This window comes from Allochromatium palmeri (assembly GCF_009720725.1).
Classification (GTDB): Bacteria; Pseudomonadota; Gammaproteobacteria; order Chromatiales; family Chromatiaceae; genus Thermochromatium; species Thermochromatium palmeri.
Map to the genome: position 1 here is coordinate 1 of NZ_WNKT01000003.1, position 115,343 is coordinate 115,343.

Below are 115,343 nucleotides of genomic sequence, written 5' to 3' on the forward strand. Positions count from 1 at the left end.
ACGCTCACCGTCGGCAGCGCGCAGCACGATCTGCGCCCGCTGCACCAGGCTGTGGGCGGTTTCACGGCTTCGCGCCAAACCTTCCAGGACGGTGCGTGGTTCAGGGGGTAGCTCAATCAACGGGGCAGGACGGGCCATGGGAAGCGACTCACAATCAGGCTGTGGGAGAATGATGAGCGATTATCCCGAAAATTCACAGTGCGCGGTACTAGCTCGAATCCGCGCCGATGGCATCAGTCGCGGTCGAGAATATAGACCTCGACCCGGCGGTTCTTGCCACGCCCCTCGGCGGTCGTGTTGTCGGCGATCGGGCGCGTCGGTCCCAGCCCCTCGGCAGTCAGACGCCCTTCATCCACGCCGCGTTCGACAAGTGCCTGACGAACCGCCTCGGCACGCTGGAGTGACAGGCTTTGGTTCAGCGCTGCACTGCCGAGACTGTCGCTATGCCCCTCGATGCGCGCAGTCAGCTCGGGATGGCTCTTAAGGAGTGCGGCGATGCGGTCCAGACTCTCCAGCTCGCCGGCCGGTAGCGTCGCCTGGCCGATGGTAAAGCTCAGATCGGATTCAGCCAGATTCAGGAGCAACCCGTGCTCGGTGAAGGTGCCATTGAGCTGGGCGAAACTGGTTTGCAGAGCGCGCAAACGGGCCAGTTCATCCGCCGCCTCACCCTGATCGGCTGACGGCGCCGACTGGCGTGCCGTCTCCAGCTCGGTTTCGAGCGCGGCGATCTGCTGCTGAGCGTCAGCCAAGGCCTGATCGGCGCTCTGAGCGCGTGCCTGCTCCAGTTCGGCTTCAAGCGACGTGATCTGTGCCTGGGCTTCGTTCAGCGCCGTATCCAGCGCCGGATCGCTCTGAGCCTCGGTACGCACGGTCTGCAACTCAGCTTCGAGTGATTCGATCCGCGCTTGCGCCTCGACCAGCGCCTGACTGTCGTCCTGCATGGCTGTCTCGGCCGCCTGCTGGAGTTCAGCCAAACGCGTGCGCGCCTGCTCCAGTGCTTCGTTCAACGCCGCTTGTGAGTCTTCGGCCTGGGAGCGCGCTGTCTCCAGACTGGATTCCAGCTCCTGGATACGCGCCTCGGCAGCGGTCAACTGCTCGGCAGCTTGGGCCTCGTCGTTGGCCTCGGTACGGACCGCCTCCAGTGCTGTCTGCATCTCGGCCAGGCGCTGATCGCGTTCGGCCAGTGCTGCATCGCGTGCAGCGGCGGTCTCTGCATGCTGCTGCTCCAGAGCCGCGCGCGCCTCGCGCTCGGCGTTCAGCTCGGCTTCGAGCGCGGCGACCCTGGCCAGTGCTTCGCGCGCCTGTCCAGCCTGAGCGGCATCATGCTGGCTCAACTCAAGATCCATGCGCACTTGCTGCAGTTCAGTCTGAGACTCGGCCAGACGCGCGCGCGTGGCCTCCAGTTCCTTATAGTTCGTCTCGAACTCGGCCTTGGTGGTGGCGAGTTCGTCGGCGAGCGCCTGAGCCTCGGCGATACGGCCAGCGGGCGTGCCCAAGGGGCCCAGTTCCTGGATGGTCCTGAGCAGTTCAGCGTCTTCGGGTGTGGTACGCGCCAGGGATACACGCTCGTTGAGATGGCGCTCCAGCTCGGCGATGCGCTGCTGATGACTGGTCGCGGCCTCGGCGATGGTGTCATTGACCCGGCTCAGATCCGCCTTCAGCCCCTGCACCTTGGCGCGCTCGGCTTCCAGTTGCGCCCAGATCTCGTCGTGTATCGCCGCGAGACGTTCCTGCTCGGCGATGGCTCGGGCCGTTTTTTGACGCTCGTCGGCCAGCACCGCCGCGTGCGCGGCCTTGATGCCCTCCATGTCCTGACCCAGACCGACCTTGATCTCTTCGAGCATATGGATCTGGTCGTTCAGATCCTGCTTCTCGTCCTTGAACTGCTCCTTGAGCGCATTGATATCGGCGCGGCTGGCGTTCCAGCCCTCCTCGGCCGCCAGACGCCGTGCCTCGGTCTCCTTGACGCGATTGCTCAGTTGAACGATGAGGCCGTCCTTCTCAGCGAGCTGCGCGTTGAGTCGGTCGTCGTACCAGTCATAGAGGATGTAGACGCCAACCAGCGCCAACATCAAGGCAAAGGCAATCAGTTTCCAGAAGGATTGACTACCGGACTGAGGGCGGCTTGGCTCGGACATCATCGTCTCCTGAAAATTTGCACCGGGCGATTATCGCGTACTTGCGCGGCTGATCCCAGCACAGCCGTGGCGATCTGGCAGCGCTTCGATCTCAGGCATCGCCCGCGACCGTCCGCAGCGCCTGCTGGGCGATCTCCAGTTCTTCATTGGTCGGGATGACCAGGATCCTGACGTCGCCCCCGGGCACGCTGATGCAGCGCTCACCGCGCAGGGCGCGTGAATTATTGAGTTCGCTGTCAATCAGGATGCCCAGACGCTCCAGTCCCTCGCAGGCGCGACGGCGGATCTCAGCAGCATTCTCGCCGATACCGCCGGTAAAGACGATGGCATCGACCTGACCCAGCTCGGCGTAATAGGCGCCGATATATTTCTTGAGCCTGTGGGTGGTGATGGCGATGGCCAGCTCGGCGCGCTCATCACCGGCGGCGGCCAGTTGATCGATCTCGCGCATGTCGTTGACACCGCACACACCCAGCAGTCCGCTCTGACGGTTGAACAGCCGGTCCAGCCCGTCGGCATCCAGCCCCAGATGCTTGCACAGATAGATAACGACGGCCGGATCGATGTCGCCACTGCGTGTGCCCATGACCAGCCCTTCGAGCGGCGTCAGGCCCATGGACGTATCGACGCACTGTCCGGCGCGGATCGCCGTGGCGCTCGCACCATTGCCCAGATGCAAGGTAATCAGATTGCACTGATCGAGCGGCTTGCCGAGCTGTTCGGCGGCGCGCTTGGCGACATAGTGATGCGAGGTGCCGTGGAAACCATAACGGCGGATGCGATGCTCGCTATAGAGCGCCTCGGGAATGGCATAGCGATAGGCCGCCGGCGCCATGGTCTGATGAAACGCCGTATCGAAGACCGCCACCGAAGGCACGCCTGGAAAGTTCGCGCGCGCCGCCTCGATGCCGGCCAGATGGCCGGGGTTGTGCAGCGGAGCGAGCGGAACCACCTCGCGGATAGCTTCGATCACAGCCTCATCAATGGGCGCCGGCTGCTTGAAGCGCACCCCGCCATGGACCACGCGATGCCCGATGGCCGCCAGCTCGCTGACCTCGACCAGCACCCCGCTGTCACGCAGCGCACGGATGATGTAATCGATGCCCTGCGCGTGACTCGGAATCGGCAGTGACTCCTGGCTCGAATGCGACGCCTCATCAGCGTCGAGCCAGTTGAGCTTGACCTCGCCTTCCGGCTCACCGATGCGCTCGACCAGGCCCGAGGCCAGCGCCTGCCAGTCCTCGACGCGGAAGAGTTGATATTTGATCGAGGAACTACCCGAGTTGAGAACCAGAACCTTCATTAAGCCGTTTCCTCGTTGGTCGTCATGGTTGCGACGGATTCGCTCTGCGCCTGGATGGCGGTGATCGCTACAGTATTGACGATATCCGTGACGGTACAGCCACGACTGAGATCATTGACCGGCTTGTTCAGCCCCTGAAGCACCGGGCCGATGGCCACGGCGTTGGCGCTGCGCTGCACGGCCTTGTAGGTATTGTTGCCAGTATTGAGGTCGGGGAAGATGAGCACGGTCGCATGACCCGCGACCTCACTGTCTGGCATCTTGGAGCGCCCGACCTCGATGTCGACGGCGGCATCGTACTGAATCGGTCCCTCGACCTTGAGATCGGGCCGACGCTCGCGCACCAGACGCACCGCCTCGCGCACCCGGTCGACGTCCTCGCCCTTGCCCGAGCTGCCGCTCGAATAGGACAGCATGGCGATGCGCGGCTCGATACCGAAGGCCAAAGCCGTTGAGGCCGAGCTGATCGCGATGTCGGCCAGTTCCTCGGAGTCGGGGTTAGGATTGACCGCGCAGTCGCCATAGACCAGCACCCGATCCGGCAGACACATGAAGAACACGCTGGAGACCAGCTTGACGTCCGGTTTGGTCTTGACCGTCTCGAACGAGGGCCGGATGGTGTGCTGAGTGGTGTGGGTCGCGCCCGAGACCATGCCATCGGCGTCGCCATGATAGACCATGAGGGTGCCGAAATAGCTGACATCCTGCAGCACGTCGTGCGCCATCTGCTCGGAGATGCCCTTGTGCTTGCGCAGCTCGTAGTAGGTCTGGGCATAGCGGAGGCGATCGGGCGAATCGACCGGATCGATGATGCGGATGTCGTCGAGATCCAGACCCAATTCAGCGGCGCGGCGGTAGATGCGCTCGGGATTGCCAAGCAGCGTCAGCTCGGCGACCTTGCGCAGACTCAGGATCTCGGCGGCGCGCAGGATGCGCTCGTCGCCGCCCTCGGGCAGCACGATGCGCTGGCGCCTGGATTTGGCGCGGCGGATCAGCTCGTACTCGAACATCAGCGGCGTGACCCGCTCGGAGTGATGCACGGCCACGCGCCCGCGCAGCTCCTCAAGATCGACATGCGCCTCGAAGACACCGAGCGCGGCGGCGATCTTGCGCTCGTCGCCCGGCAGCAGGCTCGATTCGATCCCGCTGACGTGCATGGCGGTGGTGAAGGTATCGGTCGGCACCTGGAGGATGGCAACCTTGGTGCGGCGCAGACCATCGATCAGATCGCGGACCTTTTCAGCAGGTTGCAGACCGCCGGTGAGCAGCAGCCCGGCCACGCGCGGAAAGGCCGAAGACACATCAGCGGCCAGACTTGCCAGGATGATATCCGAGCGGTCACCGGGCGTGATGATGAGACAGCCGTCCTCGACATAGCGCAGGAAATCCGGGATCTCCATGGCGGCGATCTTGTAGTTGGTGACGACCTGATGCAGGGCATCGCCCTCGCCATAGAGACATTCAGCGCCGAGTGCCTGACGGATCTCGCCCATGGTCGGCATGCCGAGCGCCGGCTGTTCGGGCAGCACATAGATGGTCTCGGTCTCAGTGAGCAGATGCTGGACCCGGCTACACACCGCCTCCAGATCGTCCGGCGCCACGCCATTGAGCACGCTGGCCAGAAAATCCGCGCCGCGCTCGCGCATCAGCTCGTGTGTGATGTGCAGCGCATCCCAGGCTTCCTGTGGTGTACGCCCGAAGCCCTTGACCACGGCCACCAGGCTGCAACCGAAGTTGTTGGCCAGATCGACGTTGAAGCCGAACTCCAGCGAGGGGATGAGACCGTTGTAGTCGGTGCCGGCACAGACGACCAGATCGCACTGCTCTTCGAGCATCTTGAACTTGTTCATGATGAGCTTGAGCAGCTCGTCATAGCGCCCGCTGCCGATGAACTGACGCGCCGTCTCCACGGTGCAGCCGTAGAGCATCTCGGGTGGAAAGGGCAGTTCGTAACGGGCGCAGATCAGGGCGGTGAGATTGTCCAGCTCAGCGCCCCTGGGCGCGAAGGGACGGAAGAAACCGACCTTGCGGCCAACCGCTGACAACATCTCCATAAAACCCAGGACGACGACCGACTTGCCGCTACCGGCACCGGCGCCAGCGATATAGATGCTTTGCATGATGTCACTCTAACGAAAAAAAGATCAGCCGCGCGTCTGGCGCGGCTGCTGAAATGCTGCATTGCGCAAAAATACCAGATTCTCTGCGGCAAGGGGCGACCGGGATATGACACCGGCCTCAGGGCGCCTCAGGTTGACGCAACGCCCGCGAGTCGCTGTCGCCCGGCGTGCGATCGGAGTGCGAGTGGATATCGTCGAGCACCTCACTCAGACGATAGAAGTCGACGACCGCATCGAGCCGCTGCAACTCACGGCCTCGTTCATCGAAGAACAGGAGCGCCGGCGCATGCTGGAGTCCAAGTTCATCGGCCCAGGCGCGCGCCGTGGTGCGCTGGCCGTCTGGCGTGATGACGGGCGTATCGGAGCGCCTGTCGAGCTGGACCGCATCGAGTGCCTCGAACCCTCGCTGGATCTCGGGCGCGCGCCGCACCTGACCGTGAAGCAGGTCGCAGGCGTGACAGTCGCCGCGCTCGAAGAAAACCGCCAGCGGCCGTGCGGACGGAAGACGTCGGTCGAGTACATGGGGCGGCGGACTGAAGAACGGCTGATCGTTGAGATCCTCGCTGTCGAAGACCAGACGCTCGTCGCCGCGCGCCAGATAGTCGTCGAAGGACTCGCGCTGATAGTGACCGTCGGCGACGTATTCGAGCGCGGCCCGGAATTGATAGGGCGGATAATAGCCGCGCAGCCTGAGCGCCAGCCGACCCTCGGCGTCATAGAACAGGAGCGAGGGCGTGAAATCGGTCTGCTCGCGCCGCGCCCAGGTGTGTTCGTCGAGTCGTTCGCCGTCGAGCGTTCTGACCTCGGCGCGGCCCTGGATGTCGATGGGTACCAGATCGAAATGATGGCGGAGATAGGCGAGGATATCCGGGTCGGCGAGGTTCACACGCATGAATCGTTCACAATGGACGCAGTGGTTCTGGCCGAAATAGACCATGAGTCCGCGCTTGCCGGTGGCGATGGCGGCTTCGAGGTCGGCGCGAATGTCGAGCCGATCCGACAGGAACCAGTCCGGATACGCCGCCGTCTCACTGACATGCTGAGCTAGCGTGCCACCCTGCGGTTCCAGGTCGTCGGGTCGATCAAACGCCGGCAACGCTGAGCTGAACACGATCAGCACTGAAATGAGGTTCTTTCGAGCCAGGGCCGAAAGCTCAATCGTCCAGGCCATATTGGTGCATCACCACTTGCCGCAAGCGGCCTGTCAAGTCCCCGGAGATTGTAGACGCGCTTTTTGAAGAGTTCGGGGCGTTTTCATGCCATCCGAGCGCAGGTGCGGCGAACACCTCCAAGTAGCGTCGGGCGGGGCCATCATGACGCCGCGCGATGGCTCAATCTTTCATCAGGCGGCCCTGGCCTCCGTCTCGGCCCACAGGCCCCGAATCTGTTTGAGCGTTTTTTCTGCCGACTGAAGTGCCTCCACAGCATCACGTCGATCCGGGTGACGCTCGACCTCTTCACGCATCGTTTGACAAAACGCCTCCCAGTCAGACACGCGGAGACTACCCGGCTCTTCGTAGATGTAACGCATGTATTCATCGCTCATTCGATCACCTTCCGCGCCATCGCTAAAACCGACTCGCTGTTGAGAGCGTAGCGGATCGCACCTTGTCTTTCCAATAGCAACGCCATGACGACTTGCCATAGCCCGGCTTGTGCCGACTCCTGGCTGACGTGGCCACGGCTCACCGCGCGCATGGTCAGCATCTTGGCTTGAGAAGAAGCGTCCTGAACAAGGATCTCGGCGACAGGTACCGGCAACGCATCGCCATTTCGTTCGGCACTCGACCAGCCGCCAAGGTGTCCATGGGCATCGACTCGCGCAAGATCAGGCCGCCCAAGCAGTAGGCGGAGGTCAGGGCGGCTCAGACTATCCCCTGTTGGGTGGTTGTGGTGCAGGATCACCCGGGCATTCGAGGAATCAAATTCCGGCACTTTCAGCGAGTTCTGAAACTCTCCGCCAAAAGAAACCGTGGTCCCATCGGCCAATACTGCCATGCCATGTTCTTTGCCGGTCGCGATCCCTTTGCGCATGACTTCATCACGTGCACGGTTGTGGATCGGCCCGAGATCAACAGGCAACAGATCACGGCCAAGGCTCCTAATTCTTAGGATCGCATGACCGGCGAGCTTACCACAGCACCCAGCGTCCCAATCCGATGTACCTCTGGCGGCCCATCGAAGATGTCGATCAGGCGATCATCCTTGGGCGCCGCGTTGCGCTCGGCCTATCCGCCCGACCGGGGCGGGTGGCGGATCGAATCAGGTGGCCTGAGGCTCCTGCACATGAAAGACCAGCCCTTGCTCGACAGCGTACTCAATCATCTGATACGCCATCAGGCGACAGGCTCGTGGGCTGTACTTGTCACGTTCATCGATCTGGATCTCGGACACCTGATAACAGGTGCCGAAGTCCGCGTTTGCCAAGGCCACCGCTTCCTGAACCACAGCGGCAACCGGGCGTAGATCATTCAGCGGCTCGACGCCAAAGCGCAACCCAAGATAGTGATCGTTCAAACCCGTGATCCTGGCGGCTTTCAACCAATCGCCTTGCTGTACGATCTGCATCACACGGACTCCGGGCATTAAGCCGCATTGGACTGCGGCGCCTCCCAAGCTTGCCTGATGCCATCGAGCATGAACTCCGCGAACCGAAGCGCCTCGATGGCGTCATCACGATCAGGATGTTGAGCCACTTCTTCGCGCATTGCGGCGCAAAAATCTTCCCAGTCAGCTATGCGCAGACTAGAGGGTTCTTCATAAACATAGGTCATCATTCGACACTCCTTCATTTCAAAATCTTTCGCGCTATCTCTCTGACGGACTCGCTATTCAAAGCGTAGCGGATCACGCCCTCGCTTTCCAAAATGAACGCCATCACCACTTGCCATAACCCGGCCCCAGCCGCGTCAGCCTCAAGCTGCTTCCTGGAGACAGCCTGTTCAACCAGCCGATTGGCGCGCGAAGCGGCATCCTGAATCAGGGTCAGTGAGACGATTTTTGAGGCTGGACCAGCCACACGCTCACAACTGGCCCATCCTCCCGCGTGTCCGTGAGCATCAACCCGTCCGATATCGCGGCGTTCGAGTAGCAGACGGATATCCGCGCGGCTGAAACTGTCCCCGCTGGGGTGATTATGATGGATGGTCACCGAACCTTGCGGTGCGTCAAACTCCGGGACATCGAGCCGATTTTCATACTCGCCGCCAAAGGATAGCGTTGTTCCGTCCTCGAACACCGCCACACCATGCTCCTTACCTGTGGCTTTCCCAAGACGCACAACTTCATCGCGTGCACGATTATGGATCGGCCCGAGATCGACCGGCTTGAGGTCTCCGGCCAGTGCGGCTAATTCTTCTGATCGCATGACAGGAAAGCTTACCACGCACCTCTGGCCGCTTGACGTTGATCACCTGGATCAGGCGCTCGCCCTTTGGGTGTCGCATCGTGCTCGCCCTATCCGCCCGACCGGCTCCCGGCCATCCGGTAGTGCTCTCCCTCGCGCTGGACCAGGCCCAGTTCGGCCAGGGCGGCGAGGGCGTCGGCGATCAGGGGCGCGGTCTTCTTCGGGTCTTTGAAGCCGGCGACCAGGGCGTCCAGGGTCAGGGCTTCGTCGTTCAGGGTTTCGCGCACGGCGGCGATCTGGTCGCGCATTCCTTTCGGCCAGGGGCGTTTTTTGAGCTTGGCGGGGGCGGTGGCGTCGGTGCGGGGCGGTGTCTCGGTGTCGGGCGCGAGGTCGGTCTCCGTCTCCAGTGGCGCGGCTGTTTGCTCGGGGGTGGGAGCGGCGTTGGGGTTCTGATAGTCGGGACGGAGCCAGCGGATTTGGCCGCGTGCTTCCTCGGCGGCGCGTTCGGCGTTGAGTTCGACGAGGCGTTGCAGCAGGTGTTCTTCGGCCTCGGTCTGGGCTTCGGGTTTGTCGGGAGGCGGGGTGGTGGCTCCGGGGCGACCGATCAGCCGTTCGGCCAGGTCGTCCCAGCCATAGGCGGCGAAGACGGCGCGGTCGAGGTCGTCGTGGAGTTCGGCGAGCAGTGAGACCAGTCCCTGTTCATGGATAAGGCGCTCCTTGGCGAGGAGCGCGGGCGTCCCGCCCGCATGCGGGCCAGAGGCCCGCGCTCCCAGGGTCCGGAGTTTTTCGAGCACGTTGTACATCCCGGTCAGGGTCAGTTCGGGATGGGCGGCCTGCTGGCGTTTGCGGTGGGCGTCGAGCCGTTCAGCCAGATCGCGGATGGTGGCGGCTTGCTCGGGTGTGGCGTCGGGAAACGGGAAGGTCTCAAAGCAGGTGGTTTTGACGTAGACCGGATCGTTACCGACACCGAGCCGACTTCCAGCCGCCAACGACCAAGCGACATGCGGACGGCTCGACAGAATGCCGAGCATCAAGGCATCGTCGCTGGCGATGTTGACCAATTTGTTGTCGGGCAGGATCGTGGCATCGAGGAACTGAAAGATCCGGTGCTTCATCGTTTCGACGGTAGCGATGAAGCGCGGCAATCCGGCGAGTTGCTGGCGTAGCTTCGGATTCGGTTCGCCGAACAGCCACCAGTTCCGACGACGCACCTCGCGCTTGTTCTGATCGCGCTCGGGCTTGACGCGGTCGAGCACACGTTGATAGGTCGCTGGATACCGTTCACGCGCTTCTTCTGCGGTCAGCCCGAACAGGTCGATGACCATGACGCCACGCGGCTTGTCGGTCAGGTCACGCCCGTTGCGATAGTGTCGGATATGCTGCTCCAGCCCTGAAACCTGGCCCAGCCCGAAACTCTCAGCTTCTTCCGGCGTGATGATGAATCCAGCGCCGAATAGGCAGAAACCGCGATTGCTGATGTCACCGTTGGCGCGTAATGGCGTTGCTCCCGCGACATTCACGCCGATCTTCAAATCCGCAAAGATCCGCCCGACCCGCTCCTGCAACTCGACCTGCACGCCATCCTGATCGCTTCCAAGTTCCTCGCGCACCTGAAGCAACCGCCCCTCGCGCTCCCCGGCCACGCCCACCGTCATCGCAATCCGCACCTGCGCCCCATCCGCCGCATCCACCCAGGGATGATCGGGAATGGCAAAGGCCAGCGCCAGCGGCGGCTTGGCTGCCATCTGAGCCTGGATCACCCGCCGATTGAAGGTCTGCCGAATCGAATTGGTCGTGATGAAACCAAAGCCCTTCACCCGCCCCGTCCGCACAGTCTCCGCCGCAATATGCCACCAGTACATGACGAAATCCGCCGACTCCGGCACCTCCGGCCAGGTCTGACGCACTGCGTCCACATAGCCATCCCCAAGCGCACGCCGCATGGTCGCGGCCCCAATAAACGGCGGATTCCCCACAATGAAATCCGCCTCCGGCCACTCCGCCCGACGCGGCTCGACATACCGCACCTGCGCCACCCGCGCCGACTCGTCCGGAATCGCCTCGCCCGTCACCGGACTGACCCGCATCGTCACTCCATCCCAGCGCGTCACCGCCCGACCATCCGCGTCCGCAACCGGCTCGACCGCCGCATAATCGATCAACGCATCCCGATGCCGGATATTGTGGAAATCCCGCAACACCGGCTCCGGCGGATTGACGTTGCCATAGGTGCGGAAATGCCATTGCAGATAGCCGATCCACAGCACCAGCTCCGCGATCCGCGCCGCACGCGGATTGACCTCCAGCCCCAGAAACTGATGCGGATCGACCGTCAGCCCAGCCAGCTCGAACGCCCCGGATTTGACCAGACCGCCCAGCACCTCCAGCACCTCGCCTTCGAGCCGCTTCATGTGCTCCAGGGTCACATAGAGAAAATTCCCGCTCCCGCACGCCGGATCCAGAATGCGCGTCGAACACAACTGATGATGAAAGGCGCGGATCTCCGCCACCGCCTCCGCCGTCTTGCCGCGCGCGTGATAATTGAGCGCCGCCGCCTGCACCTCCGCCCACTCGGCGCGCAACGGCTCGATCACCGTCGGCAACACCAGCCGCTCGACATAGGCACGCGGCGTATAGTGCGCCCCCAGCTTGTGCCGCTCGCGCGGATCGAGCGCCCGCTCCAGCAGGGTACCGAAGATCGCCGGCTCGACCTCGCGCCAGTCGGCCTCGGCGGCCTGGATCAACAGCCCGATCTGCGCCGCCGACAGCGCGATCACCTCCGGCTCGGCGAACAGCCCGCCATTGAAACGCGGCAGCGCCGCATCGAGCGCCGGCGCAAACCCGCCGCTGTTCATGGTCTGCCACAGACTGAGCAACTGCGGCGCGAAGGACTCGGGCCTGGCCTGCAACCGCTTGAGCAGTTCGGTGAACCCGCGCTCAGGCAACAGCCCCACGTCCTCGGCGAACATGGTCAGCAGACAGCGCATCAGAAACCCGGCGACCCGCTCGGCGGCCTGCCCATCGGACTCCAGCGACTTGGCCAGCCCGGCCAGCCGATCGGCGATCTGGCGCGTGACCTGTCCCGCGCGGCGGCTGGGATCGAGACTGAGCGGATCGAGCCAGAGCGCGCGCAGACGGGCGCGGATCTCGGGATCGCGCAACTGCTCCAGCCGGATGGTGTGACGGCGCGCGTCGGGAAAGGCGACATAGTGCCCGCCCGAGCGGCTGAACTCGGCATAGAGCGTGAACGCGCGCCCGACATCGACGATGACGATGAAGGGCGGACGCCCTTCCTCGGGCGGCAGACAGCGGATGTAGTTCTCCGACTGCTGACGCGCCTTGACGATGGCCGTATCCCAGCCGCCGCTACCCGTCCGTTTGCCGGTGTCCTTGCCTTCGAGGATGAAGCACCCGCGCCGATAACAGTCCACCGCGCGCGTAGTCTGACCGCCATCGGCGAAACGCTCGATCAGCTTGCGCTCGAACACATAGGCATTGTCGCCATGCTCGGACCCGGCGGGATCGGGCGACGGCAGGTCGAGCAGCGCGCAGAGTTCCAGAATGAACATCTGGAGATTGGCCCGCTCGTTACCGCCGTGGCTGGCGCCGCTGCTCCAGCGGGCGATGAAGGCGGCGACGGCCGGTTCGATGTCTGGGTCAAGGATTGGCACGAAAAGCGTCCTGAATACTCAAAAACCTGTCTACAATCCGCGGCAACTTGACGCCTTTCGAGCCCGATGCCGTATGACCACGACCAATGACCCCATCGACTGGACCCAGATCGACACTGTCTTCCTCGACATGGACGGCACCCTGCTCGATCTGCATTTCGACAACCATTTCTGGCTCGAACACGTTCCGCGTCGCTATAGCGAGGCACGTGGCCTGTCGTTCGAGGCCGCCCGTGCCGAACTGCTGGCTCGCTATCGCGACATCGCGGGCACGCTCGAATGGTACTGCGTCGACCACTGGAGCCGCGAGCTGGGCCTGGACATCGTGCTGCTCAAACGCGAGGTCGAACATCTGATCGCGGTCCATCCGCATGTGATGGATTTCCTGGAATTCCTGGCCGCGCTCGGCAAGCGGCGCGTCCTGGTCACGAACGCCCACCAGAAAGCGCTCGCGCTCAAACTCGAGCGCACGGCGCTCGCCGGTCATCTGGAGCGCATCGTCTGCGCGCACGATCTCGGTCTCGCCAAGGAGTCGCCCGACTTCTGGCCCGCCTTCCAGCGCATCGAGCCATTCGACCCCGAGCGCACGCTCTTCATCGACGACAACCCGAGTGTACTGCGCGCCGCGCGCGCGCATGGTTTCCGCTGGCTGCTGGCGGTGGTGGCGCCCGACTCCAGGCGGCCACCGCTCACGACGGCGGACTTCCCCGCGATCCACGACTTCTCGGCGCTGTTGGGGAACCTCGCGGGCGCAGAAAAATAGAGAACGCCGGCGCGGGGGATGCACCCTGTGTTGCGTCCTGTTGCTTCTGGGGCGGTCGCCGGCGTAGGCGACCGCGCAGACGGTTCAGTCCACGACCTCCGGGGTCTCGGACGGGTGGCCCCCGGCGTTGCCTGAACCGTCCTCCCCGACCGGTTTGCGTCGACGACGACGACGCTTGGGCCGGGTTTCGGACTCATCGGCCTCGGACTCGGCGTCGATAACGGGCCGCGGCGTTTTGGACGGTGCCGCGACTGGCTCGACCACTGCCGGTTTAGTCGGTTTGGTCGGTTTGGTCGGCTTGAGCCGCAGCGGGCTGGTCAGCGCCGCCGGTTCGAGCTGACCGCGCGCGCGGCGGACGCGGCGGATGATCGGCATATCGGGGATCTCCAGCTCCGGCCCGATCCGCTGAGGCCACTCGTCGACGAGCTGGTCGAGAATGCTCTCGTCGAGCGTCTTGAGCCGGATCGATGCCGTCGCGTCCGGGCGATTAGGCGCCACCGGCTCCTCGGGCTGGACGAGCGGGGCGGCGGGTGTCTCGATGCGCGCCGCGATAATTTCGACGACCTCGACGACTTCAGCCGTGATGGCCGGTTCGATCGGGCTGACCGGCGTCTCGGCCGGACGCTCGCGTACTGGACGCCGCTCACGCCCGCGCGTGCTGCCGCGTCCGTCACTGCGCTCGCGTCCACCACGTCCATCGCGCCGTTCCTCGCGGTCGGCGCGATCCGGACGGATCCGACTGCGCGGATCGATGTCGGCAAGCAGGGCCGGATCAACGGGCGCGACCGGCACCTTGGCCTCGATGTACTGCTCGATGTCGAGCAGACAGAAGGCATAGGTCTCGCAGACGAAGCTGACCGCATCCCCTGTCGCCCCGGCGCGCGCGGTGCGCCCGATGCGGTGCACATAGTCCTCGGGATCTTCCGGCAGGTCGTAGTTGACGACATGGGTCACGTTCGGGATATGCAGACCGCGCGCGGCGACATCGGTGCCGACCAGCACCGGCAGGGCGCCGTTGGTGAAGTCGCGCAACAGCTTGAGCCGCTTGGGCTGGGGCACGTCGCCCGAGAGCACGGCGGTGTCGATGCCGTTGCCCTGGAGATAACCCCAGACGCGGTCGGCCTCGCGCTTGGTGTTGACGAAGACGATGATGCGCCCGTCCGGCCAGCCGCGGATGAGCCCGAGCAGCAGCGGGATCTTCTCCTCGTTGGCGGTCATGTAGCAGACCTGACGCACCCGATCGGCCGTGACCTGCTCGGTCTCGATCTTGACCAGACGCGGATGGTTCATGTGCTCATAGGCCAGTTCCGTGACCCGATAGGAGAGCGTGGCCGAGAACAGCATCCCGAGCCGCTGCTCGACCGGTGGCATCTGGCGGAACAGATAGCGGATGTCCTTGATGAAGCCGAGATCGAACATGCGATCGGCCTCGTCGAGCACCACCACCTCGATACTCCGGAGGTTGAAGACGTGCTGCTTGTAGTAGTCGATCAGCCGCCCAGGCGTGCCGATCAGGATGTCGACACCGGCGGCCAGCTCGTCGCGCTGCTGCTGATAGCCGGTGCCGCCGAAGACCACGGTCGAGCGCAGACCCGTGTGCTTGGCCAGCGACACGGTATCCTTGTGGATCTGCACCGCCAGCTCGCGCGTCGGGGCCAGCACCAGCGCCCGTGGATGACGGCGTTGCTCGACGGCTTCGGCGGATTCAGGCGCGTCAGGCGTCGGGTTCAGCAGACGCTGCATGAGCGCCAGCAGAAAGGCCGCCGTCTTGCCGGTGCCGGTCTGGGCCTGTCCGGCGACGTCCTGGCCGTCCAGAGCGATCGGCAGGGTCTCGGCCTGGATAGGCGTGCACTGGGTGAAGCCGGCGTCGGTGAGACCGGCGAGGATCCGGGGATCGAGCGCGAAACTGTCGAAACGGATCGAGGTCAGATGTGTATCGGTCATGAAGCTATACGAACGTCCGGGTTGGCCTGCTGAGCGGTTTCGAAGCCTCGCGGACGGCAAGGCTTGCAAATTACCTTCGCTTTGGATCAAATAGCATCTTACTCAAGGGCCGATATCAACGCCAATTCGCCGGCCCGCTCCTCGTCCCGATCCGCGCGACGCCGCTCCGGCGAGCCTTCACGCCCTTCACCAATCCATAAAATCAAATAAATATTAATGGGAGACGACTTCAGTGAGCGATAGCATCGTCCATGTGACCGATGACTCTTTCGAAGAAGAGGTTCTGAAATCCCCCGATCCAGTGCTGGTCGACTACTGGGCTGACTGGTGCGGACCCTGCAAGATGATTGCTCCCGTGCTCGACGAGATCGCCGGTGAATATACCGGGCGCGTCAAGATCGCCAAGCTCAATATCGATGAAAACCCCAACACCCCGCCTCGCTACGGCATCCGCGGCATCCCGACCCTGATGCTCTTCCGCGGCGGCGAGGTCGAGGCCACCAAGGTCGGCGCTGTCTCCAAGTCCCAGTTGACGGCCTTCATCGACAGCAATCTCTGAGCCTCGCACTCAACGGAACCCTGGCGCGGCCCCGCGCCACAGAGGACACTCACCCGAAATCGAATCCACCCTGGGCGTCCATCCGGACGCCTTCTCTCCGGCCGGCACGCCGCCCACCCGCCGCACTCCCCAGTGACATCGCTTCCACAGGGAGGCGCGGCCCGCCAGCCACGACCTCTGCCCCAACGAACAACCGTGATGAATCTAACTGAACTCAAGAAGATGCCGGTGCCCAATCTGGTCGCCCTGGCGCAATCCATGGACATCGAAGGTGTCGGCCGCTCGCGCAAGCAGGATCTGATCTTCGCGATCCTCAAGGCCCAGGCCAAGAAGGGCGAGGATATCTGCGGCGATGGCGTGCTCGAGATCCTCTCGGACGGGTTCGGTTTTCTGCGCTCGGCCGATGCCTCCTATCTGGCCGGCCCGGATGACATCTATGTCTCGCCGAGCCAGATCCGGCGCTTTGCGCTGCGCACCGGCGACACCATCTCGGGCAAGATCCGCCCGCCCAAGGACGGCGAGCGCTATTTCGCGCTGCTCAAGGTCAACGACATCAACTTCGACCGTCCCGAAAACGCCAAGTCGAAGATCCTGTTCGAGAACTTCACGCCGCTGTTCGCCCAGAAGCGTCTGACGCTGGAGATCGGCAACGGCAGCACCGAGGACATTACCGCCCGCACCATCGATCTGGTCGCGCCTATCGGCCGGGGTCAGCGCGGACTCATCGTCTCGCCGCCGAAGGCCGGTAAGACCATGATGTTGCAGAACATCGCCCAGTCCATCGGTCACAATCATCCCGACTGCTATCTGATCGTGCTGCTCATCGACGAGCGTCCCGAGGAAGTGACCGAAATGGCGCGCTCGGTGCGCGGCGAGGTCATCTCCTCGACCTTCGACGAGCCGGCCACCCGTCACGTTCAGGTCGCTGAGATGGTGATCGAGAAGGCTAAGCGTCTGGTCGAGCACAAGCGCGATGTGGTCATCCTGCTCGATTCGATCACACGCCTGGCGCGCGCCTATAACACGGTCGTACCCTCCTCCGGCAAGGTGCTCACCGGCGGTGTCGACGCCAACGCCCTGCAACGGCCCAAGCGCTTCTTCGGCGCGGCGCGCAATGTCGAGGAAGGCGGTTCGCTGACCATCCTCGCCACGGCGCTGGTGGACACCGGCTCGCGCATGGACGATGTGATCTACGAGGAGTTCAAGGGCACCGGCAACATGGAGATCCACATGGACCGCCGGATCGCCGAGCGGCGCATTTTCCCCTCCATCAACATCAACCGCTCGGGCACCCGGCGCGAGGAGCTGCTGATGGGCGCCGCTGAGCTGCAGAAGATGTGGATTCTGCGCAAGATCCTGCACCCGATGGACGAGCTGGCCGCGATGGAATTCCTGCACGACAAGCTCAAGGCGACCAAGACCAACGATGAGTTCTTCTCGTCGATGAAGGGCTAAGCCGTCGGCTCAGCCGTTGGGACGTCCCGGCCCTCGGAGGCGCCGCCCCGTGGCATGGCAATAATCTGGTTGCGCCCGGACTCCTTGGCCATATAGAGCCGACGATCGGCAACATCGACAAAGGCGTCGAGGCTCTCGCCGCAATGCTGAGCCACGCCGCCGCTGATCGTCAGTTCCAGACCGGGCATCGACCACTCGATGCTGGCGACCGCGTCGCGGATGCGCTCGGCGACCTCGGTGGCTTCGGCCAGGTCGGCATGCGGCAGGATCACCAGAAATTCCTCGCCGCCATGGCGCCCGGCCACGTCGACCTCGCGGACACAGGATTGGAGCACGCCGCCGACACAGACCAGCACGTCGTCGCCCACATTGTGACCGAAGGTGTCATTGATGCGCTTGAAGAAATCCAGATCAAAGAGGATGGCCGAGAGTGTGTGATGGTAGCGATCGGCCAGTTCGATCTCATGATTGAGGCGCTGATAGAGATAGCGCCGATTGTAGAGTCCGGTCAGCGTATCGGTGAAGGAAGCCGTGCGCAATTCCTCCTGGACCGTTTTCAGCTCGCTGACATCGGCCAGACCGATGAGCCGGCTCGTTCTCCCCGAAAAGCGCAGCGGCACCGAAGAGGCCAACGCCCAGTGTGTCCGGTCATGCGTCAATCCATCGAAATTGACCTCATGCGTCTCGCCGGCCTGGGTCGGGAGCGTCAGGCCGGCTAGCGCGCGCCAGGCCTCGCTGTCGAGGCAACCCTCGACCGTTTCATGCAGATCCAGATAACGCTTGGCCGCCGCGTTGGCACGGCGCGGGAACGGCTCATCATCGGCCTGGAGCAGCATCGGGAAGGGCGCGGCCTCGAAGACCGCACGCAGGTTGTGCTCGCTCTCGCGCAAGCGACGCAGGAAACGCTGAGCCTGAAACCAGGCATAGCCGATCGACAGCAGGATCAATCCGGCCACCCACAGCAGGGTGCGGCCCAGATCGCCGGTCAGATCGCGCAGGAAACGGGGGCTGGAATAACAGGTCGCCACGCCGATGAGCAGGCGATCCTGGGGATGATAAAGCGGAATGCGCGACACGAAACAGCGATCACAGGCCGTGGTACCAAGATCCAGATCCAGACTGCCCGGCGGGACACGGAACAGATCATAGTCGAACATCAGACTGATGCGCTGGATGAAGTGCTCCTGCGTCGATCCGTCTTTGAAGAGCAGGATCGATCCCAGCGCCGACACCAGTTCACGCTGCAAGTGCTCCGGATCCTGGTACTCACCGAGCACACGTTCCAGACCCTGGACCTGCGATTGGGCCAGGACGGCCGCCCGACTCTCGGCCTCGGCGCGCAGCGTCGGCTCCAGCACCAGAAACCAGTGCGCGGCGACCACCAGCATCAACATCACGCCGAGCAGGCCGAAGATCAGCGCCAGATAGCCCTCCAACCGTGACGACAGATAGCGCGCGATCTGGTGCAGGCGTTTAATGACCATCATGGAGGCGCGCCACATCGAGAAAGAAGGGTTTGAAGCGAATCCCGGCCCGACGCGCCTGCGTCGGGCTGACAAAGGGTAGAACACGATCAGCGACATAAATGCCCGCAACGGCCCCGCCCTCGACCGCACCGGCGAAGGGCGAGAAGACGAGCGTGCGATAGCGCTCGGACCAGAGGCGCTGCTGTCGTGGCGGCAGATCGACACTGGAGACGAAGACACCGACCGGTCTCGGACCGGAATAGGCGTCGAGTTCAGCCGCTGACACGGCGCGTATCTCCAGTGGATAGTCGCGAATCCGCTCCACCGACTCCAGATTCGCGACCACTGGGCGCGTGCTGGCGCTCGATCCGGTGTAGACCACCAGCACCAGCAGCGAACCCCTGGGCGTCAGCCAGGTCTCGATCGCTTCGAGCGCGCCGACACAGGCCGGGAACAGCTTGAGTCCGACGCGCACCCGCTGCTCGTCCTCGCGCCAGAGTGTCTGGCCCTCGCCGGGCGCGCTGTGCAGGACGAGCAGCGGCATGAATCCCAGCAGCAATCCCAGCAGCAGTGGGCGGGTGTCGGCGGCGTTCATCGGCGAGTGCCGGCTCAGAAAGCGTAGCTCACGGACAGCCACCAGCGACGTCCCGCCCTGGGATAGCCGTCTGGATAGATCAGATCGACCCCGCCGAAGCTGGTAAGGATCTGCGGATAGTACACACGCGTGTTACCCAGATTCTTCACGCCGGCATGCAGCGACATCCCCTTGGCCAGCGTCTGATAATTGAGCGTGAGATCGAGCGTGGTCGAATCGTCCAGATCCGAATACACGGCCTCATCAAGGCGATGACGCTTGCCGACATAGTGCAGTTGCAGCGCGGCCAGCCAGCGCTCATGTGGACGCCACAGCAGGCCCAGATTGCCCAGCCAGCGCGCACCGCCCGGCAGGGCCGTGTCGCTGCCGGGCCGCACCGCATCGACATAGGACAGATTGGCGTCGATCTTGAGCTGCGAGCCGAGTCGCTGAATGTATTCGAGTTCGACACCGCGCAACCGGACATCCTCGGCGTTGACATACCCATCCTCGGTGATTTCGTCGAACAGCACGGGGTTGGTCAGATCCGAGTGGAAGGCTGTCGCACGCGCTTCCCAGTTCGGCTTGGTCAGGATATAGCCGAGTTCGAAGGTATCGATCTCGCTGGCGTCCAGGTCGACCTGGGCGGCATATTCGAGTTCGTAGAAGGTCGGCGGACGGAAGGCGCGCGCGTACTGAAATTTCAGCACATTGGCGTCGTCGATCCGCCATACGGCCGCCGCGCGCGGGCTGAGCAGGGAACCGGCGTCACTGTAATCGTCGTAGCGCAGGGTGGCGGTTAGGGTGAGCTGATCGCTGGCGCGGTATTCATCCTGCACGACCAGACCGAGGATGGTGCGGTCGTGGTCGGTGTCGAGCCAGGTCGAGGAGATCTCGAACGGGAGATTGGTCCACTCCCACTTGGCCTGATCGATGCTGATCCGGCTGAGTTCCAGGCCGAACAGCGCCGTATGGTCGGGATTCGGACGCCAGAAGATATCCGCTAAGCCACGATGGCGCGTCTCCTGATAGTCCTGGTCCATATAGATCGGCTCGTCGGCCAGATAGCTGGCCGGGAAGACATAGAGCTGGTCACGGTCGCGCTCCTGACGCAGGAACTCCAGTCGCAGCCTGGCGCTGAGCGTTGCGGACAGACGCGGGTCATAACCGAGCTGGGCCAAGACGGTGTGCTGAAGCGAGGCCAGATTGTTGTCGGCGGGGGGCAGGAAGTGATTAACGCCGAAATAGTCGCCGTAGCTGTTCTCGATCAGCTTGAGATCGAGAAAGAGGCCGCGCCACTGGAGATTGGTGAAGGCGGCCTTGTAACGCTGGGCCTCGTTGGAATGGCCGGGGGCGTTGGAGAGATACGACTCACCGAGCGCGGCCAGCGCATCCTCGTTCACCCGCACGCCGGCATCATTGCTCTCGAGTCCGGTCAGATTCAGCGACAGGCTCAGGTCGCGTTCCGGATCGTCCCAATACCAGATGCCGCCCAGGCCCGATCCGCCGTCCTCGCTGGCCTGGAGACGGAGCTGGCGCTCGCCTGTGCGGGTGATGACGTTGACGACACCGGCATAGGCATACTCGCCATGCACCGAGGAGCCGGGACCACGGATGACTTCGATGCGCTCGACCTGTTCGATCGGGATGTTGAGCACGCTGTTGGCGGTTGCAAACAGCGAGGAGTTCATGGAGACGCCATCGAGCATGATCTTGATGTTGCCCGAGGCATAGCCATGCCCGACACCACGGCTGAGCACCTGGCGCTCGCCGGTCATCTCCAGCCCCAGACTCAGTCCGGGCACCAGGGCCAGCGACTCCCAGACCGTGCGCGCGCCCCGCTGCAGGAGGTCGTCGCCGTTGAGGATGGTGACCATGCCGGGAACGAAGTTAGCGTTCATGCCGCTCTTCGTCGCCAGTTCGGTTGCCCCCTCCAGCACGTCCAGCAGATCCTCGCGCTCGGCCGCATCCGCAACGGACACGCTTTGCATGAGTGCTGACAGCGCTACAACAGTTGATAGGCGGCAAATGGGCGCGAATGGGCGTTCATTTGCAATCATAATGTGAAATTTCTAACGATCAGTGGGCCGATTCCATGTGAGTTTATACACCTCATGGCAATTTCACAGATACCGTTCGTCCGATTAAGGACTGAAACAGACGCCCAAAACAACGATAAAAAACAATTTAAAGAATTGATAAAAAGCAGTGAACGATACGGCCCGCACGCTCAATGCATCCTACGAATAGGCTGTTTTTTGGACATCAGCGGACGACACAACGGCCGAGACAGTTGACGTCGGCTCAGACAGCGCGCACTCGGCCTTCTGGATCAGCAGACGCGCCTCGCGGCCATCCTGTGGATAGACCGCTTGGCCAATCCTCACATCGAGCTTGACTGAATGCCCTTCCACTAACAGCGGAGGGTTCAACCGGTGCCGAATCCGATCGGCGATCAGAGACGCCGTGTGCGACGCATCGACCGTTTTGAGGATCACGGCGAAGCATTCACCACCCTCCCACAGCACCGTGTCGTAACGGCGGATTCCATCCTTCAGTCGCGCGGTCAGTACCTGCGGCCAGGACGGCTCCGGCGGGCGAGTGCTGTCGTCATCGGTTATCACGCACCTCAGCCGGAGCAAGGCGAATGGCGTGCGTTCATGACAATGCACGGCAACGGCCGTTTCCAGTCGGGGCCTATCCGAGGCCGATTCGGTTCTGGAGCCCGTCGTGGGGGCCGCCATGCGAACCGTCGGCTGCATTCGTGGCATACGTTTGGGGAAACCCGTCGGCTTTGACTGGTTTTCAGGCAGAATGAAGAACGTATGCAGGGGCATGGATTCGAACATTGGCTTAACCAGGGTCAATTCTTTGCGTGGAGATCACCTTACGTCTTGATTTCACGCTGCAATGACCCATGCCTTCAACCTGTGAAATGCGACTAAATCTGACAGGATCTGACAGCATACCCACAGAATGACGACCGTCATCTCAGGGAAGGAGGACTGGATGTTCTGCCAAACCGTGTTTGTTATCCCTGGCGCCTGTGTGGTTCACATGGCGGGATGTCGGTCAACCGGAAAAGAGCCGCTGTGGATCAGGTCGGCGTTTCAAGCGTCCTGTCGGGATCGATCGAGCAAACAGGGCACGACGAGGGCATAGCCCAGACCATGCTGGGTCAGGATGGGACTGGGGCCGGGATGATGGTTGGCAATCTTCTGACGGGTGCGGCGCACCAGCGTCTCGAGGGCGCGTGCGGCGCTCTCGTCCACACGCCCATAGAGTTCGGTGAGCAGTGTGGACCGTGGCACAGGGTCGCCATCGCCCCTGGCCAGAAGTTCGAGCAACTGACACTCCTTGGGTGTGAGTTCCAGCAGCTGACCATCGGGCCGTTGGAGCCGATGCTGACGAATGAGCAGCCGCCAGGCCGATGCATCGGCCTGATTCGAGGACAGCCTGTCTGAGATCTGTTCGCGTCGACTGGCCAGACTGGCGATGGCGGCGGCCAACTCGCGCCCATCAAACGGTTTGCCGAGAAAGAGATCCGCGCCGGTCTGATAGCAGTCGACGCGTGTTTCGAGCGTATCGCGCGCGGTGATGACGATGATGGAACTGGTGGTGTTGTGACGGGTGTAGTCGACCAGGATCTTGCCCGACTGGTCGGGTAGACCCAAGTCGATCACGGCCACGGCGAAGTCGCCTTCGCTCAGACAGCGGTAATAGGCAAGACTGTCGCCCACGGCAGTGACACTATACCCGACGAGTCCGAGATAGCTCTCCAGGCTGGCGCGCAGCATGGCATCGTCCTCGACCAATAGCACCCGCGTGTGCTGGCTCATGAAACGACCTCGGCTTCCGACTCGGCGATGGCAAAGCTTAGACGAATCTCGAAGTAATCCGGTTGGTCGAGCCGCACCTCGACCTGACCCTCCTGATTTTCGACCAGCTTGTTGACCAGATACAGTCCCATGCCGAGTCCGGATCGGCCCTGGCTGTTGGCTCCACGCACTGATTTTTTCAGCAAGGCGGCGCCTTCGAGCTGCGGACTGGCCGTGCAGTGGTTGCCGACGACAAGGCGGGCGTGCTGCTCGCCGCGCGTCAGGGTGACCTGGATCGGTTGCTCGGGCTGGCCGTACTTGCGTGCATTGTCGAGCAGATTGATCACAACCGTCTTGAGGAGTGCTGGATCGGCGAGGATGGTCGCGGTTCCTTCGGCGCCCCAGTCGATACGCGGGGCTGGATCGGGCCAACTGGCGCGGATGGCGTCGAGACACGAATCCAGCCACGCCACCAGTTCGAGCGGTTCGAGATGGAGGCGTCGATGCTCGCCCCAGTTATCGCGGCGCAAGGAGCCGTCGAAGACCTCGGCCAGCCGTTGGATGGCGAGATCCATGTTGCGCAGGCTATGGCGCCAATGATTCGGGTCCTGGGTCAGCGTCAGGATGTCGAGATTGGTCTTGAGGATGGCCAGCGGGGTGCGATATTCGTGGGTGACGAGGTCGATGAAGCGACTCTGCTGATCGCGAATCTCGCGCTCGCACGCCGCCATCTCCAACGCCTGTTGCACCTGGTCGAGCGCCGTGCGGTGGGCGTCGTGCAAGGCCTGGTTGCGCGCGTCGACTACCGAATGCAGCGCGATCAGACCACCAAACGCGGCCAGACGCAGACTCTGGAGCAAGGGGACGTCATCGCCAACGCCACCCAACAGTTCAACCACGCGCTCGGCGGCAAAGACCGCGCGCAAGCGCCGATTCTCCAGCATCAGGAAGGCGCTCACCCGCCCTTGAACCATCACCGGCAGCCCCAGGAGCGCGCACAGCGGCAGGTCGGTGAAATACGGATCGGCGGCGAAGCGGCTGTCGAGCACAGCATCGTCGGAGACCACCGGCTTCTGAGTCTGGCTCCCTAAGCGCAACACGCTGGACGAGACGAGTCGCTGATCCACGGCGGCAGCCAGCGGCCAGCGCCCGATTGGCTCCCCGTTCGACAACCCACCTTCCAGGAACCAGTGCCCCTCCTCATCCAGGGCCAGAAACCGCACGTCGGTCGCCCCGGTCAATTGCGCGACCAGCTCCATCACCCGTGTGACCAATCCAACACCCGAGGTCTCGGTGGACAACAGCTCCGTGGTGCGCAGAAGCGCCGTCTGATCCAGGTTTCCCGGCTCCAGCCAAGATGGGGTGATCGCCTGGCTGGCGTTGATGAAGGGCCAGAGGCGCCGCATCGCTTGGGCCTTACCCGTCGCGCCCCACTGGAAGTAGAGCTGGTGGGCACGGATCAGCAGCGCGCGCCCGGTGTGCTCCAGCCCATAGCGCATGTGACAGAGCCCGGCGCGCTCAGTGATGAACGCCTGGTGCCAGAGTCGTTGGTGGGCCTGAGCGTTCCGCATCGCCCGTTCGAACACCTGGAGTGCCGACCAGGGATCACCCAACGCGGCGAGACGCTCGGCCTCGATCAGGTCATGCAGATGACCGAAGTTCACCGGGGCCTCCTTGGCGCGGGCTGCGAGCCACCCCTGACTGATGCTCAATAGCTCCAGACGCTCCGCGCGCTCGCTCTCGCTGGCGTTCGCGAGTCCCTGGATCAGCGTCAGCGAGAGCAGCAGATTGAGGAGTGCCGTGGCGTAATGGCAGGCAATAGGTATATAGAGCGTCCCGGCTATCTCGGCATGGCGGGCCAGTGTCGCCTCGTCCTGGAACAGACAGGCTGTCAGGGCGCGATAGAGATGGAAATAGGCGAGCGCCATGGGATCGCCAGCCGCCGCCGCCTGGTAAGTCGTCTCATCGAACTCGGCGTCGCCGAACTCTCCGGGCGACCGAGTCTGCCCCTTCAACGCCCGCACCAACTGGCGCACGGGCAGATAGGTCTGCTCGACGTGCCGACCACCGATCCGGCGCGCAAAATCCAGAGCCATCGTGTTCTCGGCGTCCAGATCGTCGAGTTGGGTGCCGCTGTCGAGGATGGCCGACTGCGTGGCATAGAAGGTCAGGGCGGCGAATTCCAGGTCGGCGGCGCGCATCAGCGCCTCGAAGGCCGCGCGCGTTTCGGGAAGCGTCTGCTCAAGTGGGTGGTGCCAGTGCGCGATGCAGTTAGCGTAAACGAAGCGGCTGCGTGCCGTCTCGCGGCTGTCCTCGCGCGACGCGCCCACCATCAGCGCCGTACGCGACAACTGTTCGGCCTGGGTATAATCGCCACGGAAACTGATGATCGTGATACCGAGGGCCACCAGTGGGAAAAGGCTGGCTTCGCAATAGCCGTCTTCAATCCACAGCCGACCGAGCCGCAGCAGCAACCAGGGAGAGAGCAAAAAGTGGCCGGTGGAGTTGACGGCGTAGACCATTCGGTTCATAAGTTTGGCGATGCTCGCGCGCGCCGGGTCGACCTGCTTCTGGCACTTGGGCAAACGCTCCAAGGCGCCCGCCGCCAGATGCCCGCAAAATAACGACAAATCGTGTTCAATAATGCTCTCGGAACGGATCTCCAAGTGCTTGGGCACATAGCAATTTACCCCATAGTAAAGCGCTTGCAACTGGCAAACTTTTGACAAAGTGGCGAGGAATTTCTGGAAACTCTGATCGAGATCAGCCAGGGGAACCTGCACCCCGAGCCGCTCCAGCAGTGAACAGCCGAGCATGACGGCCTCCTCGTGCCGGACGCGCTGCGATAGGCTGGCGATCTGGATACAGGTGGGATCGACCAGTTGCAGCGGTGCGTCGGCCTGTTCACTGAGTCGCTGATAGACCGCATCGGCCGCGTCGGAGTGGCCCTGACTGTAGAGCACCTGATGGAGTTCGGCGTTCAGGACGAAGGCCAACTCGGGATCATGCTGGTGGTCATCGGCGTCCAGCAGATCGAGCGCCAGGCGCAGGAAGCGCTCGCCCGTTGCCAGCGCGCCGGCATCGATCGCCTGATAGGCCGCCTGGAGGAACAGTCGACGCGCTTGGTCCCGCTCGGCAGGGTCTCGGATCAGCGCCACGGCCACCGCATAATGCTCGGCGGCGCTCAAGCGATGCGCCCGGACCGTCCCGCTGTGGATGAAACGTCGCGCCATGTTCAGGTGCAACGCGGCCCGCGCCTCCGGGTCGCGGAACTGATAGGCCGCCTGCTGCATGCGGTCATGGCAGAAGCGCAGCACAACGTTCGGTCGACCGGCTTGCAAGGCGCGGGCGTCGGCCGTGACCAGAATACCGCGCTCGATGGCCGGCATCAGGGCGCGGGCGAGCGTCTCGGCCGACTGGCCGGTGGCGAGCGCCAGACGTCCCAAACCGAAGTCGTTGCCCAAGGCGGCGGCCGCGACCAGGGTCTCGATCGTCCAGGATTCCAGCGCGCGGAGTTCGGCACTGAGCAGTTCGAGCAGATTGGCGCTGACCGGATGGGTCAGCAGCTCGGCCTCGTTCCAGTGCCAGCGCCCATCCTCGGGGTCGAGCCACAAGAGGCCGCGCCGATAGAGTCCGTTAATCAGCTCAACCAGGAAGAATGGATTGCCCCCGGTCTTGCCCTGAAGCTGAACAGCCAGCGGATGCACCGCCTGGACCGGCTGGCGCAATATCTCGGCGATCACCGCCGCCAGATCCTCCAGCGTCAGGCTCTCCAAGGTCAGCACAGACGGTGGTGTCGCCAGGCGGCTCGCACGGTGCAGCAGGGCGCTGAGCGGATGGATCGCCTCGACCTCGTTGTCGCGGTAGGCGCCGATCAACAGCAGCCCGCCAATCGCCTCGGCGTCCAGGAGTGCGCCAATGAACTCCAGCGAGGGCGGGTCGGCCCATTGCAGGTCGTCGAGAAAGAGCACCAGCGGCTGTTCAGCCGAGGCGATCTGGCGCACCAGCGCCACCAGCAGGGCACGACGCCGCCGCTGGGTTTCGATGGGATCGAGTGGCGGCGCGGGCGCTTGCTCGCCCAGCAGGGTCGCCAGCTCGGGGATGACATCGAACAGGGCGGCCACGTCCGGCCCAACGCCCGTGAGGATACGCCGGCGCCAGGCGTCGCGCCGGGTGTCCGGTTCAGCCAGTAGCTGCTCGCAGAGACGGCCCAGGGCGCGCGCGGGGGCCAGGAAAGGCCGACCGCTCTGGAATTGCTCGCTCTTGCCATGGACGAACAGCCCTCGGCTCAGGGTGACGGGCCGAATGATCTCCTGGATGAGCGCGGTTTTGCCGACACCCGAATAGCCGGCCACGAAGAGCGCGCGCGTCTGCCCCTCGGTGACGGCGCGAACCTGCTCCATCAGGGTGGTCAATTCCTGGTCGCGCCCGTGGAGACGACGCGGCGGACGCGGCGACAGGCGCGGATCGCGGGTGCGCAGCCGGATAGCCGCCAGTGGTTCCTGCCGGGCAACGGCTTGGCGTAGTCGCTGTAGGTCATGGGCCAACCCCATCGCGCTCTGATAGCGATCGTCGGGTTCCTTGGCCAGCAGGATCAGGATAAGGCGTGAGAGTAGGTGAGGCAGCCAGGGGGCGCGCTCGTGGGGTGGCTGTGGATCGCGCGCGAGATGGGCGTGCATGAGTGCGAGCGGATCCGCTTCCTCGAAGGGCGGTGTACCCGTGGCCAGGGCATAGAGCACCAGGCCCAGCGAATAGAGATCAGTTCGATAGTCGACCGGCCGGTTCATGCGCCCGCTCTGCTCGGGTGAGCGATAGGCGGGATGGCCCGCCAGTCGGCTCGGGCTGGTGAACTCCAGCGGCCTTTCGACGAAGGTGGTGGCGTGTGAGAAATCCAGGATCCAGACGCGCCCGTCTTCAGGATGAACGCGGATGCAGGCGGGTTCGAGTGCCTGATGGATGACCCCGCGCTCGTGGATGGCGCCCACAAGACGCGCCAGCGATTCGGCGATGGCCAGAAAGCGACCGAGATCGACCTGCCCCAACAGATCGGAGCCATCCAGAGCCGATGCGTCAGGATCATCCACCCGCCAGCCGCCCGTGGCTCCCTCCTGGAACCACAGACGTGGACAGCCGCTGAGGCCCTGCACGCGCTCCAGCACCCACCGCTCCGTGTCTGAGGGCACACGGTTGCGGGGCATCGGACCTGAAAAATCCGTCGTTGGGGGTGTGGCGCTCTGTTCAGACATGGGCGTCATCTCTGTGGAAGTGACTGATTTTTATGCGCCGTCAGCGCCTATCTCTGAGAATATGCGCTGATTGGCTAAAAACATACGCTGACAACTATCGCATCCGCTGAGTTTATAGATTTTCTCGATACGCGGATATTGTTCGTCGAATCCCTCTGAGCCTCGTTCGTGCCGCAACGTTCAGTGTTCGATACGCGCCTCGCTGTCAGCCGATCAATCGAGCCGAACACGCGTGCGCGCCGACGCGCCCTGCCCGTCCACAACGACCAGAGTCACATAACCCGGCCCACTTGGCGTCCAGCGTGAAGTCCGCGAAAAGGGTTCCTGTCCGATCGGAGCACCATCGGCAAACCAGGTAAAGGGCGGCGTGCCGCCACGGACCTTGAGGACCAGCGGGGCGGCCTTGGCGGAACCAAGTCCCAGCTCGATGCGCGCCGCTGGTGGCGGGTAGGCGATCTCCAATCCCGAGCCGCTTGCCGTTGATCGACCACTGTTTGGTACTCGGCGCAGCGATGCCGGTAGATTGGCGTTGCTGGTCATGTGGAGGCCGGGCGGAGGCGCATGCAAGGGGACGCGCGGACCGAGTTGGGCGAAGACGTCGATCAAGACCGGCGCGGCCGCATCGATCCCGGCCAGACCGGGTACAGGTGCCCCGTCCGCCCGACCGGTCCAGACGCCCACCACCCAGCGTCCATCGAAACCGATGGCCCAGGCATCGCGATAGCCGTAGGAGGTGCCGGTCTTGAAGGCGATCCGCTCGGCCGTGGCACGATCCGGGGCCGGCACCCCGGCGAGTATTGAACCGACCAGCCAGGCCGCGCGTGCGTCCAGCACCGGGCGTGCCGTCTGGGTGCGCGGTGTGTGAGCGGGATCAAGGCCCGTTGCGTCGCGTTCGAGCGATTCGCGCAGCACGACCCGCGAACCACCGCGCGCGATGGCGGCATAGAGCCGGACCAGATCGGTGAGCGTCACGCCCACACCGCCCAGACCGATGGCCAGACCGGGCGCGGAGAGTTCCGGCAGCGCCGGCTCGACCCCGGCGCGACGCAGACGGGCCACCAGACGCGCCGGTCCCACGGCGTCCAGCAGCTTGACCGCTGGAATATTGAGTGAGGCTTGCAGGGCGCGGCGCACCGAGACCGTGCCCTGGAATTCGCGGTCGAAGTTGGTCGGGGCATAGCCGGCGAATCCGGTTGGGCGATCCTCGATCAGACTCTCGGGATGGGCGATACCGTCCTCGAAGGCCAGACCATAGATCAGCGGTTTGAGCGTCGAGCCGGGCGAGCGGATGGCGCGGGTCATGTCGACATGGCCCCGGCGCGCTTCGTCGAGCGGATCGGGTGAGCCGACCGACGCCCAGACCTCGCCGGTGGTGTGATCGGCGACCAGGATGGCGAGCGAGACCCGTTCGCCCAAGGCGCGGGCGCGCTCAGCGGCCAGTGTCTCCAGGCGCTCCTGGAGTCGCGCATCGAGGGTCAGGCGCTGGACGGGGCGTTCGGGGTGGGCGCGATGCTGGCGCCAGGCCAGATGGGCGGCGAGCATGGGAAAGGGACGGCGCGCGCTCGGTACCGGCTCGCGCAGGGCGCCGGCCAGCTCGATGGCGTCGATCAGACCGGCGGCGTGGAGACGCTGAAGGATGGCCTCGCGCGCGCGGCGCAGGGTCTCGGGGTCGCGGTCGGGGCGGCGCGCTTCGGGAGCCTGGGGAAGCGCGATCAGCAGTGCCGATTCCGCCGCGGTCAGCCGGTGCGGTTCATGGCCGAACCAGGCGAGCGCCCCGGCGCGCACGCCTTCGAGGTTGCCGCCCTGGGGCGTCAGATTGAGATAGGCGCTGAGGATGCTGTCCTTGTCGAGCCGTCGCTCCAGTGCTAACGCCAGACGCATCTGATGCAGTTTGCCCGCCAGATCACGGGTCGAGCGCCCGTCGAGCAGTCGCGCCAGTTGCATGGTGATCGTCGAGCCGCCGGAGACGATGCGCCCGTGTCTGAGCCATTGCCAGGCCGCGCGCACGAGCGCCAGCGGATCGACCCCGGCGTGGTCGCGAAAGCGCCGGTCCTCGATGGCCTGGAGCCGGGCGAGATAGCGCGGATCGACTGCATCGAGCGTGACCGGCAGCCGCCAGCGCCCGTCGGCCACGGCAAAGGCACGCAGCAGCCGCCCCTCGCGATCGAGGATCTCGGGCGAGGTGGCGAGTTCGATCTCAGGCAGCGGGGCGGTGTCGATCCAGTCGTCGAACCACAGCCAGGCGCCGACCCCGGCACCGATGGCCAGGGCGATGAGCAGGATCGAAACTGGAAAGATCTTCAGGAACTGAAGCCGCAATTATGACAATGGCAACAAATTGATGAACGGATGATGATTCTTCCAGCGATAGGCGTGAAAATCACGCTGATCGGTGGAAACAATGCGTCCATGTCCCAGGTGTTCGGCCAGGATCAGAAGCGAAGCATCGGCTAAATCCATCGGTAGATCGGCATATTGACGCATCCGCCGTAGCATATCCGGGTAAGCTGTTGGTTCCGGATCAAAAATCGTGACGCCTTGAGCCGTGATCGTTTCCAGCCACGCGAGTGTCATCGGGACGCCAATTCGATTGAACAGCAGATGCGTGGTCTCGACCAGAACCTGGCAAGTGGTGATCAGGGACTCGCGATTGCGCTTGAAGAAGGTCCGGCATGCTGGATGGTATTGGTCACGCCGATTTGCCAAGCCGACCCAGGCACCGGTATCGACGATGATCAAGGCTGTTCTCCATGCTTGCCCGAAAAATCAAGCTGCGTTTTATAGTTTTTCGCAAGCGAGACCTCCGCCTCGATACAGCCGACAAAGCCAATGTCTTCCAATGCCGCATACAGCGGAGAGGGTTCTTCCGCGTCCTCGTCCGGCTCCGGAAATAGCTCCTGTCCCAGATCAATGAGTGCCGCCAGCACTTCCGGTAACGGCTTTTGCAAACGTCGCTGAATGTCCATGAGACGTTGCCCGTGAATCTCGTCCAGTTTGGCCTCGATATACATTTTGCTTACCTTTGCTCACTGACTGCGACCATACCAGTCTCGGTCCAGGCGCGCAGACTGGGCCGGTACATGTCCTCCACCGTCGCGGCCGGATGCGCGAAGACGCCCGGAGAGACGGCGCGCAACCGATAGGCGAGCTGGAACTGGGCCGAGTCGTCGGCATCGCGGTCGATGGCGGCGATGAAACGATCGGCGCGGAACTCGGTATGCTTGGCTTCGTTCTCCAGACCCAGCCAGGGGATACCTGAGATGTCGCCGGCGCGGATCAGGTTGGGGTTGTCGATCTCCAGCCCCGCCGGCAGCGGATCATTAAGGATCAGCCGCGCCTGACGCGGCTCGCTCGCGTTGACTGTGAGCACGGCGATCAGACGCTCACCCTGCTCGACCTCCGCCAACTGAACCCGCCGTCCCTCCAGATCGTAATAAGCGCGCTCGATGCGATAGCCCTGACCGCCAGCCGGTTCAGGCACGCGCGGTACACCGCTCACTGTCACCAGCGCCTCGACCGGAGTCGCGCCGCGATTGATGATCGACAGCGGGCGTGCCGCCAGTTGCGTGTCATCGACGCGACGATGGAAAACACCCGCCTGCGCTGCACCATCGATACTCAAGCTCGGCTGTTCGCTCGACTGCATCAGGGCGTTGGCCGCGAGCAATAGCCACGCCTGTTCCTGGGTGCTGGTGTAGGACTCGCCCACCCACAGCGCCTGGAGCCGCTGCGCGAGCGACTGGAGATTCACCGCCGACGACTCGCTCTCGGCAGCCAGCGTCAGCAGTCCCGCGCCATCACGCAACACTGAGCCGTAGTCCGAGCGCCAGCGTTGATTGTCGTGGCTCCGAGCCAGCATGCCGAGCGCGTTCCTGAACAATCCATCGGCGCGCGGGCGGTCGCCCTGGATGGCGAGCGCGGCGGCGAGCTGGGACACGGCCAGCGGGGTGGCGAAGGCGTCGAGCTTGGTGTCGGCGTAATAGCGCAGATCGCCGATCGCGGCGCGGCCGTTGCGGGCCAGCACATAGAGCGCATAGGCGATGTCCTCGCCGCCCGAGCTGAAGTCCGGGGCGTAGCTAAGCGTATTGCGCAGATTGTCGAGCGCCATCTGGAAGGGCGCGTCCGGCACCGCGTAGCCCTTCTCGCGCGCACGGGTTAGGAAGTCGGTGACATAGGCATCGAGCCAGGTATCGCCGCCGCCGTCGTTGCCCCAGAGACCGAAGCTGCCGCTGCTGTCCTGCTTGGCCAGGATCTCGACGATGGCCGTGCGCACCCGCTCGCTCGCCCCGCCTTCACCCGCGAGTCCGGCGCGCTCGGCGACGGCGTTGAGATAGAGCAGCGGCAGGGCGCGGCTGGTGAGCTGCTCGGCACAACCATAGGGATAGCGGTCGAGCGCCATCAGCAGTCCGGCGACATCCAGCCGCCCGGCGCCGCCGATCGAGACCAGCAGCGAGCCGGTTCCAGGCACACGGTCGGCCAGCCGTCCAGCGTCCAGACTCAGTTCAGCGCCCGGCTGGAGCGTCACCACCTCGGTGCGACTGGTGCGCGGCGCGTTGGAGCGCACGGGTACGCGCAGCGTCTTGCGCAGGGTCTGCCCATCCGGGGTCAGCAGATCGATGTTCAACCGCGCATCGCCGACCGACTCGGCCTGAAGCGCGACGCTGGTCCGTGCCCGCTCGCCCTCGGCCAGGGTCAAGCTGGAGCGGGCCGACTCGGGCGCGACCTGTATCTGATCGCCTTCAGCGACCACCGAGAGTCCGATCTCACCGCCCGGCCCCTCGACCGCGTCCAGACCCAGCAACAGCCGCGAGCGGTCGCCCGGCGCCAGGAAACGCGGCAGCGTCGGCGTGACCACGATGGGATCGCGCACCACCAGATCGCGCACCGCATGGCCCACGCCCTCGGCGCTCCAGGCCATGGCCATGACCCGTACCGTGCCGTTGAAGTCGGGAAGCTCCACCGAAACACTGGCGCGACCGCGCGCGTCGAGTTTGATGATGCCCGAGTAATAGGCGAGCAGTTCCTCGGTCGGCGGCGGACCTTCGATATTCAGGCTCAGTCCGTCGCCGCCGGTGCGCACCACACCCGGCACGCCCTGCATCCGGTCGATGAGCCGGCCATAGAGATCGCGGATCTCCATCCCTAACCGACGTTGGGCGAAATACCAGTCATCCGGCGCCGGCGGCTGATAGCGTGTGAGGTTCAGAATCCCGAGATCGACCGCCGAGACCGTGACATAGACCGCCTGTCCGGCCTTGGCGCCCTCGACCTGGACCGGAATCTCAATCGTCTGGCGCGGACGTACCGTGCCGCTGAGCTGGGGCGTCTCGGGCAGCGCCAGCGCCAGCTTGCGCGCACCCGGATCGACGCCCGCCCAGGTCAGACCGAGCGCGCGGCCCGGCATCCGGCGTGCCTCCAGATCCATCGGGCGATAGAGCGCGGCCGTGACATAGGCGCCCGGCCCCCAGTCGGCGGTCACCGGCAGTTCGACGGTCGCGCCGTTTTCGGGCACCTTGATCGCTTTCATTGTGATCAGCCGGTCATCGATCACCATCAGCAGCGCCAGACCGGCGAAACGCGGTTCGAGCCGCACCCGCGCCGTCTCACCGACCCGATAGCTGGGCTTGTCGAGCGAGACCTTGAGCAAATCGGGCGTGTCCTGTGTCTTGGGATGAACGTACCAGCCGGCCTCGAATTCCAGGTCTACCGGCAGCACCGCACCATCCGGGGTCGAGAGCGTCAGCCGATAGCGGCCCCAGTCGACGGCGGCTTCGATCCGGCCGGCATCGAGCGCGTCCAGATCCAGGCTGCCGTCGGCCACGCGCTCGGTGGTGGTGATGGGCTCATAGTTCCAGTGGCCGTCCGAGGCGTACCACTGGAAGCTGGTCTTGAGCCGCGCCAGGGTCCAGCGCACGCCGGACAGCGACTGGCGCCGACCATCGGGATCGATGGCGATGGCCTCGAACCGGGCATTACCGCCCTCCTCCACCGAACCCTCGAACAGTGGCTTGAGTCCGATCCGCGTCTGTTTGGACGCGACCGGACGCTTGAGCTGGCGCTCGACCGGCCGTCCGCCCTCCTCCAGCACCCGCACCTGGATGTCAGCCTCCAGCAGCTTGGTGGTCGGCGGGATCTCGGGCAGATCCAGTAACACCTCGGCGTGCCCGGCGGCATCCGTGCGCCCGCTCGACAGCGGCGCGCCGAGCGGTTCGAGTTCCTCGCTCGCCAGACCGAAACGATAGCCGGGGAAGGCCGCCAGGGTCTCGGTCGGTTTCAACTGGATCTCGCCTTCCAGCGCTAGTCCGCCCGCCGGTGCGCCATAGAGGAAGCGCGCATCGAGCGTGAGCGACGGCGGATCGACCGGATCGATGGTCGGACTGGAGGAATCCAGCTCGAAGGTCAGCCGCTCGGGTAAAAAGTCCTCGACCAGAAACGCCAGCTCGGCCAGCGCCGGCCCCTTGGGATCGGCATAGACCGCCGCGCGCCAGGTACCGCGCGGCGCGGTCTTGGTGAGCTGGACATCGGCGGCATGACCGCCCTGCCCCTGATCCTGAGTGAGGGTGCGCAGATATTCCATGCCGTCCGGGCGCTTGACGATCAGCGTGATCGGCAGATCCGTCACCGCCCGCGCGCGCGAGTCACGCACCAGCGCCGTGAGATGCACGGTCTCGCCCGGTCGATAGGCGCCGCGTTCGCTGACCAGATAGACATCGAGCGGCTTGGGCGGGGGCCGGCCCTCGACGCCCCGGTCGCTCAGATCGAAAGGCGATTGGGTCAGATCGAGAAAGGCATAGTCCCCGACCGACGACTCAGCCACCAGCAGCGCCGGGGCATTGCCGCCGGTGCCGCGCAGCAGGCCGGGATCGAAGCGGGCATGGCCTTCGTTATCCGTCACGGCGCGGCCCAGGATCTCGTTGTTGACCGCCACCAGCCGCAAGTCGACCCGTCCGAGTGGCTTGGCACTGGAGAGCGAGCGCACCAGGGCATGCAGTCCGTCGTTACCGGCCAGCGTGGTCAAACCCAGATCCGAGACCAGGAACCACTGAGTCGCCAGCGAGTCGCCATCATCAGGCGCATTGCGTGGGCGCACCGTCAGGACATGGATGCCGGGTTTGAGTTCGGACACCAGGGCGCCAACCGGCACCGCCGTGGTCACCTCGCGGTTGAGTTCGGGCTTGACCTCGATGGTGCCTTTCCAGATCGACTCGCCGGTCTGCCCCTGGATGCGCTCCAGATTCCAGCGCCCGAGCTGTTGTTCCAGCAGACCTTCCTCCAGCACCTGGGTCAGGACGCGATCACCGAGCCGATGAACTTCGGCCTCCAGCGTGTCGGTGTTCACCGAGACCACCGGAATCGCCGCCTCGCCGCCCTTGGGCAGCACATAGGCGCGTCCGAGGAAGCGAGCCATGGGCGCGCGGTCGCGGACATAGATGTCGAGTTCCGAGCCTTTGCTCAGCGTCTCGCCATCGTCGGCGGGCAGTCCGGGACGCACCAGCACCTGATAACGCTCGCCGTGGCGCACGCCGTCGATACAGATCTGCTTGGACTCCGCCTCGATCGGCAGGTCGGTGCGGGCGACGACGCGCACGAAGTCGGTGAGATTGGGCCGGCGCAGATCGAGCGGGTCGCTGAACTGGATGCAGATGCGCGGACTGGCGGCGTCTGACTCGACCTCATGCCCCGTGACCCGGAAGCCATGCTCGGCGATCTGCTGGTCGAGGATCTGGCGCAGATTGGCCGCATCGACCAGGGCGAGCGAAGCCCGATTGGCGCGGATCGCGCCGCGCCACTCGTTGCGCTGGGCCAGGGTGCGGGCGATGAGCGCCAGCGTGGCGGCCCGTTCGTCAGCCGATCGGACCTGTGGATAAGCATTGATGGCGGCGGCGGTCGCCTGCCGACGATAACGCTGGCGCGCGTCCCAATCGCCACTCTGAGCGGCCGCGAGCGAGGATTCGGCCAGCGCCGTCCAGAGTTCTGAGTCGTCGGGCGCCAGACGCAGCGCCTGGGACTGGAGCGCGGCGGCCTGGGCGGGTTGGTTGGATTGCAGCGCCGTGCGCGCCTGGGCCGTCAGGGTTGCGAGCGTGGTCGTTGGCGGAGGTGCGCTCGCCAGCTTGGCCGACAGCCGGCGTGCTTCAGCCAGCTCGCGCGGCGGCAGAAAGCCGAGATCGGCCAGGCGCGCGGCGGATGAGGCCGGGCGTGGTGGCGTCCCGTCCGTACCCGCGACCTGACCGGTCCGCTCGACCACATATCCGGAGACCGCTCCCGCAAAGGGACGCGCGTCCTCGTGGCTCTCCTTGAGGAAACACCATTCGGCCTTGGTGTTGTAGGTGAAGGCCCGGCAGCGGCTGTCGTTCAGACAGGCGGTCTGGCAGTCGTCCAGGGTCACGGATTTCAGGGTCGCATAATCCCGACCGAAATAATCCACGCCGGGCGAGAGCTCGATGGCGCGTTCGGCGGCCGGCGTCGTGGCAAGCGGCCAGATGAGGGTCAGGCAGAGCAGGAACGCAAAACGCGCGAAGGCGGAGACAGGCACGGGAGCGGACATGGCGGCGACCCCATCGATGGTGGACCGGAGGAGCTGGATCGACTCGCAGTCTAACGCCAGGTGCCAGACGTGGAGAAGCTCAGTGTATCTTTCTGCTCGAAGTCCCAGAGCGCCACGGTTTCCAGCCATACTGCGCCTGGCTTCAGCGAACACTTTTCGTCAAAAGCCAGGCATCCGCCCTCGATGAGTTCGCGTTCAACGCTTAACACGCAGTTTCACTAAGGTTACTATCGGCAGGCTTGACCGATTCGGTGGTCTCGCTCGCAGTTTCACACAGGCTATCGGTTCATCAACCACAGCAACCCAAACATCAGGAGGGTTCGTCGTGACAAAATCCGCAAAATCTCAAGGCTCGTTGATGCTTGCCCTGTTCCCGCTCATCATCCTCTATGCCGGCACCGTCGCGCTCTTCGCGCTCACCCGCGAAAACACCAGCGACATCGCGACCTATTGGGGCTACTTCGTCCCGGTGGTCGGACTCATCTCGCTGGTCACTGCCTGGGGCAACGCTTACGCGCGTGGTGACTCGCGTCTGTTCTATCTCATCAAGCAGATCATCATCTGGGGCGCCTTCATCTGGGTGCTGACCATCCTCCAGAAGATGGGCATCGACTCAGCCATCGGCGGTCAGAAAGCCGCCGTCACCCTGATCATGATGACCGCCCTGGTCGCGCTGCTGGTCGGCCTCTATCTGGACACCAAGATGGTGTTCTATGGCGCCTTCCTCGGCTTCTGCGGCTATCTGCTGGCCGATCCGGGCCATTCGGCCATCCTGGTCAAACTCGGCGAGCCCTTCAAGGTCGTCGATCCGGCCAACAAGCCTTTGACCATGGTCATCGCGCTGGCGATCGTCGCCTTCCTCGTTGCGGCCTTCCTGATGCTGAGCACCCGCGGCTCGGTCGCCGCCAAGCGCTCTTCCTGAAGCGCGATCGGGCACGCCGGGCGATATTCGGGTTCGGATTCGCCTGACGGAATGCCCAGACACAGGGATGTGTCTTCCCAAACCGGCTCAAGCCAGTCGCCTCAGCGCCAGATCCACGCTCAGATGCAGTAACGATGGCTCCGGCGTGGCCCTTGACTCGTAATAACATTTAGGATTTGCTTTTCGGAAATCCAATCAAGTCGATTCAATGAGTCAGCTATGGCAGAGCCTCCGGGGATCTCATCTGATCTTCCCAACCTCGATCAGTGCGCGGCTGAGTCCATCCATCTCGCGGGCGCGATTCAGCCGCACGGCGTCTTGCTCGCCATGCATGAACCGCATTGGCGCATCGTCCAGGCGACATCCAACTGTGCCGAGCAGCTCGGAATCGCGCTGGAGTCGCTGCTGGAACGCACGCTGGACAGCGCGCTCGGCGCGGAGCTGCTGACAGCAGCTCAAGCCGGATTGGCGACTTACCGCGAGCAGCCCAGCACCCCCGTTTCGTTCGCCTGGCGCTCGTCGCCGGATGGCCGCGCCTTCACCGGTTATGTGCACGAATCCGACACACTGGTGATCCTGGAGCTGGAGCCGGCGCCCCGTGCTGTCCCCGACGACATACTCGCCCGGGCTGTGCGCGGACTCGTCGGGGTCCGCGCCCAAAGCGATCTGCAGGTGAAACTGCAACGTGCGGCGACATTGCTGCGGGAACTCACCGGCTACGATCGGGTGATGTTATACCGCCTGGATCCAGTGGACTGGCACGGCGAGGTCGTCGCCGAGGCCCGTGAGCCTGACCTGGAGCCTTACCTGGGACTGCACTATCCGGCGTCGGATATTCCAGTTCAGGCACGGCGGCTCTATCAGATCAACCGTACCCGTGCGATCGTCGATATCGACTATGCACCCGTACCGATCGAGCCCGAGCCGAATCCCGTCACGGGCAAGCCACTCGACCTCTCACGCAGTCTGCTGCGCAGCGTCTCTCCGGTGCATGTGGAATACCTCCGGAACATGGGAGTACGCGCCACCCTGACTCTGTCCCTGTTTCACGATGACCGGTTGTGGGGATTGATCGCGTGCCACCACGGCTCTCCCTATCAGGTCTCGGAAGAGATCCGCCGGGTGATGGACTGGATGGCGCAGGATCTGGAAACACAGATCCAGATTATCGAAGAGCGACGCAGTCGCTCCTATGAGCATCAATTGAAAACCTGCCGTGAACGATTGATTGCGGCGATGCGTCAGGGGGTGCGGCTTCCGACCTTGCTGACAGGTCAATATCAATCTGACCTGCTCGGCGCGGTCGGGGCCGAGGGTGTGGCCCTGATTAGCGGTTCTCAGGTGTATACGGCCGGCGCGACGCCCGAGGCTGCACGGATCTCCAGCCTGGTTGCCGACCTCCACCGGCACGACGATGACGACAGCTCGCTGCTGTTCGCCACCGACTGTCTGAGTGACCATCTCCCCGAGACGCTCGACCTTGGGGAGACGGCGGCCGGACTGATGTTCCTGCGCTTGGCGTCCACGCCGGATCTCGCGCTGCTGTGGTTTCGGGCCGAGCAGGTGCGCCATGTAATCTGGGCCGGCAACCCGGATAAGGCGGTCAACATCGGACCCGATGGTCGCATCGGTCCGCGCCAGTCATTCGCTGCCTGGCAGCAGATGGTGCGGTTGCGCAGTTGGCGCTGGACACCGGAGGAACGGGTCTCTGCAACCAGGCTGGGCGCCATCATGGATATCGAACTGCGCCATCAGGCCGAGGCGGCCTCCCAGGCTAAATCGCTCTTTCTCGCCAACATGAGCCATGAGATCCGCACCCCCCTCAATGCCGTGCTTGGCATGGCGCATCTCATGCGCCAGCAAGCCCTTCTCCCCACTCAAGCCGAGCGGCTGGACAAGATCGAGGTCGCGGGACGCCATCTGCTCGATCTCATCAACGCCATTCTGGATCTCTCCAAGATCGAGGATGGCAAAATGGCCCTGGAGGAATCAGCCCTGCGCGTCGAGGCGATCATGCGCAATCTCGTGGCCATGCTCTCCGATCGGGTAACGCAGAAGGGCTTGAAGCTCTGCGTCCAGCTCAAGGCCTGGCCATCGGATCTGCTCGGTGATGCCGCGCGTCTCCAGCAGGCGCTGCTGAACTATGCGGGCAATGCCATCAAGTTCACGGAGACGGGTTCTATCACCCTGCGTGCCTTCCCCGAAGCGGATCTGGGGGACAGCGTGCTGGGACGCTTCGAGGTCGAAGACACCGGCATCGGGATCGCCGCCGAGCATCTGCCCCGTCTGTTCACCGAGTTCGAGCAGGCGGACAACTCGATCACCCGTCAGTACGGCGGCACCGGACTCGGGTTGGCGCTGACCAAACAACTCGCTCAGTTGATGGGCGGTGAGGTCGGGGTCAAGAGTACCCTGGGTGTCGGCAGTACCTTCTGGTTCACTGTGCGCTTGCGGCGGGGGACTGCAACCACCACCGGGACCGTCCCCGTCCCTGCCCCGGCGTCCCTGGATCGAACCACGCTGATCCGGATTTGTACAGGACGTCGTCTCCTGCTCGTCGAGGATGAACCGATCAACCGCGAGATCACCCTGGAACTCATCGCCGACCTGGGACTCTGCATCGACACCGCCGAGAACGGGGCCGAGGCACTGGAGGGCGTGCAACGACACCGCTATGACCTCATCCTGATGGACATGCAGATGCCCGTCATGGATGGACTGGAGGCCACGCGTCGGATTCGCCAACTGCCGACGGTCCCCCAACCCCCCATCGTCGCCATGACCGCCAACGCTTTTGCTGAAAACCAGGCCCAGTGTCTGGAGGCGGGCATGAACGATTTTCTCACCAAGCCGGTCGAGCCGGAACGGCTTCTGGCCGTCATTCAGCACTGGCTGTCACGGCCGGAGCCGGTTTCCTGATGTGAGCGAGCGTTTCTTGCCGACGAGTCCCTTCCAATACGCGCTCCGCATCCGGTTGCATGACACAGATTCAGCCGGGCGGCTGTTCTTCGCCCATCTGTTCCGGCACGCGCAGGACGCGCTCGAAGCCTTCATGGAACACATCGGCTATCCGATCGATGCCATGCTTCGCGACGGCGATATCCTGCTGCCCCTGACCCATGCCGAGGCCGATTACCGGCGTCCGATGCGGCATGGTGACCGGATTCGGGTCGAGGTCCGGGTCGAGGATCTGCGCCGGCGCTCGTTTGCGATCGGCTATCGCTTTCTGAACGAAGCCGGCGAAGAGATGGCGACGGCCAAAACCATTCACGTCCTGGTCATCGACGAGACCCAGGTCGGCGAGTCGCTGCCCGAGGCACTGCGCGCCGGGCTGGCAAACCATGTCATGGCCCACACCCAGCCGCCGGAATGACGCGCCGGACAGCCGTCAGACCAGGGATGGCTCGGCGGTAGGCAGCGGAATCTTCCGCCCCTGCTCGTCGAGCCGCACGAAGGTGATGCAGGTCGAGAAGATCGGCACCTCGCGCCCGGTCTCCAGGTCGTCGGCGTAGACGCTCACGCCATAGGTCAGCGAGGTGCGCCCCCGACAGCTCTCGGCGGCCCCGAAGCGCAGCACGGTGCCTAGCTCGACGCCGCGATGGAATTCGACGCGGTCCATGCCGATGGTGACGAAGCGACAGCCCGGATTGTCGCGGCTGGCGGCGATCCAGGCAATCTCGTCGATCCATTTGAGCAGACAGCCGCCGAACAGATGACCATAGTGGTTGAGATGCTCGGGACGGACGACGGTGTAACTCTCCATGATGGCTCCAGGCATTGTTGAGTTTTTCTTTTGGATAACGGTCTTCTTTAGCGGCTCGGCTTAGGCTAGCATCCGGCCCTCGGAAACGCGGTTTCAACGTCCGCGCCAGACGCGGCCTGCACGAGAAGCGATTGATGTTCACCAACCTCCGTCTCTGGGTCAACTACATGATCGGTGCCGGGACCGCGATCCTGCTCGCCGTCTCGGTGTTGTCCTTCTTCAATCTGCGCGCCATGGACAGTCTGGCCCTGGAGGCGGAGCGCACCGAGCTGCGCCAGTATGCCGAGCGCATCCGACTCGACGTCGAGGCCGAGACCCGGCTCGCCGAAGCCCTGAGCGCCCTGGTCGCCAACATCCCGGAGGTCCAGCAGCGTTTCGCCGCCGGCGATCGCGCCTGGCTGAGCGAGCAGCTCCTCGCGCCCTACGAGGTTCTGAGCAAGCACTATGGCGCGGTTCAGTTTCAGTTCCACACCCCGCCAGCGACCTCCTTCCTGCGTCTGCATAAGATTGAGAAATACGGCGACGATCTTTCCAGCTTCCGTCATTCGGTCGTCGACACCAACACCCGCCGCACGCCCCATCGCGGTCTGGAGTCCGGCGTGGCCGGTCTGGGCGCACGTGGCATGGTTCCTGTCTTCGATCAGGGGCGTCATCTCGGTTCGGTCGAATTCGGCATGTCGTTCGGTCCCTCTTTCTTCGAGGGCTTTAAGGCGCGTCACGGAGTCGAGGCGGCACTTTATCTAACCAGCAACGGCCAGATCGAAACCTTCGCCAGCACAGCCGGCGAGCGCCCGCTACTTGATGAAGCCACCATCGCGGCGGCGGCCGCCGGCACACCCCAATATGCTCAAATGATGATCGGCGGCGTTCACATGGCCGTCTATGCCGAGCCGATCCAGGACTATGCCGGCCAACCGCTCGGGGTGATCGAGGTCGCCAAGGATCGTCAGGTCTACAGCCAGATCCGGGCACGGGCGATCGGGCAAACCTGGATGCTCGGCGCCCTGGTGCTGGCGATCGGTCTGGCGCTCGCCCTGGTCTCGGCGCGCGTGCTGGCCCGACGCATCGAGCGCCTCACCCAGGGCGTCGACCGCGTGGCCGCCGGTAATCTGGCGCGCGAAGTCGCCCTGGGCGGACGCGACGAGCTGGCCGAGCTGGCGGGCGCGACCGACCGGATGCGCCAACATCTGCGCGATCTGGTCGCTGAGGTTGAGCGCAACGCCATCTCGGTCTACGAGGCCGCACGCCAGATCGCGCAAGCCGTCGACGGTCAGGCGGCCACCTCCAGTGAGATGTCCAGCTCGGTGGCCGAGATCACCTCGACCATGGAGGAACTGTCCTCGTCCTCGGCGCAGATCGCCGAATATTCAGGCTCGGTGGTCGAGATCGCGCGCCGCACCTATGACGGCAGCCTCCAGGGCGAGGACGCGATGCGCCAACTGGTCGACAAGATGGAAGAGATCCGTCACGACAATCAGGTCTCGCTCAAGGAGATCGTCGATCTGGGCGGCAAGTCCAAGGAAATCACGCGCATCATGGAGATCATCGACACCGTGGCCGACCAGACCAAGCTGATCGCCTTCAACGCTGCGCTCGAAGCCTCATCGGCCGGCGAGGCCGGCAAGCGCTTCGGCGTGGTCGCCGCCGAGATCCGCCGGCTGGCCGACTCGGTCAGCGAGTCGACCGCTGAGATCGCGCATAAGATCGGCGAGATCCAGGAGACCATCAGCCGGTTGGTCATCACGTCCGAAAAAGGCTCGGTCGGCATCGAACAGGGCCTGGACGCCTCGGCGCATACCGCTGACTTTCTGCATGAACTGGTACAGACCGCAAGCGAGACGACCAGCTCGGCCCAGCAGATCAGCCTCTCGACCCAGCAGCAGCGCACCGCCAGCAATCAGGTGGTGGTGGCGCTCAAGGAAATCGTGACCGCCAGCTCCGACACCGCCGAATCGGTGCGCCGCATCTCGCAGGTGGCCCAGAGCATGACCCAGCTCTCGGCCACGCTCAAGAGTCAGGTCGACCGCTTCGTGCTCGATGAACGGCCTGCCGAACCGGATCAGCCCACGGACGACACACCGGCGCGGAGCCATGCATGAAGCCAATCCGGGTGCTGGTGGTCGACGACAGCGGCTCGGCCCGCGCGCTTATTCGCGCCCTGCTTGAATCCGAACCCGCCTCCGGTCTGCATGTCTGCGGCGAGGCGGCTAACGGGCGCGAGGCACTGGAGCTCACGCTCGCGCTCCAGCCAGACATCATCACCCTGGATCTGCAAATGCCCGAGATGGACGGTTTGACCGCCATCGAGGAGATCATGGCCACGCGCGCCACGCCGATCCTGGTGCTCTCGGATCTGGCCGATTCGCGCAATGCCATGTCGGCGGTAGCGCGCGGGGCGCTGGAAGCAACCGCCAAGCCGACGCTCGATGATGACGGCGCGCTGGCGCGACGTCTGCGGATGCTCGCGGGCGTGCCCGTGATCCGGCACATTCGACGCCAGTCGAGCGGCACCGCGCTGATAGCACCGTCCGGGCTGGAACCTCCCTCAACCTCGACCGCGCCGACCGTCAGCGAGCGCGCCGACGGTCAGGAGACACGCCTGATCGTCATCGCCTCCTCCACCGGCGGACCCCAGGCGCTGGCGGCGCTGCTGCCCCAGCTACCGGCGACACTCGCCGCCCCGGTTCTGATCGCCCAGCATCTTTCGGTGGGCTTCGCTGAAGCCATGGCCGGCTGGCTCAATGACCTCTGTCCACTGCGGGTCATGGTCGCCCAGGCCGGCGAGCGACCGCGAGCCGGGCATGTCTATCTGGCCGATCCGGCCAGGCATCTGATCCTGACCGCCGACCGACGCCTCGGCTATGTCGAGCCGGAGGAACGCGACATCTATCATCCGAGCTGCGACCGGCTGCTGTCCTCAGCCGCCGCGTGCTACGGTCGACAGGCGCTGGGCGTGATCCTGACCGGCATGGGCCGCGACGGAGTGCGCGGTCTGCTCGATCTCCGCGCCGGCGGCGGCCAGACCCTGGCCCAGGACGAGGCCAGTTCGCTGATCTTCGGCATGAATCGCGAGGCCATGCTGGCCGGCGCCATCCAGCAGGTTTTGCCGCTGAGCGAGATCGCCGGTGCCCTGTGTCGCTTTGGGGGTCAGACGCCATGAATCTCGACGCCATCCAGCACTTCATCAAGGAGCACCTCGGACTCAATGCCGGCACCTATGGCAACGATCTCTGGCGCGAGCTGCTCGTCAAGCGCATCAGCACGGTCGGCGCTCACTCGCCCGCAGATTATCTGGCGCGGCTGCGCGCTGACGAGACCGAGCTGCATACGCTCACCAGTCTCATCACCATCAACGAGACCTATTTTTACCGCGAGTCCCAGCATCTGGAGCTGCTGACCGAACATCTGTGTCCCGAGCGGCTGGCACGCCGTACTTCCGACACGCCGGTGCGCCTGCTGTCAGTCGGCTGCTCGACAGGCGAGGAGCCGTATTCGATCCTGATGGCGCTGCGTGAACGCTATGGCGATCTCGCCGAGCGTTTCTTTGAGGTCAATGCTGGAGACGTCGACCGCGCGGTCCTGGAGCGCGCGCGCGCCGGCGTCTATGGGCGCTTCTCCTTCCGCGCGCTGAGCCAGTCGCTTCAGGAGCGTTATTTCACACCCATCGATGCCAACTCGTTTCGCATCGACGAGTGTCTGCGCCGGCAGGTGCGTTTCCAGCCATTCAACCTGCTTGCTCCCGAGTATCCGTCGAATCTCGCGGGTCAGGACGTGATCTTCTTTCGCAATGTGTCGATCTATTTCGATGCCCCGACCCGACAGCGCGTGCAGGAACAGCTCAAGACGCTGCTGGCACCCGGCGGCTATCTGTTCGTCGGCATCTCTGAGACGCTGGCCAATGATTTCGGCCTGCTGACCTTACGCGAGCGTCATGGCGTGTTTCTGTTCGTCAATGAACCGCCGGCTGGAACTCAGGCACCGATCACGCCGGGTCTGCTCGCGAACCACCAGGCCGGACGGGAGCCGGGCGCGACACGCACTCCAGTCACGACCACACGCGAACCGCCGCCACGCCCGAGCCGATCCGGTGTCCGCCACACCCGTCGCACTGACTCAGCGGTCCGTCCATCTTCTCCAAGAACTCCGGCGGCCACGCCCCGCCCACCTCGCCGTGACGGCCCCGCGCTTCTGGTCCCGCTGGACGCCGACGCCCTCCATGACGAGGCGCTCGCCCTGGCTCAGTCCGAGCGAGTCGAGGCCGCACTCGAACGGCTCGCGCCACTGTGCGACCGCGCCGAACCGCGTCCCGAGGATCTGGTGCTCAAAGCGCATCTGTTGTTCGAGCAGGATCAGATCACGGCGGCGATGGCCCTGGCTCAGCAGGTGCTCGACCGCGACCCCTGGAGCCTGGAAGCCCTCCTGCTGCTGGGACGCGGCGCCCAGCGTCAGGGCCGCTCAGCAGAGTCCATCGAATATCTGCGCCGTGCCATCTATCACCAGCCCGAGTCCTGGCCGGCGCATTTCCAGCTCGCTGAGGTCTATCGCGAGACCGGACAGGCGCCACTGGCACAACGCGAATACCGGATCGTCCTGCGCCAGCTCGAACGCGACGCCTCGCCCGTTCCGCCTCAGGTCGCCCTGATCGGCGCACCGGCCCTGACCCTGGGCGACTTGCAGCAACTCTGTCAGATTCGTCTGGACCGACTCACGACGAATCTCTGATCCGATATCCGCCATGGCCCTGGACATCAAAAAATTCTTACCCAGATTCACCGGCGAGGCTCGCGACCATCTGGGTCGACTCGCCTCGGGGCTGGCCCCCCTGGCAAGCGGCGCGAACCTGGACCCCGAGACGATCAACGAGCTGTTTCGCGCCGCCCACACCATCAAGGGCTCGGCGCGGATGCTCAAGCTGACGAGCATTGCCGAGACCGCGCATCAGCTCGAAGAGGTGCTGGGCACACTGCGCGAAGGGCGGATACAAACCAGCCCCGAGCTGGGGGCACTCCTGCTGCGCGCCCTGGATGCCCTCGGCGCCCTGGTCGAACAGGTGGAAGCGACCGAGGGCCAGCTTCCGCCGGCCGACGACGCACTCTGTGCGGCGCTCGCCGCGGCGGCGCAGGGCGAGAGGCCCGTACCCGATGCAGCGCCAGCCTCCACGCCGACAGCGAGCGCCGATCCGCCCGCGCCCCTGTCGCCGCCTGAACCGACTGCCGAAGCGACAGCGCCGACCGTGCTACGCACTCCAGACAGCGTGCGGGTGCGCATGGACAAGCTCGACGAGCTGATCAAGCTCATGGGCGAGGTCGTCTCCAATCAGGCCAAGCTGCGTCAGAAGCTGCTGGAGGTGCGCGCCCTGGATGTCGGTCTGAACGCGCTGACAACACCTGGAGCCGAGCTGGAACACGCGCGGCTGACGGCACAGTCCGAGGCCCTGCATCAGTTCACGCTCGGGCTGCGCGATCTGATCCAGGAGCAGGAGCGTCTGACGACCGATCTCAACGACCGCGCGCTGGTGATGCGTCTGCTGCCGCTGGCCATCGTCTTCGATCCGATCGCGCCCCTGGCGCGCGAGCTAGGACGCGAACTTGGCAAGGAGGTCCAGTGTGAGATCAGCGGCGGCGAGATCGAGCTGGACCGTCAGCTCATCGACCATCTGAGCGATGCCCTGGTACACCTGCTGCGCAACGCCATCGATCACGGACTCGAACCCCCGGAGCAACGCCTGGCCGCCGGCAAACCGCGGATGGGGCGCCTGCGGCTCAGCGCGCGTCAGGACGGTGTCGGTGTCCTCATTGAGCTCGAGGACGACGGACGCGGTCTGGACCGCGAGCGCATCCTTGCCAAGGCGCTGCAAAAAGGGCTGATCGATCCGGCGCGCACCCCGACCCTGGACGAGGACGCGGTCGCCGAGCTCATCCTCCAGCCCGGATTCAGCACCAGCGCCATCATCACCGACATCTCGGGGCGCGGCGTGGGACTGGACGTGGTCAAGCGCGCCATCGTCGAGAATCTGCGCGGCTCCCTGTCGATCACCAGTCGCGCCGGGGCCGGCACTCGCTTCGGCCTCCAGCTCCCGATCTCGCTGGCCGTGATGCGGGTGCTGCTGTTCGAGGCCGGCGGATGCGCCTTCGGGCTGACCGCGCACCAGATCGTCGAGCTGATCCGCCTGCCTCGCGATCAGGCGATCCAGATCGGCGACCGCCCGGCGATGGTGCTGCGCAACGAATTTCTGCCGCTGGTGCGCCTGACTGATCTGCCGCGTCTGCAGACCGTTGCCCAGGCCGATGCGGAACACGGCTGGCTGGTGGTGGTCGTCCAGGCCGGTCAGAGCAAGCTCGGGCTGATCGTGGATCGGCTGCTCGATGAGCGCGACATGGTCATCAAGCCGCTGCCGGCACACATGCGCGCCAGCGGGCTGGTGGCCGGCATGGTCGTGACCGGCGATAACGCCCTCGTCAGCGTGCTCCAGGCGCCGGCGCTGCTGGAGCTGGCGCGCCAACTGCGCGGCGAGCGCTCCATCGTGATCGCCGATCACCCGACCCAGCGTCCGACCTCGGGCGGCCAGCATCTGCTGGTCGTCGACGACTCGCTCAACACGCGCGAGATCGAGCGCGAGATCCTGGAGGCCCACGGCTATCGTGTCACCCTGGCCGAGGACGGACTCGACGGCTGGCAGAAAGCACGCGGCGGACACTTCGATGCCGTGATCACCGACGTCGACATGCCGGGCCTGGACGGGTTCTCGCTGACCACGCGCCTGCGCGGACACGAGCAGTATCGTTCCACACCCATCGTGATCGTCACCTCGCGCCAGAAACCCGAGGACAAGCAGCGCGGCATCCAGGTCGGCGCCGACGCCTATATCGTCAAAGGCGACTTCAATCAATCGAGTCTGGTCGATACACTCATGAATCTGTTAGGTTAGATCCCAGCTCGTGCCTGGATCTGGTTTGGAGGTCGAAGAATTCTCATGCGCATACTTATCGTCGACGATGATCCGCTGGCCGGCGAACTGACGCTGGCCGTACTCGAAGAAGCCGGGCACAGTTGTCACCTCGCCGAACATGGCCTGGAGGCATTGGAGCGACTCAGCGAGGACGCCAGTTTCGAACTGGTGGTCTCGGACCTGCACATGCCGCTGCTCGACGGACTGGAGTTGTTCCAGGAACTGCGCGAACGCGGTCTGGAGCAGCCATTCGTGCTCCTGACCGGAGACGACCCCGCGCCACTGCTGGAGCGCGCACCCGGACTTTATGCCTGTCTCGCCAAGGACGGTTCCCTGGAGCAGCACCTGTCGGCGCTGCTCGACCAACTCTGAACCGTATCCGACTGGAGCAGACACGAGGCACCATCGACATGCCGGCCGGCCCCCAGAACTCCTTCCAGGAGCGTAAGCAGCGTCTGCGCGCGTCCTTTATCGAGCAGCTTCCGGATCGCTTGCGTCAGGCGCGCACGCTGCTGGCCGCCCTCACGACCAGCGAGCGCCAGGACGAGCCGCTCACGCAGCTCCATCTGATCTTCCACACGCTCAAGGGTTCGGGCGCCTCCTTTGGTTTCAACGCCATCAATGCCTCTGCCAAGGAAGCCGAGCAGACCCTGCGCGAGGTGCTCGACGGCGATCGGCATCTGTCGTCACATCTGCTGGCTGACCTGCGCCGCCACGTCCAAACGCTCGAAGAACTCGAACTCAGCGTCGACCAGGCCATGGCGCAGGACGGCCATCCGTGCTTCAACCTGCAAAGCCAGCGCGCCGACTCCAGCGAGGCGACAGACGCCAACCGCCGTCTCATCTATCTTTGCGACGACGACGCTCTGCTCGCCCAGGATCTGGCCAGCCAACTCAGTTGCTTCGGCTACGAGGTCCGACCCTATGTCGCACTGGAGGCGCTGTGCGAGGCGGTGCAGGCCCGACCGCCGGCCGCCATCGTCATGGACATCATGTTTCCGGAAGGCCGTGACGCCGGACCCACGACCATCGCCGAGCTGAACACGCACCTGGACCCGCCCATCCCCTGTCTGTTCATGTCGATGCGCGACGACTTCCAGGCCCGTCTGCGTGCGGTCAAGGCCGGCGGACACGCTTATTGCCGCAAACCGGTCAAGGCGGTCGAGATGGCCGAACTGCTCGATCAGCTCACCAGTCGCGGCGCAACGGAGCCGTATCACATCCTGATCGTCGACGACGATCCGGACGTGGCGCAGTTCTATGCCATGGTGCTGGAGTCCGCCGGGATGACGACCCGGGTCGCCAGCGAGCCCGCGCGCGTACCCGCCATCCTGGAAGACTTCGATGCCGATCTGGTGTTGATGGATCTCTACATGCCCAAATGCTCCGGGCCTGAGCTGGCGCGCGTGCTGCGTCAGATTCCCGGCTATCTGGGGCTGCCGATCATCTATGTCTCGTCCGAAACCAATGCGCAGCGCCAGTTCAAGGCGCTTGAGGTCGGCGCCGACGGGTTCCTGACCAAGCCGATCGAGCCGGAACGTCTGGTGACCGAGGTCCAGCTACGCGCCGAGCGCATGCGCACGCTGCGTTCGCTGATGATCCGCGACAGTCTCACCGGACTCTTCAACCACAACACCATTCTGCAGCTGCTCAAGGTCGCCATGGCCTCCTGTCAGCGCACACAGCGTCAGCTCTGTCTGGCCATGATCGACGTCGACCACTTCAAGGCCGTCAACGACACCCACGGACACCCGACCGGCGATCAGGTGCTGATGGCGCTCGGACGCACGCTCAGGCTGCGTCTGCGCGAATCCGACATCGTCGGGCGCTATGGTGGTGAGGAATTCGCCGTCATCATGACCGGTCTGGAGGTCGATCAGGCCAAGATCATCATGGACGCTCTGCGCGAGAGCTTCGCGTCCGTGAACTTCCTGGCCGACGGGCGTGAGTTCCACTGCACCTTCAGCGGCGGACTGGCCGCCTTCCCCGAATACAGCGATCCCTCGGCGCTGATCGAAGCGGCCGATGCGGCGCTCTATCGCGCCAAGCATGCCGGACGCAATTGCATCCTGATCGCCCACCCGAACACCGCCCAATGAGCCACGCGATGGACTCCAGCCCGGACCACCCGAATCAGGATCCACTGAACGAAATCCTGGCGCGGCGCCGCACCGACGACACCGATTGCGTCGTCGTCGATGCGCCCAGCGTCAAGCTGGTGATCTTCGACATCGGCGAACGGCTTGCGGCCTTGCCGGGGCGTCAGGTCAGCGAAATCCTGCCGCTGTCGACCATCCATGTCGTCCCTGGCTGTCCGCCGGCGCTCGAAGGGGTCATCAGCGTGCGCGGCGATATCACTTCGGTCATCCGGCTGGGGGATCTCCTGGGGATCACGCATGGCACGCCCGGTCGTCAGGGCGCAATCCTGCTGGCCCAGGGCACGCAGACGGTCGGCGGCGAGCCGATGCGCAGTGGACTGCGGGTCGATCGCGTGGTCGATGTGCTGGATATCGTCGAGGATCGGATTCAGCCGGTGCCCGAGACGCTGAACGAACCGCTGCACCGGGTCGCGTGCGGTGTCTTTCAGCTCGACGCATGCACCGTAATCCTGCTGGATCTCGATGCGCTGTTCCAGGATTATCTGAACGGAGCGGGCTGAGTGCGTCCGATCGAATCCGAGCGCGCCCCAACGTCGGCGCTGGAGACTATCGCGTTGGTTCGGTGCGAGAGCGCCGGCTTGTGTCTGGCGCTGGAGGCGGCCAAGATCGGCGCCATGCGCGATACCGGCGCCGACACCACCGCGCCCAGTCTCGCCGAGCTGCTCGAATTGCCCGAGGTATCCGTGCCCGAACGGCCACGCCAGCGTCTGCTCGAAATCGTCCATCCGGACTGGCGGCGCCTGGTACGCGTCGACGAACCCATCGTTCACTTCGAGTTGGCGGCGCGCGCAATCCAGCCGCTGCCGCCCCTGCTGGCCGCGCGTCTGCGGCCCAATGGGGTCCGCGCTCTGGCCTGGATCGAAGAGCCGACTGGAGACAGACTCCTGATTTTCATCGATGCCTGGCACCTGCCGCCTTGAACCACACCAACATGCACGCGCTCGACAACGTACATCCAGGATGGCTCGGCCGGTTTCTGGGACTGGCCCTAGTATTCGGTCTGAGCGGACAGGCGGTCGGTGCCCAGCCGGCCGATGAGTCGTCGGCTTCGGCCAAACCGACCAAGCCCGCCCTGACCGTGACCACCACCCGTCCCGAGATCCGCGACTGGCCGCGCACGATCGCCGCCACCGGCAATCTCGCCGCCTGGCGCGAGGTCGTGGTCGGTGCCGAGATCGGCGGCGAGCGGCTCGTCGCGATGCCGGTCGAGATCGGCGATCAGGTCGAGCGCGGCCAATTGCTCGCCCGCATCGACAGCGACAGCGTGACGGCGGACCTGGAACAGGCCCGCGCCGCCGTGGCCGAGTCTGAGGCCCTGCTCGCCGAGGCTCGCGCCGACGCCGGGCGCGCGCGTCAGTCGCGGGGCACGCCGGCGCTCAGCGCCCAGCAGGCCGATCAGTACCTGAGCGCCGAACAGACCGCCCTGGCCCGGCTCACCGCCGCCCATGCACGGGTCCGCGCCGAGGAACTGCGGCTGTCTCGCACCCAGGTGCTGGCGCCGGTCGCCGGGATCGTCGCGTCACTGAGCGCCACGCAAGGCGCACTCGTCCAGGCCGGAGATGAGCTGCTGCGCCTCATCCGCGACAATCGACTGGAATGGCGCGCCGAGGTGCCGGCGACTGAACTGGCCCGACTGCAACCGGGCGGACCGGCCCAAGTCCTCGCGCCCGACGGAACGCCGGTGAACGGCCAGATCCGGCGCATCGCCCCGACCGTCGACCCACGCACGCTCACCGGACTGGTCTATGTCGACCTGCCGACAGAGACGACCGGCCGGCCGTTGCGCGCCGGGATGTTCGTCCGTGGCGTGCTGGATCTTGGCGCGTCTCCGGCCCTGACCCTGCCCCAGTCGGCGGTGCTGATGCGCGAGGGCTTCGCCTATGTATTCCGGCTGGAGCCGGACGGCACCGTTGCTCAGACCAAGGTCGGGATCGACCGACGTCTGGACGATCGGGTCGAGATCACCACCGGACTGGAGGCCACGGCGGAGGTCGTCGACAGCGGTGTCGGTTTCCTCGCCGACGGTGATCTGGTACGCCTCGTCGAATGAACGTCTCCGCCTGGTCGATCCGCAACCCCATCCCGGCGATCCTGCTGTTCACCCTGCTCGCCTTCATGGGCACGCTGTCGTTCATGGCGATGAAGGTCCAGCAGTTCATGGACATCGATCTGCCGAGCGTGCGCGTGGTCGCCAGTCTGCCCGGCGCGGCGCCGGCCCTGCTGGAGACCGAGGTGGCGCGTAAGATCGAGAACGCCATCGCGACGCTCCAGGGCCTCAAGCACATCTACACCAAGGTCCAGGACGGCACCGCGACCATCACCGCCGAGTTCCGGCTGGAGAAACCGACCCAGGAGGCCGTCGACGACGTGCGCGACGCGGTCGCCCGTATCCGCTCCGATCTGCCCGGCGATCTGGAAGAGCCGATCGTCGCCAAGATCGATCTGACCGGACTGCCGATCCTGAGCTACACGGTCGACTCGCCACGTCTGGACGAGGAGGCGCTGTCCTGGTTCGTCGACAACGATCTGGCGCGGCGTCTGCTCAGCGTGCCGGGCGTCGGGGCGGTGAGCCGCGTCGGTGGGGTGGACCGCGAGGTGCGGGTCGAGCTGGACCCGGACCGGCTACTGGCGCTGCGGGTCACGGCTGCCGACATCTCGCGTCAGTTGCGCCTGATCCAGCGCGAGGACTCGGGCGGACGCGCCGATCTGGGCGGGGCCGAACAATCGGTGCGCACCCTGGCCACGGTCCAGACCGCCGCCGAGCTGGCCGAGCTGGACATCAGCCTGTCCGACGGGCGACGCATTCGGCTCGGTCAGGTCGCGACCGTGACCGACACCGTCGCCGAGCGCCGCTCGGCCGCCCTGCTCGACGGACGCCCGGTGGTTGGCTTCGAGGTGGTGCGCAGTCGCGGCGCGGGTGAGGTCGAGGTCGCCGAGGGCGTGCGGGCCGAACTGGCGCGGCTCCAGACCGAGCGCCCGGACATCGAGATCGTCGAGTCCTTCAACTTCGTCGATCCGGTGGAGGAGAACTTCACGGGTTCGATGTCGCTGCTGCTGGAGGGCGCGCTGCTGGCAGTGCTGGTGGTCTGGGCTTTTTTGCGCGACTGGCGCGCGACCCTGATCTCGGCCACGGCGCTACCGCTGTCGATCCTGCCGACCTTCGCCGCCATGTATCTGCTCGGGTTCACGCTCAACACCGTGACCCTGCTGGCGCTGTCGCTGGTGATCGGCGTCCTGGTCGACGATGCCATCGTCGAGATCGAGAACATCATGCGCCATCTGCGTCAGGGCAAGACGCCCTATCAGGCGGCGATGGAAGCGGCCGATGAGATCGGGCTGGCGGTCGTCGCCACCACCTTCACTTTGATCGCGGTGTTCCTGCCGACGGCCTTCATGAGCGGGGTGGCGGGCAAATTCTTCGTCCAGTTCGGCTGGACGGCGGCCATCGCGGTGCTGGTCTCGCTGGTGGTGGCACGACTGCTCACGCCGATGATGGCGGCCTATCTGCTGCACCCGCCGCGCCGGCTCCACGATCGCCCGCGCTGGCTCGACCTCGTGGTGCGGCTGAGCGGCGTCTGCGTGCGCCACCGCTGGCTGACGCTGCTGGGGGCGGCGGCCTTCTTCGTCGGCGCCTTTGCCCTGGTGCCGCTGTTGCCGACCGGCTTTCTGCCGCCGGACGATATGTCACAGACCCAGGTCAATCTCGAATTGCCGCCCGGCAGCACGCTCGAACAGACCCTGGACGCGGCCGAGCAGGCGCGAGTCCTGATCGCGCGTCATCCGCAGGTGCGGCTGGTCTATACCACGATTGGCGGCGGCTCGGCCGGCAGCGATCCCTTCATGAGCACCGGGGCGCAGCAGGTTCGCAAGGCGACCCTGACCATCAGCCTCACCCCGCGCCGCGCGCGTCGGGGCCTGAGCAAGCAGGCCATCGAGCGCGAGCTGCGCGAGGCGCTGACCGTCATTCCAGGGATCCGGTTCACCGTGGGTCTGGCCGGGGCCAACGAAAAATACATCCTGGTGCTGGCCAGCGAGGATGGCGAGCGGCTGGCCGAGCACGCACGCCGGGTCGAGCGCGAACTGCGCACTATCCCCGGCATCGGCGGTGTCACCAACACCGCCGGCCTGGTGCGGCCCGAGCTGGTGGTGCGGCCCGACTTCGCCCGCGCCGCCGAGCTGGGCGTGACCTCGGCGGCCATCGCCGAGACCCTGCGCATCGCCACCAGCGGCGATTACGCCCAGTCGCTGCCCAAGCTCAATCTGTCCCAGCGTCAGGTGCCGATCGTGGTCAAGCTACCGCCCGAGGCGCGCCAGGATCTCGCGCTGTTGGGCCAACTGGCCGTGCCTGGACGGGATGGCCCGGTGCTGATTGGGGCCATCGCGAGTTTGACGCTCGACAGTGGCCCGGCTGAGATCGACCGCTACGACCGGCTGCGCAACGTCAATTTCGAGATCGAACTCAACCAGCAGCCGCTGGGCGAGGTCGAGAAGCAGGCGCTGGCCCTGCCGAGTCTGCGTCAACTGCCGCCGGGTGTGTTCCAGACCGCCGTCGGTGACGCCGAGATCATGGGCGAGCTGTTCGCCAGCTTCGGTCTGGCGATGCTGACCGGGGTGCTCTGCATCTATGCGGTGCTGGTGCTGCTGTTTCGCGACTTCGTGCAGCCGGCGACCATCCTGGCGGCGCTGGTGCTGTCGATCCCCGGTGCCTTTCTCGCCCTGTTCGTGACCGGCAGCGCGCTGTCCATGCCGTCGATGATCGGGCTCATCATGCTGATGGGCATCGCGACCAAGAACTCGATCCTGCTGGTCGACTACATCATCCTGGCGCGTCGCGAGCATGGTCTGAACCGCTGGGAGGCGCTGCTCGATGCCTGCCGCAAGCGCGCGCGCCCGATCATCATGACCACGCTCGCCATGGGCGCCGGCATGTTGCCGATCGCGCTCGGCATCGGCACCGACCCGAGTTTCCGCGCGCCCATGGCGGTCGTGGTTATCGGCGGACTCATCACCTCAACCTTTCTCAGTCTGCTGGTGGTGCCGGTGGTCTATACGCTGGTCGACGATGGGATCGAGCGGATGCGGGGACTCTTGGGGCGACATGAACGACACGTGGCGTCCTGATACCAATCTACTAATCGTGCTTTTGTGCTCATCCGATTGGATTGCGAGACACCGCTGAACGTCCTATATTGAGTGCTTTTAAAAACACTCTTAAACTGTCATGACACATCGAATCCTAGCCGAAACGACGGCGAGCATCTCAGAGCTGAAACGCAATCCGATGGGCACAGTAACGGCCGGTGCCGGCTTCCCGGTAGCTGTTCTCAACCGCAACGAGCCGGTCTTTTATTGCGTACCGGCGCAAGCCTACGAGGCCCTGATGGATCGTCTCGAAGACCTTGAACTGAACGACATCGCCGATGCCCGCCTGAGTGACGGCAAGGCGCCGCTCAAGGTCTCCCTGGATGAACTATGAGTTGCAGTTCCATCCGGATGCCTGGAATGAGTGGAGCAGACTGGATAAGAGTGTCAGAGAACAGCTCAAGAAGAAGCTCCTGGAACGTCTGAAGGAACCTCATATCCCCGCCTCCAGGCTCTCTGGACGCCAAAACCGTTACAAGATCAAACTGAAGACAGTCGGCTACCGGCTCGTATACGAAGTGCGGGACGATCAGCTGATCGTCCTGGTCGTTGCCGTTGGCAAACGCGAGCGAAATGCCGTCTACACCGCCGCCGCCAAGCGACAGACGCACGTCTCCGGTTGAAAAAAGCGCCCTCTGATGGGGCAAGGCTATAACACCCGCACCGCAAATCGGGTTATTTTCCCCCGCCCGTATTTCGAACGCATGACGGTCGAACGCGGGCCAGGTGGCATCGAGTCCACATCATTCCAATAACAGGGGGAAACATGCCCGATCATGCATCGGTGGGCTGGATCGACATCGTCGTCATCCTCGCCTACCTCTCAGTCACGGCCTATCTGGGCTGGCTCGGCTACCGGGGCACACGCTCGGCGGCCGACTTCCTGGTCGGAGGGCGCTCGGCCCATCCGGTCATCATGGCGGTCTCCTATGGGGCCACCTTCATCTCCACCGCCGCCATCGTCGGCTTCGGCGGAGTCGCCGGACTCTTCGGCATGAGCCTGCTGTGGCTCACCTTCCTCAACATCGGCGTCGGTATCCTGATCTCCTTCATCGTGCTCGGCGAGCCGACCCGCCGGCTCGGGCACCATCTCGGCGCCCACACCTTCCCGGAGCTTCTGGGCCAGCGCTATCAAAGCCGGGCGATCCAGATTTTCGCCGGAGTCCTGATCTTTCTCTTCATGCCGCTCTACGCCGCCGCCGTCATGACCGGCGGCAGCGTCTTCGCGGCCACTCAGTTCGGCATCGACTTCGAGGTCGCGCTTCTGATCTTTGCGCTCATCACGGCGGCCTATGTCATCCCCGGCGGCATCAAGGCGGTGATGTACACCGACACCTTCCAGGGCTTCGTCATGGTGCTGGCCATGATCTTCCTGCTGGTCTTCACCTATTCGAGCCTGGGCGGCGTGACCGAGGCCCATCAGTATCTGGACGGCATGGAAGACATGGTGCCCGCGCCCCTGGCCAAGATCGGCCATCAGGGTTGGACCGAGATGCCGGTCTTCGGCTGGGGTGCGCCGACCTATGATCTGTGGTGGATCGTGATCACGGCCATCATCCTGGGCGTGGGCATCGGCGTTCTGGCCCAGCCGCAACTGGCGGTGCGCTTCATGACGGTGCGTAGCCGGCGCGAGCTGGATCGGGCGGTGCCGATCGGCGCGGTCTTCATCATGCTGATGACGGGCACGCCCTTCCTGGTCGGCAGTCTGTCGAATGCCTGGTTCGCCCAGCATGGTCCCATCCTCAATGGCAAGGTGGTCCAGGAACTCGACGCCGAGAAGAATCAGGCGCTGGTCGAGCTGATGCAGAAGACCGACAGCGGCGCCTGGACGGCGATCATCAGCCCCAAGACCCAGGCCCCGGCCACGGCGGCCCTGATCGTCAGTGAACGCCAGAAGGCCGAGGACACGAACGGCAACAGCTTCGAGCTGGTCGGCGGTCGCTCCTCGGTCGTCACCTATGTCAAGGGCGACGCCGACAAGATCATCCCGACCTTCATCTCGACGGCCCTGCCCCACTGGTTCGGCGCCATCTTCTTCCTGGCGCTGCTGGCGGCGGCCATGAGCACCATGTCGAGCCAGTTCCACACCATCGGCACGGCGGCCGGGCGCGACCTCTATGAGCGCATCGGCACCAAGGGGCAGCAGCGCGAACCGAGTCTCCTGGTCATGCGTCTGGCGATCGTGGTCGGTCTGCTGATCGCCGTGACTATCAGTTACAGCATTCGTCAGGAATACATCGTCGCCCGCTTCACCGCCATCTTCTTCGGACTGTGCGCAGCAGCTTTCCTGCCGGCCTATATCGGCGGACTCTTCTCACGCCGGGTCACCAAGGCCGGGGCGCTGGCCTCGATGACGGTCGGTCTGGTGGTATCGCTGTTCTGGCTGTTGCTGGTCAAGGCCAAGGAAGCCAGCGCCATCGGGCTGGTGCAGCTCGTCACCGGCGGCAAGACCAGCATTCTGGCCGACTCGCCCAACTGGCCCTCGGTCGATCCCATCGTGGTCGCCCTGCCCGCCGCGCTCCTGACCCTGATCCTGGTCAGCGCCTTCACCCGTCCGCCGGCGGCCGAACATCTCGACCGCTGTTTCCCGGAGAAGAGGTAAACATCATGCTGGGTCTCGACGATCCCCTCGTGCTCACCGCCTATCTGGGCATCATCGCCCTGGCCATCCTGAGCATTCTCTACGGACTGCTTCGCCGCAACGCCGCACGCGACGAGGTCAGCGACGAAGACCGCCAATGGGCGCTCGACGAAAAAAAGGTGGACGATGAATTCTAAGAAAACCAGCCTTCTGGCTGCCGGACTCGGCGCCACACTTGCCTGCTCGGTGGTCTCGGCTGAACAGGCTGAGCAGAGCAGCGGTCCCTTCAAATGGGGCGCGGACCTGCGTCTGCGCCAGGTGTGGATCGACAACGTGGGTCTGAACGCCGACTCGGCCACTGCTGATCGCAACTTCGAGCGCTATCGCGGGCGACTCTGGGGTTCCTACTCGCCCGATGATCAACTGGAGGCCAGCGCCCGTCTCATCTGGGAAGGGCGCCACTATCAGGACCCCGCCGCTTCCAGCTGGCCGGTGGCCGGTTTCGAAACCTGGTACAGCGGCGGTCTGTTCTTCGATCAGCTCAAGGTCGACTTCAAACAGATCGGCGGCTCGCCGCTCTCGCTCCGACTCGGACGCCAGGATATCGTCCTGGGCAATGGCTGGCTGGTGCTCGAAGGCACGCCGATCGATGGCTCGCGCACCATCTATTTCGACGCTGCTCGTGCCACCTACAACCTGGAGTCGCTCGGCACCACGCTCGATCTCATCTACCTCGATCAGAGTGCCAACACCGGGCGCTTCCCGCAGCCGCTCAACGGTACAGTCGAGGATCAGATCGAGCAGTACGAGACCGGCGTCATCCTCTATGGACGCAACAAGTCGCTGATCGAGGGCACGGATCTCGACGGCTATTTCATCTACAAACACAATCGGCCCAATCTCACGCCGGGCAACATTCGCGTCAACAATGGCGCGCCCTTCCCCTCACCCAGCGACTCGGGTGACATCTACGCCGCCGGCATGCGCGCCGACTCCAAGCTCACGTCCAGCTGGGCACTGCGCGCCGAGACTGTCTATGAATGGGGCACGCGTAACGACCGCGACCTGAGCGCCTTCGGCTTCAACAGCCGGCTGACCTACAGCTTCAACGATGCGCTCAAAAATCAGCTCCATGCTGACTTTGAGTATCTGTCCGGTGACGATCCGGACAGCGCCGGCGATCAGGCATTCGACCCGCTCTGGGGCCGCTGGCCGCAGTGGAGTGAGCTGATGGTCTATCAGTGGCCACTGGAATCGCGCGTGGGCGAGGCGACTAACCTCCAGCGCTTCAATGTCGGCTGGATTTCACAGGTGCATCCGACGACGCAGCTCCTGGTCGACTACCACGCGCTCTGGGCTGACGAGCAGAGCACCCGCACCGCCGCCCAGATGGTCAATCTGAGTGGCGACGGCAATTTCCGTGGACATCTGTTCGCCGCCTGGCTCAAGAGCAAGTTCAGCCAGCACGTCTCGGGGCATCTGGTCGCCGAGTATCTGCTGCCGGGTGACTACTATGCCGACAATCGACAGAGCGACTCGTTCTTCGTGCGCGCGGAAGTGGTCCTGACCTGGTGAGGTCAATCGGTGGCCGGGCCGGATTGGTCCGGCTCGGCCACCTGATCCGGGGACTGGGCGCTAGACGACCTTGACTTGAAAGGACTCGCCCGATTCAGGATCGGCCAGATGCACCGCGCAGGCGATACAGGGATCGAACGAATGGATGGTGCGCAGGATCTCGATCGGCTGCTTGACGTTGACGAGCTGATGGTTGTCCTGGAGCGCGGCCTCGTAGGCGCCGGCCTGACCCCGGTTATCGCGTGGTCCGGCATTCCAGGTCGAGGGCACCACAGCCTGATAATTGGCGATGCGTTCGTTCTCGATAACGATCCAATGCCCGAGCGCACCGCGCGGGGCCTCCATGATGCCGACGCCCTGGGCCTGTTTCGGCCAGCTCGACGGCTCCCACAGGGTCTCGTTGAACGTCCTGGTGTCGCCTGACTTGATGTTGGCGATCAGCGCGTCGTACCAGCCCTGCATGGTATCAGCCAGGATCTTGCTCTCCAGCGTGCGTGCCGCCGTGCGTCCCAGGGTCGAGTAAAGCGCGTCGACCGGCAGTTCGAGCCTGGAAAGCGCGCTGTCGACCAGCTCCCGGGTCTGGTCGTGGCCGGTGGCATAGAGCATGAGGACGCGCGCCAGCGGCCCGACCTCGACCGGGCGCCCCTTCCAGCGCGGCGCCTTGAGCCAGGAATAGCCGTCGCTGACGTCGAGCTGTTTGTAGGGCGGCGCGACACCGCCGCGACGGTCGTACTCCAGATTGGTCTGACCCTCGTAGGGATGCAGTCCGCGATCATTGCCGACGCTGTATTCGTACCAGGAATGGTTGACGAACTCCTGGATCTCGCCGGCGCCCTCCAGATCGATCTCGTGGATGGTGGAGAGATCGCGATCGAGGATGACTCCGCGTGGAAAGAAAAAGGTTGCCGGATCCAGGCTCGTGCCCGAAGGCAGATCGCCATAGCAGAGAAAATTACCCAACCCCTCGCCGCGTTTGCTCCAGTCCTTATAGAACCCGGCGATGGCCAGAGTATCGGGCACATAGACCTGATCGACGAAGGTGCGCATCGACTGGATCAGGTTCTGGACCTCGGCGAACCGCGTGGCATTGAGCGCCGAGTCGGAGTCCAGATCGATCGGTGAGGGCATACCGCCGACGAGGAAGTTCGGATGCGGGTTCTTGCCGCCGAAGATGGCATGGAACTTGGCCACGTCGCGCTGCCAGGCGAGCGCCTCCAGATAGTGCGCGACCGCCATCAGATTGGCCTCGGGCGGCAGCCGGTAGGCCGGATGCCCCCAATAGCCATTGGCGAAGATACCGAGCTGGCCGGACTCGACGAAGGTCTTGATCCGCTTCTGGGTGTCGGCGAAATAGCCGGGCGAGGACTTGGGCCAGGCACTGAGCGACTGGGCCAGTTCCGAGGTCGCTTTGGGATCGGCGCTCAGGGCGCTGACCACGTCGACCCAGTCGAGTGCATGTAAGTGATAGAAGTGCATCACATGATCGTGGATGTATTGCGCACCGATCATGAGATTACGGATAAGCTGGGCGTTGAGCGGCAGCTCGATCTTGAGCGCGTCCTCGACGGCGCGCACCGAGGCAATGCCATGCACCAGGGTGCAGACACCACAGATGCGCTGGACGAAGACCCAGGCCTCGCGCGGGTCGCGGCCCTTGAGAATGGTCTCGATGCCACGGACCATGGTGCCCGAGCTGTAGGCCTGGGCGATGCTGGCGCCGTCCATCTGGGCCTCGATGCGCAGATGGCCCTCGATACGGGTGACGGGGTCGACGACGATGCGTTCACTCATGTTGGCGGATCTCCGGCACGGGGCCGCCAACGCGGCCCGGCACTAACGCAGGTGATTCGGGTGATGGGGATCAGTCGCGCTCGACCAGGTGCTCGGCGATCATCTCGGTCAGCCCGACCACTGGAATCTCCATGTTGAAGGTTTCCAGGCCCTCTTCGAGCTGAGTGCGGCAGGTGGCGCACATGGTGACCATCCGCTCGGGGGCGACCTCCTCGATCTGGGCCTTCTTGCGCTTGAAGGCGGTCATCTTGAGTGCCTCGGCGCGCTCGTTGGAGCTGACACCGCCGCCGGCGCCACAGCACCACTGGTACTTGCCGTGTTCTTTGAGGTCGACGAAGTTCTCAGCCACCAGCGCCATCAGGTTGCGCTGTTGCTGGATTACGCCGCTCTTGCGCGCCAGATTGCAGGGATCGTGCATCGAGAGCCGGTCGCCCTCCTTGCCCTCGGTCCGAATGCGCCCGGCGGCGCGCAGTTCATCGAGCACCTCGACGATGTGGAAGACGCGGAAGGAATAGGGTCGACCGATCAGATTCGGGCCTTCCCAGCGGATGGCGGTATAGGCGTGACCGCACTCGGGACTGATGACCTTGGGCACCCGGAGTGTTTCCGCCGCTGCCACGACCCGCTCGACCAGTTGCGCGGCGATGTCCTTATTGCCGATCTGGATGCCGGCATTGGTGGCCTCGAAGCACTGAGTCGAGAGCGTCCAGGTCACGCCCGCGTGATCGAAGATCCGGGTGATGGCCTCCAGATACTCGGGGAAGTTGATGACCTCCATCGAGGAGAGCAGGACCAGATACTCGGCGCCCTCCTGGTCGACCGGTACGGTCAGCCCGCTGCTGGACTCGACATGCTGGATCTGCACCGCGAGCGTCTTCCATTGCAGACCCATCGGGCTGCCCGTAGTGATCGCGCGCACCGAGGCACTGACCAGCCCCTCGGGCGCATGGCCCGACTGGACCATGCCTTCGCGGGTCTTGCGGATCATGTAGGCCAGATCGTTGCCGACCGGGCAGACCATGGAGCAGCGGCCGCACATGGAACAGGAGTCGTAGAGCAGCTCCTCCCATTCGGCCAGCATCGCGTCCGTGACCTTCTTTTGGAGACCGAGCAGCCCCTTGATCCGACCCCAGAGGGTGAACTCGTTCTCCCATACCCGACGCAGGGGTTCGAGCTTCAGGATCGGCGTGTATTTGGGATCGCCGGTTTCAAGATAGAAGGGACAGGACTGGGCGCAGAGTCCGCAATGCACGCAACTGGAGAAGAACGCCGCCGTCGGCGCGTCGATCTCGGCGCGAAAGGCCGCGAGACCCCGTTCAAGTGTCAGCTCGCTCATGACTGAACCCCCTTGCGACCGAAGGCGGCGCCGTTGTACCAGCGCGCGATGAAGGTCGTGAAGATATGGGTGAGCTTAGTGAAAGGGAGGATGATCAGCAGGATCTCGGCGCAGAGAATATGCATGCCGAGCGCCAGCGGATAGGGTTCGACCAGACGGTGATAGGCCAGATAGCCGGTGAGCACCACCATGAACACCACGGCCCACACCAGATAGTCCTCGATCGTGCTGATGTGCCGCTTCACCGGATGCGTGAGCCGATGCACCAGGGTCGCGATCAGGGCCAGAAGGGTGATGGCGGTGGCGAAGTCGACCACTGGATTCGGCAGCGCCGGCCAGGCGAACCCGAGCACGCCCTGGATCAGCTCGACATGTGGCACGAAGAACAGCAGCGCGGTCAGAAACCCGAGATGCCAGACCCAGCCGACCACTACGTTGAAGGGCGCGCGCTGGAAGGTGCCCGGATCGGCGACGGTGCGGGTCAGCATGGTGCGCAGTCCGGCCGGCCATTCATGGGCGCGCGGCTCGGCATAATTGGGCGCGCGCCCGAGCATGAAGATTTCGACCAGACGCGCCATGAGACCGATGGCAAAGATCGCCAGCGCGATATTGAAGAGCGGACCCTTGGTCCACAGCAGGAATTCCATCGAACCGCTCATAGCTTTTGCTCCAGTTCGTCGACGGTGACGGGTTGGCGCGTGGCCGCATCCTGCTTGACCTGCTTGCGGGCCATGGCCGCGAGTCCACCGCCGATGACGCCACCCGCTGCCCCGGCACCCAGGAGGGTCGTGGGACCGAGTGTGAGCGGCACCGACACCGGCTCATAGAAACCGCCGGCATCCCAGAACTTCGGCTCCGAGCAGCCCAGACAGGGATGACCCGCCTCGATCGGCCAACTGGTGCCGTCGTTCCATTTCATGGTGGCGCAGGCGTTGTAGGTCGTCGGCCCCTTGCAGCCGAGTCGATACAGACACCAGCCCTGCCTGGCCCCCTCGTCGTCGAAGCGCTCGGCAAAGAGTCCCTTGTCGTAGAAGGGCCGGCGATAGCAGCGGTCATGGATCGACTGGCCGTAGAAGGCGAGCGGCCGATGGTAAGCATCCAGCTCGGGCAGCCGGCCGAAGACCAGATAGTGCGCGACCACGCCGGTGATGACCATGGGGATCGGCGGACAGCCGGGGACATTGATGACCGGCTTGTCCCGAACCAGATCCATCACCGACATGGCGCCGGTCGGATTGGGTCTGGCCTGGGGCAGACCACCGAAGGCGGCGCAGGTACCGACCGCGATCACGGCTGCGGCATGTTCGACGGTCTCCATCAGGATGTCGTAATTGCTGTGGCCAGCGACGGTCGAGAAGCCCGGATTGGCGTCCGGTCCGGGGATGGAGCCGTCGACGATCACCAGATACTGGCCCTTGTTCTCTTCCATCGCCTGGAAGCGCGCGGCCTCGGCGGCCTCGCCGGACGCGGCCTGGAGTGTGTGGTGATAGTCCAGCGAGATGAAATCGAAGATCAGATCTTCGAGCGTCGGAGCATGGGAGCGGGTCAGCGATTCGGTACAGCCGGTGCATTCCTGGAACGACAGCCAGATGACCGAGGGGCGGCGTGCCTGTTCCAGCGCGGCGGCGATGGCCGGCGCCAGGCTCGGCGGCAGGGCCATCAGCGAGGCGGTCGTGGCACAGAGCTTGAGGAATCCGCGGCGCGACAGGCCGTGATCGCGCAGGCTCTCGCCCAGGGTCTTGTCGGGTCTCTTGCGCATGGTCCCTCCTTTCGGGTGTCAGGACGAAGATGGCGAAGCGTTCGGCGCAGCGGCGTCCAGGCCGGACTCGGAGAGTCGCGCATCAAGCGCGGCGAGCGACTCGGCGAGATCCTCCGGGCGTGGGCGCAGGATCTCAGGCAGGGTGGCGATCTCGATCTGATAGCTCAGACGCTGGTCTTCGAGACTGCGGTAGTCGACCAGCCAGACGCCGGGGATGGCGGTCTCCTGGATCAGGGTCGGACCCAGTGCCTCGACGCGCGCCTGCACTTCGCCCTGGCCGAGCACGGCGGTCAGGCGTTCCAGATCGCCCGGACCGAAGGGCATGGACTGGAGATCAATGCGCGTCTCCTCACCGCTGGCGAGCAAACGTTCCAGGGCGTGGCGGATTTCGTGCAGGATCGGGAGCGCGTGCCCATGCTCGCGCGCAGACCGGGCACAGGTCGCGCCCGGCGCCGGATGCGCCCTGGCTGGATCGAAGACTGACATGACCACTCCAACTCAACATCGATGAGCGAAGAGTTTAGGCCGATCCGTCGATTTTTGATTTGACCTAGCGCAGGTAATCCTGAAATGCAGCAGATACTGAAGGACTTTCCACGGCTAATAGCCCCGGAAATACCAGAGATTGTTCCAACCGGGAGGATAGAGTCCGGGCGGCTCGGGCCGAATAAAGGCTTCGCGGTCCTGCTCGATACGCTCCTGGCGCTCGGCGCGACGACGGCGCAGATCCTCTTCCCAGGTCGCTTGCTGAGCGGCGCTGCGCGGATGATGGAGACGCCGGCGCTGTTCATGCTGTTCGCGCGCGGCTGATCGTCGCGCCTCCCAGGCCTCGCGCTGGGCGCGCACCTCATCGAGCCAGGGCGAAATCTGATCCGGCTGAGTGTCACCTACGGCCGGATCGGACGCCATAGCGGCCGATCCGGCAAGTGCTGCTCCGCTGAGCACCAGCAGCCCGCACCAGAGCAGCGCACGCCCGGACTCAAGTCGCCTGCGGGGGTTCGAGTCGATCATGGATCTCGCGTCTCAGGCAGGACAGTGCCTGCTCGCAGGTGATGGGCGTCTCTTCGCTGGTGGTGATGAAGAATACGTCGTCGACCTCAGCCCCGACTGTCGCGATTTTGGCATTCTGCAGCCGGATGCCGCACTGCTCGAACACAGCGCCGACCTCGGCCAGCAGTCCCGGTCGGTCAAGGGTCGTCAGACGCATGACGGTGCGCTGGTTCGACTCATCGACCGAGAAGCAGACGCGCGTCTCGATCGGAAAATGCCGATGCTGGCGCGAAACCGTGCGCGTGACCCGGATATGGGTGCGATTCGGCTCGCCAAAAAGCGCGATGAGCTGATCGCGCACCTCCTCGACCCGAGTGGAATCATCGACCGGGGTGCCGTCCTGGTCGAGCACCTGGTAGCTGTTCAGCACCATGCCATCGCTGGTGGTCATGACCCGGGCATCCATGACGTTCAGTCCCATCCGATCGAGTGCCGCCGTGGTATGGGCGAACAGATTGTCGCAGTCATGCGAGTAGATGAAGATCTCGCTGCCGCCACGCGCCGTGATCGGACGGATGTCGATCAGCGGTCGATCCTCTGGATCGCTCTCCAGAATGCGCCGCGTCTGCCAGGCGATCTCATCGGGCGAGTTATGCAGAAAGAAATCGCGGTTGAAGCGCTGCCAGAGCGCCTGGCAGGCCTCCGCCCCGATACCGCCGCGCGCCACCAGCCGCAAGCCCTCGGCCTGCTTCTGGGCGATCAGCTCGTCCTGAGCCTGGGGGTTGTCGAGACCACGCAGCAGGGCGCGACGGGTGCCGGAGTAGAGTTCGCGCAGCAGGGCGTCGAGCCAACTGTTCCAGCGCCCCGGATTGGTGGCGCGTGCATCGGCCACGGTCAGCAGATAGAGATAGTCGAGCCGGGTCGGATCGCCGATCAGGGCCGCGAAGGACTGGATGACCTCCGGATCGCTGATGTCCTTGCGCTGAGCGGTCATGGACATGACCAGATGCTGCTCGACCAGCCAGCAGACCAGACGGCTGTCGAACTCGCTCAGACCATGGAGCCGGCAGAAGTCCCAGGCATCGCGCGCGCCGAGCGTGGAGTGATCCCCGCCGCGTCCCTTGGCGATGTCATGGAAGAGTCCGCCCAGATACAGGAGTTCGAGCTTGGGGATGCGCCGCGCCACGGCACTGCACAGCGGAAATTCCTCGTCGTGCTTGGGGATGACGAAGCGGCGCAGATTGCGCAGCAGCATCAGGGTGTGCTCGTCGACCGTATAGACGTGCAGCAGATCGTACTGCATGCGCCCGACGATGTTGGCGAAGGCCGGGATATAGGCCGGCAGCACACCATAGCGGCTCATGCGGCGCATGGTGTGGGTGAGTCCGACGCATTCGCGCAGGATCTCCATGAACAGCGAGCGCGCGCGCAGATCGGCACGGAAGGCGTCATCGATACGATGCCGGTTCTCGCGGATCAAGCGGATGGTGCTCGCGCGCACGCCCTCCAGTTCGGGATGGGTCTGGAGGATGTGAAAAACTTCCAGCAGCGCGATGGGCGTGCGCCGGAATACGCCCGGCGAGGTGACTTCCAGATAGCCGCTGCGTGACTGAAAGCGCTTGTTGATCGGCGCCGGCGGGCCGATATCGTCGTGCAGCAGGATGGCCTCGCCGAAGAGCTGCAACAGCATTTCGTTGAGCTGGTTGAGCTCCTGGACGGTGCGGTAGTACTGCTGCATGAACTGCTCGACGGCCAGATTATTCTCGCCGTCGCTGAAGCCGAACTGATGCGCCAGGGTGCGCTGATAGTCGAACAGCAACCGATCCTCGCGCCGTCCGGCCAGACGGTGCAGCGCGAAGCGGATGCGCCACAGCAGGGTCTGGCCGCCGATCAGAGCCTGATGTTCGGATTCGGTCAAAAAGCCATGATCGACCAGCTCGTGCAGGGTCTCGGCCCCGAAGTGGCGCTTGGCCACCCAGCCGATCATCTGGATGTCGCGCAATCCGCCGGGGTTTTCCTTGATGTTGGGTTCGAGGTTGTAGGCGGTGTCGCCATACTTCTGCCAGCGGGCGCGCTGCTCCTGAGTCTTGGCGGCGAAGAACTGCTCACTATCCCAGAGGTACTCGGGGCCTGTGACCTCGCGCATGCGCTGAAAGAGCGGTTCGGAGCCGATCAGCCAGCGTGCTTCCAGCAGGTTGGTCATGACCGTGACATCGGCCTGGGCCTCGCGCACACAGTCGTCGAGGGTGCGCACACTGTGGCCGACTTCCAGACCGATATCCCACAGCAGGGTCAGCAGCCGTTCGATGGCTTCGATCAGTGGAGGCGTGGGTTCGGAATCGATCAGAACCAGGATGTCGATGTCGGAGGCCGGATGGAGTTCGCGCCGCCCGTAGCCCCCGACCGCTACCAGCGCCGCCCCGGACGCTTCACCGAGATGCAGATTCCAGACATCGCGCAGGACGGCGTCGATGAGTCCGCTCAGTTCCTGAACCAGGCGCGTAACCGGAACACCCTGATCATAGTGCTGGTAGAGCGCCTCCTTCCCCGCTCTGAGCCGTTCCTTAAAGAAGCGCAGCGAGTCCGACGGCGAAAGCCGCGTATCGACCGGCGCGGTGGCGGCGAGCAGGGAGGCGCCGTGACTCATGCAGTGCCCAATGCCTCGCGCTCGGCGGCGCGCAGGGTCAGGATTTCGTACCCTGATTCGGTGACCAGGATGGTGTGCTCCCACTGGGCCGAGAGACTGCGATCCTTGGTAATCACGGTCCAGCCATCCGGCAGCACCTTGATGAAGCGTTTGCCGGCATTGACCATCGGCTCGATGGTAAAGCACATCCCGGGCTTGAGCCGCAGGCCCTCGCCCGGCTTACCGTAGTGCAGGATCTGCGGGTCTTCGTGGAATTCCTCGCCGATGCCGTGTCCGCAGTATTCGCGCACCACCGAATACCCCTGAGTCTCGACGAAGCGCTGGATGGCATGTCCGATGTCGCCGAGTGTGGCCTCCGGCCGGACGGCGGCGATACCGAGCATCATGGCCTGCTGGGTGACAGTCACCAGCCGGCGCGCCAGCACCGATGGCTCACCGACGAAGAACATGCGGCTGGTGTCGCCGTGATAGCCATCCTTGATCACGGTGATGTCGACATTGACGATATCGCCCTTCTTGAGCCGCTTGCCGCTCGGGATGCCGTGGCAGACCTGATGGTTGACCGAGGTACAGATCGACTTAGGGAACCCACGATAGTCGAGCGGGGCCGGAATAGCGCTCTGATGGTTGACGATATAGTCGTGACAGAGCCGGTCGAGTTCGTCGGTGGCGACTCCGGGCTGGACATGTGGCTCGATCATGTCGAGCACCTCGGCGGCCAGACGACAGGCGACGCGCATCTTTTCGATCGCCTCGGGCGTCTTGATCCGCACATTCATCTTACGGTTGGAAGCATCCACGGTTTTTTAATCGATTCGACTCTCAAGCGTTCCGGGCATTTGCCCCTGTGTAACCGGCTATGGTATAAAACGCGGCGCGCTGTCGCAATTGACGCTGAGCCGGTCTGGTTCATAATTTAGGGTCTTGCGGCACCGGCACCAAGGCGGAAATAGTGATTTCCGCTCTTTTTCGTTTGGCCCCCTGGCCAGGTCCGTCTCGACACTGGGCCGATCCGTCCACACACGCGCCGTCACAGATGACTGGGTGCCCGTTCACTCGGGTTGTCGCCTGGGGCGCGTGGAGGCCTAACCCAACCATTCAGATTTCAGGAAGTGAAGATCGTGAGCGAAGTCACCATGCGTCAGATGCTGGAGGCCGGAGTCCATTTCGGCCACCAGACCCGTTACTGGAACCCCAAGATGGGGGCCTTCATCTTCGGGCAGCGCAACAAGATCCACATCGTCAACCTCGAAAAGACCCTGCCACTGTATCAGGACGCGGTCAACTTCATGGGCACCCTGGCGGCCAACGGCGGCAAGATCCTGTTCGTCGGCACCAAGCGCGCCGCGCGCGATGCCATCCGTGAGGAAGCCGAGCGCTGCGGCCAGCCCTTCGTCAACCACCGCTGGCTCGGTGGCATGCTCACCAACTTCAAGACCATCCGTCATTCGGTCAAGCGTCTGAAGGAACTGGAAGCCATGTTCGAGAGCGGCACCATCGAGCGCTTCAACAAAAAAGAAGCCCTCGGCCTGTCGCGTGAGCGCGCCAAGCTCGAACAGAGCCTCGGCGGCATCAAGAACATGGACGGTCTGCCGGATGCCATGTTCGTCATCGATGTCGGTCACGAGAAGATCGCCGTGACCGAGGCCAACAAGCTCGGCATCCCGGTCATCGGCGTGGTCGATACCAACAACGACCCGAGCAACGTCGACTACGTCATCCCCGGCAACGACGACGCCATCCGCGCCGTGCGTCTCTACATCGCGGGCGCGGCTGATGGCATCCTCGACGGTCGCAGCACGGCGGCCGCCATGGTCGGTCGTGGCGCCGGCACCATCCAGGAAGAGAGCCAGGCCGAGGCCTAATTGCTCACGCGCGCCCGGCTCCAGGCCGGGTGCGCCCCCTGTCATCACTCCAGATTTTTCTGAGGTGCGGCCCAGCGCGGCGCCTCATCATACGAATTCAAGCAGACCCCGAGCGGGTCGACGAGGTGTTCTAGTCATGGCGATTACAGCCGCATTGGTCAAGGAACTGCGCGAGCGCACCGGCGCTGGCATGATGGAGTGCAAGGCCGCGCTCGTGGAAGCCAACGGAGACATCGAGGCCGCCATCGAGGCCATGCGCAAGTCCGGTCAGGCGAAGGCGGCCAAGAAGTCCGGCCGCACCGCCGCCGAAGGCGTGATCATGATCGAGATCGCCGACGATGGTAAAAACGGCGTGATGGTCGAGATCAACTGTGAGACCGACTTTGTCGCCAAGGACTCCAACTTCCTGGCCTTTGCCGAAGCCGTGACCGCGACCGCACTCAGCAGCGGTGTGACCGATGTCGAGTCGCTGGCCACGCAGCCGCTGGCCGGCGACAGCGCCACCACGGTCGATGGCGCGCGCGAGGCCCTGGTCGCCAAGATCGGCGAGAACATCCAGGTGCGCCGTCTGCAACGCTTCGATAGCGCCGAGGGTCAGCTCTACAGCTACCTGCACGGCGTGCGTATCGGCGTAGTGGTCGAACTGGCCGGCGGCGACGTGACGCTCGGACGCGACATCGCCATGCATGTGGCCGCCAGCAACCCGATGTGCGTGAACGCCGATCAGGTGCCCGCCGCGACCCTGGACAAGGAGCGCGAAATTTTCAAGGCGCAGGCGCTCGACAGCGGCAAGCCCGAGGCCATCGTCGAGAAGATGATCGAAGGCCGCATGCGCAAGTATCTCGAAGAAGTCACGCTGCTCGGTCAGCCCTTCGTCAAGAACCCCGACCAGACCGTCGCCCAACTGCTCAAGCAGGCCGGTGCCGAGGTGCATCGTTTCGCGCGCCTGGAAGTCGGTGAGGGCATCGAGAAGAAGGTCGAGAACTTCGCCGAAGAGGTCATGGCACAGGTTCGCGGCAACTGAGCCATTGCTGTATCCTGCCCCCATTCGATGACATCACCACGAGGCCAGCGGCCATGACGGCTCCCGCGTATCGACGCATTCTGCTCAAACTCAGTGGCGAGGCGCTGATGGGTACGGGCAGCCACGGCATCGATCCCGATGTCCTGGAGCGGCTCGCGGGCGATGTCCGCGATCTGATCGCCTCGGGCGTTCAGGTCGCGCTGGTGATCGGGGGCGGCAACATCTTTCGCGGCGCTGGACTGGCCGAGCGCGGCATGGATCGGGTCACGGGCGATCAGATCGGCATGCTGGCCACGGTGATGAACGCCCTGGCCATGCAGGACGTGCTGGAGCGGATGTCGGTCCCGGCGCGCGTGATGTCGGCCATCAAGATCAATCAGGTCTGCGAGGACTACATCCGCCGCCGCGCCGTGCGTCATCTGGAAAAGGGGCGCGCGGTCATCTTCGCCGCCGGTACCGGCAATCCCTTCTTCACCACCGACTCGGCGGCCAGTCTGCGCGCCATTGAAATCGGTGCTGAACTGCTGATCAAGGCCACCAAGGTCGACGGCATCTATTCCGCCGATCCGGTGAAGGAGCCGTCCGCCACCTTCTATCCCCGACTCAGCTATGATCAGGCGCTGCGCGAGGGACTTCAGGTGATGGACGCCACGGCCATCGTGCTGTGCCGGGATCACGCTATGCCCCTGCGTGTCATGAACATCAACGAACCCGACGCCCTGCCCCGCCTGATGCGCGGCGAGGACATTGGTTCACTGGTCGTAAGCGGAAACTGACATGATCGACGATATCAAGCAAGACGCTGCCGAGCGCATGGCCAAGAGTGTCGAGTCGCTCACCCACGAACTGGCTAAGATCCGTACCGGTCGCGCCCATCCGTCGCTGCTCGACCACATCATGGTCTCCTACTACGGCTCGGACATGCCGATCCGTCAGGTCGCCAACATCAACGCCGAGGACGCACGCACCCTGCTGGTTACACCCTGGGAGCGCAGCATGGTGCAGGCGATCGAGAAGGCGATCATGCAGTCCGATCTCGGACTCAACCCCAACACCGCCGGCACCGCGATTCGCGTGCCCATGCCGCCGCTGACCGAAGAGCGCCGGCGCGATCTGATCAAGGTCGCGCGCAACGAGGCCGAACAGGCGCGCGTGGCGGTACGCAACATCCGTCGCGATGCCAATCACGATCTCAAGGAACTGGTCAAGGACAAGATGATCTCCGAGGACGACGAGCGTCGCGGTCAGGAGATCGTGCAGAAGCTCACCGATCAGTACGTCAAGGAGGTCGATGCCGTGCTCGCCGAGAAGGAACAGGACTTGATGTCCATCTGATCCGAGTCCGCGCGCCAAGACCGCCTTCGATTTATCGTGGATACTGATTCAGACGTCGCACTGGAGCGCACACACGACCCGCGCGTGCCCCGGCATGTCGCCATCATCATGGACGGCAACGGCCGCTGGGCCAAGCAGCGTGGTCTGCCGCGCACGGCCGGTCATCGCGAGGGCGTCAAGAGCGTGCGCGCCGTGGTCGAAGAGAGCGTGCGCCGGGGTGTGGCGACCCTGACGCTCTTTGCGTTCAGCAGCGAGAACTGGCGCCGCCCGCGCACCGAGGTCAACATCCTCATGGAGCTGTTCATGGCGGCCCTGCGCAGCGAGGTCCGGCGCCTGAACGAAAATGGCGTCTGTCTGCGCATCATCGGCGAGCGCGGCGCCTTTCCCGACAAGCTCCAGCACCGCATCGCCGAGGCCGAGACGCTGACCGTTGCCAACACAACGCTCAATCTTCAGGTCGCGGCCAATTACGGCGGACGCTGGGACATCGTCCAGGCTGCACGGCGGCTGGCGCTCGAAGTCCAGTCCGGCCGGCTCGATCCGGGCCAGATCGACGAGCAACTCCTGGCCGACCAGCTCTCCTTCCCTGATCTGCCCGAGCCGGATCTGTTCATCCGCACCGGCGGCGAACAGCGTCTGAGCAACTTCGTGCTCTGGCAGTCGGCCTATTCCGAACTCTATTTCTCCGACGTGCTCTGGCCGAACTTCGATGCGGCGGCCTATGGTCAGGCGCTCGACGACTATGCCCGGCGTCAGCGGCGTTTCGGTCGCACCGGCGATCAGGTCGAGCAGACGGCTTCAGCTCTGGTGGATACCTGTGCCGGATAAATCAGCGCCCAGCGTGAGCAATCTGCGCCGCCGCGCCCAGACCGTGCTTTGGCTTGCGCCACTCGTAGTCGGTGCCGTGCTCCTGCTGCCGACCTGGGCCTTCGCGCTCTTTCTGGGAGCGGCCATGCTGATCGCGGCCTGGGAGTGGTGCGGGCTGGCCGGCATCGACGGGCGGAGCACGCGCCGGTTCTATCTGGCCTTCATGGCCATGGTTCTGGCCGGTCTGTGGCACTGGTCCGAGTCGAGCTGGCCGTCGCTGCTCCTGGCGAGCCTGATCTGGTGGATCGCGCAGAGCCTGATTATTCCGCGTATCCAGCAGATCGAGCCGGTCGCCGGACCGCGGCCCATGCTGCTGATCACCGGCCTGCTGATCCTGACTTCGACCTGGGTCGCCCTGCTGAGCCTGCATCAGATCGCCTCCATCGGCCCCGGACTGGTGCTGTCGCTCCTGATCCTGATGGCGACAGCCGATTCAGCGGCCTACTTTGTCGGGCGCCGCTGGGGCCGGATCAAGCTTGCCCCGGCGGTCAGTCCGGGCAAGACCCGGGCCGGTGCCTATGGCGCTCTGGTCGGTGCCGGACTCGTCGGCCTGCTCATCGCCGGCTGGCTCGGGCTGGCGCCCCTGGGCGTGCTGGCCGTTGCAGTGCTGTGCATTCTGGTCGCCATGCTCTCGATCATCGGCGATCTCTACGAGAGCCTGCTCAAGCGCCGGCGTCATCTCAAGGATTCGAGCCAACTCTTGCCCGGCCACGGCGGTCTGCTCGATCGTATCGACAGCCTGACGGCGGCCGCCCCACTCTATGCCCTGGGCATGACCTGGGCCTTGACCTGACGGGAGTAGGACACTGTGATTGGCGTGACCGTACTCGGGGCCACCGGCTCCATCGGCGTCAGTACGCTCGACGTGCTGGCGCGTCATCCGGATCGTTTCCGCGCGGTGGCGCTGACCGCCAACACCGACGCTGAGCGGCTGGCCGAACAGTGTCGCCAGCATCGCCCTCAGTATGCGGTGATGGTCGATCCGGCGGCGGCGCAGCGTCTGGGCGAGTTGCTGGCCGACATGCCTGACCGCCCCGAAATCCTCACCGGCGTCGAGGGACTCGAACAGGTCTCGTCCCTGCCCGAGGTCGGCTATGTGATGGCGGCCATCGTCGGCGCGGCCGGTCTGCGTCCGACCCTGGCGGCGGCTCATGCCGGCAAGCGCGTGCTCCTGGCCAACAAGGAATCGCTGGTGGTCGCCGGGGCGCTGCTGATACAGGCCGTGGCCGACAGCGGTGCGGAACTGCTACCGATCGACAGCGAGCACAATGCCATCTTCCAGTGTCTGCCGCCGAACTTCAGTGATGGGCTGGCTCAGGTCGGGGTGCGGCGTATTCTTTTGACCGCTTCGGGCGGTCCCTTCCGCGACTGGCCGCTTGAGCGTCTGTCCTCGGTCACGCCCGAGCAGGCGTGCGCGCATCCGACCTGGGACATGGGGCGCAAGATCTCGGTCGACTCAGCGACCATGATGAACAAGGGCCTGGAAGTCATTGAGGCCTGCTGGCTGTTCGGCACGGATACCGATCATGTGCAGGTCGTCGTGCATCCGCAGAGCGTCATTCATTCGCTGGTGCAATACGACGATGGGTCGGTGCTGGCCCAGCTCGGCAATCCTGACATGCGCACGCCGATCGCGCATGCGATGGGCTGGCCGGAGCGCATGGACTCGGGCGTGACGCCGCTGGATCTGTTCGCGGTGGCACGGCTGGACTTCCAGGAGCCGGACTTTGCGCGCTTCCCCTGTCTGCGGTTGGCCTTCGAGTCGGCGCGCGCCGGCGGCACGGCACCAGCGGTGCTCAACGCGGCCAACGAGATCGCGGTCGCCGCCTTCCTCGATCGGCGCATCGACTTCCCCGGCATTGCTGCTGTGGTCGAGGGTACGCTGGAAGCACTGCCGCCTGAGTCGGTCGCAGGTCAGGGGCTGGAGTTCCTGCTCGATATCGACCGGCGCGCGCGCGAGCAGGCTGAACGGCTGGTTCTTGAGCGCCGCTGAGGTTGCATCTACCAGCGGCCCGACGCCATGACGCGCGGGCCGTTGTATTTTGTGACGATCGATCCCCATATCCCACGACATAACGCCGAACACCAACCGGCTCCCTCCCGCGACTGCGATCATCCCCATGGACATGCTCTTCACCATCGCCTCCTTCCTGGTCGCTCTGGCGATCCTGATCACCGTGCATGAGTTTGGTCACTTTTGGGTGGCCCAAAAACTCGGCGTGAAGGTGCTGCGCTTTTCCATTGGCTTCGGCCGGCCGCTGCTGAGCCGGCGCTTCGGGGCCGACCAAACCGAATACGTCGTGGCCGCGATCCCGCTCGGCGGCTATGTGAAGATGCTCGACGAGCGCGAAAGTGATGAGCCGATCCCCGAGGCCGAACTCGATCGCGCCTTCAACCGTCAGGTACTCTGGAAACGCTCAGCGATCGTGGTCGCCGGTCCCTTGTTCAACCTGATGTTCGCCGTGCTCGCCTACTGGGGCCTGTTCATGGCCGGCGACACCGGACTCAAGCCCGTCGTCGGTGACGTGGAGCCGACATCGATCGCCGCTGAAGCCGGTTTTCGTCCCGGCGATGAGATCCTGAAGATCGGTGAGCGCTCGGCCCAAAGCTGGGAGAACGCGCTACTGGCCCTGACGGTCGCCGCTATGGACGGCAACGACCTGATCGTCCAGGTGCGTGATGCCGCCGGACAGATCCGCGATCGGTTGATCTCGCGCGACGCCATCGCCGGGCTGAGTGATGAACCCGATCTGCTCGGGCGTCTCGGCGTCACACCACGCCGACCAAGCATCCCGGCCGTCATCGGCGAGATCCTGCCGGGCGAACCGGCCGAGCAGGCCGGCTTGCAGATCGGCGATCGCGTGGTCGCCGCCGATGGCGAGCCGATCAGCTCCTGGCGCGATCTGGTGGCACTGGTGCGCGAGCGGCCTGAGACGCCGATTGCCCTCGACATCGAGCGTCCAGACGCTGGAACACAGCGGCTGGAACTGATTCCACGCGCCATGGAGACCGATGGCGAGACGGTCGGACGCATCGGCGCCGGCGTCGAGTCACGCGCGGATCTCATGGACGACTATCTGGTGCGCGTCAGCCATGGCCCGGTCGAATCGCTCGGACTGGCCTTCGACAAGACCTACGAAATGAGTGCCTTGATGCTACGCGTCATGGGTCGGATGCTGATCGGCGAGGCGTCCATCAAAAATCTGAGCGGCCCGATCAGCATCGCCGAGACCGCCGGACGCACCGCCAGTTACGGCCTGGACTCCTTCATCAAGTTCCTGGCCGTCGTTAGTATCAGTCTGGGCGTCCTCAACCTGCTACCGATTCCGGTGCTCGACGGCGGACACCTGATGTTCTATCTGATCGAGTGGATCAAGGGCAGCCCGGTGTCCGAAGAGGTCATGATCCAGGGTCAGAAAGTCGGTTTCCTGCTGCTGGCCGCGCTCATGACGCTCGCCGTCTACGTTGACCTGTCGCGACTATTGGGCTAATCACGGTGCATCCCTTATACTAGCGCGCCTTGGATGCCGGCCGCCCGGCAGATCCGGCTTCAATCAGGGGAAACCGTCTTGCGCGCAAACACTCAGTCACTCCGCCACGGCGCCTGGCGAGCGCTCCTGTTGTGCGTTCTCGCCTTGACCGCACCGGGCGCCGCCATCGCGGAGGTCTTTCAGGTCTCGGACATCCGGGTCGAGGGCTTGCAACGCATCGCTCCCGGTACGGTCTTCAACTATCTGCCGGTCCAGATCGGAGATACCGTCGCTGACGATGTCACCGGCGGCGTCATTCGCTCGCTCTATCAGACCGGATTCTTCGATGACGTGCGCGTCGAACGCGACGGCAGCGTGCTCGTCATCCAGGTGCGCGAGCGTCCGGCCATCGCCGAGATCGAGATCAGCGGCAACAAAGACATCGAGACCAAGGCGCTCGAAGCCGCTCTGGCCGACATCGGCCTGAAGGAAGGGCGTGTCTTCAACCGCTCGGTGCTCGATCGCATCGAACAGGAACTGGAGCGGCAGTATTTCGCGCGCGGCAAGTATGGCGTGCTGGTCCAGTCGACCGTCTCGCCGCTGGAGCGCAACCGGGTCGCGATCAATATCGTGATCATCGAGGGGCTGACGGCGCGCATCAAGCAGATCAATATCATCGGCAACCAAGCCTTCGACACCAAGCAACTGCTGGCGCAGTTCGAGCTGGGAGCGACGCGCTGGAACTCCTTCTATACCAAGAACGACCAGTACTCCAAGCAAAAGCTCGCTGGTGATCTGGAATCGCTGCGTTCCTTCTATCTCGATCGCGGCTACATCAAGTTCGATATCAAATCGACCCAGGTCTCGATCAGCCCCGACAAAAAAGACATCTATGTCACGATCACCATCGAGGAGGGCCAGCCCTTCCGCGTGAGTGACATCAAGCTCGCCGGCGATCCCTCGGTGCCTGCTGAACAGCTCTTTCCGCTGATTCATCTCAAGCGTGGTGAATTCTTCTCGCGCAAGCTCACCACCGAGAGTGCCGAGCGCATTTCAAATCTGCTCGGCGACGAGGGTTACGCCTTCGCCAACGTCAACACCATCCCCGAGGTCAACGAGGAGCAGCACGAGGTCGCCGTGACCTTCTTCGTCGATGCCGGCAAGCGCGTCTATGTGCGTCGCGTCGACATGAATGGAAACACCCGCACCCGCGACGAGGTGCTGCGCCGCGAGATGCGCCAGCTCGAAACATCCTGGTTCTCGGCTGATCAGACGCGCAAATCGCGCGAGCGCTTGCAGCGTCTGGGCTATTTCGACGAGGTCGCGATCGAGACCCCAGCCGTGCCTGGCTCGGCCGATCAGGTCGATGTCAACGTCATGGTCAAGGAAAAGCCCGCCGGCAACCTGGCCGCCGGTATCGGCTTCTCGCAGTCCGACGGCGTCCTGCTCAACGCCAGCGTGACCCAGAACAACTTCCTGGGCACGGGCAAGCGGGTGGCGGTCGCCTTCAACAACAGCAGCTCGACCACGCTCTATCAGTTCGGCTACACCAACCCCTATTACACGGTCGACGGTATCAGTCGCGGCTTCAACCTGTCCTATCGCGAAACCGACTTCGACGAACTGATCGGTGCCGACTACTCGACCAATATCGGCATCGTCGGCCTGAACTTCGGCCTGCCCATCACGGACGTCAGCCGCGCCGGACTGGGATTCAACTATCAGTATACTGATTTCACCGCCGGTGAGTCCGAGATCGCCGAGGAATTCGTTGCCAACAACGGCAATATTTTCAACGACTTCTCGCTCACGGCCAGCTACACGCGCGACACGCGCGACACGGCCGTGTTTCCGACACGCGGTTCACTGCGCATCCTCCAGGCCGAGCTGACCGTTCCCGGCAGTGATCTCCAGTACTACAAGATCCGTTACGACGAACAGCTCTACATCCCGTTGACCTCGCGCTTCATCGTGTCCATGAGCGCCAACCTGGGCTATGGCGACAGCTATGGCGAAACCAACTATCTGCCCTTCTTCGAAAACTTCTATGCCGGCGGTCCGCGCTCGGTGCGCGGCTGGCAGGCCAACACGCTCGGCCCACGCGAAGTCAGTAGCGACGACCCTGTGGGCGGCAACCTCAAGCTCACCGGCAGTATCGAGTTTTTCGCGCCGGCCCCGATCGGCGGCCAGTTCGAGAAATCCCTGCGTCTGGGCGCCTTTCTTGACTTCGGCAACGTTTGGTCGACCTATGATTCAGATCTGCTGACCTACAGCGGATTCGATATCGGTGACCTGCGCTACTCGACCGGTATCTCTGTCACCTGGCTGTCACCGGTCGGCGCGCTGTCGGTCAGCTTCGCCATCCCGCTCAACGAGCAGGAGGGTGACGAGACCCAGGTCTTCCAGTTCGGATTCGGCCAGACCTTCTAACCCATGGAGGCGCCCGTGAAGACGCTTGTCCTGCCGCTCATGGTGGCCACACTGCTCGGAGTTGCGGCTCAAGCCGCCTTGGCCACTGACTCCGACTATCGCATCGCCGTGGTCGACCCCAACCGGGTCGTCGAGCAATCGCCCCAATACGAGGCCGCGCGCGATGCGCTCCAGCGCGAGATCGAGGATCGCGAGCGCGATCTGCGCGAACAGCAGGAACAGATCGCCGCCCTGCAACGTCAGCTCGAACGCGATGGCTCGCTGATGAGCGAGAGCGAACTCCAGCGGCTCCAGAACGATATCCGCAGCCGCACGCGCAAGGTCAAGTATGCGCGCGACGAATTCCAGGACGATTTCGCTCTGCGCCAGAACGAATTGCGCACCAAGCTCAGCCGGCAGGTGCAGGAGGTCGTAGTCGAGCTGGCCAAGGAGCAGAAAATCGATCTCATCCTCAGCGACGGTCTGGTCTATACCAATCCGCGCATCGATATCTCGGATCTAGTGATCGAGCGGCTGAAGCAGGAGTTCGACAAAAGCGCCGCTCAACGCTCCGACAGCGCGACCTCTCGCTAGGCTCGTCCTCGCCCTCGCCCCCCTGGCTTGGAGACCAAACCCGTGCAAATTCGTCTCGGTGAACTCGCCGCTCGACTCGGTGCGTCCGTGCGTGGCGACGCTGATGTCGTGCTGACTCATATCGCTCAGCTCGACAGCGCCGGAGCCGGCAGTCTGAGCTTTCTCGGCGATCCGGCCTACCGCGCGCATCTGGCCACGACGGGCGCCTCGGCGGTGATCCTCAGAGCCTCCGAGGCCGCCGTCGTCCAGATGCCGGTGCTGCTCAGCGACAACCCCTATCTGACCTTTGCGCAGGCGGCGCGTCTGCTGCACCCGGACCCGGAGGTGGTCGGGGGCCGCCATGCATCCGCCGTGATCGACCCGAGTGCTCAGGTCGATCCGACGGCCTGGATCGGGCCGCTGACAGTGCTGGAGGCCGGGGTGGTCGTCGGCCCGCGCGTCTTCGTCGGCCCCGGCTGTATCCTCGGCGAAGGCGTCGAGATCGGTGCCGACAGCCGGCTGGTAGCGCGCGTGACCCTGTGTGCCGGCACCCGTGTCGGTCAGCGCGCCCTGATCCATCCGGGCGCGGTGATCGGACGCGAGGGCTTCGGCTTCGCAAAGGATGGCGAACGCTGGGTGCGTATCCCCCAGATCGGGTGTGCCGTGCTCGGCGACGATGTCGAGATCGGCGCCAATACCTCGGTCGATCGCGGTGCCATCGGTGATACCGTCATCGGCAACGGCGTCAAACTCGACAATCACATCCAGATCGGACACAACGTCATCGTCGGCGACAACACCGCCATGGCCGCCAACACCGGCATCTCAGGCTCGACCCGGATCGGTCGGAACTGCACCATCGCCGGCGCGGTCGGCATGGCCGGACATCTGGACATCGGCGACAACGTACACTTCACCGGCATGGCCATGGTCACCCGGTCGTTCAAGGAACCTGGTGTCTACAGCAGTGGGATACCAGCCATGCCAAGCGCGGATTGGCGACGTAATGCGGCGCGTTTCAGGCATCTGGATGAGCTGACGCGCCGAGTCAAGCAACTCGAAACTCTTATTGCCAACATGAACGCAACACACGAGCGGGAGGAGTCCTGATGGATGGATCAGATCCGAATCCACGGGATTCCGAGCGACACGCGGGTCGTTCGGAGGATGTCGTGAGCACGATGGATATTAATAAGGTGTTGAGCCTTCTGCCGCACCGTTATCCCTTTCTACTGGTCGACAAGGTCATCGACTACAGGGTCAACGAGTATCTGACCGCGCTCAAAAACGTCTCCTTCAACGAGCCATTTTTCACGGGCCACTTCCCGGTGCGCCCGGTCATGCCGGGCGTGCTGATCGTCGAGGCCATGGCGCAGGCGACCGGACTGCTGGCGATGGCTTCGCGTCCGGATCTGGTCGGTGAAAAATCGCTCTATTATTTCGTCGGTATCGACAAGGCGCGTTTCAAGCGTCCGGTCGAGCCGGGCGATCAGCTCATCATGGAGGTGCGGCTGGGTCCGGTGCGCCGCGGCATCTGGAAGTTCGACGGCGAGGCGCGCGTCGATGACAAGGTGGTCGCAACCGCCGAGATCATGTGCACGGCGCGGGACTACGACGCTTGATCCACCCCAGCGCCCTGGTCGACCCAGGTGCTGACCTCGACTCAACCGTCGAGGTCGGACCCTTTGCCGTGATCGGCGCCGGGGTTCAGATCGACGCCGGCACGCGCATCGGGCCGCATGCCGTACTGCGCGGGCCGATGCGGATCGGGCGCGACAACCGCATCTTTCAGTTCGCCTCGGTCGGCGAGGATCCGCAGGACAAGAAATACAGCGGCGAACCGACCCGGCTGGAGATCGGCGACCGCAATCAGGTGCGTGAGTTTACGACCCTGCATCGAGGCACCGCGCAGGACCAGGGCGTGACCCGCATCGGCGATGACAATCTGTTCATGGCCTATACCCATGTCGCGCACGACTGCTGCATCGGCAATCAGGTGATCCTGGCCAATGCCGCCTCGCTCGGCGGGCATGTCGAGATCCAGGACTGGGCCATCCTCGGTGGCTTCACCATCGTGCATCAGTTCTGCCGTATCGGCGCCCATGCCTTTTGCGCCATGGGGTCGGTGCTCACGCGCGATGTGCCGCCCTATGTCACGGTCGGCGGTCATCCGGCCGAACCGCATGGGATCAACAGCGAGGGGCTGCGGCGGCGCGGGTTTTCGCCCGAGGCCATCCGCGTCATCAAACGCGCCTATCGCGCGCTCTACATGGCCAATCTCAAGCTCGACGAGGCCCGTGCTCAGATCACTGACATGGCCGCTGACACGCCCGAGCTGCAACCGCTGCTGGACTTCATCACCTCAGCCGGGCGCGGGTTGGCGCGCTGATCCATGCACGTTCGAATGGAGGCGCCTGAACCGCTGTTGATCGGCCTGGTTGCCAATGAACCCTCGGGCGATCTGCTCGGGGCCGCGCTGGCGCGGGCGATCCGGGCGCAATGTCCCGAGGCGCGGTTCGTCGGCGTGGCGGGTCCAAGGATGCGTGAAGTGGGCTGTGAGACGCTGTTCGACATGGAACGGCTGTCGGTGATGGGGTTGACTGAGGTGCTGGCCCATCTGCCCGAGCTGCTGGGTCTGCGCCGCCGGCTTCGGGAGCATTTCATCGCCCATCCGCCGGCGGTCTTTATCGGCGTGGATGCGCCCGATTTCAATCTGGGACTGGAGCGTCAGCTTCGCGAGCGCGGGATCAAGACCGTGCATCTGGTCAGCCCGACCGTTTGGGCCTGGCGTGCAGGACGGGTCAAGGGCATCCGGCGTGCAGTCGATCGGATGCTGTGCATCTTTCCGTTCGAGGAAGACTTTTTGCGTCAGCACGGTGTGCCGGCGACCTATGTCGGTCATCCGCTGGCCGATGAGATTCCGCTGGCGGTCGATCGTGCTGAGGCGCGCGCCGCGCTTGGACTGCCGGCGGATGCGCCGATCATCGCCCTGCTCCCTGGAAGCCGGGCCGGCGAGATGCGTCGGCTGGCGGCGCCCTTCATTGGCACCGCGCGGCGTTGTCTTCAGTCGCGGCCTGAACTGCGTTTCGTCGTGCCGCTGGTCAATGCACGGCTGCGGGCGCTGTTCGAAGCCGAGTTGCAACGGCTCGATCCCGACTTGCCAATGACGCTGGTTGACGGACACAGCCGTGAGGCCATCGCCGCCGCCGATGTCGTGCTGACCGCTTCGGGGACCGCGACCCTGGAGACGCTGCTGCTCAAGCGCCCGATGGTCGTGGCCTATCGGCTGCATCCGCTGACCTATCATCTGGTCAAGTGGCTGAAGCTGGTCAAGGTGCCCTATGTCGCCATGGCCAATTTGCTTGCCGGCCGTGCGCTCGCGCCTGAGTTTTTGCAAGACGACTGTCGGCCCGAGCGTCTGGCTCCGGCGTTGCTGGCCTATCTGGACGATCCAGAGCGCGTCGCCGAGATTCAAGCCGAATATGATCGGATTCATCGCGAATTGCGCCGCGATGCGGCGGCGAGCGCCGCGCAGGCGGTGCTGGAACTGATCGACTATCGACTGTCGCCAAGCTGACCATCGCAGCGTACTATCTGCATCCACCCCGAGGATATCTGACAAAAAACTCAGTCGATGCCTGAAATCTGCCGTTTTTATGGAATCGTCATCAGGATGTATTTGATTGACCGCGAACATCCACCACCGCATTTTCACATCAAATATGGTGAATATCAGGCCGTGATGGAGCTTGCAAACCTGAATCTAATCGAGGGTCTCCTGCCAAAAAAATGCCGCCAACTTGTCCGAGAGTGGGCTGAGCTGCATCAAGATGAATTGATCGAAATGTGGAAAACGCAACGTTTTTATCCTATTCAGCCCTTGGAGTGAGATTGATGAAACTTCGGCTCATTGAACACCAAGAAGCCTATCGTTTTATGCTCACCTTCGAAAATGGTGCTCGTCGAGAAGTCGATTTACAGGGGTTGATCGGCCAGCATGTTGCATTAGACGATGTGAAAACCGCGCGTATCGATCCAGAGTGGGGATGTCTGGAGTTTTTGGATGGCCGCGTGGATATCGAACCCAAGACCCTGTTTCGCTATGCCGGTCTCACTAAGGACAAGCAAGCGGCTTAAGCCGTTTGAATCACATGCCTGCTGTTCAAACCTCTCGATTCTTTGCTGAACACACCTTGATCGCCGGCGTTGACGAAGCCGGACGCGGCCCGCTCGCCGGTCCGGTGTGCGCGGCAGCGGTTATCCTCGATCCGGCGCGCCCGATCGCTGGCATCGATGACTCCAAGAAACTCAGCCCGGCGCGCCGTGAGCGCCTGGAACCGCTGATCCGCGAACAGGCGCTCGCCTGGTCGGTCGCCTGGGCCAGCGCCGAGGAAATCGATCAGATCAACATCCTGCAAGCGACGCTGCTGGCCATGCGCCGGGCGGTTGAGTCACTTCAGATCCGCCCGGAGCGCGTGCTGATCGACGGCAACCGCTGCCCTGAGCTGGACATCGCGGCCGAGGCCATCGTCGGGGGTGATGGGTCGGTGCCGGCCATCGGCGCGGCCTCGATCCTGGCCAAGGTCGCGCGCGATCGGTTCATGGTCGAGCTGGACGCCGAGTGTCCGGGCTATGGCTTTGCCAAGCACAAGGGCTATCCGACCCGCGAACATCTCGACGCCCTGGCACGGCTCGGACCCTGTCGCTGGCATCGGCTCAGTTTCGCGCCGCTGTCCAAGGCGCGTTCGTCGGCGCGCTGAATCTCCGGGGACTTGACACTGCTGGCTCCCGCTCCCGAATGCAATCGATCCCTGACCACGCTGGTGCAGCCATGACACGCCAAAAATCCCTGGAGCGGCACCCATGATCGTGACCTGCCTCAAGCTCAAGAACTGGCGCAATTTCCGTGAGGTCGACGTGCCACTCGGACCGCGCGCCTATGTCATCGGTGCCAATGCTTCGGGCAAATCGAACCTGCTCGATGTCTTTCGCTTCCTGCGCGCCCTGGCCCAAGCCGATGGCGGCGGTTTACAGAAAGCCGTCAAGGAACGCGGCGGACTTGGTAAGTTGCGCAGTCTGCACGCGCGCAAGGATTCCGAGCTACGCATCGAAGTCGAACTGTCCGAATCCAGCCGGGATGAGGCCCCGACCTGGGTCTATCAGCTCGCGTTCAACTCGGATGGCAAGCCTGCGCAACGGGCGATCGTGACCGAAGAGCACGTGGAGCATAACGGTGAGCTTATTCTCAGCCGACCTGACGACTCCGATCGAAAAGACCCGGAACGCCTGACCCAGACGCACCTGGAACAGATCAACAACAATGCCGAATTTCGCGCCATCGTTGAGTTCTTTGCCGCAACCACCTATCTGCATCTGGTTCCGCAACTGCTCAAATACGGCGGCGAAATCAGCCACCGCGTACTCGAAAACGATCCCTTCGGCCAGGGGCTCATGCAGCGTATCGCCAAGACGGCGAAACGCACCCGCGATGCGCGCCTGAGACGCATCGAACAAGCCTTGGGGCAAGCCGTGCCGCTGTTCTCTGAGTTACGCTTCGAGCAAGACAAGGTGACAGGACTCTGGCATCTGGAAGCCAACTTCAAACATTGGCGTCCGCACGGTGCCTGGCAGCAGGAAGATCAGTTATCTGACGGCACCTTGCGTTTGATCGGGTTGCTCTGGGCTTTGCTGGAGAGCGAAGGATTGTTGTTGCTGGAAGAACCTGAGCTGTCGTTGAACGATGGCATCGTCCAGCATATCCCGCTCTTGATCGACCGTGTCCTGCGCGACCGCAAAAAACGCCAGTCGACGGTTCAGGTGCTCATCAGCACGCATAGCGAAATGTTGCTGTCCAGGATCACCGATGCCGACAGCCTGCTGCTGATCGAGACGGGCCATGTTGGCTCCACTGTGCAGCCGCCCGATACCGAAGAGCGTCGCGCCATGGATCACGGTCTCAACGCGGCCGAGGTGCTGTTACCCAAAACAAGTCCGTCGGGACTGGAGCAGTTGGGATTGTTCGGATGAGGCGAGTGCGTGTCGTGGGCGAGGACGCGCTCTGCTGCGCGCTTGGTGAGCGCCTGGTCTCGACCTGTCTCCAGGGCTGGCAGTTAGCCCAAACGCCGATCGATACCAAAGGCGTCACCAAGCTGGCCGCAGCACTGCCCCGCTATCTCGAACAGGCGCGGTATGTTCAGCCGGTGCTGTGCATCGCCGATACTGACGGTCGATGCGTCGCGGAACTGTTGAGCCAATGGCTGCCACGTCCGGACGCGCGCTTGGTGTTACGCCTGGCCGTCCGCGAGGCCGAGAGTTGGGTGTTGGCTGACCGCGAGGGATTCGCCGAGGCATTGGCCGTGCCATTGAACAAGCTGCCGCAAGCGCCTGATGAAGAATTCGATCCCAAGCGGCTGATCCTTACCCTGGTGCGCCGCTCCAAAAAGCGCTTGCTGCGACAGGAAATGGTCTCGCCCGACGACCCGAGCAAACCGGGATCGGGTTACAACCTGCATCTGTGCGCTTTCGTGCACCAGCACTGGAACGCGCGGCACGCGGCGCAACGCTCACCGAGCCTGGCACGCGCACTCAGACGCATGGAAACTCTTGACGCCGATCATGGCTGAAGCGCCCGACGCCAGATGTTTTCTAATGCATCACGCCCGGACGGCGGCACCAAGCACACCGATCGGCGAATGAGGTTCTGCAAACGCAAAAGGGCCGAGGTCATTCCCCCGGCCCGTATAGCTCAACGTATCAAGCTAACCGTCGTGCGCGCTCAGGCCGCCTTGGCGGCTGCGGCGTGCTCGATGGCTGGATTGGTGCTGGAACCGCGAATCTCGATGCGCCGCGGCTTCATGGCCTCGGGTACTTCGCGCACCAGGTCGATGTGCAGCAGGCCGTTCTCAAGACGCGCCTCCTTGACCTTCACATAGTCGGCAACCTGGAAACGGCGCTCGAAGGCGCGATTGGCGATCCCGCGATAGAGGAAATTCCCCTCACTCTCGGTTGCCTGACGCTGACCGGTGACGGTGAGCAGGCTCTCCTTAGCTTCGATGGTCAGTTCAGCCTCGCTGAAACCCGCCACGGCGAGCGTGATGCGATAGCGATTCTCGTCGAGCAACTCGACGTTGTAGGGCGGATAGCCGCCCGGCTCGGTGCGATAGGCCGTCTCCAGCGCATTGGCCAGACGATCAAAGCCGATCATGGAGCGGAACAGGGGTGAGAAGTCGAGCGTGGACATGACATATCCTCCAAATGAGCAATATGAACAGACAGTTGGCGTTCGTTACGAACCGCCGGTTGGGCAATCCCCCGAGGGGCGATCGCTTGCGTGAAGAATATAGGCATCGATTAGCACTCTGTCAAGGGGAGTGCTAATTCTTGACGCCCCCGCCCCTGGTGGCCATCATGAGCAGCCGCTCAGCGCCGTTCGTCATCAAAGTGTCATGCGCGGCCTTTAGAGTTGAACCAGGGTGCTGTCCAGCCCACACAGCCATGCCTCGGTGCCCGAGTGCGCGCGACTTTCCGGCCCCCTCCCCACGAGTTTCCATATGTCGATGACAGACCTGGCTACCCCCTATTATTTGATCGACGAGTCCCGGCTCAAGCACAACCTTGAGATCATCCAGCAGGTGCGCGAGCGCTCCGGCGCCAAATCGGTGCTGGCGCTCAAGTGCTTCTCGACCTGGTGCGTGTTCGATCTGATGCGCCAGCACATGGACGGCACCACCAGCAGCTCGCTCTACGAGGCGCGTCTGGGTTACGAGGAATTCGGCGGCGAGGTCCATGCCTACAGCGTCGGGTTTTCGCGCGACGAAGTGCTGGCGGTGCGCGAGTTCGCCGACAAGCTCATCTTCAACTCGCTGTCGCAGTTGCGGCAGTTCCAGCCGGACGTGGCGGGCCTGAATCTGGGGTTGCGCGTCAATCCGGGCATCAGCTATTCGAACTTCGATCTGGCCGATCCGGCGCGGCGCTATTCGCGCCTGGGTGTCAGCGACAAGCGCGCGCTGGCCGAGGTCGCGCCCTGGCTCAAGGGGCTGATGTTCCATTTCAACTGCGAGAACCCGGACGTCGACAATATCCGCGCCTCGCTGGCGACCCTCGGGCGCGAGTACGGCGAGCTGCTGCATCGGATGGAGTGGGTGAGTCTCGGCGGCGGGCTGTCCTTCACCCAGGACGGCTATGCGCTGGATGCCTTCTGCGACGCCCTGCGCGCGTTCAGCCAGGCGTTCGACATCCAGGTCTATCTGGAGCCGGGCGAGGCGGCCATTACTCAGAGCACCGAGCTCGTGACCACCGTGCTCGATGTGGTGCACAATGAGATCGATATCGCCATCATCGACGCCTCGCTGGAGGCGCACATGCTCGACCATCTCGTCTATCGGACCAACCCCCGGCTTACCAGCCCGCCGCCCGGCGAACATCGGATGATGGTCGCCGGACGCACCTGTCTGGCCGGTGACGTCTTCGGTGACTTCAGACTCGCCGCACCGCTGCACGTCGGCGACGAGGTGCGTATCGCCGATGCCGGCGGTTACACCATGGTCAAGGTCAACTGGTTCAATGGCGTGGCCATGCCCGCGATCGTCGTGCGCCGGCTCGATGGCACGCTGGAGCGGGTGCGCGCGTTCGGCTATGACGACTTCAAGCGCAGTCTGTCCTGATCCGCGCCCGACCACCCTGTTTTCCGAGCCACTCTTCAACCACAGCAACGTCCAATCGAGAACTCCATGAAGAAAAACGTGCTGATCATCGGCGCCGGCGGCGTCGCGCATGTCGCCGCGCACAAGGCGGCGATGAACAACGATGTGCTGGGCGACATCTGCATCGCCTCGCGCACCCAGTCCAAGTGCGATGAGATCATCGAGAGCATTCAGCGCAAGGGCCACCTCAAGGATCCGTCCAAGAAGCTCTATTCGCGCCAGATCGATGCGCTCGACATCCCGGCGACCGTCAAGCTGATTCAGGAGACCAAGTCCGAGATCGTGATCAATCTCGGTCAGGCATTCCTCAACATGTCGATCCTGGAGGCCTGTCTCGAAACCGGCGTCGCTTATATCGACACCGCCATCCATGAAGACCCGGACAAGGTCTGCGAGGATCCACCCTGGTATGCCAACTACGAGTGGAAGCGCAAGGACCGCTGCGCCGAGAAGGGCGTGACCGCCATCCTCGGCGCCGGCTTCGATCCGGGCGTGGTCAACGCCTATTGCGCGCTGGCGGTCAAGCGTTACTTCGATAAGATCGAGACCATCGACATCATCGACGTCAACGCCGGCAGCCATGGCCGCTATTTCGCGACCAACTTCGATCCTGAGATCAACTTCCGCGAGTTCATCAAGGTCTGGACCTGGATCGACCGCCAGTGGAAGGAGTATCCGACCCACACGGTCAAGCGCGTCTACGACCTGCCCGTGGTCGGCCCCTCGCCCATCTATCTCAATGGCCACGACGAACTGCACTCGCTGTCGCAGAACATCGACGCCGAGAGCATTCGGTTCTGGATGGGCTTCGGCGATCACTACATCAACGTCTTCACGGTGCTGCGCACCCTGGGCTTCCTCGACCATCTGCCGGTCAAGCTCGCCGACGGTCAGGAGGTCGTGCCGCTCAAGGTGGTCAAGGCGCTGTTCCCCGATCCCAAGACGCTGGCCCCGAACTACACGGGCAAGACCTGTATCGGTAACTTCGTCAAAGGCACCAAGGACGGCCAGCCGCGCGAGGTGCTGATCTATCAGGTCTCGGACCACAAGGCCGCCTATGAGGAAGTCGAGTCGCAGGGCATCAGCTACACCGCTGGCGTGCCGCCGGTCGCCGCCGCCATGCTGATCGCCGACGGCACATGGGACACCCGGACCATGGTCAACGTCGAGGAACTCGATCCCGAGCCGTTCATCGCCATCCTCGACCGCATCGGTCTGCCGACCGAGGTCAAGGAGATCGAGCCGGGCAGCGCGGCGTCCTTCGACGGCGCTGTGCGCGATCTGGAGACCGAGATCGCCGAGTCGACCGCGACCGTCACGGTCTCGGCGGCCAATCCGATGATCGCCGTCGCTCCCAAGTCACGTTGATCCCGACCAGGGCGGCTCCGCGCGCGGGCCGCCCGGCGCTTCATTTCCCGAGGATTACGCGATGCGTTTCCGTTTTCCAGTCGTCATCATCGACGAGGACTTCCGCTCCGAGAACGCGAGCGGTCTTGGCATTCGCGCGCTCGCCAAGGCGCTCGAGAGCGAGGGGCTGGAGGTGCTCGGCGTCACCAGCTATGGCGATCTGACCTCGTTCGCCCAGCAGCAGAGCCGCGCCTCTTGTTTCATCCTCTCGATCGACGACGAGGAATTCGGCAGCGGCTCGCCCGAGGAGGCGCTCGAAGCGCTCGCGACCCTGCGTGCCTTCGTCAAGGAAGTGCGGTTGCGCAACGAGGACATTCCGATCTTTCTCTATGGCGAGACGCGCACCTCGCGCCATATCCCCAACGACGTGCTCAAGGAACTGCACGGCTTCATCCACATGTTCGAGGACACACCCGAGTTCATCGCCCGCTATGTGGCGCGCGAGTCGCGGGTCTATCTCGACAGTCTGGCCCCGCCCTTCTTCCGCGCGCTGACCCACTATGCCGCCGACAGCTCCTACTCCTGGCACTGTCCGGGACACTCGGGCGGCGTGGCCTTTCTCAAGAGCCCGGTCGGGCAGATGTTCCACCAGTTCTTCGGCGAGAACATGCTGCGCGCCGATGTCTGCAACGCCGTCGACGAACTCGGCCAGTTGCTCGACCACTCTGGCCCCGTAGCTGCGTCCGAGCGCAATGCCGCGCGCATATTCAACTGCGACCATCTGTTCTTCGTCACCAACGGCACCTCGACCTCGAACAAGATCGTCTGGCACTCGACGGTCGCCCCGGACGACATCGTGGTGGTCGATCGCAACTGCCACAAGTCGATCCTGCACGCTATCATCATGACCGGGGCGATCCCGGTGTTCCTGATGCCGACGCGCAACCATTACGGCATCATCGGTCCGATCCCGCTCGATGAGTTCAAGCCCGAGAACATCCGGCGCAAGATCGCCGCCAATCCCTTCGCCCAGGGCAGCCAGGCCAAGCCGCGGGTGCTGACCATCACCCAGAGCACCTATGACGGCGTGCTCTACAACGTCGATACCATCAAGTCGCTGCTCGACGGCGAGATCGACACACTGCTCTTCGACGAGGCCTGGCTGCCGCATGCCTCCTTCCACGACTTCTATACCGGCATGCATGCCATCGGCAAGGATCGGCCGCGCTGTCACGAGTCCATGGTCTTCGCCACCCAGTCGACGCACAAGCTGCTCGCGGGACTGTCACAGGCGTCGCAGATCCTGGTGCAGGAGTCCGATCAGCGCCAGTTGGACCGTGACAGCTTCATCGAAGCCTATCTGATGCACTCCTCGACCAGCCCGCAGTACGCCATCATCGCCTCCTGCGACGTGGCAGCAGCCATGATGGAGCCGCCCGGCGGCACCGCCCTCGTGCATGAGTCGATCATGGAGGCGCTCGACTTCCGGCGGGCGATGCGCAAGGTCGATGCCGAGTTCGGCGAGGACTGGTGGTTCAAGGTCTGGGGACCGGACTATCTGGCCGAGGAAGGCATCGGCGACCGCGAGGACTGGATCCTGCACGCCGACGACCACTGGCACGGCTTCGGCGAGCTGGCGCCCGGCTTCAACATGCTCGACCCGATCAAGGCCACGGTCATCACGCCCGGGCTGAACATGGACGGCGAGTTCTCCGAATCGGGCATCCCGGCGGCGATCGTCACCAAATATCTGGCCGAGCACGGCATCGTGGTCGAGAAGACCGGACTCTATTCGTTCTTCATCATGTTCACCATCGGCATCACCAAGGGCCGCTGGAACACCATGGTCACCGAACTCCAGCAATTTAAGGACGACTACGACCGCAATCAGCCGCTATGGCGCGTGCTGCCCGAGTTCATCCAGGCCTATCCGCGCTATGAGAAGATCGGTCTGCGCGATCTGTGCGACGAGATCCACGGCATCTACAAAGCCAACGATGTCGCGCGCCTGACGACGGATATGTATCTGTCCGACATCGTCCCGGCCATGAAACCGGCGGTCGCCTTCGCCAAGATGGCCCATCGCGAGATCGATCGGGTCAGGATCGACGATCTCGAAGGGCGCGTGACCAGCGTGCTGCTCACACCCTACCCGCCCGGGATTCCGCTGTTGATTCCGGGCGAGCGCGTCAACGCCACCATCGTGCGCTATCTCCAGTTCGCGCGCGAATTCAACACCCGTTTCCCCGGCTTCGAGACCGATATCCATGGTCTGGTCAAGGAAGCCGTCGACGGCGAAGTCGGCTATTTCGTCGACTGCGTCAAGCCGCTGTGAGGCGGGGGAGATCCAGGGTGATCCACACCGGGCAATGGTCGGAGGGCTTGTCCATGGCCCGGATCTCATAATCGATCCCGACGTCGAGCAGGCGCTCGCGCAGCGGGGCCGAAATCAGGATATGGTCGATGCGCAGACCATGCCTGGGTTCGCGCTCGAAGCCGCGTGAGCGGTAGTCGAACCAACTGAAGCGATCGGCGGACTCTGGATGGCGGGCGCGGTAGGCGTCGATCAGCCCCCAGTTGAGCAGTGCCTGGAACCAGTCGCGTTCCTCGGGCAGAAAGGCACATTTTCCGGTGCGCAGCCAGCGCTTGGCGTTGTCGGCGCCGATCCCGATATCCAGATCCAGCGGCGCGACGTTCATGTCGCCGAGCAGGACGATGTTCTGGTCCGGGCGGAAGGCGGTGCGCAGCGACTCCAGCAGCCCGGCATAAAACCGCTGCTTGGCGGGGAACTTCAGCGGATGGTCGCGGCCTTCGCCTTGTGGGAAGTAGCCATTGATGACCGTGACTTCATCACCGTCGGCGAGTCGATAATGCCCTAGGATCAACCGACGCTGAGCCTCAGCGTCGTCGCCCGGCAGTCCCTTGATCACCCTGTGCGGTGCCTGTTTGCTCAGGAGGGCCACGCCATAGTGACCCTTCTGGCCGTGGATCTGGACGTCATAGCCCAGTCCGCGCGCCCAATCGAGCGGAAACTGCGCGTCGGCGACCTTGGATTCCTGTAAGGCAATGATATCGGGGTCGAGTCCGGCCTTGAGCGCCTCGACCTGATGGGGCCGGGCGCGAACGCCGTTGATGTTGAATGAAACGATCTTGAGCACCTGCACGCTCCCGGCGGATTTCAGAACCAAAAACACATCTCTTTGTAATCGATGGAGGATCCTATGTCACTGTTACAGGCGTTCAAAGGCCATCGCGGCGAATATCTCGTGGCACTGCAATTCGTGCTGATGTTCGCCTTCATCCTGGCGCCGAACTGGAATCCGCTGGCCACCGCCGGCGTGCTCGCAGCCCTGGAGCCGGTACGCTGGATCGCGCTCGGCGGCGCGGGGCTGGTCGCGCTGGTGTTCGGCGCCTTCGGTTCGATCCACATCCGCGACTATCTCACGCCCCTGCCCTATCCGGTCGATCACAGCCAGCTGGTCAAGCATGGCGTCTATGCCTGGGTGCGTCATCCGCTCTACAGCAGCCAGCTCTTCGCCGCGCTCGGCTGGACACTCTACACCCTGAGTCTGACCCATCTGCTGATCCTGGCCATCGGTTTCGTTTTCTTCGACTACAAGGCCCGCAAAGAAGAAGCCTGGCTGACCGAGCGCCATCCCGAATATGCCGACTACGCGCGCGAAGTGCGCAAGTTCGTGCCCTGGATCTATTGAGGCCATCGACTAGAATCAAGGCTCTTGACATCATTCGCCATCCGTTGAATGCCATGACTGATCTTGCCACCCTCTACCAGACTGACTATGCCGCCTGGACTCGACGCAACGCCGAGCTTTTGCGCGCGCGCCGTTTCGATGAGCTGGATATCGAGCATCTGCTGGAGGAGCTCAGCGATATGAGCAAGAGCGATCGTCGCGAGCTCTACAGCCGTTTGTTGGTGCTGCTGTCCCATCTGCTGAAATGGGAGTTTCAATATCGCGCGCTGTCCGAGCGCTGGCGCGAATTCGATGGGCGCAGTTGGCGCTCGACCATCATCGAACAGCGCGAACAACTCGTCGAACTCCTGCGCCAGTCGCCCGGCCTCAAGTCAGCAATCGAGGACACGATCACGGAGGCGTATCCGGCCGCCGTGCGTCTCGCCCACAAGGAGACGCGGCTGCCCAGGTCGACCTTCCCCGAGACCTGCCCCTACAGCCGCGCGCAGATCTTCGACGACGACTTCTATCCCGAGGCGCAAGACGGATGAGCACCGCTTATCACGAAGACTTCTTTACCTGGACTCAGGAGCAGGCTGCCTATCTCCGACAGGGCCGCTTCGATCTGCTGGACCTGGAGCATCTCGCCGAGGAAGTGATCGACATGGGTAAATCCGAACAGCGCGAGCTGGCCTCCAGGCTTGCGGTCATCATTACGCATCTCCTGAAGCTTCAGATTCAGATCCAACGCACACCGACCAACGAAAAGAGCTGGCGACGCTCCATCGTCGAGCAACGCCGGGCCGTGACACGGCATTTGCGGGAGAACCCCGGTTTGAAGAATCCGCTGCAATCGCAGTCCGCACTGGAGACGGCCTGGGTGGATGGTTTGAGTGTCGCGCTGCGCGAAACCGGCCTCGACCCAGACCTCTTTCCCGAGGACAACCCCTACAGCCTGGAACAACTGCTGGACTCGAATTTCTGATCCTGATCGAAACAGCCGCCGCCTACAGGTCCGCCAGCGACGCGACCGGCGGCTCGCAGTGGGTACCGCGACAGCGATAGATCCGTGGACGCTCACCGGCGCGCATCGCGGCCAGGGTGCCAGGTAGCGTGGTGAGTTCGGACGGGATGGCAAAAACGAGACGATGCGGCCGATAGCCCTGCTGGGCCAGCTGCTGCCAGGTCTCCAGCCGATCATCGGCCGCGCGGATGACGAGCATTTCGGGCGGGTCGAGCCAGTCGTCGAGCGCCATGAGCAGACTGGCATGGGCGTGCGGCATCCGGCGCATGGACTCAGCCGCAAGCCGCAGCGTGCCGTCAGCGGCCTCCAGATAGCGCACCTCGCCAATGAGATGCCCGAGCCGTTGCAGCGCGAGCGCCGCCACGCCGTTTCCAGCCGGCATCGAATCGTCGCCGAGCGGCTTGGCGCGATGGATCAGCGACTCATGCGAGCGGCCGGTGAACCAGAATCCGCCGCGCTCGGCGTCATTGAACTCGTCGAGTAGCACCTCGGCCAGTTCGATGGCGAAGGCGAGATCCGCGCTCGACCAGCGTACCTGGAGCAACTCCAGCAGCGCCTTGATCAGGTTGGCATAGTCGTCGAGATAGGCGTTGAGATGGGCCACGCCGTCCTTGTAGGTGGCGAGCAGCCGACCATCGCGCCACAGCGTCGAGCGGATGAAGGCGAGCGCCTGCTCGGCTGACTCCAGATAATCGGGCCGGTCCAGCACCCGCGCCGCGCGCGCCATCCCCTTGATCATGAGCGCGTTCCAGGAGGTCAGAATCTTTTCGTCGCGTCCGGGATGAATCCGATGCTCGCGGGCGCTGAAGAGTGTGGCGCGGGCGCTGGCGAGCAGGGCTTCGGCCTGGGGCAGATCCAGGCCCAACGACTCGGCGGCCTGCGCTGGAGTGCGATAGCCGTGCAGATGCCAGCGGCCCTCGAAGTTGGGCGGACGGTCCAGACCATAGACCATCGCGAACAGCGGATACTCGGCGGCGCTCAGGCGCGCGCGCACCGCGTCCCGATCCCAGACATAGAAGGTGCCCTCGTGGCCCTCGCTGTCGGCGTCCAGGGTCGAGTAATAACCGCCCTCGGGTGATTGCATCTCGCGCATGACCCAATCGGCGCTGGCCAGTGCCGCATCCCGAAAGAGTGGGTCATTCGTGGCTGTGTAGGCGTCGCAACACAGCGCCAGCAGCGGGCCGTTGTCGTAGAGCATCTTCTCGAAGTGCGGGATCATCCATTCATCGTCGACCGAATAGCGGCAGAAGCCGCCGCCGAGCTGATCGGTCAGACCGCCCCGGATCATGCGCTCCAGCGTGAAGCCGGCCATCTGCAACGGACGCGGATCGGGATCACCGTCGTTCGCCGCCGACCGCGCCTGACGCCTTAGCAGCAGTTCGAGATCGGCGGCATGCGGAAACTTGGGTGCACGTCCGAATCCACCATGCTCAGCGTCGAAACTCAGCGCCAGTTGATGGAAAGCCGCGTCCAGCAGACCAGCCTCGGGCAGCTCCGCCCCGCCCTGGGGTTCGAGACTGGCCAGGACCTCCAGCAGACTCTGATTCTGCTCGCGGATGGCCGCGCCCTGTTCACGCCAGGCACGCTCGACCCCGACCAGCAGCTGCGCAAACGACGGCAGACCATGGCGCGGCTCGCGTGGAAAATAGGTGCCGGCAAAAAAGGGTGTGTGATCGTCGGGGGCGAGAAAGACCGTCAGCGGCCAGCCGCCGGCCCGCTGGCTCAGGAGCTGATGGGCGGTCTGATAGACCCGGTCGAGATCCGGGCGCTCCTCGCGATCGACCTTGATGTTGACGAACAGCCGGTTCATGAGTTCGGCGGTCACCGGATCCTCGAAGGACTCATGCGCCATCACATGACACCAGTGACAGGCCGAATAGCCGATCGAGAGCAGGATCGGCCGGTTCTGTTCACGCGCCAGCGCCAGCGCCTCCGGGCACCAGGGCCACCAGTCGACCGGATTGGCAGCGTGCTGCTGGAGATAGGGACTGGTGGTCGAGGCCAGCCGGTTGGTGCGCAGCGCGTCGTGGGTGTGGCTCGTAGGCGACATGGAGACTCACTCTCTGGCGGATCCTGGAAACCGAATTCAGATGATGGGTCCGGCCAGAAGGCTTTCCAGGCCCGGCTTCCGGCACAACCAAAAAACTCGCCTGGCATTCAGTGCTAGTCTTGACGGCCAACAACGAACACATCTATCCCAATCGAGACCCCTTTTTCATGCACACTCAGCCACTCATCCTGCGTAAAGACCAGGAGCGCCGCCTGCTCGCCGGTCATTGCTGGATCTACAGCAACGAGATCGACATCCGGGCCACCCCACTGAAGACGCTCGCACCGGGCCAGCCGGTCGAGATTCTGAGCCAGAGCGAGCGCTGGATCGGGCATGGTTACGCCAATCCGCATTCGCTGATCTGCGCCCGGATCGTCAGCCGCGAGCGCGCCCAGCCGCTGAGTCCTGCCCTGTGGCTCGCACGTCTGCACGAGGCGCTGGCCCTGCGCGAGCGCCTCTACACCACGCCCTACTACCGGCTCGTCTTCGGCGAGAGCGACGGACTGCCGGGCCTGATCGTCGACCGCTATGGCGATCGGCTGGCGGTTCAGATCACCACGGCCGGCATGGAGCGCGTGCGTGGCGAAATTTTGGCGGCACTGGAGCAACTGTTGCGCCCGACCTCGATCGTACTGCGCAACGACACCTCAGTTCGCGAGCTGGAAGGCTTGGAGCCGGGCGTGGAGTGCGTCCTGGGCGAACCGGCCAGCGACTGGATGCTGACCGAACAGGGCTTGGAGTTCGCCATCGATCCGATGCAGGGTCAAAAAACCGGCTGGTTCTTCGATCAGGCCGAGAACCGCGCGCGTCTGGCCCGCTATGGCGTCGGCGAACGGGTGCTGGATGTCTGTAGCTATATCGGCGCCTGGGGTCTGCGCGCCGCTGCGCTCGGTGCCTCCGAGGTGACCTGCGTCGATAGTTCAGCGGGCGCGCTGGAGCGTCTTATGTGCAACGCTGAGCGCAATGGACTGGCGGCGCGCATACGCCCGCTTCAGGGCGATGCGTTCGAGGTGCTGCGCGAACTGCGCGATCAGGGCTGGCGCTTCGACACCGTCCTGCTCGACCCACCGGCCTTCATCAAGCGCCGTAAGGACGAGAAAGACGGCACGGCCGCCTATCAGCGCCTCAACCGGCTCGGGCTGGAACTGCTGGAGCCGGGCGGACTGCTCGTCACCTCGTCCTGCTCCTTCCACATGGGACGCGACGGCTTCCAGCGCGTGGTGCAGCAGGCCGGACAGCGTGCCGGTCGACGGCTGCAACTGCTGGAGACCGGCCAGCAGGGGCCGGATCATCCGGTCCATCCGGCCATCCCGGAGACGGCGTATCTCAAGACACTCTTCCTGCGCGCACTGTCGGCGTCCTGAGTGATCGCCTCAAGGCGTGGTGAAGGATCAGCGAGGTTCGCGGAGCACGTTATCTGGCGCGAAATATGCATTTCATGCTGACGAGATGGCGTTTGTCCAGGCACTTGCCTAAGATTCCCGGCGGCGCCTCTGCCATCGTTCGACCGATCCGTAACATCTTCCAGAGATTCAGAATCATGCACGCCGACAGGTCGCTCACCCAACCCAATACGCTTTCCGAAGTCATGCCTGACGCCGCCCGGACCAACCGCCTGGCGGCCGCCCGAACCGTCCATGTCGCCATCTCGGGCCTCTGCCTTGCCTTGACTGTGTCTGGAATGCTGGCGTTGAACGGCTGTACCACCTCACCATCGTCGACAACACAGTTCAGTGGACCGGTCGACACGGTGGTGGTCAAGAAGTCACAGCGTCAGCTGGAACTACTCAGTGGCGGCAAGGTCGTGCGTCAATATCGCGTCGCGCTCGGCGGTGCACCGGTCGGGCACAAGTATCGCGAAGGTGACCAGCGCACACCCGAGGGACGCTACAAGCTCAACTGGCGCAACCCGAACAGCAACTTCTATAAATCGATGCACATCTCCTATCCCAGCGACAAGGATCGCGCCGTCAGTCGTCAACTGGGTCATAGCAATCCGGGCGGCATGATCATGATCCACGGTCTGCCCAATTACATCCAATCCGAGACCATGCGTCAGCAGTACGCCAATCGCGACTGGACCCAGGGCTGCATCGCGGTCAAGAATGAAGAAATGGACGAAATCTGGAGTCTGGTGAAAGACGGCACCCCGATTCAGATCATGCCCTGATGACGCGCCCGGTGCGCCCATCGCGGATCACGGATGGACGATCCGCTCCGGCGCAGTGTCCGGCGAGGATGTCATCCGGCGGGCTGTCGAGCGCCAGCCGCACGCCCAAACTGGTGCGAGCGGCCGGGCGTGCGGCCTGATTGGCGCTGGTCGAGACGATGGCGCCCCCATACGTCTGACAGAGCGCGGCCGCCAGCGGATGCGCGGTTACGCGCACGGCGAGCGTGTCGAAGCGTCCGGTCAGCCAGGCGGGCGTCGTCGCGCGTGCCGGCAAGAGCCAGGTATTGGGTCCAGGCCAGGTGGCGAGAATGTCGCGCAGACGCTCGGGCTCCAGCGGCTCGACGAAGGGCCAGAGTTGCTCGGGGTCGGACGCGATCAGAATCAGCCCCTTGGTGATGGAGCGACGCTTGATGGCCAGCAGATGCGCCACGGCCCGTGCATTCCAGGGATCGCAGCCGAGTCCATAGACCGCCTCGGTCGGATAGGCGATCACACCGCCGCGCCGCAGACACCGAACGGCCAGGCGCAGACGGTGGCAGGGTTGCCACGGTCCCGTGTTTCGTGGAGGCAAACCCGTTTGAGTCTCGTCGTCGAAGATAACAGGCGCGTGCATTGTCACGATTGAACTCCTGGCGATGACTGTTTCGATCCCGACCGGCGCGTCTACTGCTTGGTTCGACTTAGTTTAAAATGGATCGCGTCCGAGTCGACCGACCACTTCATCGAGCCAGTACACATTTAAGCATGACCCTGTCACCCAAAAACAGCTTGGAAGACTGGCTCGAAGTCATCCGCGACCAAAAGATGCCGATCTTCGAGCAGACCGTGCATCATATCGTCTCGATCTCGGACGACGACCTCGCGCCGGCCTCAGCCCTGGCCAATGTCGTCCTGCAGGATGCCTCGCTCACCGCCCGCTTGCTGAAGCTGTCCAATTCGATCGTCTACAACCCGAGTGCCACGGCCATCAGTACCGTCACGCGCGCCGTGATCGTACTTGGTTTCGATGCCGTGCGGGATATGTGTCTGACCCTGACGCTCGTCGACACCCTGCTCCAGGGACCGGCGAAAGTGCGTCTGGAATCCGAGCTGGCGCATGCCATGCACGCCGCGACCCAGGCGCGCGCCCTGGCGGCTGAGCGAGGTGATAAATCGCCCGAAGAGGTTTTCATCGCCACGCTGCTGTACCGCATCGGCGAGCTGGCCTTCTGGTGCTTTGGCAACGAGCATTGCGAGCGCGTCGAGCAACTGGCCAAACAGCCCGGCATTACGCTGGAGACCGCGCAGGAGCGCGTGCTGGGATTTCGTCTGAGCCAACTCAGTCGGCGCCTGGCTCACGAGTGGAGCCTGACCGACCTGTTGCAAGAGGCCATCGATCACCCGACACGCCAGGATGCGCGTATCCAGACCATTATGCTGGGTCATCAGGTCGCCCGCTGCGCCGAGCAACAGGGCTGGAATTCAGAAGAGATGGAGCGCCTGGTACGCCGCACCGCGCGCTTGATCGATGCCTCGGAGAGCGATGCCCGCAAACTGCTTCAGGAAAAAGCGGCGATCGCGGCGACCATGGCGCATGACTGCGGCGCACCGACTGCCGCCCGCCTGATCCCACTGCCCGACGAGTATCAGAGCCTGATCGCAGAGCCGGACGCAGAGTCCGAGGCCCCACCGGCCGGCGTGGAGACACCGCCGCCCGTCGCCCCCCTACCCCCTGACCCCAGACTGCAACTCAGCATTCTGCGCGAACTCAACTCAGCCATCGAGAGTGCTCGCTGCGATTTCAACGTCATCATGGAGCTGGTGCTGGAAGGGCTCTATCGTGGCGTCGGCATGGATCGCGTGATCTTTGCGTTGACGACGCCGGACAAGCGGCTCATCCGTGCCAAATATGCCCTGGGGTTACCCGAGGAGGCGGCGATCGATGCGTTCAAGTTCGCGCGCCCGACGACCGGAACGAACATCCTGTTCGAGACCCTGGATCTTAAGCTGCCGCGTCTGGTGACGCTTGCCGAACGTGAGCGCGATCCACGACTCACCCCCGAGGATCTGGTGGCGATCCTGGGCATCGCGCCCTTTATGATTGCGCCCATCACCATCAATCAGCAGAGTATTGGATTCTTTCTCGCCGATCGCGGCTTGAGTCAGCGCCCGCTCGACCCCGACAGCTTCGAGGACTTCAAGCATTTCGTGCAGCAGGCCAATCTGGGTCTGACCCTGGCCCAGCAGCGCCATCATCGCTGAACGGGCCGGGTGCGGACCGGTGCCGCGCGATCAGTCCGATGCGCCTGATTCGGCGTCTGAGTCCTCGATCGGCGCGCGATAGCCGCACTCCTTCTGCGGACAGACCTTGGCCGCGCCCTGGCTCTTGGTGACCTTGAGCGTCAGCACCGGCCAGCCGCAGCTCGGGCAGGGTTCGGCGAGCGGCTCGTCCCAGAGCGCATAGTCGCACTTGGGATAGGTCGAGCAGGAATAGAACACCTTGCCGCGTCGCGATTTCTTCTTTTGCAGTGTGCCCTTGCCGCACTTCGGACAGGTCACGCCCGTGTCCTCGGGCTTGTCGAGCGGCTCGATGTGCTTGCAGTTGGGATAGGCGCTGCAACCGATGAACTTGCCGTAACGACCGCGCTTGATCTCCAGCGCCGAGCCGCACAGCGGGCAGCTTCGTCCTTCGACGACCTCGGGCGCCTCACGCTCAGCCTTGTTCGGGTCGAGATCGCGGGTGTAGTCACACTCAGGATAGTGGGTGCAGCCGATGAAGCGCCCGTTACGCCCGAGCCGGATCGCGAGCTGACCGCCGCACTTGGGGCAGCTCTCCTCGATGCGCTCCTGGGTCACGTCACTGCGCTTGACATGCTCCTGGGTGTGATCGACCAAGTCCTTGAACGGGCGCCAGAAGCGCTCCAGGAGCGGAATCCAGTCGCCCTCACCGCGCGAGACGGCATCCAGATCGTCCTCCAGACGTGCGGTGAAGTCGTAGTCGACATAGGACGTAAAATAGTCGGTCAGGAAGCGGTTGACCACGCGCCCGACGTCGGTCGGCACGAAGCGCTTCTTGTCCAGGATCACATATTCGCGATCCTGGAGCGTGGAGATGATCGAGGCATAGGTCGAGGGCCGGCCGATACCGAACTCTTCGAGCGCCTTGACCAGGGTCGCCTCACTGTAGCGCGGCGGCGGTTCGGTGAAATGCTGTTCGGGACGGATCGCGACCAGCGCGATCAGCTCGCCGACCTTCATCTCGGGGAGCATCCGGTTCTCGTCATCGTCGGCGCCCTTGGCATCGTCGCGTCCTTCCAGATAGACGCGCATGAAACCGGGATCGACCACCATCGAGCCGGTGGCACGCAGGATGTTGCCCGCGCCGGCACTGAGATCCACCGCCACCTGATCGATGAGCGCATGGATCATCTGGCAGGCGAGCGTGCGTTTCCAGATCAGCTCGTAGAGCCGGAACTGCTCGGGGGTCAGATGCGCCTTGAGTGCGGCCGGATCGCGTCGGATCGAGGTCGGACGGATCGCCTCATGGGCCTCCTGGGCGTTCTTGGCTTTGGTCTTGAACAGGCGCGGCGCGTCCGGCAGATCCTTGGCGTCATAGCGCTCGGTGACATAGTCGCGGATCTCGGCGATGGCCTCCTGGGCCAGATTCACCGAGTCGGTGCGCATGTAGGTGATGAGACCGACCGCGCCCGAGCCGACATCCACGCCCTCGTAGAGCTGCTGGGCCACGCGCATGGTGCGCTGGGTGGTGAAGCCGAGCTTGCGCGAGGCCTCCTGCTGAAGCGTGGAGGTAATGAAGGGCGGCGCCGGATGGCGCTTGCGCTGTTTGCGTTCGACCTGCTCGACCCGGAGCTGACCATTAGCGGCCGTCTCGAGCGCGGTCTTGACCTCGGTCGCGCGCGCCTCGTCGGTGATCGTGAACTGCTCGACTTTCTCGCCGCCGAAGCTGGTGAGCCGGGCGACGAAGGGGCGCTCATCCTTGGCCGTGTCCGCCTCGATGGTCCAGTACTCGCGCTGAACGAAGGCTTCGATCTCGGTCTCGCGCTCGCAGATCAGACGCAGCGCCGGACTCTGCACCCGCCCGGCCGAGAGTCCGCGCCGGATCTTCTTCCACAGCAGCGGCGACAGATTGAAGCCGACCAGATAGTCGAGCGCCCGGCGTGCCTGCTGGGCATTGACGAGGTCATACGAAATCTCGCGCGGGTTGGCGATCGCCTCCTGGACCGCGCGCTTGGTGATCTCGTTGAACACCACTCGAAACACCGGGCGCTTGCCGAGCTGACGGCGGCTCTTGAGCAGCTCGTGGATATGCCAGGAGATGGCCTCACCCTCACGGTCCGGGTCAGTGGCCAAATAGAGCGCGTCGCACTCCTTGAGCTTCTTGGCGATGGCCTGGACGTGCTTTTCGTTGCGCTCGATGATCTGGTACTTCATCGCGAAGCCGTTGTCCGGCTCGACCGCCCCCTCCTTGGGGACGAGATCGCGCACGTGGCCATAGGAGGCCACGACCTCGAAGCTGGGTCCGAGGTACTTCTTGATGGTCTTGGCCTTGGCGGGTGATTCGACGATGACGAGATTCATGCGGAGCAGACGGATCTTGAGACGCGGTTCAATGAAGACGTGGAGGCTCGTCGGCGTAGAGCATCTCCTCGAGCTGATCGAAGGCCTCTTCGCGGCCCGGGCGGTTCATGAGCACCAGCAATGCGACCCACTTGACCTCCTCGACCAGCACCTGCGGATGGTCGATCGCCAGCAACCGGTCGATCACCAGCTCGCGGCTGACCGGGTCGAGAATGCCGCTGTGCTCCAGCGACATCAGCATGCCGCGTGCCTCCAGATCGAGCTTTTCACACTCGACCTCGTTGTAGACGCGGATGGCGCCCGGCGTGAGCGTATGATCATGCACCGCCTCGACACCGAGTGCGAGCTCGTCGAGCCAGTGCAGCGCTTTGTCGATCTCACCCTGGCTGAAACCAGCCTGGGTCAGTTCGTCCTCGAGATCGCTCTGCTCGACCGGCGGCTGATCCTCGCCATCCATATAGTTCTCGTACAGATAGATCAGTACATCGACCATGTTTTCGTTCATCGGCAATCTCGATGGAGGATGTCGGCCAGGGAAACCGACGAATCAGGACCGATTATGCACACGGGCATAGCGACCACCTGGCAGGGATGATACATGACCCTCGAGTTCCATGAGCAACAGCATGGACGAAATCCGCTCGACCGCCAACCCCGTGCGACTGGTCAGATCATCAAGTGTCACCGGATCGTGCCCCATCTCCGTCAGGAGCTGCGCCTGATCGGGCGGCAGCGTCAAGACCGAATCAGGGGTTCCGATCGCCGGCGCGCGCTCGGACGCGAGCAGGGCCGCGCGCAGTTGCGGGGCCAGCTCGGCCAGGATCTCATCGGGTTCCTCGACGAGCTTGGCGCCCTCGCGGATGAGCGCATGACAGCCGCGCGAGAGCGGATTGCGAATCGAGCCGGGTATGGCGAAGACCTCGCGCCCCTGCTCCAGTGCCTGGCGTGCCGTGATCAGCGAGCCGCTCTTGAGCGCCGCTTCGGTGACCAGCACACCCAGGCTCAGGCCGCTGATGAGCCGGTTGCGACGCGGAAAGCTGCTTGCCAGCGGTCCCTGCCCCGGCGGCAGCTCGCTGACCATCACGCCGCGCTCGACCAGGCGCCGGGCCAGATCGCGATGCACGGCTGGATAGACCCGGTCCGGCCCGGTGCCGAGCACCGCGATGCTGTGTCCTGTCTCCAGGGCCGCCGCATGGGCCGCGCCATCGATGCCGATGGCCAGACCGCTGGTGACGATCAGGCCATGACCGGCCAGACGGCGCGCAAAGTCGCTGGTGATCTCGCGTCCGCCCGGCGTGGGGTTGCGACTGCCGACGATGGCGATCTGCGGCTCGCTCAGCAGACGGGCGTCGCCGCGCGCATACAGCAGTGGCGGCGGGTCGGCGATCTCGGTCAGCGCCGGTGGATAGCGCGGATCGGCGAGCGTGATGAGATGGGCGTCGGGCTGTTCGGCCCAGGCGCAAATGGTATCGATGAGCTCGGCCTCGGGCTGACGCAGCGCCGCGACGGTCTCGGGCTTGAGGCCGATCTGTTCGAGTCGGGTGTCGCTCGCCGCCCGCACCGCGCTCGGTGAGCCGAAACCCTCCATCAAGCGCACAAAGGTGCGCGGCCCCACGCGCGGTGCCAGGATGAGCGCGAGCCAGTCCTCGATCGGCGCCTCCGATCCGTCGCGCGGTCGCCACATATGAAGGATCAGGACGGCGGTGCGGCAATCCAGTCGCCGACCTGGAGCGCGCGACTGGTGTTGAGGATAAGTCCGAAACTGACCCGATCGAACACCCGGAACACCATCAGGACACCGGCACGCTCGAACGGCTTGACGTATTCGGCCTTGTCGCGCCGATAGCCCGGATTCAGGGGAAAGCTCGCGTCCCGAGATGGCTCGTCGGCGCGCCAGCCCTTGAAGTCATAATCACGCCCGAGCCAGAACTCGCTCGAAAAGGGACTCTCCATCAACCAGTCGTTGTTGGCGATTCCGGCCCGCACCTGATCGCGCGCCTTCTCGCCGCCGACAAAGACCTCGAACACATGACCGGGTTCGAGCCCGTCGCGCGAGCCGCGATTGATGATGACCACGTCGAATTGGCCGATCTGCGAGACGCCGTTCATGACCGAGAGGATGCGTCCGCGCATCTGCGCGGGGGCTGGACGCGGCAGGAAGTCGACAAGCGGCTGCTCGGCGGCGGCTGGAATGACCCGGTCGCCGATCGCGACCTCGCGCTCCATGCGCGTCACCCGCAGCTTGGCCGGATCGCCCGTGCGCTCCAGTGCCGCGTTGGCGACGAAGGCGGCCTCATAGCCGAGCAGTTCGTTGGTGTCCGGGTCACGCAGCGGGTCGCCGGGTCGCAGCACCTGAAACTGGGTGACATCGCTTGAGCGGATCTTGCGCACATAGATCTCGTCATTGACACCGGCAACGATGTGCTCATCGGGAAAGCCGACGACATAGAAGGCCCGCTTGATGTCATCGGAATCGGCGACATAGGGCTGGGTCAGAAAGGGCGCGATCGAGCCGATACGGATGATCGGAACCGGCGCGCTGATCGCCTCGGAGCGCACCTGCGGACTGAGCTTGACCACACGCGGTCCACCGCGCCCGTCGGCGCGCCCGATCACCGGACGGCCGTCGATCATGACCAGTTCCAGCACATCGCCCGGATAGATGAGGTTGGGATTTTCGACGCCCGGATTGGCACGCCAGACCTCTGACCAGCGCCAGGGATCGCGCAGGAAGCGTCCGGCGATACCCCAGAGCGTGTCCCCTGGCCGCACGACATAGGTCTGAGGCGCTCCAGGCGCCAGTTCGACCGCGAACACTCCCGGCGCCAGAAGAGCCAGGGAGCCGATGAAAACGAAAAGAACGGCGAAACGGCGTTGCATGGCGCGCATGACCCTCCGCGCTGGTCGAAACGGGATGCTCCCGTCCCCACGATGGGATGTAGTATCCTGGAGATAGTAGCGCACACCGCTTCGTCTCGACCACCCGTTGACTCAAGCCAAATTCAGATTCGCATGGCCATACTCGATATTCTCACCTTTCCCGATCCGCGACTGCGCAAGCAGGCACGGCCCGTCGAGCAGGTCGACGACCAGATTCGCCAATTGGTCGACGACATGCTCGAAACCATGTATGCCGCGCCCGGCATCGGACTGGCCGCCACCCAGGTCGATGTGCAACGTCAGGTCATCGTCATCGATGTCTCCGAGGGACACGACACGCCGCAGTGCTTCATCAATCCGCGCCTCCTCGCACGCGAAGGCACCGAGCAGATGGACGAGGGCTGTCTGTCCGTACCCGGCTTCTTCGAGAGCGTCACCCGCGCCGAGCGCGTGACCGTCGAGGCGCTCGACCGCGACGGCAATCCCTTCAAGCTCGACGCCGATGGTCTGCTTGCCGTCTGCATTCAGCACGAGATCGATCATCTCAACGGCAAGCTCTTCGTCGACCACATTTCCCTGCTCAAGCGCCAGCGCATTCGTCACAAACTCGAAAAGCAGCGTAAGGAGCGCCAGTACGCCGAAGCGGCACGGGCGAATGCAGATGCCGAGCCTCAACGCGGCGTCATTTGAGCAATGAAATCACTGCGTATTCTATTTGCCGGCACGCCCGATTTCGCCGTCCCCTGTCTCGCCGCGCTGCTCGATGCCGGGCATGAGGTGATCGGCGTCTACACCCAGCCCGACCGCCCGGCCGGACGCGGGCGCAAGCTCCAGATGAGTCCGGTGAAGGCGCTGGCGCTCGATCGCGGTCTTCCGGTGTATCAGCCCGAAAGTCTCAAGCGTGATCCTGAGGCTGTCGAGCAACTGCGTGCGCACAGCGCGGATCTGATGGTGGTGGTCGCCTATGGTCTGCTGCTGCCGACAAGCGTTCTGGACGCCCCGCGACTCGGCTGTGTCAATGTGCATGCCTCGTTGCTGCCGCTCTGGCGCGGGGCGGCGCCGCTCCAGCGCGCCATTCTCGCCGGCGACAGCGAGACCGGCGTCTGCATCATGCGCATGGAGGCGGGGCTGGATACCGGGCCGGTCTACCACCGGGTCGCGACCCCGATCGCGGCGCACGAAACCGGCGGCACCCTGCACGACCGGCTGGCCGAGCTTGGTGCGCAGGCGCTCGTCGAGGCCCTGCCCGGCATCGCGGATGGTTCGCTCGCTCCAGAACCTCAGGACGACACGCACGCGACCTATGCCCACAAGCTCAGCAAGGATGAAGCCACGATCGACTGGAGCGCACCCGCCGCGGCCATCGAACGGCAGGTGCGGGCGTTCGATCCCTGGCCGGTCGCTCAGACGACGCTGGAGGGTGCTACGCTGCGGATCTGGTCGGCTGAAGCCGAGCCGGTGAGCGCCGAGACTGGCGCGATCACGCCCGGAACCGTGGTTCAGGCCGATCGCACCGGCCTGCGCGTGGCCACGGGCACAGGCCAGCTGCGCCTCACGCGCGTGCAGCCGGCCGGCAAAAAACCCATGAGCGCGGCGGACTATCTGAACGCGCGACATTTGGACGGCGCGCGTTTTGGCTGAGCGCAGATCCCCCCACACGCCCATGGCGGGCGCACCGGGCGCTGAGTCGCGCGCCGCCGCTGCACGCGCCCTGCACGCGGTGCTCGATCGCGGTCAATCGCTCACGCGCGTACTGCAAGTCGACCGGACACCGCGCTCGCCGGCCGATCAGGCGCTGGTGCAGGAGATGGTCTATGGCGCGCTGCGAATGCTGCCGCGTCTGCGGCTCATCGCCAGCCGCCTGCTCGACCGTCCGCTCAAGCCGCGCGACAGCGATCTCCAGGCACTGATCCTGATCGGGCTTTATCAGATCGGCTTCATGAAGACGCCGGCCCATGCCGCGGTCTCGGCCACGGTCGAGGCTGCGCGCCAGCTTGGCAAGCCGCGTCTGGCCGGTCTGGTCAACGCGCTGCTGCGGCGTTTTCTGCGCGAGCGCGAGACGCTGCTGGCCTGGACCGACACTCAGCCCGAGGCACGCTGGCTCTTCCCCGACTGGTTGCTCGAACGTCTGCGCGCCGACTGGCCGGAGGACTGGGAGTCGATCGTCCTGGCCAGCAACGCACGCGCGCCCATGGCGCTGCGCGTCAATCCGCGGCGACAGGAACGCGCGGCCTATCTGGCTGAACTCGACGCCGCCGGCATCGGCGCGCGCGCCATCGACGGACTCGACACGGGCGTCCTACTCGATCAGCCACGCGCCATGCGCGAACTTCCAGGCTTCAATGAAGGCCGGGTCTCGATCCAGGACAGCGGCGCGCAACTGGCCGCGCGACTGCTCGATGCCCAGCCCGGCGAGCGCGTGCTCGATGCCTGCGCCGCGCCCGGCGGCAAGACCGCTGCCATCCTGGAGCGCGCGGGGAACGCGCTGGATCTGGTCGCCATCGACAGCGACGAGACGCGACTGGCCACGGTCGGCGCGACACTCGACCGGCTCGGACTCGCGGCTCAGGTGCACGTCGACGATGCGGCTGATCCGCGCGGGGATTGGACCGCCCGCCCCTTCGATCGCATCCTGCTCGATGTGCCCTGCTCGGCGACCGGCGTCATCCGCCGTCATCCCGACATCAAGTGGCTGCGCCGTCCCGAGGACATCGCCGCGCTCGCCGCCACTCAGTCGCGGATGCTGGATGCCATCTGGCCGTTGCTGCGCCCCGGCGGACGGCTGCTCTATGCCACCTGTTCGCTGCTCGCCGAGGAGAACGAGCGTCAGGTCGAAGCCTTCCTCGCCCGTCAGCCCGAGGCGCATGCACTCACCCTGGACACCGATTGGGGTCAGGCACGCGCAGTTGGCCGTCAACTCCTGCCCCTGCCGGATGGACAGGATGGCTTCTTCTATGCCGTGCTCGCAAAGGCGGCCTCATGAGCACTGGCAAGGTCTCGGGCTTCACGCTGATCCTGGTCGTGATCGCACTGCTGGCACTCGCTGCCGACGCGCTGGCGCGTACCTCGAGGTTCAACGTCGAGCAGGCCCAGACGCGGGAGCAGGCGGGACAGATCCTCATGAGTGCCAACATCGGCTTTGATTTCAGCGAGCCGGTGCTGGAGGCGCTCGATCATGGCGTGCCCCTGACCCTTGTCGTTCATGTCCAGGTGCGTCGCACCAAGGCCTGGATGTGGGAGGACAGTCTGGTCGATGAGCAATGGCGCTATGCCATCCGCTATCGGCCGCTCTCCGAACGCTACGAGGTCTATCGGCTGCCGGGCAGTGAAGGGCGTGACTTCGTTACCCGCGATGCGGCCATTCGCGCCCTGGGCGAACTCACCGACCAGACGCTCATTAGCCGCGCTCGGCTCGACCCGGACGCGGACTATGAGCTCCAGATCAAGGTCTTCCTGGACATCGAGGAACTGCCCCTGCCTCTGCGTCCCATGGCGTATCTGACGCCCTCCTGGAAGCTGTCGAGCGGTTGGACGAAGTGGCCCCTAAACCACTGAACTGGCATCGCGGACTGGGAACCCTGCCGGTCGCACTCCTGATCCTCGGACTCTTCGTGGTGCTCGTGCTGATGCGCGATGCGGTGGAGAACTCCGAGACGCTCAGCCGCGCCTTTCTGCCGCTGCTGTCAGTGGTACTGGCCGGGCTGGCGGTGCTGGCGGTGCTGGTGGTCGTCAACATCGTCAAGCTGGTGCGCCGCTATCGGCGTCAGGCCGCCGGCTCGCGTCTGACAGCGCGCATCGTGGTACTGTTTTCGCTCATCTCCCTGCTGCCGGTGGGCGCGGTCTATTATTTCTCGCTCGGCTTTCTGCTGCGCGGCATCGATAGCTGGTTCGATGTCGAGATCGGACGCGCCATGCAGGATGCGCTGGTGCTCAATCAGGCCTCGCTCGACCTCAATCAGCGACTGCTGGTCAAGATCAGCGAGCAACTGCTGGCCGGGATCGAGGATCGCTCGGCTACGGCCATCGCGCTCAGTCTCAACGATCTGCGCCGCCGCGCCGGGGCCATCGAGTTGACCGTCTATGGCGCCAGCGGTCAGGTACTGGGTACGGCCAACGAGGATCCAACCCAGTTGGTACCGAATCAGGCCGAACGCGAGATCCATCAGAGCGCCCGCGCCGGCACGAACTATGTCGGGCTGGAGAGCAGACAGGGCAACGAGCTGGTCGTGCGCACCCTGGTCCAGGATCCGCGCGGGCGTCCCATGCTGATGCAGGCGATCTTTCCGACCTCGGCGCGCATCAGCGAGCTGTCCGAACGGCTGGAAGATGCCTACAACCGCTATACCGAGCTGGCCTATCTGCGCCAATCGCTCAAGCTGAGTTTCTCGCTCACACTGTCGCTGGTGCTCGCGTTCGGACTCATGGCGGCACTCATTGCGGCCTTCCACACCGCGCGCCGGCTGGTCGCGCCCATCGCCGACATTGCGCGCGCCACGCGCTCGATCTCCGATGGTGACTACGAGCAGCAGATCACCCTGCCCCGTCACGACGACGAGCTGACCTTTCTGGTCGCCTCCTTCAACGCCATGTCACGCCGGATTGCCAAGGCGCGCGACGCGGCGACGCGCAGCAGGCAGGCGGTCGAGACGCAGCGCAACTATCTGGAGACCATCCTCGGGCGTCTGTCCTCGGGCGTGGTGGCCTTCGACGAGGCGCAGCGACTGCGCACCGCCAATCCGGCCGCACTCCTGATCCTGGCGCTCGATCTCGACGAGGATCCGGAACCCGTCACACTCGAACGCCTGGAGCGCACTAATCCCTGGCTCACACCCTGGACCGAGACCGTGCGCCGCCATCTCGCCGAGGCCCAGCCCTGGCGCGCGGAGGTCACACTGCAACGCGACGAGACCAGCCAGACGCTCATGTGCCGTGGCAGCCCGCTGCCCCTGCCCGATGCCACTCAGCGCGGCCATGTCGTGGTCTTCGACGATATCAGCTCGCTGATCGTCGCCCAGCGCAACGCCGCCTGGGCCGAGGTGGCGCGCCGGCTCGCGCACGAGATCAAGAATCCGCTCACCCCCATCCAGCTCTCGGCCGAGCGTCTGCGTCACAAGCTGCTGGCCAAGGCTGATGAGAACGACGCGCGCCTCATCGAGCGCGCTACCGGCACCATCATCCAGCAGGTCGAAGCCATGAAGACGATGGTCAACGACTTCTCGGACTACGCCAAGAGTCCCACACTCAAAGCCGAGCCGCTGGTCTTCGATCAGCTCGCACGCGAGGTGCTGGATCTTTATCGCAGCGCGGGCGTGCCGGCGCTCAGGATCGCGCTCGGCGCGCCCGAGATTCAAGTCCGGGGCGATCCCTTGCGACTACGGCAGGTCATCCACAATCTGATCAAGAACGCTCAGGAAGCCCTTGAGGGGTGCGCCAACGCCGAAATCGGCGTAAGCACCGAACTCGTCCAGGCTGAGGATACGCCCTGTCTGCAATTCCTGGTGGCCGACAATGGTCCGGGGTTTGCTCCCCAGTTGCTCGACCGGCTTTTTGAGCCCTATGTCACCACGAAAGCCAAGGGCACGGGCTTGGGTCTGGCGATCGTCAAGAAGATAATCGAGGAACATGGCGGTATGATCGGGGTCGAGAATCGCAATTCCGGCGCCTTGATCAGGGTCCGAATACCAGTTTGGCAAGCGACCGCTACGGCGGTCCACGGTCGGGAGCAATACAAACCACTATGAGCGCAACCCATATCCTGGTCGTCGACGACGAACCCGACATTCGCGGCTTGGTTAAAGAAATCCTCGAGGACGAGGGTTATGCCGTCGCTGTGGCTGAGAACGGCGAGGCCGCGCGTCACGCCCTGCGTGATCGACGGCCCGATCTGATCCTGCTCGATATCTGGATGCCGGATATCGACGGCATCTCGCTGCTCAAGGAGTGGGCCGAGGATGATGAGCTGCCCTGTCCGGTGATCATGATGTCCGGTCACGGCACCGTGGAGACGGCGGTCGAGGCCACACGCCTGGGCGCCTATGACTTTCTCGAAAAGCCGCTGTCCATGGCCAAGCTCTTGCTGACCCTGGAACGCGCCCTGGAGGCCGACAAGCTCCAGCAGGAGAACATCGGACTCAAGCGCCGCGCGCCCCAGGTCCATGAACCGGTCGGACGCAGTGCGGTCATGCAGCGTCTGCGCGAGCAAGTCAAACGCATCGCCCAGCACGATACCTGGGTGCTCATCACCGGCGAGGCCGGCAGCGGACGCGAGACCTTCGCGCGCTATCTGCACTCACAGAGCGCGCGCCGAGAGCGCCCCTTCATCGATCTGAGCGTCTCCGCGCTGGCCGGCGGCAATGCCGCGCGCGAGCTGTTCGGGGTCGAAGAAGGTGAGCACACCCACTATGGCAGTCTGGAGAAGGCCGCCGGCGGCACGCTGCTGCTCGACGAAGTGGCCGACATGGAGTGGGAGGCGCAATCCAAGCTGCTTGGGGCGCTCGACAGCGGATCGTTTCTACGTGTCGGCGGTAGCGAGCCGGTGCGCATCGATGTGCGTATCGTCGCCATCACGCAGCGCAATCTGGAAGAGGAAGTCCGCGCCGGACGCTTCCGCGAGGATCTGTTCTATCACCTCAACGTGGTGCCGCTCAACATCCCGCCGCTCGAAGAACATGCCGAGGATGTGCCTGATCTGCTGAACTTCTATCTCGATTATTTCGCCACCCACGAGAAGCTGCCCTATCGGCGTTTCAGCGTCGGTGCTCAGAACTTTCTGCGCAACTACGGCTGGCCGGGCAATGTGCGCGAACTCAAGAATCTGGTCCAGCGCGTGCTGATCCTGGGCGCAGGCGATGAAATCAGCCAGAAAGAGGTCGAGAGCGCGCTCGGCGCGCCGCCGCCGGTCCAGGTCCAGACGCTCGACGGTCTGGTGTCCTTCGATCAGCCACTGCGTCAGGCGCGTGAGCAGTTCGAGAAAGCTTATCTCGACTATCAGCTCGAAAAGCACCAGGGCAACGTCAGCAAGATGGCCAAGGAGGCCGGGATGGAGCGCACCCATCTCTATCGCAAGCTGCGCTCGCTCGGCATCGAGATCAAGGAACGACGATGAACCCCTGGAAGCGAGCGGTTATATGAAAATCATCATCCTCGGTGCCGGTCAGGTCGGTTCCTCGGTGGCGGCCAATCTGGTCAGTGAGGCCAACGACATCACGGTGGTCGATCAGGACGCTGATCTTCTGCGTGATTTGCAGGACCGCTTCGATCTGCGCACGGTGCAGGGCCATGGCGCCCATCCAGACGTGCTCGTGCGCGCGGGCGCTGAGGACGCTGACATGATCATCGCGGTCACCAACAGCGACGAAACCAATATGGTCGCCTGTCAGGTGGCCTATACGCTGTTTCACACCCCGACCAAGATCGCGCGGGTGCGCGCCCAGAGCTTTCTCGATCAACCCAAGCTCTTCGGGAGCGAAGCACTGCCGATCGATGTCGCCATCAGTCCCGAGGCGCTGGTCACCGACTATATTCTGCGTCTGATCGAAAATCCGGGCACGCTCCAGGTGCTCGATTTTGCCAGCGGGCGCATCCGGCTGGTGGCGGTGCGCGCCTTCCATGGCGGGCCGCTGGTCGGTCAGGAGCTGCGGGCGCTCCATGAGCACATGCCGCATGTGAAAGCGCGCGTGGCGGCCATTTATCGTCAGGATCACGCCATCCAGCCCGAGGGCGACACCCGCATCGAGGTCGACGATGAGGTGTTCTTCGTCGCGGCGCCGGCGCATATTCGCACCGTGATGGGCGAGCTGCGCCGGCTCGATCCGTCCTACAAGCGGCTGATCATTGCCGGCGGCGGCAACATCGGCATGCGTCTGGCCAAGGCGCTGGAGCCGAACTACCGCGTCAAGCTCATCGAGCGCAATCTCAAGCGCTGCAAACAGATCGCCGAGGATCTGGAGCGCACCATCGTGCTGCATGGTGACGCGGCCGATCAGGAGTTGCTGCTGGAGGAGAACATCGAGAACACCGATGTTTTCTGTGCCGTCACTAATGACGATGAGGCCAACATCATCTCGGCGATGCTGGCCAAGCGGCTCGGGGCGCGTAAGGTGATGGCGCTCATCAACCGCCCGTCCTATGTCGATCTGGTGCAGTCAGGCGCCATTGATATCGCCATCTCGCCCCAGCAGGCCACCATCGGCAGTCTGCTCAAGCATGTACGTCGTGGCGACGTGGTCATGGTGCACTCACTGCGCCGTGGCGCAGCTGAGGCCATCGAGGCCATCGCCCACGGCGATCCGACCTCCAGCAAGGTCGTCGGGCGACGGATCTCGGAGCTGAAGCTGCCCAAGGGGACGATCATCGGCGCCCTGGTGCGCGGCGACGATGTGCTGATCGCGCATGGCGAGACCCTCATTGATTCTGAGGATCATGTCATCCTTTTTCTGCAGGACAAGCGCCGCATTCAGGAGGTCGAACGGCTGTTCCAGGTCGGCGTGACCTTTCTATGAAGTTCGGCGCGGTTCAGAAGGTTCTGGGGCTGCTGCTGGCCATCTTCAGCTTCAGCATGCTGCCGCCGGTGGTTGTCTCGCTGATCTACGACGAGGGCGGCACCTGGCCCTTTCTGGCGGCCTTCGGGCTGACCCTCGGTCTGGGGCTGCTGATCTTTCTGCCGGTGTCCCGCTCGCGCGAGGTGCTGCGGGTGCGCGACGGCTTTCTGGTGGTGGTGCTGTTCTGGACCGTGCTGGGACTGGCCGGCGCCCTGCCCTTCTGGTTAGCGCCCAACCCAGCCGTTTCGGCCACGG

General features: G+C 64.1%; 95 protein-coding genes (1 of these 95 running past the window's edge). 57 read left to right on the plus strand and 38 right to left on the minus strand.

The features are described from left to right. Window positions 1–233 precede the first annotated feature (233 nt). The 10 genes from GJ668_RS02245 to GJ668_RS02290 form a co-directional block, all read right to left on the minus strand. Window positions 234–2,138, minus strand: a complete 1,905-nt coding sequence (locus GJ668_RS02245) for an OmpA family protein (protein WP_186342830.1) — start codon at window positions 2,136–2,138, stop codon at window positions 234–236. 91 nt (window positions 2,139–2,229) lie between these two features. Beyond that, window positions 2,230–3,441 carry an acetate/propionate family kinase gene (locus GJ668_RS02250; protein WP_155448498.1) on the minus strand — a complete coding sequence of 404 codons (1,212 nt, stop codon included), beginning with the start codon at window positions 3,439–3,441 and terminating at the stop codon, window positions 2,230–2,232. Continuing rightward, window positions 3,441–5,561, minus strand: coding sequence for a phosphate acetyltransferase (gene pta / locus GJ668_RS02255; protein ID WP_155448499.1), 2,121 nt, complete (start codon window positions 5,559–5,561; stop codon window positions 3,441–3,443). Before pta ends, GJ668_RS02250 begins: the two co-directional genes overlap by 1 nt. 118 nt (window positions 5,562–5,679) lie before the next feature. Beyond that, window positions 5,680–6,732, minus strand: a complete 1,053-nt coding sequence (locus GJ668_RS02260; protein WP_155448500.1) for a thioredoxin family protein — start codon at window positions 6,730–6,732, stop codon at window positions 5,680–5,682. A gap of 171 nt (window positions 6,733–6,903) precedes the next feature. Beyond that, window positions 6,904–7,107, minus strand: coding sequence for a hypothetical protein (locus GJ668_RS02265; RefSeq protein WP_155448501.1), 204 nt, complete (start codon window positions 7,105–7,107; stop codon window positions 6,904–6,906). Continuing rightward, on the minus strand, window positions 7,104–7,643 hold the full coding sequence (locus GJ668_RS02270) for a hypothetical protein (RefSeq protein ID WP_155448502.1): 540 nt from the start codon (window positions 7,641–7,643) through the stop codon (window positions 7,104–7,106). The genes GJ668_RS02265 and GJ668_RS02270 overlap by 4 nt, the downstream gene beginning before the upstream one ends. Before the next feature lie 180 nt (window positions 7,644–7,823). Then, window positions 7,824–8,129, minus strand: a complete 306-nt coding sequence (locus tag GJ668_RS02275; protein WP_155448503.1) for a hypothetical protein — start codon at window positions 8,127–8,129, stop codon at window positions 7,824–7,826. 17 nt (window positions 8,130–8,146) lie between these two features. Further along, the gene (locus tag GJ668_RS02280) at window positions 8,147–8,338 is read right to left on the minus strand and encodes a hypothetical protein (protein ID WP_155448504.1); all 192 of its coding nucleotides are present in this window, start codon (window positions 8,336–8,338) and stop codon (window positions 8,147–8,149) included. A gap of 11 nt (window positions 8,339–8,349) precedes the next feature. After that, window positions 8,350–8,928 carry a hypothetical protein gene (locus GJ668_RS02285; RefSeq protein ID WP_155448505.1) on the minus strand — a complete coding sequence of 193 codons (579 nt, stop codon included), beginning with the start codon at window positions 8,926–8,928 and terminating at the stop codon, window positions 8,350–8,352. Between the two features lie 89 nt (window positions 8,929–9,017). Continuing rightward, the gene (locus GJ668_RS02290; protein ID WP_222930744.1) at window positions 9,018–12,578 is read right to left on the minus strand and encodes a class I SAM-dependent DNA methyltransferase; all 3,561 of its coding nucleotides are present in this window, start codon (window positions 12,576–12,578) and stop codon (window positions 9,018–9,020) included. 73 nt (window positions 12,579–12,651) lie between these two features. On the opposite strand from GJ668_RS02290, the gene yrfG reads away from it, so the two are divergent. After that, window positions 12,652–13,341 (plus strand): GMP/IMP nucleotidase, encoded by a 690-nt coding sequence (gene yrfG, locus GJ668_RS02295; RefSeq protein ID WP_155448506.1) that lies wholly within the window; start codon window positions 12,652–12,654, stop codon window positions 13,339–13,341. A gap of 84 nt (window positions 13,342–13,425) precedes the next feature. Here yrfG and GJ668_RS02300 read toward each other — a convergent pair whose 3' ends face one another. After that, on the minus strand, window positions 13,426–15,285 hold the full coding sequence (locus tag GJ668_RS02300; protein ID WP_155448507.1) for a DEAD/DEAH box helicase: 1,860 nt from the start codon (window positions 15,283–15,285) through the stop codon (window positions 13,426–13,428). 232 nt (window positions 15,286–15,517) lie between these two features. On the opposite strand from GJ668_RS02300, the gene trxA reads away from it, so the two are divergent. Further along, on the plus strand, window positions 15,518–15,844 hold the full coding sequence (trxA, locus tag GJ668_RS02305; RefSeq protein WP_186342831.1) for a thioredoxin TrxA: 327 nt from the start codon (window positions 15,518–15,520) through the stop codon (window positions 15,842–15,844). Between the two features lie 198 nt (window positions 15,845–16,042). Further along, window positions 16,043–17,299: a transcription termination factor Rho gene (gene rho, locus GJ668_RS02310; RefSeq protein ID WP_155448508.1), complete on the plus strand. Its 1,257-nt coding sequence runs from the start codon at window positions 16,043–16,045 to the stop codon at window positions 17,297–17,299. On the opposite strand, the gene GJ668_RS02315 is transcribed toward rho, so the two are convergent. From GJ668_RS02315 to GJ668_RS02360, 10 genes are all read right to left on the minus strand, one after another. Further along, a complete protein-coding gene (locus tag GJ668_RS02315) occupies window positions 17,296–18,786 on the minus strand; it encodes a GGDEF domain-containing protein (protein ID WP_155448509.1) in 1,491 nt (496 codons plus the stop codon). The two genes, rho and GJ668_RS02315, sit on opposite strands and share 4 nt — an antisense overlap. Beyond that, window positions 18,773–19,402 (minus strand): hypothetical protein, encoded by a 630-nt coding sequence (locus tag GJ668_RS02320; protein ID WP_343032164.1) that lies wholly within the window; start codon window positions 19,400–19,402, stop codon window positions 18,773–18,775. Before GJ668_RS02320 ends, GJ668_RS02315 begins: the two co-directional genes overlap by 14 nt. Continuing rightward, window positions 19,375–21,330 (minus strand): TonB-dependent receptor plug domain-containing protein, encoded by a 1,956-nt coding sequence (locus GJ668_RS02325; protein ID WP_246194597.1) that lies wholly within the window; start codon window positions 21,328–21,330, stop codon window positions 19,375–19,377. The genes GJ668_RS02320 and GJ668_RS02325 overlap by 28 nt, the downstream gene beginning before the upstream one ends. A 249-nt stretch (window positions 21,331–21,579) precedes the next feature. After that, window positions 21,580–22,188 (minus strand): diguanylate cyclase domain-containing protein, encoded by a 609-nt coding sequence (locus tag GJ668_RS02330; RefSeq protein ID WP_155448511.1) that lies wholly within the window; start codon window positions 22,186–22,188, stop codon window positions 21,580–21,582. Window positions 22,189–22,449: 261 nt separating this feature from the next. After that, complete coding sequence (locus GJ668_RS02335) at window positions 22,450–23,178, minus strand: response regulator transcription factor (protein WP_155448512.1); 729 nt, start codon at window positions 23,176–23,178, stop codon at window positions 22,450–22,452. Next, window positions 23,175–28,403, minus strand: a complete 5,229-nt coding sequence (locus GJ668_RS02340; protein WP_186342832.1) for an AAA family ATPase — start codon at window positions 28,401–28,403, stop codon at window positions 23,175–23,177. The genes GJ668_RS02335 and GJ668_RS02340 overlap by 4 nt, the downstream gene beginning before the upstream one ends. A gap of 213 nt (window positions 28,404–28,616) precedes the next feature. Next, window positions 28,617–30,722 (minus strand): penicillin-binding protein 1C, encoded by a 2,106-nt coding sequence (pbpC, locus tag GJ668_RS02345; protein ID WP_186342833.1) that lies wholly within the window; start codon window positions 30,720–30,722, stop codon window positions 28,617–28,619. After that, the gene (locus GJ668_RS02350) at window positions 30,723–31,142 is read right to left on the minus strand and encodes a type II toxin-antitoxin system VapC family toxin (RefSeq protein ID WP_155448514.1); all 420 of its coding nucleotides are present in this window, start codon (window positions 31,140–31,142) and stop codon (window positions 30,723–30,725) included. Further along, the gene (locus GJ668_RS02355; RefSeq protein WP_155448515.1) at window positions 31,139–31,414 is read right to left on the minus strand and encodes a hypothetical protein; all 276 of its coding nucleotides are present in this window, start codon (window positions 31,412–31,414) and stop codon (window positions 31,139–31,141) included. The genes GJ668_RS02350 and GJ668_RS02355 overlap by 4 nt, the downstream gene beginning before the upstream one ends. 5 nt (window positions 31,415–31,419) lie before the next feature. Then, window positions 31,420–36,948: an alpha-2-macroglobulin family protein gene (locus GJ668_RS02360; protein WP_155448516.1), complete on the minus strand. Its 5,529-nt coding sequence runs from the start codon at window positions 36,946–36,948 to the stop codon at window positions 31,420–31,422. 325 nt (window positions 36,949–37,273) lie between these two features. Here GJ668_RS02360 and GJ668_RS02365 point away from each other — a divergent pair, with 325 nt between their 5' ends. The 3 genes from GJ668_RS02365 (at window position 37,274) to GJ668_RS02375 (ending at window position 41,243) form a co-directional block, all read left to right on the plus strand. Beyond that, entirely contained in the window at window positions 37,274–37,870 is a 597-nt protein-coding gene (locus GJ668_RS02365; protein ID WP_343032165.1) for a hypothetical protein, read from the plus strand. Between the two features lie 219 nt (window positions 37,871–38,089). Next, window positions 38,090–40,789, plus strand: a complete 2,700-nt coding sequence (locus tag GJ668_RS02370; protein WP_155448517.1) for a response regulator — start codon at window positions 38,090–38,092, stop codon at window positions 40,787–40,789. A 1-nt stretch (window position 40,790) separates the two neighbouring features. After that, window positions 40,791–41,243 carry an acyl-CoA thioesterase gene (locus tag GJ668_RS02375; protein WP_343032166.1) on the plus strand — a complete coding sequence of 151 codons (453 nt, stop codon included), beginning with the start codon at window positions 40,791–40,793 and terminating at the stop codon, window positions 41,241–41,243. Window positions 41,244–41,258: 15 nt separating this feature from the next. Here GJ668_RS02375 and GJ668_RS02380 read toward each other — a convergent pair whose 3' ends face one another. Further along, on the minus strand, window positions 41,259–41,633 hold the full coding sequence (locus tag GJ668_RS02380) for an acyl-CoA thioesterase (RefSeq protein WP_155448518.1): 375 nt from the start codon (window positions 41,631–41,633) through the stop codon (window positions 41,259–41,261). Window positions 41,634–41,767: 134 nt separating this feature from the next. Between GJ668_RS02380 and GJ668_RS02385 the strand changes: the two genes are divergently transcribed. From GJ668_RS02385 to GJ668_RS02450, 15 genes are all read left to right on the plus strand, one after another. Then, the gene (locus GJ668_RS02385; RefSeq protein ID WP_155448519.1) at window positions 41,768–43,732 is read left to right on the plus strand and encodes a methyl-accepting chemotaxis protein; all 1,965 of its coding nucleotides are present in this window, start codon (window positions 41,768–41,770) and stop codon (window positions 43,730–43,732) included. Next, on the plus strand, window positions 43,729–44,793 hold the full coding sequence (gene cheB / locus GJ668_RS02390) for a chemotaxis-specific protein-glutamate methyltransferase CheB (RefSeq protein ID WP_155448520.1): 1,065 nt from the start codon (window positions 43,729–43,731) through the stop codon (window positions 44,791–44,793). The genes GJ668_RS02385 and cheB overlap by 4 nt, the downstream gene beginning before the upstream one ends. Continuing rightward, entirely contained in the window at window positions 44,790–46,355 is a 1,566-nt protein-coding gene (locus GJ668_RS02395) for a CheR family methyltransferase (RefSeq protein WP_155448521.1), read from the plus strand. Before cheB ends, GJ668_RS02395 begins: the two co-directional genes overlap by 4 nt. Window positions 46,356–46,368: 13 nt before the next feature. Then, on the plus strand, window positions 46,369–48,561 hold the full coding sequence (locus GJ668_RS02400; RefSeq protein ID WP_155448522.1) for a hybrid sensor histidine kinase/response regulator: 2,193 nt from the start codon (window positions 46,369–46,371) through the stop codon (window positions 48,559–48,561). 45 nt (window positions 48,562–48,606) lie between these two features. Then, window positions 48,607–48,954, plus strand: coding sequence for a response regulator (locus GJ668_RS02405; protein WP_155448523.1), 348 nt, complete (start codon window positions 48,607–48,609; stop codon window positions 48,952–48,954). A gap of 38 nt (window positions 48,955–48,992) precedes the next feature. After that, the gene (locus GJ668_RS02410; RefSeq protein WP_155448524.1) at window positions 48,993–50,681 is read left to right on the plus strand and encodes a GGDEF domain-containing response regulator; all 1,689 of its coding nucleotides are present in this window, start codon (window positions 48,993–48,995) and stop codon (window positions 50,679–50,681) included. Then, entirely contained in the window at window positions 50,678–51,241 is a 564-nt protein-coding gene (locus GJ668_RS02415) for a chemotaxis protein CheW (protein WP_155448525.1), read from the plus strand. Before GJ668_RS02410 ends, GJ668_RS02415 begins: the two co-directional genes overlap by 4 nt. Continuing rightward, the gene (locus tag GJ668_RS02420; protein ID WP_155448526.1) at window positions 51,242–51,661 is read left to right on the plus strand and encodes a hypothetical protein; all 420 of its coding nucleotides are present in this window, start codon (window positions 51,242–51,244) and stop codon (window positions 51,659–51,661) included. Then, window positions 51,658–52,791 carry an efflux RND transporter periplasmic adaptor subunit gene (locus tag GJ668_RS02425; RefSeq protein WP_246194598.1) on the plus strand — a complete coding sequence of 378 codons (1,134 nt, stop codon included), beginning with the start codon at window positions 51,658–51,660 and terminating at the stop codon, window positions 52,789–52,791. Before GJ668_RS02420 ends, GJ668_RS02425 begins: the two co-directional genes overlap by 4 nt. Further along, window positions 52,788–55,862 (plus strand): efflux RND transporter permease subunit, encoded by a 3,075-nt coding sequence (locus GJ668_RS02430; RefSeq protein WP_155448527.1) that lies wholly within the window; start codon window positions 52,788–52,790, stop codon window positions 55,860–55,862. Before GJ668_RS02425 ends, GJ668_RS02430 begins: the two co-directional genes overlap by 4 nt. Before the next feature lie 160 nt (window positions 55,863–56,022). Then, a complete protein-coding gene (locus GJ668_RS02435) occupies window positions 56,023–56,217 on the plus strand; it encodes a type II toxin-antitoxin system Phd/YefM family antitoxin (protein WP_425482467.1) in 195 nt (64 codons plus the stop codon). Then, window positions 56,207–56,506, plus strand: a complete 300-nt coding sequence (locus GJ668_RS02440; protein WP_155448529.1) for a type II toxin-antitoxin system RelE family toxin — start codon at window positions 56,207–56,209, stop codon at window positions 56,504–56,506. The genes GJ668_RS02435 and GJ668_RS02440 overlap by 11 nt, the downstream gene beginning before the upstream one ends. A 143-nt stretch (window positions 56,507–56,649) precedes the next feature. Beyond that, complete coding sequence (locus GJ668_RS02445) at window positions 56,650–58,485, plus strand: sodium:solute symporter family protein (RefSeq protein WP_155448530.1); 1,836 nt, start codon at window positions 56,650–56,652, stop codon at window positions 58,483–58,485. A 5-nt stretch (window positions 58,486–58,490) separates the two neighbouring features. Beyond that, window positions 58,491–58,661: a symporter small accessory protein gene (locus GJ668_RS20060; RefSeq protein WP_186342834.1), complete on the plus strand. Its 171-nt coding sequence runs from the start codon at window positions 58,491–58,493 to the stop codon at window positions 58,659–58,661. Further along, the gene (locus GJ668_RS02450; RefSeq protein WP_155448531.1) at window positions 58,651–60,039 is read left to right on the plus strand and encodes an alginate export family protein; all 1,389 of its coding nucleotides are present in this window, start codon (window positions 58,651–58,653) and stop codon (window positions 60,037–60,039) included. The genes GJ668_RS20060 and GJ668_RS02450 overlap by 11 nt, the downstream gene beginning before the upstream one ends. A gap of 60 nt (window positions 60,040–60,099) precedes the next feature. Here the strand turns inward: GJ668_RS02450 and GJ668_RS02455 are convergent, their stop codons facing one another. The 8 genes from GJ668_RS02455 to map form a co-directional block, all read right to left on the minus strand. Next, window positions 60,100–61,830: a nickel-dependent hydrogenase large subunit gene (locus tag GJ668_RS02455; RefSeq protein ID WP_155448532.1), complete on the minus strand. Its 1,731-nt coding sequence runs from the start codon at window positions 61,828–61,830 to the stop codon at window positions 60,100–60,102. Between the two features lie 70 nt (window positions 61,831–61,900). Continuing rightward, window positions 61,901–63,166 carry a (Fe-S)-binding protein gene (locus GJ668_RS02460; protein ID WP_155448533.1) on the minus strand — a complete coding sequence of 422 codons (1,266 nt, stop codon included), beginning with the start codon at window positions 63,164–63,166 and terminating at the stop codon, window positions 61,901–61,903. Next, on the minus strand, window positions 63,163–63,825 hold the full coding sequence (locus GJ668_RS02465; protein ID WP_155448534.1) for a hypothetical protein: 663 nt from the start codon (window positions 63,823–63,825) through the stop codon (window positions 63,163–63,165). Before GJ668_RS02465 ends, GJ668_RS02460 begins: the two co-directional genes overlap by 4 nt. After that, complete coding sequence (locus tag GJ668_RS02470) at window positions 63,822–64,925, minus strand: hydrogenase small subunit (RefSeq protein ID WP_155448535.1); 1,104 nt, start codon at window positions 64,923–64,925, stop codon at window positions 63,822–63,824. The genes GJ668_RS02465 and GJ668_RS02470 overlap by 4 nt, the downstream gene beginning before the upstream one ends. An 18-nt stretch (window positions 64,926–64,943) precedes the next feature. Further along, the gene (locus GJ668_RS02475) at window positions 64,944–65,411 is read right to left on the minus strand and encodes a hydrogenase expression/formation protein (RefSeq protein WP_155448536.1); all 468 of its coding nucleotides are present in this window, start codon (window positions 65,409–65,411) and stop codon (window positions 64,944–64,946) included. Window positions 65,412–65,525: 114 nt separating this feature from the next. Next, window positions 65,526–65,936 (minus strand): hypothetical protein, encoded by a 411-nt coding sequence (locus tag GJ668_RS02480; protein ID WP_155448537.1) that lies wholly within the window; start codon window positions 65,934–65,936, stop codon window positions 65,526–65,528. Then, window positions 65,905–68,562 (minus strand): [protein-PII] uridylyltransferase, encoded by a 2,658-nt coding sequence (gene glnD / locus GJ668_RS02485; protein WP_155448538.1) that lies wholly within the window; start codon window positions 68,560–68,562, stop codon window positions 65,905–65,907. The genes GJ668_RS02480 and glnD overlap by 32 nt, the downstream gene beginning before the upstream one ends. Further along, window positions 68,559–69,341 (minus strand): type I methionyl aminopeptidase, encoded by a 783-nt coding sequence (gene map / locus GJ668_RS02490; protein WP_155448644.1) that lies wholly within the window; start codon window positions 69,339–69,341, stop codon window positions 68,559–68,561. The genes glnD and map overlap by 4 nt, the downstream gene beginning before the upstream one ends. Before the next feature lie 357 nt (window positions 69,342–69,698). Here map and rpsB point away from each other — a divergent pair, with 357 nt between their 5' ends. The 19 genes from rpsB to GJ668_RS02585 all read left to right on the plus strand — a co-directional run bounded on the left by rpsB (window position 69,699) and on the right by GJ668_RS02585 (window position 86,728). Beyond that, window positions 69,699–70,427 carry a 30S ribosomal protein S2 gene (gene rpsB, locus GJ668_RS02495; RefSeq protein WP_155448645.1) on the plus strand — a complete coding sequence of 243 codons (729 nt, stop codon included), beginning with the start codon at window positions 69,699–69,701 and terminating at the stop codon, window positions 70,425–70,427. Window positions 70,428–70,563: 136 nt separating this feature from the next. Next, entirely contained in the window at window positions 70,564–71,451 is an 888-nt protein-coding gene (tsf, locus tag GJ668_RS02500; RefSeq protein ID WP_155448539.1) for a translation elongation factor Ts, read from the plus strand. A gap of 53 nt (window positions 71,452–71,504) precedes the next feature. Beyond that, on the plus strand, window positions 71,505–72,227 hold the full coding sequence (gene pyrH / locus GJ668_RS02505; RefSeq protein WP_155448540.1) for a UMP kinase: 723 nt from the start codon (window positions 71,505–71,507) through the stop codon (window positions 72,225–72,227). A 1-nt stretch (window position 72,228) separates the two neighbouring features. Continuing rightward, a complete protein-coding gene (gene frr, locus GJ668_RS02510; protein WP_155448541.1) occupies window positions 72,229–72,786 on the plus strand; it encodes a ribosome recycling factor in 558 nt (185 codons plus the stop codon). A 60-nt stretch (window positions 72,787–72,846) separates the two neighbouring features. Further along, window positions 72,847–73,614, plus strand: a complete 768-nt coding sequence (gene uppS / locus GJ668_RS02515; protein ID WP_155448646.1) for an undecaprenyl pyrophosphate synthase — start codon at window positions 72,847–72,849, stop codon at window positions 73,612–73,614. Next, a complete protein-coding gene (locus tag GJ668_RS02520; RefSeq protein WP_186342835.1) occupies window positions 73,604–74,446 on the plus strand; it encodes a phosphatidate cytidylyltransferase in 843 nt (280 codons plus the stop codon). Before uppS ends, GJ668_RS02520 begins: the two co-directional genes overlap by 11 nt. Window positions 74,447–74,461: 15 nt before the next feature. Further along, window positions 74,462–75,646 (plus strand): 1-deoxy-D-xylulose-5-phosphate reductoisomerase, encoded by a 1,185-nt coding sequence (ispC, locus tag GJ668_RS02525; protein WP_186342836.1) that lies wholly within the window; start codon window positions 74,462–74,464, stop codon window positions 75,644–75,646. Window positions 75,647–75,773: 127 nt separating this feature from the next. Beyond that, window positions 75,774–77,144, plus strand: coding sequence for an RIP metalloprotease RseP (gene rseP / locus GJ668_RS02530; RefSeq protein ID WP_155448543.1), 1,371 nt, complete (start codon window positions 75,774–75,776; stop codon window positions 77,142–77,144). 78 nt (window positions 77,145–77,222) lie between these two features. Further along, window positions 77,223–79,553, plus strand: coding sequence for an outer membrane protein assembly factor BamA (bamA, locus tag GJ668_RS02535; protein ID WP_155448544.1), 2,331 nt, complete (start codon window positions 77,223–77,225; stop codon window positions 79,551–79,553). 39 nt (window positions 79,554–79,592) lie between these two features. Continuing rightward, window positions 79,593–80,126, plus strand: coding sequence for an OmpH/Skp family outer membrane protein (locus GJ668_RS02540; RefSeq protein ID WP_155448647.1), 534 nt, complete (start codon window positions 79,593–79,595; stop codon window positions 80,124–80,126). 42 nt (window positions 80,127–80,168) lie between these two features. Then, window positions 80,169–81,215: a UDP-3-O-(3-hydroxymyristoyl)glucosamine N-acyltransferase gene (gene lpxD, locus GJ668_RS02545; RefSeq protein ID WP_186342837.1), complete on the plus strand. Its 1,047-nt coding sequence runs from the start codon at window positions 80,169–80,171 to the stop codon at window positions 81,213–81,215. Then, the gene (gene fabZ, locus GJ668_RS02550) at window positions 81,215–81,727 is read left to right on the plus strand and encodes a 3-hydroxyacyl-ACP dehydratase FabZ (protein ID WP_155448546.1); all 513 of its coding nucleotides are present in this window, start codon (window positions 81,215–81,217) and stop codon (window positions 81,725–81,727) included. Before lpxD ends, fabZ begins: the two co-directional genes overlap by 1 nt. Continuing rightward, window positions 81,724–82,494 carry an acyl-ACP--UDP-N-acetylglucosamine O-acyltransferase gene (gene lpxA / locus GJ668_RS02555; protein ID WP_155448547.1) on the plus strand — a complete coding sequence of 257 codons (771 nt, stop codon included), beginning with the start codon at window positions 81,724–81,726 and terminating at the stop codon, window positions 82,492–82,494. The genes fabZ and lpxA overlap by 4 nt, the downstream gene beginning before the upstream one ends. 3 nt (window positions 82,495–82,497) lie before the next feature. Beyond that, window positions 82,498–83,682 carry a lipid-A-disaccharide synthase gene (lpxB, locus tag GJ668_RS02560; RefSeq protein ID WP_246194599.1) on the plus strand — a complete coding sequence of 395 codons (1,185 nt, stop codon included), beginning with the start codon at window positions 82,498–82,500 and terminating at the stop codon, window positions 83,680–83,682. A gap of 57 nt (window positions 83,683–83,739) precedes the next feature. Beyond that, on the plus strand, window positions 83,740–83,994 hold the full coding sequence (locus GJ668_RS02565) for a DUF4160 domain-containing protein (RefSeq protein WP_155448548.1): 255 nt from the start codon (window positions 83,740–83,742) through the stop codon (window positions 83,992–83,994). Between the two features lie 5 nt (window positions 83,995–83,999). Beyond that, window positions 84,000–84,242: a DUF2442 domain-containing protein gene (locus GJ668_RS02570; protein ID WP_155448549.1), complete on the plus strand. Its 243-nt coding sequence runs from the start codon at window positions 84,000–84,002 to the stop codon at window positions 84,240–84,242. A 5-nt stretch (window positions 84,243–84,247) separates the two neighbouring features. Beyond that, on the plus strand, window positions 84,248–84,865 hold the full coding sequence (rnhB, locus tag GJ668_RS02575; RefSeq protein WP_281350180.1) for a ribonuclease HII: 618 nt from the start codon (window positions 84,248–84,250) through the stop codon (window positions 84,863–84,865). Window positions 84,866–84,968: 103 nt separating this feature from the next. Beyond that, entirely contained in the window at window positions 84,969–86,132 is a 1,164-nt protein-coding gene (locus GJ668_RS02580) for an AAA family ATPase (RefSeq protein WP_155448551.1), read from the plus strand. Beyond that, the gene (locus GJ668_RS02585) at window positions 86,129–86,728 is read left to right on the plus strand and encodes a hypothetical protein (protein ID WP_155448552.1); all 600 of its coding nucleotides are present in this window, start codon (window positions 86,129–86,131) and stop codon (window positions 86,726–86,728) included. The genes GJ668_RS02580 and GJ668_RS02585 overlap by 4 nt, the downstream gene beginning before the upstream one ends. A 152-nt stretch (window positions 86,729–86,880) precedes the next feature. On the opposite strand, the gene GJ668_RS02590 is transcribed toward GJ668_RS02585, so the two are convergent. Beyond that, the gene (locus GJ668_RS02590; protein WP_155448553.1) at window positions 86,881–87,345 is read right to left on the minus strand and encodes an Hsp20 family protein; all 465 of its coding nucleotides are present in this window, start codon (window positions 87,343–87,345) and stop codon (window positions 86,881–86,883) included. A gap of 310 nt (window positions 87,346–87,655) precedes the next feature. Between GJ668_RS02590 and nspC the strand changes: the two genes are divergently transcribed. The 3 genes from nspC to GJ668_RS02605 all read left to right on the plus strand — a co-directional run bounded on the left by nspC (window position 87,656) and on the right by GJ668_RS02605 (window position 92,489). Then, window positions 87,656–88,768 (plus strand): carboxynorspermidine decarboxylase, encoded by a 1,113-nt coding sequence (nspC, locus tag GJ668_RS02595; RefSeq protein WP_246194601.1) that lies wholly within the window; start codon window positions 87,656–87,658, stop codon window positions 88,766–88,768. Window positions 88,769–88,834: 66 nt separating this feature from the next. Further along, a complete protein-coding gene (locus GJ668_RS02600; protein ID WP_155448554.1) occupies window positions 88,835–90,175 on the plus strand; it encodes a saccharopine dehydrogenase family protein in 1,341 nt (446 codons plus the stop codon). A gap of 61 nt (window positions 90,176–90,236) precedes the next feature. Next, entirely contained in the window at window positions 90,237–92,489 is a 2,253-nt protein-coding gene (locus tag GJ668_RS02605) for an arginine/lysine/ornithine decarboxylase (protein WP_155448555.1), read from the plus strand. Here GJ668_RS02605 and xthA read toward each other — a convergent pair. Continuing rightward, window positions 92,476–93,312, minus strand: coding sequence for an exodeoxyribonuclease III (gene xthA / locus GJ668_RS02610; protein WP_186342845.1), 837 nt, complete (start codon window positions 93,310–93,312; stop codon window positions 92,476–92,478). The genes GJ668_RS02605 and xthA overlap by 14 nt on opposite strands. A gap of 63 nt (window positions 93,313–93,375) precedes the next feature. Between xthA and GJ668_RS02615 the strand changes: the two genes are divergently transcribed. The 3 genes from GJ668_RS02615 to GJ668_RS02625 are packed head-to-tail and all read left to right on the plus strand — an operon-like array spanning window position 93,376 to window position 94,831. Next, window positions 93,376–93,867, plus strand: coding sequence for a methyltransferase family protein (locus GJ668_RS02615; protein WP_155448556.1), 492 nt, complete (start codon window positions 93,376–93,378; stop codon window positions 93,865–93,867). Between the two features lie 53 nt (window positions 93,868–93,920). Continuing rightward, window positions 93,921–94,397: a DUF29 domain-containing protein gene (locus tag GJ668_RS02620; protein WP_155448557.1), complete on the plus strand. Its 477-nt coding sequence runs from the start codon at window positions 93,921–93,923 to the stop codon at window positions 94,395–94,397. After that, the gene (locus GJ668_RS02625; RefSeq protein WP_155448558.1) at window positions 94,394–94,831 is read left to right on the plus strand and encodes a DUF29 domain-containing protein; all 438 of its coding nucleotides are present in this window, start codon (window positions 94,394–94,396) and stop codon (window positions 94,829–94,831) included. Before GJ668_RS02620 ends, GJ668_RS02625 begins: the two co-directional genes overlap by 4 nt. A 22-nt stretch (window positions 94,832–94,853) precedes the next feature. Here GJ668_RS02625 and GJ668_RS02630 read toward each other — a convergent pair whose 3' ends face one another. Next, on the minus strand, window positions 94,854–96,920 hold the full coding sequence (locus GJ668_RS02630) for a thioredoxin domain-containing protein (protein ID WP_155448559.1): 2,067 nt from the start codon (window positions 96,918–96,920) through the stop codon (window positions 94,854–94,856). Between the two features lie 167 nt (window positions 96,921–97,087). Here GJ668_RS02630 and GJ668_RS02635 point away from each other — a divergent pair, with 167 nt between their 5' ends. Both GJ668_RS02635 and GJ668_RS02640 read left to right on the plus strand, forming a co-directional pair. Then, the gene (locus tag GJ668_RS02635) at window positions 97,088–98,284 is read left to right on the plus strand and encodes a class I SAM-dependent rRNA methyltransferase (RefSeq protein WP_155448560.1); all 1,197 of its coding nucleotides are present in this window, start codon (window positions 97,088–97,090) and stop codon (window positions 98,282–98,284) included. Between the two features lie 176 nt (window positions 98,285–98,460). Further along, a complete protein-coding gene (locus tag GJ668_RS02640) occupies window positions 98,461–99,090 on the plus strand; it encodes a L,D-transpeptidase family protein (protein ID WP_222930745.1) in 630 nt (209 codons plus the stop codon). Here GJ668_RS02640 and tsaC read toward each other — a convergent pair. After that, window positions 99,080–99,703 (minus strand): L-threonylcarbamoyladenylate synthase type 1 TsaC, encoded by a 624-nt coding sequence (gene tsaC, locus GJ668_RS02645; RefSeq protein ID WP_155448561.1) that lies wholly within the window; start codon window positions 99,701–99,703, stop codon window positions 99,080–99,082. The genes GJ668_RS02640 and tsaC overlap by 11 nt on opposite strands. A gap of 131 nt (window positions 99,704–99,834) precedes the next feature. Here tsaC and GJ668_RS02650 point away from each other — a divergent pair, with 131 nt between their 5' ends. Further along, window positions 99,835–101,331 (plus strand): HDOD domain-containing protein, encoded by a 1,497-nt coding sequence (locus GJ668_RS02650; protein WP_155448562.1) that lies wholly within the window; start codon window positions 99,835–99,837, stop codon window positions 101,329–101,331. A 30-nt stretch (window positions 101,332–101,361) separates the two neighbouring features. Here GJ668_RS02650 and topA read toward each other — a convergent pair whose 3' ends face one another. The 4 genes from topA to GJ668_RS02670 are packed head-to-tail and all read right to left on the minus strand — an operon-like array spanning window position 101,362 to window position 106,557. Next, the gene (gene topA / locus GJ668_RS02655; RefSeq protein WP_155448563.1) at window positions 101,362–103,668 is read right to left on the minus strand and encodes a type I DNA topoisomerase; all 2,307 of its coding nucleotides are present in this window, start codon (window positions 103,666–103,668) and stop codon (window positions 101,362–101,364) included. 28 nt (window positions 103,669–103,696) lie between these two features. Continuing rightward, on the minus strand, window positions 103,697–104,173 hold the full coding sequence (locus tag GJ668_RS02660; protein WP_155448564.1) for a Smg family protein: 477 nt from the start codon (window positions 104,171–104,173) through the stop codon (window positions 103,697–103,699). A gap of 42 nt (window positions 104,174–104,215) precedes the next feature. After that, window positions 104,216–105,352 carry a DNA-processing protein DprA gene (dprA, locus tag GJ668_RS02665; protein WP_155448565.1) on the minus strand — a complete coding sequence of 379 codons (1,137 nt, stop codon included), beginning with the start codon at window positions 105,350–105,352 and terminating at the stop codon, window positions 104,216–104,218. 8 nt (window positions 105,353–105,360) lie between these two features. After that, the gene (locus GJ668_RS02670; RefSeq protein ID WP_155448566.1) at window positions 105,361–106,557 is read right to left on the minus strand and encodes a LysM peptidoglycan-binding domain-containing protein; all 1,197 of its coding nucleotides are present in this window, start codon (window positions 106,555–106,557) and stop codon (window positions 105,361–105,363) included. Between the two features lie 123 nt (window positions 106,558–106,680). Here GJ668_RS02670 and def point away from each other — a divergent pair, with 123 nt between their 5' ends. The 8 genes in view from def to GJ668_RS02710 are tightly spaced (at most 22 nt apart) and all read left to right on the plus strand, a layout consistent with a single transcriptional unit that may run on beyond the window. Next, window positions 106,681–107,238, plus strand: a complete 558-nt coding sequence (def, locus tag GJ668_RS02675; protein WP_155448567.1) for a peptide deformylase — start codon at window positions 106,681–106,683, stop codon at window positions 107,236–107,238. Window positions 107,239–107,241: 3 nt separating this feature from the next. Then, window positions 107,242–108,189 carry a methionyl-tRNA formyltransferase gene (gene fmt, locus GJ668_RS02680; protein WP_155448568.1) on the plus strand — a complete coding sequence of 316 codons (948 nt, stop codon included), beginning with the start codon at window positions 107,242–107,244 and terminating at the stop codon, window positions 108,187–108,189. Continuing rightward, window positions 108,182–109,531: a 16S rRNA (cytosine(967)-C(5))-methyltransferase RsmB gene (rsmB, locus tag GJ668_RS02685; protein WP_155448569.1), complete on the plus strand. Its 1,350-nt coding sequence runs from the start codon at window positions 108,182–108,184 to the stop codon at window positions 109,529–109,531. The genes fmt and rsmB overlap by 8 nt, the downstream gene beginning before the upstream one ends. Further along, a complete protein-coding gene (locus tag GJ668_RS02690) occupies window positions 109,528–110,103 on the plus strand; it encodes a DUF4390 domain-containing protein (RefSeq protein ID WP_155448570.1) in 576 nt (191 codons plus the stop codon). Before rsmB ends, GJ668_RS02690 begins: the two co-directional genes overlap by 4 nt. After that, window positions 110,085–112,289, plus strand: coding sequence for an ATP-binding protein (locus GJ668_RS02695; RefSeq protein WP_186342838.1), 2,205 nt, complete (start codon window positions 110,085–110,087; stop codon window positions 112,287–112,289). Before GJ668_RS02690 ends, GJ668_RS02695 begins: the two co-directional genes overlap by 19 nt. Beyond that, a complete protein-coding gene (locus tag GJ668_RS02700) occupies window positions 112,286–113,653 on the plus strand; it encodes a sigma-54-dependent transcriptional regulator (protein ID WP_155448571.1) in 1,368 nt (455 codons plus the stop codon). Before GJ668_RS02695 ends, GJ668_RS02700 begins: the two co-directional genes overlap by 4 nt. Window positions 113,654–113,675: 22 nt before the next feature. After that, window positions 113,676–115,049 carry a Trk system potassium transporter TrkA gene (trkA, locus tag GJ668_RS02705; RefSeq protein WP_155448572.1) on the plus strand — a complete coding sequence of 458 codons (1,374 nt, stop codon included), beginning with the start codon at window positions 113,676–113,678 and terminating at the stop codon, window positions 115,047–115,049. After that, a protein-coding gene (locus GJ668_RS02710; RefSeq protein WP_155448573.1) for a TrkH family potassium uptake protein crosses the window boundary here: on the plus strand, window positions 115,046–115,343 show its start. It continues 1,154 nt past the right edge of the window; the window shows 298 of its 1,452 coding nt (coding positions 1–298); it begins with the start codon at window positions 115,046–115,048; the stop codon falls past the right edge of the window. Before trkA ends, GJ668_RS02710 begins: the two co-directional genes overlap by 4 nt.

Bases quoted from the DNA above. Each gene is read 5' to 3' on its own strand.
- GJ668_RS02245 (WP_186342830.1), bottom strand. From the start codon at position 2,138: ATGTCCGAGCCAAGCCGCCCTCAGTCCGGTAGTCAATCCTTCTGGAAA.
- GJ668_RS02250 (WP_155448498.1), bottom strand. From the start codon at position 3,441: ATGAAGGTTCTGGTTCTCAACTCGGGTAGTTCCTCGATCAAATATCAA.
- pta (WP_155448499.1), bottom strand. From the start codon at position 5,561: ATGCAAAGCATCTATATCGCTGGCGCCGGTGCCGGTAGCGGCAAGTCG.
- GJ668_RS02260 (WP_155448500.1), bottom strand. From the start codon at position 6,732: ATGGCCTGGACGATTGAGCTTTCGGCCCTGGCTCGAAAGAACCTCATT.
- GJ668_RS02265 (WP_155448501.1), bottom strand. From the start codon at position 7,107: ATGAGCGATGAATACATGCGTTACATCTACGAAGAGCCGGGTAGTCTC.
- GJ668_RS02275 (WP_155448503.1), bottom strand. From the start codon at position 8,129: ATGCAGATCGTACAGCAAGGCGATTGGTTGAAAGCCGCCAGGATCACG.
- GJ668_RS02280 (WP_155448504.1), bottom strand. From the start codon at position 8,338: ATGATGACCTATGTTTATGAAGAACCCTCTAGTCTGCGCATAGCTGAC.
- GJ668_RS02285 (WP_155448505.1), bottom strand. From the start codon at position 8,928: ATGCGATCAGAAGAATTAGCCGCACTGGCCGGAGACCTCAAGCCGGTC.
- yrfG (WP_155448506.1), top strand. From the start codon at position 12,652: ATGACCACGACCAATGACCCCATCGACTGGACCCAGATCGACACTGTC.
- GJ668_RS02300 (WP_155448507.1), bottom strand. From the start codon at position 15,285: ATGACCGATACACATCTGACCTCGATCCGTTTCGACAGTTTCGCGCTC.
- rho (WP_155448508.1), top strand. From the start codon at position 16,043: ATGAATCTAACTGAACTCAAGAAGATGCCGGTGCCCAATCTGGTCGCC.
- GJ668_RS02315 (WP_155448509.1), bottom strand. From the start codon at position 18,786: ATGATGGTCATTAAACGCCTGCACCAGATCGCGCGCTATCTGTCGTCA.
- GJ668_RS02325 (WP_246194597.1), bottom strand. From the start codon at position 21,330: ATGCAAAGCGTGTCCGTTGCGGATGCGGCCGAGCGCGAGGATCTGCTG.
- GJ668_RS02330 (WP_155448511.1), bottom strand. From the start codon at position 22,188: ATGTTCGAATCCATGCCCCTGCATACGTTCTTCATTCTGCCTGAAAAC.
- GJ668_RS02335 (WP_155448512.1), bottom strand. From the start codon at position 23,178: ATGAGCCAGCACACGCGGGTGCTATTGGTCGAGGACGATGCCATGCTG.
- GJ668_RS02340 (WP_186342832.1), bottom strand. From the start codon at position 28,403: ATGTCTGAACAGAGCGCCACACCCCCAACGACGGATTTTTCAGGTCCG.
- GJ668_RS02355 (WP_155448515.1), bottom strand. From the start codon at position 31,414: ATGTATATCGAGGCCAAACTGGACGAGATTCACGGGCAACGTCTCATG.
- GJ668_RS02360 (WP_155448516.1), bottom strand. From the start codon at position 36,948: ATGTCCGCTCCCGTGCCTGTCTCCGCCTTCGCGCGTTTTGCGTTCCTG.
- GJ668_RS02370 (WP_155448517.1), top strand. From the start codon at position 38,090: ATGGCAGAGCCTCCGGGGATCTCATCTGATCTTCCCAACCTCGATCAG.
- GJ668_RS02380 (WP_155448518.1), bottom strand. From the start codon at position 41,633: ATGGAGAGTTACACCGTCGTCCGTCCCGAGCATCTCAACCACTATGGT.
- GJ668_RS02385 (WP_155448519.1), top strand. From the start codon at position 41,768: ATGTTCACCAACCTCCGTCTCTGGGTCAACTACATGATCGGTGCCGGG.
- cheB (WP_155448520.1), top strand. From the start codon at position 43,729: ATGAAGCCAATCCGGGTGCTGGTGGTCGACGACAGCGGCTCGGCCCGC.
- GJ668_RS02395 (WP_155448521.1), top strand. From the start codon at position 44,790: ATGAATCTCGACGCCATCCAGCACTTCATCAAGGAGCACCTCGGACTC.
- GJ668_RS02400 (WP_155448522.1), top strand. From the start codon at position 46,369: ATGGCCCTGGACATCAAAAAATTCTTACCCAGATTCACCGGCGAGGCT.
- GJ668_RS02405 (WP_155448523.1), top strand. From the start codon at position 48,607: ATGCGCATACTTATCGTCGACGATGATCCGCTGGCCGGCGAACTGACG.
- GJ668_RS02410 (WP_155448524.1), top strand. From the start codon at position 48,993: ATGCCGGCCGGCCCCCAGAACTCCTTCCAGGAGCGTAAGCAGCGTCTG.
- GJ668_RS02415 (WP_155448525.1), top strand. From the start codon at position 50,678: ATGAGCCACGCGATGGACTCCAGCCCGGACCACCCGAATCAGGATCCA.
- GJ668_RS02430 (WP_155448527.1), top strand. From the start codon at position 52,788: ATGAACGTCTCCGCCTGGTCGATCCGCAACCCCATCCCGGCGATCCTG.
- GJ668_RS02435 (WP_425482467.1), top strand. From the start codon at position 56,023: ATGGGCACAGTAACGGCCGGTGCCGGCTTCCCGGTAGCTGTTCTCAAC.
- GJ668_RS02440 (WP_155448529.1), top strand. From the start codon at position 56,207: ATGAACTATGAGTTGCAGTTCCATCCGGATGCCTGGAATGAGTGGAGC.
- GJ668_RS02445 (WP_155448530.1), top strand. From the start codon at position 56,650: ATGCCCGATCATGCATCGGTGGGCTGGATCGACATCGTCGTCATCCTC.
- GJ668_RS20060 (WP_186342834.1), top strand. From the start codon at position 58,491: ATGCTGGGTCTCGACGATCCCCTCGTGCTCACCGCCTATCTGGGCATC.
- GJ668_RS02450 (WP_155448531.1), top strand. From the start codon at position 58,651: ATGAATTCTAAGAAAACCAGCCTTCTGGCTGCCGGACTCGGCGCCACA.
- GJ668_RS02455 (WP_155448532.1), bottom strand. From the start codon at position 61,830: ATGAGTGAACGCATCGTCGTCGACCCCGTCACCCGTATCGAGGGCCAT.
- GJ668_RS02460 (WP_155448533.1), bottom strand. From the start codon at position 63,166: ATGAGCGAGCTGACACTTGAACGGGGTCTCGCGGCCTTTCGCGCCGAG.
- GJ668_RS02465 (WP_155448534.1), bottom strand. From the start codon at position 63,825: ATGAGCGGTTCGATGGAATTCCTGCTGTGGACCAAGGGTCCGCTCTTC.
- GJ668_RS02470 (WP_155448535.1), bottom strand. From the start codon at position 64,925: ATGCGCAAGAGACCCGACAAGACCCTGGGCGAGAGCCTGCGCGATCAC.
- GJ668_RS02475 (WP_155448536.1), bottom strand. From the start codon at position 65,411: ATGTCAGTCTTCGATCCAGCCAGGGCGCATCCGGCGCCGGGCGCGACC.
- GJ668_RS02480 (WP_155448537.1), bottom strand. From the start codon at position 65,936: ATGATCGACTCGAACCCCCGCAGGCGACTTGAGTCCGGGCGTGCGCTG.
- glnD (WP_155448538.1), bottom strand. From the start codon at position 68,562: ATGAGTCACGGCGCCTCCCTGCTCGCCGCCACCGCGCCGGTCGATACG.
- map (WP_155448644.1), bottom strand. From the start codon at position 69,341: ATGAATGTGCGGATCAAGACGCCCGAGGCGATCGAAAAGATGCGCGTC.
- rpsB (WP_155448645.1), top strand. From the start codon at position 69,699: ATGCGTCAGATGCTGGAGGCCGGAGTCCATTTCGGCCACCAGACCCGT.
- tsf (WP_155448539.1), top strand. From the start codon at position 70,564: ATGGCGATTACAGCCGCATTGGTCAAGGAACTGCGCGAGCGCACCGGC.
- pyrH (WP_155448540.1), top strand. From the start codon at position 71,505: ATGACGGCTCCCGCGTATCGACGCATTCTGCTCAAACTCAGTGGCGAG.
- frr (WP_155448541.1), top strand. From the start codon at position 72,229: ATGATCGACGATATCAAGCAAGACGCTGCCGAGCGCATGGCCAAGAGT.
- rseP (WP_155448543.1), top strand. From the start codon at position 75,774: ATGGACATGCTCTTCACCATCGCCTCCTTCCTGGTCGCTCTGGCGATC.
- GJ668_RS02540 (WP_155448647.1), top strand. From the start codon at position 79,593: ATGGTGGCCACACTGCTCGGAGTTGCGGCTCAAGCCGCCTTGGCCACT.
- fabZ (WP_155448546.1), top strand. From the start codon at position 81,215: ATGGATGGATCAGATCCGAATCCACGGGATTCCGAGCGACACGCGGGT.
- lpxB (WP_246194599.1), top strand. From the start codon at position 82,498: ATGCACGTTCGAATGGAGGCGCCTGAACCGCTGTTGATCGGCCTGGTT.
- GJ668_RS02565 (WP_155448548.1), top strand. From the start codon at position 83,740: ATGCCTGAAATCTGCCGTTTTTATGGAATCGTCATCAGGATGTATTTG.
- GJ668_RS02570 (WP_155448549.1), top strand. From the start codon at position 84,000: ATGAAACTTCGGCTCATTGAACACCAAGAAGCCTATCGTTTTATGCTC.
- GJ668_RS02580 (WP_155448551.1), top strand. From the start codon at position 84,969: ATGATCGTGACCTGCCTCAAGCTCAAGAACTGGCGCAATTTCCGTGAG.
- GJ668_RS02585 (WP_155448552.1), top strand. From the start codon at position 86,129: ATGAGGCGAGTGCGTGTCGTGGGCGAGGACGCGCTCTGCTGCGCGCTT.
- GJ668_RS02590 (WP_155448553.1), bottom strand. From the start codon at position 87,345: ATGTCCACGCTCGACTTCTCACCCCTGTTCCGCTCCATGATCGGCTTT.
- nspC (WP_246194601.1), top strand. From the start codon at position 87,656: ATGTCGATGACAGACCTGGCTACCCCCTATTATTTGATCGACGAGTCC.
- GJ668_RS02600 (WP_155448554.1), top strand. From the start codon at position 88,835: ATGAAGAAAAACGTGCTGATCATCGGCGCCGGCGGCGTCGCGCATGTC.
- GJ668_RS02605 (WP_155448555.1), top strand. From the start codon at position 90,237: ATGCGTTTCCGTTTTCCAGTCGTCATCATCGACGAGGACTTCCGCTCC.
- GJ668_RS02615 (WP_155448556.1), top strand. From the start codon at position 93,376: ATGTCACTGTTACAGGCGTTCAAAGGCCATCGCGGCGAATATCTCGTG.
- GJ668_RS02620 (WP_155448557.1), top strand. From the start codon at position 93,921: ATGACTGATCTTGCCACCCTCTACCAGACTGACTATGCCGCCTGGACT.
- GJ668_RS02625 (WP_155448558.1), top strand. From the start codon at position 94,394: ATGAGCACCGCTTATCACGAAGACTTCTTTACCTGGACTCAGGAGCAG.
- GJ668_RS02630 (WP_155448559.1), bottom strand. From the start codon at position 96,920: ATGTCGCCTACGAGCCACACCCACGACGCGCTGCGCACCAACCGGCTG.
- GJ668_RS02635 (WP_155448560.1), top strand. From the start codon at position 97,088: ATGCACACTCAGCCACTCATCCTGCGTAAAGACCAGGAGCGCCGCCTG.
- GJ668_RS02640 (WP_222930745.1), top strand. From the start codon at position 98,461: ATGCACGCCGACAGGTCGCTCACCCAACCCAATACGCTTTCCGAAGTC.
- tsaC (WP_155448561.1), bottom strand. From the start codon at position 99,703: ATGCACGCGCCTGTTATCTTCGACGACGAGACTCAAACGGGTTTGCCT.
- GJ668_RS02650 (WP_155448562.1), top strand. From the start codon at position 99,835: ATGACCCTGTCACCCAAAAACAGCTTGGAAGACTGGCTCGAAGTCATC.
- topA (WP_155448563.1), bottom strand. From the start codon at position 103,668: ATGAATCTCGTCATCGTCGAATCACCCGCCAAGGCCAAGACCATCAAG.
- GJ668_RS02660 (WP_155448564.1), bottom strand. From the start codon at position 104,173: ATGAACGAAAACATGGTCGATGTACTGATCTATCTGTACGAGAACTAT.
- dprA (WP_155448565.1), bottom strand. From the start codon at position 105,352: ATGTGGCGACCGCGCGACGGATCGGAGGCGCCGATCGAGGACTGGCTC.
- GJ668_RS02670 (WP_155448566.1), bottom strand. From the start codon at position 106,557: ATGCGCGCCATGCAACGCCGTTTCGCCGTTCTTTTCGTTTTCATCGGC.
- def (WP_155448567.1), top strand. From the start codon at position 106,681: ATGGCCATACTCGATATTCTCACCTTTCCCGATCCGCGACTGCGCAAG.
- fmt (WP_155448568.1), top strand. From the start codon at position 107,242: ATGAAATCACTGCGTATTCTATTTGCCGGCACGCCCGATTTCGCCGTC.
- GJ668_RS02690 (WP_155448570.1), top strand. From the start codon at position 109,528: ATGAGCACTGGCAAGGTCTCGGGCTTCACGCTGATCCTGGTCGTGATC.
- GJ668_RS02700 (WP_155448571.1), top strand. From the start codon at position 112,286: ATGAGCGCAACCCATATCCTGGTCGTCGACGACGAACCCGACATTCGC.
- trkA (WP_155448572.1), top strand. From the start codon at position 113,676: ATGAAAATCATCATCCTCGGTGCCGGTCAGGTCGGTTCCTCGGTGGCG.